102 protein-coding genes and 2 tRNA genes (1 of these 104 running past the window's edge) are annotated in these 93,831 nt (G+C 64.4%); 45 read left to right on the top strand and 59 right to left on the bottom strand.

Annotation, left to right across the window (positions count from 1 at the left end; genetic code table 11):
- The first annotated feature begins 110 nt into the window (after nt 1–110).
- Complete coding sequence (locus tag RVU70_RS18575) at nt 111–1,448, top strand: peptide MFS transporter (RefSeq protein WP_363349016.1); 1,338 nt, start codon at nt 111–113, stop codon at nt 1,446–1,448.
- Between the two features lie 362 nt (nt 1,449–1,810).
- Nucleotides 1,811–2,278 carry a hypothetical protein gene (locus RVU70_RS18570; RefSeq protein WP_363349014.1) on the top strand — a complete coding sequence of 156 codons (468 nt, stop codon included), beginning with the start codon at nt 1,811–1,813 and terminating at the stop codon, nt 2,276–2,278.
- Nucleotides 2,279–2,373: 95 nt separating this feature from the next.
- Here the strand turns inward: RVU70_RS18570 and rpsI are convergent, their stop codons facing one another.
- Nucleotides 2,374–2,856, bottom strand: a complete 483-nt coding sequence (gene rpsI / locus RVU70_RS18565; protein WP_363349012.1) for a 30S ribosomal protein S9 — start codon at nt 2,854–2,856, stop codon at nt 2,374–2,376.
- Nucleotides 2,857–2,858: 2 nt separating this feature from the next.
- Nucleotides 2,859–3,329, bottom strand: a complete 471-nt coding sequence (gene rplM / locus RVU70_RS18560) for a 50S ribosomal protein L13 (RefSeq protein ID WP_363349010.1) — start codon at nt 3,327–3,329, stop codon at nt 2,859–2,861.
- Nucleotides 3,330–3,544: 215 nt separating this feature from the next.
- Here rplM and RVU70_RS18555 point away from each other — a divergent pair, with 215 nt between their 5' ends.
- Together RVU70_RS18555 and RVU70_RS18550 are read left to right on the top strand one after the other, a co-directional pair.
- Complete coding sequence (locus tag RVU70_RS18555; protein WP_363349008.1) at nt 3,545–3,817, top strand: AbrB/MazE/SpoVT family DNA-binding domain-containing protein; 273 nt, start codon at nt 3,545–3,547, stop codon at nt 3,815–3,817.
- Entirely contained in the window at nt 3,804–4,193 is a 390-nt protein-coding gene (locus tag RVU70_RS18550) for a type II toxin-antitoxin system VapC family toxin (protein WP_363349006.1), read from the top strand. The genes RVU70_RS18555 and RVU70_RS18550 overlap by 14 nt, the downstream gene beginning before the upstream one ends.
- Before the next feature lie 62 nt (nt 4,194–4,255).
- On the opposite strand, the gene RVU70_RS18545 is transcribed toward RVU70_RS18550, so the two are convergent.
- A complete protein-coding gene (locus RVU70_RS18545; protein ID WP_363349004.1) occupies nt 4,256–5,554 on the bottom strand; it encodes an ammonium transporter in 1,299 nt (432 codons plus the stop codon).
- 142 nt (nt 5,555–5,696) lie between these two features.
- Complete coding sequence (locus tag RVU70_RS18540; RefSeq protein ID WP_363349002.1) at nt 5,697–6,035, bottom strand: P-II family nitrogen regulator; 339 nt, start codon at nt 6,033–6,035, stop codon at nt 5,697–5,699.
- Nucleotides 6,036–6,320: 285 nt separating this feature from the next.
- On the opposite strand from RVU70_RS18540, the gene RVU70_RS18535 reads away from it, so the two are divergent.
- Nucleotides 6,321–8,966, top strand: coding sequence for a caspase family protein (locus RVU70_RS18535; protein ID WP_363349000.1), 2,646 nt, complete (start codon nt 6,321–6,323; stop codon nt 8,964–8,966).
- 38 nt (nt 8,967–9,004) lie between these two features.
- Here the strand turns inward: RVU70_RS18535 and RVU70_RS18530 are convergent, their stop codons facing one another.
- The 4 genes from RVU70_RS18530 to RVU70_RS18515 all read right to left on the bottom strand — a co-directional run bounded on the left by RVU70_RS18530 (nt 9,005) and on the right by RVU70_RS18515 (nt 14,406).
- On the bottom strand, nt 9,005–11,116 hold the full coding sequence (locus RVU70_RS18530) for a polysaccharide biosynthesis tyrosine autokinase (protein ID WP_363348998.1): 2,112 nt from the start codon (nt 11,114–11,116) through the stop codon (nt 9,005–9,007).
- Nucleotides 11,113–12,126, bottom strand: coding sequence for a cellulase family glycosylhydrolase (locus RVU70_RS18525; RefSeq protein WP_363348996.1), 1,014 nt, complete (start codon nt 12,124–12,126; stop codon nt 11,113–11,115). Before RVU70_RS18525 ends, RVU70_RS18530 begins: the two co-directional genes overlap by 4 nt.
- Nucleotides 12,126–13,475: an O-antigen ligase family protein gene (locus RVU70_RS18520; protein WP_363348994.1), complete on the bottom strand. Its 1,350-nt coding sequence runs from the start codon at nt 13,473–13,475 to the stop codon at nt 12,126–12,128. The genes RVU70_RS18525 and RVU70_RS18520 overlap by 1 nt, the downstream gene beginning before the upstream one ends.
- A 118-nt stretch (nt 13,476–13,593) precedes the next feature.
- The gene (locus tag RVU70_RS18515; RefSeq protein WP_363348992.1) at nt 13,594–14,406 is read right to left on the bottom strand and encodes a tetratricopeptide repeat protein; all 813 of its coding nucleotides are present in this window, start codon (nt 14,404–14,406) and stop codon (nt 13,594–13,596) included.
- Between the two features lie 96 nt (nt 14,407–14,502).
- Between RVU70_RS18515 and RVU70_RS18510 the strand changes: the two genes are divergently transcribed.
- Genes RVU70_RS18510 through RVU70_RS18500 form a run of 3 tightly spaced genes read left to right on the top strand, consistent with a single transcriptional unit; the run spans nt 14,503 to nt 17,235 of the window.
- On the top strand, nt 14,503–15,891 hold the full coding sequence (locus RVU70_RS18510) for a leucyl aminopeptidase family protein (protein ID WP_405044888.1): 1,389 nt from the start codon (nt 14,503–14,505) through the stop codon (nt 15,889–15,891).
- Nucleotides 15,888–16,739: an NlpC/P60 family protein gene (locus tag RVU70_RS18505; protein WP_363348988.1), complete on the top strand. Its 852-nt coding sequence runs from the start codon at nt 15,888–15,890 to the stop codon at nt 16,737–16,739. Before RVU70_RS18510 ends, RVU70_RS18505 begins: the two co-directional genes overlap by 4 nt.
- 7 nt (nt 16,740–16,746) lie before the next feature.
- Nucleotides 16,747–17,235, top strand: a complete 489-nt coding sequence (locus RVU70_RS18500) for a MaoC/PaaZ C-terminal domain-containing protein (RefSeq protein ID WP_363348986.1) — start codon at nt 16,747–16,749, stop codon at nt 17,233–17,235.
- On the opposite strand, the gene RVU70_RS18495 is transcribed toward RVU70_RS18500, so the two are convergent.
- From RVU70_RS18495 to RVU70_RS18455, 9 genes are all read right to left on the bottom strand, one after another.
- Nucleotides 17,219–18,016 carry a purine-nucleoside phosphorylase gene (locus tag RVU70_RS18495; RefSeq protein ID WP_363348984.1) on the bottom strand — a complete coding sequence of 266 codons (798 nt, stop codon included), beginning with the start codon at nt 18,014–18,016 and terminating at the stop codon, nt 17,219–17,221. The genes RVU70_RS18500 and RVU70_RS18495 overlap by 17 nt on opposite strands.
- 83 nt (nt 18,017–18,099) lie before the next feature.
- Nucleotides 18,100–19,722 (bottom strand): ABC transporter ATP-binding protein, encoded by a 1,623-nt coding sequence (locus RVU70_RS18490; RefSeq protein ID WP_363348982.1) that lies wholly within the window; start codon nt 19,720–19,722, stop codon nt 18,100–18,102.
- A gap of 20 nt (nt 19,723–19,742) precedes the next feature.
- Nucleotides 19,743–20,225 carry a PIN domain-containing protein gene (locus RVU70_RS18485; RefSeq protein WP_363348980.1) on the bottom strand — a complete coding sequence of 161 codons (483 nt, stop codon included), beginning with the start codon at nt 20,223–20,225 and terminating at the stop codon, nt 19,743–19,745.
- Nucleotides 20,209–20,433: a hypothetical protein gene (locus RVU70_RS18480; protein ID WP_363348978.1), complete on the bottom strand. Its 225-nt coding sequence runs from the start codon at nt 20,431–20,433 to the stop codon at nt 20,209–20,211. The genes RVU70_RS18485 and RVU70_RS18480 overlap by 17 nt, the downstream gene beginning before the upstream one ends.
- 32 nt (nt 20,434–20,465) lie before the next feature.
- The gene (locus tag RVU70_RS18475; RefSeq protein WP_363348976.1) at nt 20,466–21,632 is read right to left on the bottom strand and encodes an ABC transporter permease; all 1,167 of its coding nucleotides are present in this window, start codon (nt 21,630–21,632) and stop codon (nt 20,466–20,468) included.
- A gap of 2 nt (nt 21,633–21,634) precedes the next feature.
- Nucleotides 21,635–22,747 (bottom strand): microcin C ABC transporter permease YejB, encoded by a 1,113-nt coding sequence (locus tag RVU70_RS18470; protein WP_363348974.1) that lies wholly within the window; start codon nt 22,745–22,747, stop codon nt 21,635–21,637.
- A 3-nt stretch (nt 22,748–22,750) separates the two neighbouring features.
- Nucleotides 22,751–24,646, bottom strand: coding sequence for an extracellular solute-binding protein (locus tag RVU70_RS18465; RefSeq protein WP_363348972.1), 1,896 nt, complete (start codon nt 24,644–24,646; stop codon nt 22,751–22,753).
- Nucleotides 24,647–24,813: 167 nt separating this feature from the next.
- On the bottom strand, nt 24,814–26,496 hold the full coding sequence (locus RVU70_RS18460) for a phosphoethanolamine transferase (RefSeq protein ID WP_363348970.1): 1,683 nt from the start codon (nt 26,494–26,496) through the stop codon (nt 24,814–24,816).
- Entirely contained in the window at nt 26,493–27,422 is a 930-nt protein-coding gene (locus RVU70_RS18455) for a diacylglycerol kinase family protein (protein WP_363348968.1), read from the bottom strand. Before RVU70_RS18455 ends, RVU70_RS18460 begins: the two co-directional genes overlap by 4 nt.
- 218 nt (nt 27,423–27,640) lie before the next feature.
- On the opposite strand from RVU70_RS18455, the gene RVU70_RS18450 reads away from it, so the two are divergent.
- Nucleotides 27,641–29,023: an oligosaccharide flippase family protein gene (locus RVU70_RS18450; protein WP_363348966.1), complete on the top strand. Its 1,383-nt coding sequence runs from the start codon at nt 27,641–27,643 to the stop codon at nt 29,021–29,023.
- Here RVU70_RS18450 and RVU70_RS18445 read toward each other — a convergent pair.
- Together RVU70_RS18445 and RVU70_RS18440 are read right to left on the bottom strand one after the other, a co-directional pair.
- The gene (locus tag RVU70_RS18445; protein ID WP_363348964.1) at nt 29,020–30,555 is read right to left on the bottom strand and encodes a hypothetical protein; all 1,536 of its coding nucleotides are present in this window, start codon (nt 30,553–30,555) and stop codon (nt 29,020–29,022) included. The two genes, RVU70_RS18450 and RVU70_RS18445, sit on opposite strands and share 4 nt — an antisense overlap.
- Nucleotides 30,552–31,664 (bottom strand): glycosyltransferase family 4 protein, encoded by a 1,113-nt coding sequence (locus RVU70_RS18440; RefSeq protein WP_363348962.1) that lies wholly within the window; start codon nt 31,662–31,664, stop codon nt 30,552–30,554. The genes RVU70_RS18445 and RVU70_RS18440 overlap by 4 nt, the downstream gene beginning before the upstream one ends.
- Before the next feature lie 142 nt (nt 31,665–31,806).
- On the opposite strand from RVU70_RS18440, the gene RVU70_RS18435 reads away from it, so the two are divergent.
- A complete protein-coding gene (locus RVU70_RS18435) occupies nt 31,807–33,255 on the top strand; it encodes an NAD-dependent succinate-semialdehyde dehydrogenase (RefSeq protein ID WP_363348960.1) in 1,449 nt (482 codons plus the stop codon).
- A gap of 18 nt (nt 33,256–33,273) precedes the next feature.
- Here the strand turns inward: RVU70_RS18435 and RVU70_RS18430 are convergent, their stop codons facing one another.
- A complete protein-coding gene (locus tag RVU70_RS18430; RefSeq protein ID WP_363348958.1) occupies nt 33,274–33,573 on the bottom strand; it encodes a hypothetical protein in 300 nt (99 codons plus the stop codon).
- 149 nt (nt 33,574–33,722) lie between these two features.
- The gene (locus RVU70_RS18425; RefSeq protein WP_363348956.1) at nt 33,723–34,478 is read right to left on the bottom strand and encodes a DUF2076 domain-containing protein; all 756 of its coding nucleotides are present in this window, start codon (nt 34,476–34,478) and stop codon (nt 33,723–33,725) included.
- 215 nt (nt 34,479–34,693) lie between these two features.
- Here RVU70_RS18425 and RVU70_RS18420 point away from each other — a divergent pair, with 215 nt between their 5' ends.
- Nucleotides 34,694–35,317: a class I SAM-dependent methyltransferase gene (locus tag RVU70_RS18420; RefSeq protein WP_363348954.1), complete on the top strand. Its 624-nt coding sequence runs from the start codon at nt 34,694–34,696 to the stop codon at nt 35,315–35,317.
- Nucleotides 35,318–35,323: 6 nt separating this feature from the next.
- Here the strand turns inward: RVU70_RS18420 and proB are convergent, their stop codons facing one another.
- Entirely contained in the window at nt 35,324–36,454 is a 1,131-nt protein-coding gene (proB, locus tag RVU70_RS18415; protein WP_363348952.1) for a glutamate 5-kinase, read from the bottom strand.
- A 720-nt stretch (nt 36,455–37,174) separates the two neighbouring features.
- Between proB and RVU70_RS18410 the strand changes: the two genes are divergently transcribed.
- Nucleotides 37,175–37,474 (top strand): hypothetical protein, encoded by a 300-nt coding sequence (locus RVU70_RS18410; protein WP_363348950.1) that lies wholly within the window; start codon nt 37,175–37,177, stop codon nt 37,472–37,474.
- A gap of 16 nt (nt 37,475–37,490) precedes the next feature.
- On the opposite strand, the gene RVU70_RS18405 is transcribed toward RVU70_RS18410, so the two are convergent.
- Nucleotides 37,491–37,566, bottom strand: a tRNA-Trp gene (locus RVU70_RS18405).
- Nucleotides 37,567–37,638: 72 nt separating this feature from the next.
- Nucleotides 37,639–38,175 carry a peptidoglycan-associated lipoprotein Pal gene (pal, locus tag RVU70_RS18400; protein WP_363348948.1) on the bottom strand — a complete coding sequence of 179 codons (537 nt, stop codon included), beginning with the start codon at nt 38,173–38,175 and terminating at the stop codon, nt 37,639–37,641.
- A gap of 274 nt (nt 38,176–38,449) precedes the next feature.
- Between pal and RVU70_RS18395 the strand changes: the two genes are divergently transcribed.
- Nucleotides 38,450–38,899: a hypothetical protein gene (locus RVU70_RS18395; protein ID WP_363348946.1), complete on the top strand. Its 450-nt coding sequence runs from the start codon at nt 38,450–38,452 to the stop codon at nt 38,897–38,899.
- Here RVU70_RS18395 and xseA read toward each other — a convergent pair whose 3' ends face one another.
- Nucleotides 38,900–40,444, bottom strand: a complete 1,545-nt coding sequence (gene xseA, locus RVU70_RS18390; protein WP_363348944.1) for an exodeoxyribonuclease VII large subunit — start codon at nt 40,442–40,444, stop codon at nt 38,900–38,902.
- A gap of 194 nt (nt 40,445–40,638) precedes the next feature.
- Between xseA and infA the strand changes: the two genes are divergently transcribed.
- The 3 genes from infA to RVU70_RS18375 all read left to right on the top strand — a co-directional run bounded on the left by infA (nt 40,639) and on the right by RVU70_RS18375 (nt 42,264).
- Nucleotides 40,639–40,857, top strand: coding sequence for a translation initiation factor IF-1 (gene infA / locus RVU70_RS18385; RefSeq protein ID WP_016920926.1), 219 nt, complete (start codon nt 40,639–40,641; stop codon nt 40,855–40,857).
- Nucleotides 40,858–40,881: 24 nt separating this feature from the next.
- Nucleotides 40,882–41,520 carry a Maf-like protein gene (locus RVU70_RS18380; RefSeq protein WP_363348941.1) on the top strand — a complete coding sequence of 213 codons (639 nt, stop codon included), beginning with the start codon at nt 40,882–40,884 and terminating at the stop codon, nt 41,518–41,520.
- A 93-nt stretch (nt 41,521–41,613) separates the two neighbouring features.
- On the top strand, nt 41,614–42,264 hold the full coding sequence (locus tag RVU70_RS18375) for a DUF6629 family protein (protein WP_363348939.1): 651 nt from the start codon (nt 41,614–41,616) through the stop codon (nt 42,262–42,264).
- On the opposite strand, the gene alr is transcribed toward RVU70_RS18375, so the two are convergent.
- The gene (alr, locus tag RVU70_RS18370) at nt 42,261–43,409 is read right to left on the bottom strand and encodes an alanine racemase (RefSeq protein ID WP_363348937.1); all 1,149 of its coding nucleotides are present in this window, start codon (nt 43,407–43,409) and stop codon (nt 42,261–42,263) included. The genes RVU70_RS18375 and alr overlap by 4 nt on opposite strands.
- 70 nt (nt 43,410–43,479) lie before the next feature.
- Entirely contained in the window at nt 43,480–44,736 is a 1,257-nt protein-coding gene (locus tag RVU70_RS18365; RefSeq protein WP_363348935.1) for an FAD-dependent monooxygenase, read from the bottom strand.
- A 177-nt stretch (nt 44,737–44,913) separates the two neighbouring features.
- Here RVU70_RS18365 and RVU70_RS18360 point away from each other — a divergent pair, with 177 nt between their 5' ends.
- The 3 genes from RVU70_RS18360 (at nt 44,914) to rlmH (ending at nt 47,241) form a co-directional block, all read left to right on the top strand.
- Complete coding sequence (locus RVU70_RS18360) at nt 44,914–45,885, top strand: quinone oxidoreductase (protein WP_363348933.1); 972 nt, start codon at nt 44,914–44,916, stop codon at nt 45,883–45,885.
- 434 nt (nt 45,886–46,319) lie between these two features.
- On the top strand, nt 46,320–46,742 hold the full coding sequence (rsfS, locus tag RVU70_RS18355; protein WP_363348931.1) for a ribosome silencing factor: 423 nt from the start codon (nt 46,320–46,322) through the stop codon (nt 46,740–46,742).
- Between the two features lie 19 nt (nt 46,743–46,761).
- A complete protein-coding gene (gene rlmH / locus RVU70_RS18350; protein ID WP_363348929.1) occupies nt 46,762–47,241 on the top strand; it encodes a 23S rRNA (pseudouridine(1915)-N(3))-methyltransferase RlmH in 480 nt (159 codons plus the stop codon).
- Between the two features lie 26 nt (nt 47,242–47,267).
- On the opposite strand, the gene RVU70_RS18345 is transcribed toward rlmH, so the two are convergent.
- Together RVU70_RS18345 and RVU70_RS18340 are read right to left on the bottom strand one after the other, a co-directional pair.
- Nucleotides 47,268–47,939: an SH3 domain-containing protein gene (locus RVU70_RS18345; RefSeq protein WP_363348927.1), complete on the bottom strand. Its 672-nt coding sequence runs from the start codon at nt 47,937–47,939 to the stop codon at nt 47,268–47,270.
- A gap of 99 nt (nt 47,940–48,038) precedes the next feature.
- A complete protein-coding gene (locus RVU70_RS18340) occupies nt 48,039–48,509 on the bottom strand; it encodes a hypothetical protein (RefSeq protein WP_363348925.1) in 471 nt (156 codons plus the stop codon).
- 197 nt (nt 48,510–48,706) lie between these two features.
- On the opposite strand from RVU70_RS18340, the gene RVU70_RS18335 reads away from it, so the two are divergent.
- Nucleotides 48,707–50,002, top strand: a complete 1,296-nt coding sequence (locus tag RVU70_RS18335; RefSeq protein ID WP_363348923.1) for an adenylosuccinate synthase — start codon at nt 48,707–48,709, stop codon at nt 50,000–50,002.
- 66 nt (nt 50,003–50,068) lie between these two features.
- Nucleotides 50,069–50,260, top strand: a complete 192-nt coding sequence (locus RVU70_RS18330; protein WP_363348921.1) for a DUF6494 family protein — start codon at nt 50,069–50,071, stop codon at nt 50,258–50,260.
- A gap of 9 nt (nt 50,261–50,269) precedes the next feature.
- Here the strand turns inward: RVU70_RS18330 and RVU70_RS18325 are convergent, their stop codons facing one another.
- Entirely contained in the window at nt 50,270–50,731 is a 462-nt protein-coding gene (locus RVU70_RS18325; RefSeq protein WP_363348919.1) for a VOC family protein, read from the bottom strand.
- A gap of 59 nt (nt 50,732–50,790) precedes the next feature.
- Between RVU70_RS18325 and RVU70_RS18320 the strand changes: the two genes are divergently transcribed.
- The 6 genes from RVU70_RS18320 to RVU70_RS18295 all read left to right on the top strand — a co-directional run bounded on the left by RVU70_RS18320 (nt 50,791) and on the right by RVU70_RS18295 (nt 54,912).
- A complete protein-coding gene (locus RVU70_RS18320) occupies nt 50,791–51,231 on the top strand; it encodes a MarR family transcriptional regulator (RefSeq protein WP_363348917.1) in 441 nt (146 codons plus the stop codon).
- A 20-nt stretch (nt 51,232–51,251) separates the two neighbouring features.
- Complete coding sequence (locus tag RVU70_RS18315) at nt 51,252–51,746, top strand: VOC family protein (RefSeq protein ID WP_363348915.1); 495 nt, start codon at nt 51,252–51,254, stop codon at nt 51,744–51,746.
- Between the two features lie 112 nt (nt 51,747–51,858).
- A complete protein-coding gene (locus RVU70_RS18310) occupies nt 51,859–52,341 on the top strand; it encodes a DUF2948 family protein (protein WP_363348913.1) in 483 nt (160 codons plus the stop codon).
- 81 nt (nt 52,342–52,422) lie between these two features.
- Nucleotides 52,423–53,724 carry a histidinol dehydrogenase gene (gene hisD / locus RVU70_RS18305; RefSeq protein ID WP_363348911.1) on the top strand — a complete coding sequence of 434 codons (1,302 nt, stop codon included), beginning with the start codon at nt 52,423–52,425 and terminating at the stop codon, nt 53,722–53,724.
- A 1-nt stretch (nt 53,725) separates the two neighbouring features.
- Entirely contained in the window at nt 53,726–54,205 is a 480-nt protein-coding gene (locus RVU70_RS18300; protein ID WP_363348909.1) for a UPF0262 family protein, read from the top strand.
- Nucleotides 54,206–54,471: 266 nt separating this feature from the next.
- Nucleotides 54,472–54,912: a low molecular weight phosphatase family protein gene (locus tag RVU70_RS18295; RefSeq protein WP_363351396.1), complete on the top strand. Its 441-nt coding sequence runs from the start codon at nt 54,472–54,474 to the stop codon at nt 54,910–54,912.
- 13 nt (nt 54,913–54,925) lie between these two features.
- Here the strand turns inward: RVU70_RS18295 and RVU70_RS18290 are convergent, their stop codons facing one another.
- Together RVU70_RS18290 and RVU70_RS18285 are read right to left on the bottom strand one after the other, a co-directional pair.
- Nucleotides 54,926–56,092 (bottom strand): amidase, encoded by a 1,167-nt coding sequence (locus RVU70_RS18290; RefSeq protein ID WP_363348907.1) that lies wholly within the window; start codon nt 56,090–56,092, stop codon nt 54,926–54,928.
- 25 nt (nt 56,093–56,117) lie between these two features.
- On the bottom strand, nt 56,118–57,848 hold the full coding sequence (locus tag RVU70_RS18285) for a long-chain-acyl-CoA synthetase (RefSeq protein ID WP_363348905.1): 1,731 nt from the start codon (nt 57,846–57,848) through the stop codon (nt 56,118–56,120).
- A 176-nt stretch (nt 57,849–58,024) separates the two neighbouring features.
- Between RVU70_RS18285 and RVU70_RS18280 the strand changes: the two genes are divergently transcribed.
- On the top strand, nt 58,025–59,326 hold the full coding sequence (locus RVU70_RS18280; RefSeq protein ID WP_363348903.1) for an O-acetylhomoserine aminocarboxypropyltransferase/cysteine synthase family protein: 1,302 nt from the start codon (nt 58,025–58,027) through the stop codon (nt 59,324–59,326).
- Nucleotides 59,323–60,261 (top strand): homoserine O-succinyltransferase, encoded by a 939-nt coding sequence (locus RVU70_RS18275; protein ID WP_363348901.1) that lies wholly within the window; start codon nt 59,323–59,325, stop codon nt 60,259–60,261. Before RVU70_RS18280 ends, RVU70_RS18275 begins: the two co-directional genes overlap by 4 nt.
- 23 nt (nt 60,262–60,284) lie before the next feature.
- On the opposite strand, the gene RVU70_RS18270 is transcribed toward RVU70_RS18275, so the two are convergent.
- A complete protein-coding gene (locus tag RVU70_RS18270) occupies nt 60,285–60,533 on the bottom strand; it encodes a phosphopantetheine-binding protein (protein WP_363348899.1) in 249 nt (82 codons plus the stop codon).
- Nucleotides 60,534–60,720: 187 nt separating this feature from the next.
- On the opposite strand from RVU70_RS18270, the gene RVU70_RS18265 reads away from it, so the two are divergent.
- Genes RVU70_RS18265 through RVU70_RS18250 form a run of 4 tightly spaced genes read left to right on the top strand, consistent with a single transcriptional unit; the run spans nt 60,721 to nt 64,226 of the window.
- Nucleotides 60,721–61,932 carry an acyl-CoA dehydrogenase family protein gene (locus RVU70_RS18265; protein WP_363348897.1) on the top strand — a complete coding sequence of 404 codons (1,212 nt, stop codon included), beginning with the start codon at nt 60,721–60,723 and terminating at the stop codon, nt 61,930–61,932.
- A complete protein-coding gene (locus RVU70_RS18260) occupies nt 61,929–62,843 on the top strand; it encodes an amino acid--[acyl-carrier-protein] ligase (RefSeq protein WP_363348895.1) in 915 nt (304 codons plus the stop codon). Before RVU70_RS18265 ends, RVU70_RS18260 begins: the two co-directional genes overlap by 4 nt.
- 14 nt (nt 62,844–62,857) lie before the next feature.
- Nucleotides 62,858–63,325: a cupin domain-containing protein gene (locus RVU70_RS18255; protein WP_363348893.1), complete on the top strand. Its 468-nt coding sequence runs from the start codon at nt 62,858–62,860 to the stop codon at nt 63,323–63,325.
- A 10-nt stretch (nt 63,326–63,335) separates the two neighbouring features.
- Nucleotides 63,336–64,226 (top strand): branched-chain amino acid aminotransferase, encoded by an 891-nt coding sequence (locus tag RVU70_RS18250; RefSeq protein WP_363348891.1) that lies wholly within the window; start codon nt 63,336–63,338, stop codon nt 64,224–64,226.
- Here the strand turns inward: RVU70_RS18250 and RVU70_RS18245 are convergent, their stop codons facing one another.
- Both RVU70_RS18245 and RVU70_RS18240 read right to left on the bottom strand, forming a co-directional pair.
- Nucleotides 64,227–65,885 carry a thiamine pyrophosphate-binding protein gene (locus RVU70_RS18245; protein WP_363348889.1) on the bottom strand — a complete coding sequence of 553 codons (1,659 nt, stop codon included), beginning with the start codon at nt 65,883–65,885 and terminating at the stop codon, nt 64,227–64,229.
- Nucleotides 65,886–65,897: 12 nt separating this feature from the next.
- Complete coding sequence (locus RVU70_RS18240; RefSeq protein ID WP_363348887.1) at nt 65,898–66,761, bottom strand: acyl-CoA acyltransferase; 864 nt, start codon at nt 66,759–66,761, stop codon at nt 65,898–65,900.
- A 121-nt stretch (nt 66,762–66,882) separates the two neighbouring features.
- On the opposite strand from RVU70_RS18240, the gene RVU70_RS18235 reads away from it, so the two are divergent.
- The 4 genes from RVU70_RS18235 (at nt 66,883) to RVU70_RS18220 (ending at nt 69,567) form a co-directional block, all read left to right on the top strand.
- Nucleotides 66,883–67,128, top strand: coding sequence for an acyl carrier protein (locus RVU70_RS18235; RefSeq protein WP_363348885.1), 246 nt, complete (start codon nt 66,883–66,885; stop codon nt 67,126–67,128).
- A complete protein-coding gene (locus tag RVU70_RS18230) occupies nt 67,115–68,482 on the top strand; it encodes an AMP-binding protein (RefSeq protein WP_363348883.1) in 1,368 nt (455 codons plus the stop codon). The genes RVU70_RS18235 and RVU70_RS18230 overlap by 14 nt, the downstream gene beginning before the upstream one ends.
- Nucleotides 68,482–69,204, top strand: coding sequence for an SDR family NAD(P)-dependent oxidoreductase (locus tag RVU70_RS18225; RefSeq protein WP_363348881.1), 723 nt, complete (start codon nt 68,482–68,484; stop codon nt 69,202–69,204). The genes RVU70_RS18230 and RVU70_RS18225 overlap by 1 nt, the downstream gene beginning before the upstream one ends.
- Nucleotides 69,205–69,306: 102 nt before the next feature.
- On the top strand, nt 69,307–69,567 hold the full coding sequence (locus RVU70_RS18220; protein ID WP_363348879.1) for a hypothetical protein: 261 nt from the start codon (nt 69,307–69,309) through the stop codon (nt 69,565–69,567).
- Nucleotides 69,568–69,869: 302 nt separating this feature from the next.
- On the opposite strand, the gene RVU70_RS18215 is transcribed toward RVU70_RS18220, so the two are convergent.
- A complete protein-coding gene (locus tag RVU70_RS18215; RefSeq protein WP_363348877.1) occupies nt 69,870–70,130 on the bottom strand; it encodes a hypothetical protein in 261 nt (86 codons plus the stop codon).
- Between the two features lie 662 nt (nt 70,131–70,792).
- Nucleotides 70,793–71,002 (bottom strand): cold-shock protein, encoded by a 210-nt coding sequence (locus tag RVU70_RS18210; RefSeq protein ID WP_363348875.1) that lies wholly within the window; start codon nt 71,000–71,002, stop codon nt 70,793–70,795.
- 281 nt (nt 71,003–71,283) lie between these two features.
- Between RVU70_RS18210 and RVU70_RS18205 the strand changes: the two genes are divergently transcribed.
- Entirely contained in the window at nt 71,284–71,646 is a 363-nt protein-coding gene (locus RVU70_RS18205; RefSeq protein ID WP_363348873.1) for a hypothetical protein, read from the top strand.
- Between the two features lie 294 nt (nt 71,647–71,940).
- Here RVU70_RS18205 and RVU70_RS18200 read toward each other — a convergent pair whose 3' ends face one another.
- The 5 genes from RVU70_RS18200 to RVU70_RS18180 all read right to left on the bottom strand — a co-directional run bounded on the left by RVU70_RS18200 (nt 71,941) and on the right by RVU70_RS18180 (nt 73,788).
- Complete coding sequence (locus RVU70_RS18200) at nt 71,941–72,189, bottom strand: hypothetical protein (RefSeq protein WP_363348871.1); 249 nt, start codon at nt 72,187–72,189, stop codon at nt 71,941–71,943.
- A 41-nt stretch (nt 72,190–72,230) separates the two neighbouring features.
- The gene (locus RVU70_RS18195) at nt 72,231–72,455 is read right to left on the bottom strand and encodes a hypothetical protein (protein ID WP_363348869.1); all 225 of its coding nucleotides are present in this window, start codon (nt 72,453–72,455) and stop codon (nt 72,231–72,233) included.
- A 658-nt stretch (nt 72,456–73,113) separates the two neighbouring features.
- Nucleotides 73,114–73,386 carry a hypothetical protein gene (locus RVU70_RS18190; protein ID WP_363348867.1) on the bottom strand — a complete coding sequence of 91 codons (273 nt, stop codon included), beginning with the start codon at nt 73,384–73,386 and terminating at the stop codon, nt 73,114–73,116.
- Nucleotides 73,383–73,667 (bottom strand): hypothetical protein, encoded by a 285-nt coding sequence (locus tag RVU70_RS18185; protein WP_363348865.1) that lies wholly within the window; start codon nt 73,665–73,667, stop codon nt 73,383–73,385. Before RVU70_RS18185 ends, RVU70_RS18190 begins: the two co-directional genes overlap by 4 nt.
- Nucleotides 73,660–73,788 (bottom strand): hypothetical protein, encoded by a 129-nt coding sequence (locus RVU70_RS18180; protein ID WP_363348863.1) that lies wholly within the window; start codon nt 73,786–73,788, stop codon nt 73,660–73,662. The genes RVU70_RS18185 and RVU70_RS18180 overlap by 8 nt, the downstream gene beginning before the upstream one ends.
- 129 nt (nt 73,789–73,917) lie before the next feature.
- On the opposite strand from RVU70_RS18180, the gene RVU70_RS18175 reads away from it, so the two are divergent.
- Genes RVU70_RS18175 through RVU70_RS18160 form a run of 4 tightly spaced genes read left to right on the top strand, consistent with a single transcriptional unit; the run spans nt 73,918 to nt 75,054 of the window.
- Entirely contained in the window at nt 73,918–74,229 is a 312-nt protein-coding gene (locus tag RVU70_RS18175; protein ID WP_363348861.1) for a helix-turn-helix transcriptional regulator, read from the top strand.
- A 17-nt stretch (nt 74,230–74,246) separates the two neighbouring features.
- The gene (locus RVU70_RS18170) at nt 74,247–74,531 is read left to right on the top strand and encodes a hypothetical protein (protein WP_363348859.1); all 285 of its coding nucleotides are present in this window, start codon (nt 74,247–74,249) and stop codon (nt 74,529–74,531) included.
- Nucleotides 74,532–74,575: 44 nt separating this feature from the next.
- Nucleotides 74,576–74,800 (top strand): helix-turn-helix transcriptional regulator, encoded by a 225-nt coding sequence (locus RVU70_RS18165; RefSeq protein ID WP_363348857.1) that lies wholly within the window; start codon nt 74,576–74,578, stop codon nt 74,798–74,800.
- Nucleotides 74,801–74,850: 50 nt separating this feature from the next.
- Entirely contained in the window at nt 74,851–75,054 is a 204-nt protein-coding gene (locus RVU70_RS18160) for a hypothetical protein (RefSeq protein WP_363348855.1), read from the top strand.
- Nucleotides 75,055–75,118: 64 nt separating this feature from the next.
- On the opposite strand, the gene RVU70_RS18155 is transcribed toward RVU70_RS18160, so the two are convergent.
- The 14 genes from RVU70_RS18155 to RVU70_RS18090 form a co-directional block, all read right to left on the bottom strand.
- Nucleotides 75,119–75,319 carry a hypothetical protein gene (locus tag RVU70_RS18155; protein WP_363348853.1) on the bottom strand — a complete coding sequence of 67 codons (201 nt, stop codon included), beginning with the start codon at nt 75,317–75,319 and terminating at the stop codon, nt 75,119–75,121.
- Nucleotides 75,320–76,617: 1,298 nt separating this feature from the next.
- Nucleotides 76,618–78,999 carry a phage tail length tape measure family protein gene (locus tag RVU70_RS18150; protein ID WP_363348851.1) on the bottom strand — a complete coding sequence of 794 codons (2,382 nt, stop codon included), beginning with the start codon at nt 78,997–78,999 and terminating at the stop codon, nt 76,618–76,620.
- Nucleotides 79,000–79,003: 4 nt separating this feature from the next.
- Nucleotides 79,004–79,408, bottom strand: coding sequence for a hypothetical protein (locus RVU70_RS18145; protein ID WP_363348849.1), 405 nt, complete (start codon nt 79,406–79,408; stop codon nt 79,004–79,006).
- A complete protein-coding gene (locus RVU70_RS18140) occupies nt 79,405–79,719 on the bottom strand; it encodes a hypothetical protein (protein ID WP_363348847.1) in 315 nt (104 codons plus the stop codon). Before RVU70_RS18140 ends, RVU70_RS18145 begins: the two co-directional genes overlap by 4 nt.
- Before the next feature lie 556 nt (nt 79,720–80,275).
- Nucleotides 80,276–80,923, bottom strand: coding sequence for a hypothetical protein (locus tag RVU70_RS18135; RefSeq protein WP_363348845.1), 648 nt, complete (start codon nt 80,921–80,923; stop codon nt 80,276–80,278).
- Between the two features lie 61 nt (nt 80,924–80,984).
- Nucleotides 80,985–81,290: a hypothetical protein gene (locus tag RVU70_RS18130; RefSeq protein ID WP_363348843.1), complete on the bottom strand. Its 306-nt coding sequence runs from the start codon at nt 81,288–81,290 to the stop codon at nt 80,985–80,987.
- Complete coding sequence (locus RVU70_RS18125; protein ID WP_363348841.1) at nt 81,287–82,252, bottom strand: hypothetical protein; 966 nt, start codon at nt 82,250–82,252, stop codon at nt 81,287–81,289. Before RVU70_RS18125 ends, RVU70_RS18130 begins: the two co-directional genes overlap by 4 nt.
- A complete protein-coding gene (locus RVU70_RS18120; RefSeq protein WP_363348839.1) occupies nt 82,249–83,151 on the bottom strand; it encodes a hypothetical protein in 903 nt (300 codons plus the stop codon). Before RVU70_RS18120 ends, RVU70_RS18125 begins: the two co-directional genes overlap by 4 nt.
- On the bottom strand, nt 83,148–83,306 hold the full coding sequence (locus RVU70_RS18115) for a hypothetical protein (RefSeq protein ID WP_363348837.1): 159 nt from the start codon (nt 83,304–83,306) through the stop codon (nt 83,148–83,150). The genes RVU70_RS18120 and RVU70_RS18115 overlap by 4 nt, the downstream gene beginning before the upstream one ends.
- A gap of 118 nt (nt 83,307–83,424) precedes the next feature.
- Nucleotides 83,425–83,709, bottom strand: coding sequence for a hypothetical protein (locus RVU70_RS18110; RefSeq protein ID WP_363348835.1), 285 nt, complete (start codon nt 83,707–83,709; stop codon nt 83,425–83,427).
- A 182-nt stretch (nt 83,710–83,891) separates the two neighbouring features.
- Nucleotides 83,892–85,070, bottom strand: a complete 1,179-nt coding sequence (locus RVU70_RS18105; protein WP_363348833.1) for a phage integrase central domain-containing protein — start codon at nt 85,068–85,070, stop codon at nt 83,892–83,894.
- Nucleotides 85,071–85,193: 123 nt separating this feature from the next.
- A tRNA-Pro gene (locus RVU70_RS18100) sits at nt 85,194–85,270 on the bottom strand.
- 75 nt (nt 85,271–85,345) lie between these two features.
- On the bottom strand, nt 85,346–85,873 hold the full coding sequence (locus tag RVU70_RS18095; RefSeq protein ID WP_363348831.1) for a dihydrofolate reductase: 528 nt from the start codon (nt 85,871–85,873) through the stop codon (nt 85,346–85,348).
- Nucleotides 85,874–85,882: 9 nt separating this feature from the next.
- Nucleotides 85,883–86,689 carry a thymidylate synthase gene (locus RVU70_RS18090; RefSeq protein ID WP_363348829.1) on the bottom strand — a complete coding sequence of 269 codons (807 nt, stop codon included), beginning with the start codon at nt 86,687–86,689 and terminating at the stop codon, nt 85,883–85,885.
- Between the two features lie 190 nt (nt 86,690–86,879).
- Between RVU70_RS18090 and RVU70_RS18085 the strand changes: the two genes are divergently transcribed.
- The 3 genes from RVU70_RS18085 to RVU70_RS18075 all read left to right on the top strand — a co-directional run bounded on the left by RVU70_RS18085 (nt 86,880) and on the right by RVU70_RS18075 (nt 92,237).
- Nucleotides 86,880–87,875: a Tim44-like domain-containing protein gene (locus tag RVU70_RS18085; protein WP_363348827.1), complete on the top strand. Its 996-nt coding sequence runs from the start codon at nt 86,880–86,882 to the stop codon at nt 87,873–87,875.
- 73 nt (nt 87,876–87,948) lie between these two features.
- Nucleotides 87,949–90,447 carry an ATP-dependent helicase HrpB gene (hrpB, locus tag RVU70_RS18080; RefSeq protein ID WP_363348825.1) on the top strand — a complete coding sequence of 833 codons (2,499 nt, stop codon included), beginning with the start codon at nt 87,949–87,951 and terminating at the stop codon, nt 90,445–90,447.
- 290 nt (nt 90,448–90,737) lie between these two features.
- A complete protein-coding gene (locus RVU70_RS18075) occupies nt 90,738–92,237 on the top strand; it encodes a phosphomannomutase/phosphoglucomutase (RefSeq protein WP_363348823.1) in 1,500 nt (499 codons plus the stop codon).
- A gap of 78 nt (nt 92,238–92,315) precedes the next feature.
- Here the strand turns inward: RVU70_RS18075 and RVU70_RS18070 are convergent, their stop codons facing one another.
- From RVU70_RS18070 to RVU70_RS18060, 3 genes are all read right to left on the bottom strand, one after another.
- Nucleotides 92,316–93,026 (bottom strand): TadE/TadG family type IV pilus assembly protein, encoded by a 711-nt coding sequence (locus tag RVU70_RS18070; RefSeq protein ID WP_363348821.1) that lies wholly within the window; start codon nt 93,024–93,026, stop codon nt 92,316–92,318.
- 51 nt (nt 93,027–93,077) lie between these two features.
- Complete coding sequence (locus tag RVU70_RS18065; protein WP_363348819.1) at nt 93,078–93,665, bottom strand: TadE/TadG family type IV pilus assembly protein; 588 nt, start codon at nt 93,663–93,665, stop codon at nt 93,078–93,080.
- 124 nt (nt 93,666–93,789) lie between these two features.
- Nucleotides 93,790–93,831, bottom strand: partial view of a pilus assembly protein N-terminal domain-containing protein gene (locus RVU70_RS18060; protein ID WP_363348817.1) — the end only. Its footprint extends 504 nt past the window's final position; the window shows 42 of its 546 coding nt (coding positions 505–546); its start codon lies off the right edge, out of view; it ends in the stop codon at nt 93,790–93,792.

The raw sequence follows: 93,831 nt of genomic DNA, 5'->3' as shown, positions 1-93,831 counted from the left end.
TGCTTTTGTCTCTGCGACAAGGGATCAACCCTATTATCGACGTCGCCCGGCGAGCGCAACCACGCCGCGGAGGGAATGTCCCCCAGCGCCGAAGAGCGATTCATAAGAGTATGAAAATACAGGTTTTTTCAGGCCAGGCGCCGGGGCTCGCCACCCTCTTCGGGTCGGAGATGTGGGAGCGATTCTCCTATTATGGGATGCGGGCGCTTCTTGTCCTTTATATGGTCGACCACCTGCTGGAGCCCGCGCGGATGGAGCGCGCCCTTGGGCTCGCCGCGCTGAAAAACGCGCTCGAATCCGTTTCCGGTCCGCTTGGCCCTCAGCCTTTCGCCTCGCAGATCTACGGGCTCTACACCGGGCTCGTTTATTTGACCCCGATTCTCGGCGGGTTCGTCGCGGATCGCTGGCTCGGGCGCACGCGGACGATTGCGCTCGGCGCGGGGTTGATGGTCGCCGGCCATTTCATGATGGCCTATGAGCCCTTCTTCCTCATCGCCCTGTCGCTGATCGCCTTTGGCTGCGGCGCGTTCAAACCCAATATTTCGACGCAGGTCGGCGAACTCTACGCCCGCGACGACCCCCGACGCGACCGCGCCTATTCGATCTTCTATGTCGGCATCAACATCGGCGCTTTCTTAGCGCCGCTCGTCTGCGGCACGCTGGGCGAAACCGTCGGCTGGCATTACGGCTTTGCGAGCGCCGGGGTCGGCATGGCGATCGGCCTCGCGACCTATCTCTCCGGCCTCTCCCGGCTGCCGCCGGCGCCGCCGCCCCTCAAAGTGCGGCCGACGCCGACGGAGCGACGCCAGTTCCGTCGCGCCTTTCTGGGCATTCTCGTGCTTTTTCTGCCGTCCGCATTGTTCTGGGCGGCCTTCGAACAGCAAGGCAACACCATTGCGCTGTGGGCCGCGCAGCACACCGATCGCGGCGTCGGACTCTTTGGCTGGCGCGCGGAGATCCCAGTCACCTGGTTTCAGGCGTTCAATCCGCTGATGATCTTTCTATTCACGCCGCCGCTCGTCGCCTTCTGGGGGAATCTCGCCCGCAAGGGGCGGGAGCCCTCGACGATGCGCAAGCTTTCGGTCGGCTGCCTCGGCGTTTCTCTCAGCTATGGAGTCATGGCCGTAGCGGCGTGGATGAGCGACGGCGGCAAGGCGAGCTGGCTATGGCTTCTGGCCTATTTCATCGTGTTGACGCTCTCCGAACTGCATTTCTCGCCGATCACCCTCTCGCTCGTTTCGCATCTGGCGCCGGCGGGGTCGCGCTCGGCGCTGATGGGCGCCTGGTTCTCGTCCATGTTCCTCGGCAATCTTCTCGCAGGCTTGATTGGGAGCTTCTGGACGAGCCTGTCCGGCGCGTCGTTCTTTCTGCTTGTTTCGAGTCTTGGCGTCGGCGCTGCGATCATCGTCGAAGTCGCGCGCTTTCCCCTGCGAGGGGTTTTGCGCTGATGCGTTGAGGCGCGCCACAGCACTCGATCGTCGATCGGCGCACAAGCAATGCTGCGCTGCAGAAGGTCCTGGAAGACGTCTTCAGCAGGGGATCAGCGTGAGCCTGACTAATTCTTCCAATTTGACGCGGTGTTAATTGTATAAGTTAGAAACTGTTAATAATTATAGAGAACAGTCTCAGATAAGCAAAAGCGCACCAATAAGACGAAGGACTGTCTGTCAATTCCGCTGCTTCATCGGAAAGTCCCGCGTCGACAAACGCCCGCTGCAGTAATGATCCTATGGAGTTTGCGAATATGGCGTCCGCGTCGTGTGTTCAATCAGTTGCGCGTAGCCATACGTCGGGGAGAGATCAAACGCCTATGAAAGACGTCTTGCAGGAGACGATTTTTTCATGGGGTTGGCAGGATCGCATTCAGCACGACCCTCAAAGCGGGTCGGACTTTGTCACCACTATTTATATAAGACACGGGGAGCCTTTCGTTTACACGCTGACTGTGAACGAAGGTCGCCGCAAGCTGGGAATTCACATCAACTCACCCATTCAAATCCCGCTCGCCCGAAAAGTCGAAGCGATAGCGATCGCAAATTATTTCAACGTGCGAAGCACGACCGGCGCCTATTACATCACCGAGACCGGCGATCTTTGCTATCAATGGATGTTGTTGGCCGTTGGCGCCGAGCCGACGATCGGCGTTTTCAAGGCGCTGCGCGACGACGCCAACAAGGCGTTCGACCAGACGTACACGCCCTTCCTGACCGCGGCCTTCACCGACAATCCGGCGTCGCAGATCATCGAAAAACTGGAGTTCTTCTGGTCGAAAAGATAGAGCCGCGTCGGCGCGGCGGGCAACAAAAAAGCCAGGCGGAGACGCCTGGCTTTGTTGTGAGAGAAAGAGGCGCCGAGGCCAGCGCCTTCCCGTCTTTAGCGCTTCGAGAACTGGAACGACCGGCGGGCTTTCCGCTTACCGTATTTTTTGCGCTCGACCACGCGCGAGTCGCGGGTGAGGAAGCCTTCCTTCTTGAGCGGGGAGCGCAGCTCCGGCTCGTAATTGGTCAGCGCCTTGGCGAGGCCGTGGCGAACGGCGCCGGCCTGTCCCGAGAGACCGCCGCCCGCAACCGAGACGACGAGGTCATACTGGCCGGCGCGCTTGGCGACGGCGAGCGGCTGCTGCAGGATCATGCGCAGAACGGGGCGCGCGAAATAGACTTCGATGTCGCGGCCGTTGACGGTGATCTTGCCCGAGCCGGGCTTGATCCAGACGCGGGCGACGGCGTTCTTGCGCTTGCCGGTGGCGTAGGCGCGGCCATATTTGTCGAGCTTCTGCTCGTATTTCGGCGCTTCGACCGCAGCGGCCACGGCCGCCTGGTTGAGGTCAGAGAGCGAGGAGAGGGTGGTCTCGGCCATGATCAGGCGCTCCGGCTATTCTTGGCGTTCAGGGCGGCGACGTCGAGCGTCTGCGGGTTTTGCGCCGCATGGGGATGCTCGGCGCCCTTGTAGACGCGCAAATTGCCGAGCTGCTGGCGGCCGAGCGGACCGCGCGGCAGCATGCGCTGCACGGCCTTCTCCAGAACGCGCTCGGGAAAGCGGCCCTCGAGGAGGAACTTTGCCGAGCGCTCCTTGATGCCGCCCGGGAAGCCGGTGTGATGGTGATAGACCTTCTGGTCGCGCTTGCGGCCGGTCAGGACCACCTTGTCGGCGTTGACGACGATGATGTTGTCGCCATCGTCCATATGGGGCGTAAAGGTCGCCTTGTGCTTGCCGCGCAGACGCAGCGCGATCAGCGAGGCGAGGCGGCCGACGACGAGCCCGGAGGCGTCGATCAGCACCCATTTCTTTTCGATGTCGGCGGGCTTCGCCGAATAGGTCTTGCCGTACATGGGATGTGGAATTCCGTCTGAACGAAATGTTCGGATGCGGGTGGATAGGGGATGCGGGGAGGCCGGTCAAGCGATTTTTTTGACGCCGAGACCCGTGGAAAGGCCTTGAAAACCGCGGAGCGGACGAATGTGGTGCTATTTTACCTTACACTCGGAGCTCTGTTTACAGGGACGTTCGGCGACCCTATCTTACCTTGTCTTACAAGGAGCCTTCGATGGCCGTGGAAAAGCAAAGGGTCAGGCTGTCGACAAAGGGTCAGATCGTGCTCCCGAAGTCGATCCGGCAACGAAAGAACTGGGTGGCCGGCGCATCCCTGACCATAGAGGAAACCCCTGAAGGGGTTTTGCTGAAGGATGCGCCGTTGTTCGAGCGCACCCGTGTCGAAGACGTCTTCGGCATGCTCAATTGTTCTGGACGTCGGCTGTCGATCGAGGAGATGGACGCGAGCGTTCTCGCCGAAGCCAGGCGCCGCCATGCTCGCGATTGATACGAATGTGGTCGTCCGGTTCCTCGCCAACGACGATCCCGAACAGTCGCCGAAAGCGCGGTCTTTGATCGCGCGAGAGCACGTTTTTGTCGCGCTGACCGTGTTGCTGGAAGCCGAATGGGTGCTGCACAGCGGCTATGGCCTCCCAACCGGACAGATATTGGCCGCCTTCCGGGCGTTAGCGGGTCTCCCACAAGTGATTGTCCAGGAACCGACGGCGCTTGCCGTCGCACTGTCCTGGGCGGAGGAGGGGATGGATTTTGCCGACGCGTTGCATCTCGCCCAGTCGGGGCAAAGCGAGGCCTTCGTAAGCTTTGACGAGAAGTTGGCGAAGGCTTCGAGTCGCGTCGGGGCGCCCGAGGTCAGGCGCCCCTGAAATGAAGGTAGCGGCGCCGACCTCCCGCCGGCCCTGGAGGGAGGGCTCGCCGAGCGGCCCCCTCACTGGTGCAGCGCTTCTCCATGCAGCGCGATGTCGAGGCCCTCGCGTTCGTCGTCGCTGGTGACGCGCAGCTTGGTGAAGAAGGAGACGATCTTCAACGTTATCAGCGTGCCGATGACGCACCAGACGATGGTCACGCCGACGCCGATCGCCTGCACCACGAATTGATGCGGATCGCCCTCGAGCAGGCCGGCGACGCCGGGGCTGTCGGCCGACGCCGTGACGGCGCGCGTCGCGAAGACGCCGGCGAGCAGCGTGCCCATCATGCCGCCGACGCCATGGACGCCGAAGACGTCGAGCGTGTCGTCATAGTGAAACTTGTGCTTGGCCACGGTGCAGAACCAGTAGCAGACGCCGCCGGCGATGAGCCCGATGACGACGCCGTGCCACGGCAGCACATAGCCCGAGGCCGGGGTGATGGTGCCGAGCCCCGCGACCGCGCCGGAGACGACGCCGAGCACGGAGGGCTTGCCGCGCTCGACCCATTCGAGCCCGCTCCACACGAGCGCGCCCGAGCAGGCCGCGAGATGGGTGGCGACGATGGCGAAGACCGCGCGCGAATTGGCGCCCAGCGCAGAGCCGCCGTTGAAGCCGAACCAGCCGACCCACAGCAGGCCGGTGCCGACGACGGCGAGCGACAAGTCGAAGGGTGAGAGGTTTTCGCGTCCGAAGCCGACGCGATTGCCCATCGCCAGCGCACAGACGAGGCCGGCGACGCCGGCGTTGATATGCACGACCGTGCCGCCGGCGAAATCGAGAAGACCCATCTTCTGCAGGAAGCCGCCGCCCCACACCCAGTGCGCCGACGGCACATAGACGATGAAGAGCCAGACAATGCAGAAGAGGATGAAGGCCGAAAATCGCATGCGCTCGGCGACCGAACCGCCGACCAGCGCGCAAGTGATGACCGCGAAGGTCATCTGATAGGCCATGAACAGGATTTCCGGAATCGTGCCGGCGAGCGGGCTGACCGTGTCCATGCCGACGTTGCGCAGCAGAATGCGCGCCGTGTCGCCAAGATAGGCACCGTCGCCGGAGAAGGCGAGGCTATAGGCGACGGCGATCCACAGCAGCGAGACGATCGCCGTGGCGATGAGGCTCTGCGCCATGGTGGCGAGCACATTCTTCTTGCGGACCATGCCGCTGTAGAAGAGCGCGAGGCCCGGCAGGGTCATCATGAGCACCAGCGCCGTCGCGACGATCATGAAGGCGGTGTCGGCGCCGTCGATCTTCGGGGCGTCCTGCGCGAGGGCGGGGGTGGCGACGATGGCGGCCAGGGCCGCAAATAACGTTCGCATGTAGGTGGACATCCAGATTTGCGTGTGAGGTGGCGGTCTTGCCGGTCGTTCGGGAAGGGCGAGGCGGGGTCGACAAACGAGGTCGTGAACCTGCGTCCTCGCCCTCGGCCTGTGGGCAAGGGGCGGGAAAACAGCCGCGCCTTTACAGCGCGTCGTTGTCGGCTTCGCCCGTCCGTATGCGAAGGGCGTGGTCCAGCGGCGTGACGAAAATCTTTCCGTCGCCGATCTTGCCGGTATAGGCCGCCTTGCGGACGGCCTCGACCGCGCCGTCGACGAGGTCGTCCGGGAGCGCGATCTCGACCTTGATCTTCGGCAGAAAGGCGATGATGTATTCCGTGCCGCGGTAGATCTCGGCGTGGCCTTTCTGGCGGCCGTAGCCTCGGACCTCAGTCGCCGTCATCCCATAGACGCCCAGCGCCATCAGCGCGTCGCGCACATCGTCGAGCTTGAAGGGTTTGATGATGGCGGTAATGGTTTTCATTCGGGCAGTCTGCCGTTGACAAATGCAGGATGGCCGTTTTGACAGCAATCGTCGTGCCAGACTGCGCAAGCATTGAACGAAACGGCGATTGAGCGGGCGCCGGCTGCAAATCTGAGCGCCTTGCGGGCGCCGATAGCCTAAAAAATCCACAAAACGTCCAAATTAATGGCGGGTTATCTCCGTCTTGCGGCCCTCGACCGCGGCGCATGGTTCAGCGTCTGTTCATCCGCGGATCTGCTGGATAATCCGCATGTTGCGGAGTGGGGGCCGCGTGGAGATCACTCAATGCAGTTAATCCGGAGTCTGGCGGTTGCGGCGCTCGCCCTTCTTGTGCTGATCGCGGGGCAGGGCGCGGGCGCTTTCGCGGCCGAGCGACGCCTTGCCCTCGTCATTGGCGAAGCGGCCTATCCCGTAAAGCCCATCGCCACCGCCGCGAATGACGCCGGGCTCGTCGCGCAGACTCTCCAGGCGGCCGGTTTCGACGTCACCGGCGCGCGCGATCTCGAAGAGGCGGCGCTGAAACAGGCGTTCCGCGACTTTCTCGACAAGGCCGCGCAGGCGGGGCCGGACGCCGTCGTCTTCATTTATGTCTCGGGCTACGGCCTCCAGCTCGAAGGCGAAAACTACATTCTGCCGGTCGATGCGACGATTGCCCGCGACACCGATATTCCGCTGCGGGCGCTGCGCGTCTCGGATTACCTCAAACCGCTCGCGGGCTCGGGGGCGAAGCTCGTCGTCGCCGCGCTCGACGTGGCGCGCGCCAATCCGTTCAAACTGACCGGCCAGCCGCTCGCCGGCGGCCTTGCGCTCTACGAGCCCGGCGGCCGCGCGCTGCTCGCGTTCAACGCCGCGCCGGGCACGATCGCGCCGGAATCCAAGGGCGATTACGGCCCCTACGCCCATGCGCTCTCGGAGATGATGCGCGACGGCGGCCGCCCGCTGACGGAGGTCTTCGAGAATACGCGACTGCGCGTTTCGGAGATGACGAAAGGCGCGCAAATCCCGTGGAACTCGCAGCGCGTGGAGACCGATTTCCTTTTCTTCGAGCGCGAGGCCAACGCGCCGCTGCGCAAGGAGGATGTCGCGCGTCTCGGCCAGCCGATCAGCGCGCTAGGCGCCGACGACGGTTTTTCCGCCGCCGTCCGCCGCGACACCATGCAGGGCTACCAGGATTACGTCGCGACCTATCCGGCGTCGCCCTATGCGAAGCGGGCGCGGGCGATGCTCGCGGCGCGGCGCGAGGCCATGACCTGGCGGCGCTCGCGCATCATCGACACGCCCGACGCCTATTGGTCCTATCTGCGGCGCTATCCCAGGGGGCCGCACGCCTGGGACGCGCGCCGGCGCCTTGCGGAGCTGCGCTACGAATTCGAGCCGCCGCCGGACTTCGCCATGATCGACTACGGCTATCCGCCGCCGCCGCCGGACGAGCTCATTTTCATCGATCAGCCCGTCATTTTCTTCGACGATCCGCTCTGGGCGTTTCCGCCGCCCCCGCCGCCGCCGTTCTATTTCCTGCCGCCGCCGCCGCCGGATTTCATCATCCTGCCGCCGCCCATCGTCGTCGTCGCGCCCTATGCGCTGCCGGCGCCGCCCTATGTGCCGATCCCGGTCTGGCAGCGGCCGCCGGCCTATATCGCGCCGCCGCCGCCGAACGTCATATACGCCAACATGCACAACGCCGTGGCGCTGAACCCCGCAGAGAACCAGCTCGTCATTCGCAGTCCCGCCGGCGCCGTGATCTCGACCGAGGCCCTCACCGCCGTCGGCGCGGGGGCCGCCGCGGTCGGCATAGGCGCGGCGCTGCCCAATTTTATCGCCAAGCGAAACGCGGTCCCGCCCGGGGGCGTCGCGCCGCCGCCGATCGCCGGCGCGCCTCTCGGCGCGACCCCTGCTATCGGCCCTGCGCCGGGCCCCGTTCCGGCGGGCCCGCCCGGCGCGCGGCCGCTCACCGAGGGAGCGACGCCGCCCGGCGCGGCCCCCCTGACGAACGGCGCCCAACAGCTTCCTGGGGGTGGTCCCGCCGGCCAGCGGCTGCATCCGGGCGGCGTTGCGCCTCCCAACGCCCCGCCGGCCGCCGCGCTTCCCGCCGGCCTGCCAGTGAAGGACCACGCTCTGCCGCAGCCGCCCGCTGGCGCGGCCGCGCCGCTCGCTGGTCCGGGCCGCCGCTTGCGCGACGTCGTCGCGCCCACGGCGCCGTCGGGCGCGGCGAAAGAGCAAGGGCTCTGGTCGCCGCCAGGAGGCGCCGGACCCGCGCCGGCTCAGACCGGCAGGCGGATCGCGCCGCAGATTGATCGGCTGGGGTCGCCAGCCGGCGACGGGGCGTCGCCCCTGCGCGGCCGCCAGCTCAGTCGCACGCCTCCCGTGAATCCCGGCGGGGGCGGGAACCGCCTCCAGGGCGAGGGGCCCGACGCGCTCCGCTCGTTTCGTCGCAGGATGGCCCCCGATTTTGGCGGCCCCGCTGGGCCGGCCCCCGGCGCCATGCAGGGCGCGCGGCTTCCCAGGCAGATGCGGGAAGCGCCGCCGGGCATGGATATGCCGGGGATGCGCGGCATGCCCGATATTGCGCCCCGCCGCGCCTATCCCCGGCCGGATATGCCGGCAGGGATGGGGGCGCCGATGCGCGGCCCGCCCCGGGACGCCATGCCGCAGCCGGACGCCATGCCGGCCGCCCGCTATCGCAGCGGCCCGTCCGGAGGCCTGCCGCCGCAGATGCGCGACATGCAGCCGAGGATGCCGGATGCCCCGCCCATGCGGGCGATGACGCCGCCGCAGATGCATGCGCCGGCGATGGATCGCCCGCCGCCGGGCATGACGCCTGGCTTTCGGGCGCCGCCGTCGCCCCAGCAGGCGGCGCCGGCGCCGCGGCTGGACCAATGGTCGAAGCCGCGCCGGGGCGACGGGGACTCTGGTTTCCACGGCTTTCGCTGACGCCACGTCAGTCTTCGACGCGCAGCGCGCCGCCAGTCTCAGGCGGCGCGTTTGCGGCTTTCGAGCACGCGCGCCTGCTCGGGGTCGTAGAGGCGCAATCTGGCCGTATCGGTCTTGTTGAAAACGACGGCGGCCTCAACGGCGTCGAGACGGTCGAGCGCCATCCCGACGTCGCTGCGATGCGTTTTGTCCCATTCGACGACGAAGAGAAGCCTGTCGGCCTGTTCGGCGAGAAAGGGCGCTTGCGGGGCTTCGAGCGCTGGCGGCCCGTCGATGATGATGACGTCGAACCATCGGCGGGCGACTTTCAGGAGGGCGCGTAGGGTTGCGCCGCGCATCAGCGCGCCGATGTCCGCGCCGTCGCCCGCGTCGCGTCCGCCGAAGGGAAGGAGCGTGTAGCCGTCGGTCGGCTGCTCGATGAGGGCGGATGTCAGATTTTCCCTCGCGGCGAGAACGTCGAGCAGCCCGTGAGGCGGCTTTTTGACGTGCTCCGCCCGATCGGCCTCGATGAGCAGGACCCGGTCGCCGCCCCGCGCGAGAAAGGCCGCGAGATTGATGGCGACGGTCGAGCGCCCCTCGCCCCTCACCGAGGACGAAACGAGGACGACGGCGCCGTCCGCGTCGGCGCCGGGTTGGATGACGCCGCGGCAGACTTCCGAGAGCCACGCCGTAACATCGGGCGCCTCGATGGCCCGGCGCGCCGCGTCAGGCGGCGCGGGCGCCATGGGCAGGAAGACGAGCGCCTCGACGCCACCCAGACTTGCCGCCTGGGCGCTCGTTCGCAGCGTCGTGGATCGCGTCTCGTGCAAGCCCGCAGCGGCCAGGCCGGCCGCAAGGCCAAGGCCCATGCTCGCCATCGCGAGGATGACTTTCCCCGGCGCGGGACTCGTCGGCGGGACGGCGGGCGAGACGATGCGCACGTCGCTGGGCTCGAGGCCGTTGACTTGCGCCAGCTCGCGCTGCCGGCTCAACAACTCTTCGAAGACTTCGCGCTCGGCCTTGGCTTCGCGTTCGAGTTCCGTGAGCCTGACCATCTGCGGCCCGAGTTCGCCGCTTTCCGCCTGCGTGGCCCTGAGCTGGCGCGTCAACTCGGCCTCTCGCTGCTCCTCCTCGCGAAAGTCGCTGCGGGCGGCGGAAATCAGCCGCGCGATTTCGGCGGCGATCTGCTGGCGAATGTCGCCGATCTGCGCCTTCAGGCTGATGGCTTCCGGATGGCGCGGCCCAAGCACCGTCGCCTGATCGGCGGCTTGTCGAGACAGCCGCGCATATTCCGCTCTCAAACCGGAAAGAACGCTCGACTGAACGTCCTGCGGCAGATTATCGCCGGCGCTGGCGCCAGCCTTGCGCAACAAGTCGTAGCGTGCGCGCGCCTCGGCGGTGCGAGACGCGGCGAGCACCATCTGCTGGTTCAACTCCACGATACGACGTTCGAGCAGCGTATTGCCCTGGCCCGCGTCGGTGACTTTGATTTGCGCCTTGAATTCGGCGACGGCCCGCTCGGCGCGGTTGACGCGCACGCGGAGTTCCGTGAGCCGCTTCTCGATCTCGCGGGCGGTCAAGGCGCTGAGACCGGAACGCAAGGACGCCTGATCGTCGAGGATTCTCTGCGCGACGCCATTCGCGACTTTGGCGCTTTCCTCGGCGGACGGCGACTTCACCGTCACGTCGATGACATAGGTCGCGCCGCGTCGCGCCACGGTCAAATGAGCGGACAGCTTCTGGATTGTCGATTGTCGCAGAAGCGCCGGCGTCGCGCCTTTACCGGCAAAGACCGGATTGTGCGCAAGGTCGAGCTGGTCCACGACCCCGCCAACGAATCCGTCTGACTTTGCGACCTGCACGATGCTCTCGATGGCGTTGAAGTCCGAGCCGATATTGGCGAGCACGCCTGCCTTCTCGGTGACGCGCGTGGCGCGAGGGTCGATCATTACGACGGTCGTCGCCGAATACTGCCTCAAGAAAATCGCCGCCAAGCCGAATGCGAGAGCTGCGACCGCGAGCGCCACGAGGGCGATGAGGCGCAGGTTGCGGCGCACGAACAGCAAGAACGAACGCGCGAGCACGCCGGGCGTCATCGGCTCGGCCAGGGAGCCGCTCGGCTTTCCCGACGCCGCCCACGAAAATCCTCGTCCGGTCGCCGCCTGCGTCAATCGGCTCCTCGTTTGATCAGAGCGTCGAGGAGCGGCGTGTTCCAGGCCCGCGTCACCGGGTCCGTCAGCGAGAAATCATGGTCGAACTGCCAATAGGCCCACCCCCAGCCAAAGCTTTCCGCGGTGCGCGCGACATGACGCGTCCATGCGGCGCGCGACGACGGCGGCGCCGTCTCGAGCGCGCCGAATTCTCCGAGATAGATCGGCCGATCTTGCGCCTTTCCCCAGCGCGCGATCAGCGCAAAATCGTCGACGATCTGCCGTCGCGCCGCGCCTGAACCCCAGGCGACGTCGCGCACATGCGCATATTCCTCGCTCCAGCTCGCGCCCTGGAAGGTGAAGCGATGCGGATCGTAATAATGCACGCTCACAATCAGCCGCCGGTCGCTCTCGGGAAGTTCGAGCTTCTCGATCGCCGCCATGTCGCTCGTGTTGAGCGCGCCGACGATGACGAGCCGCTCGGGCTCCCGTGCGCGAATTTGAGCGAGAGCGGCGGCCGCGGCGGCGTTCCACTGCTCATGGCTCATTTCGCCGCCGGGCTCGTTGAGGAGCTCATAAACAACATTCGGCCGCGCGCGGGCGTATCGCGCCGAGATTTGCCGCCAGAAGGAAACGAGTCGCCCCTTGCAGCCCGCGGGCTTCGTCTGGCAGTCCTGATTGTCATGCTGATCGAGGACAACCCTCAAGCCTTCGGCGTCGGCGCGATCGAGCACGCGATCCAAAATGTCGAGCACGCGGGCGTCGAGCTTGCCCTTCTTGTCAAAATGGCGGAATCCGAAAAAATTCACCCTGACGTGATCGAAACCCGCTGCTCGGATTCGGCCGAAATCCGTCATGCGGAAGGGATTGTCGAAGCTCCCTTCCCATATGCCGTCGTAGCCGAGGATGTTCACGCCTTTGCGTAAAGGACTGGCGTCGCGCGCCGACTCGGACGCAAGCGCGTCCGGGCCTGCAACGGCGAGGGCGAATAGAGAGACGAAGCGGACGAGGCGTCTTCCCAGGCGGCGCATCAGAGCGCATCCCAGAGCGGCGCCGCCCGCAGCGCGCCCGGGGCGCGCCGGCGTCTTTCCACGCGGGAAGGGTCTTTGGCGGGAGATCGAACCGGGGCCGGGATCGGACGCGCGAACACGAAAGCCGTTATCATCGTGAGGTGGGTCGTGAGGATATTTGTCGAGCGCATGAAGTAGGTTTCGGTGAAATTGAGAAGGAACAGCAGGCAGGCGTAACTCACCCCGAAAGAGGTCTGGCTCGGCGGAAAGACGCTCCCGCGAATGAGAAGGCTCATGCGGAGCCCGAACAGCAGAGCGGAGAGCAGGAAGAGCGTATAGCCGGCGATTCCCGTCTCCATGACGATGGCGATGTAGCCGTTGTGATAATTGTCGAGGAACCACTGGTAGCGTTCGAGGAAGAGCTCCTTCACGACGCTTCGCGTCCAGAACCCGTTGACGCCGGCCCCGAACCACGGCGAATCCCAGAAAAAATTCAGCGCGTGCTGCCAAATGTAGGTGCGTTGGGTAAAATCCAGCGGCGCGCCGAAGACGACGAGATAGCGGTTTTGCGTCACCAGCAGATAGGCGATGACGCCGCCGCCCACGACCGCCAACAGCGAGGGCGCGAAGGCGAGGACGCGCGCGAAGGCCTTCGACTTGCTCATGAGATAGATGGCGCCGATCGCCTCCACCGCGAGCGCGCCGCCGCCCCGTGAGCCGGAGGCGAGCAAGCAAAGAATAGCGAGTGCGATGGCGGACCAGCTCCACAGGAGGCCGGCGCCGTTCATCAACCGGAAGGTCGAGAAGAACAGCAGCATGGCGGCGCAGACGCCCAATGTCTGCTTCGAGGAGAAGAGGCCGCTCCATTGGCCGTTGTGAAGATAGTCGCTCATCACGCCGACGCTCGGGACGAAGATCGCCATCGCCGCCGAGAGGAGGCAAATGGCGAAAAGTCCGAGCTGCATGCAGACGGCGACGTCCTCCCAGGGGAATGTCGCCGTGAGGCGCCAGGCGCCGATGAGAACGACCAGCTGCGCAGCTGACTTGAGCAGGCTGCTCTGGGCGTTGTCCGACCAGAGCGCCGAGGCCATCGCCAGGCCGAAGAAGGCAAGAGTGACGTAGAGGCCGACGCTCCATTCGATCTTTAGAACAGGCCGTGCGAAGAAGCTCGACGCAATGATGACGAGCCAAAAGACGAGGCCGAGATATTGCTGGAAATTCGAGCCTTCGCCGCTGGGCGTGATGTCGGGATGGAAGTCGCCGTTCAACAGGAAAACGATCGCGAGCAGCGACAGGCGTATGAGCAATGTGGCGCGCGCCGCCACGCGCGCCTGCAGGGTCATCGCGATCAGGGCTCGTCTCGACGACATAAGACCATCCATAAGAGCGCCCAATCTGGCGCCATAGCGCAAGCGTGACAATTAGCCAGCTTTATGACTAATGATCGGTTAAGCAGGCCGCCCCGGACGGCCTTTAGCCATGGCGCGCTTACCGGGCGGCGTTCGATTTCTTCGCCGCGCCCGCCTGAATCTCCCGCCAGGTGTCCGACTGCGAGATCATCTCCCGGATGGCGGCGACGTTTTGGGCGGCGTCGGCAGGCGGCAGATCGCGTTGCGACCATTGTTCCGCTTCGGAAAATTTGCCCTGAAGGGCCAACACCAGCGCCAAATTCTGACGCACGCGCATATCTGCTGAGGGCTGGCTCGCCGCGAGCCGCAGGGTGTCTTCGGCGCGGGGCAGATTTTTCGCCAGCGCATAGGAGAGCCCCAGATTGGAGAGCGCCGTGGGCTCGTTGGGGCGGATTTTCAGCGCCGCCTCGTAATAGTTGCGGGCGGCCTCGTGATCGCCGAGCTGATCGGCGATCGAGCCTTGCGTCGACAGGATCGACCAGTCGGGGCGCTCCGGCGTATGCGCCTTTTCCAGCGTTTCGGCCGCCTGCTGCAATTTTCCGGCGTCGGCAAGCGCCTTGCCATAGGCGCCGAGCACCTTCATATCCTCGGGATAGGTGATCGCCAGCCCCTGCATCACGGCGACGGCCTGCGCGTTCTGGTCCAGCGCATGCAACGCCTTGGCGTAGGTCATTGCGGTGGTCTTGTCCTTGGGGTTGCGATCATAGCGCTGGCCCCACTCCTCAGCGAAGCGGCGCAAGGCCGTTTCATCCTGGGGGAGGGGGGCGGAGGCCCCCCGGACCGAGCCCGTTATATCGCCCAAGGAGGATTTGTTGCATCCTGAAAGGCAGACGAGCGCGACGAGCGCCAGGGCGCAGGCGACGCGGGGCGAAGCAGGAGACGCCTTTGTCACGGCTTATTGTTCCATAGCGAGGACGATTTCCAAGCTTGGCAGTAAAGCGTTAACTTTAACGGAAGCTTAACGGAGGCTGATAGGCGCTCGATGACGATGAAGCTCGAGGACTGGTCCGCAGAGGCGATTCCCGTCGATTTCGTGGATAAGGCCCGCTGGCCGCAGGTGAAGGAAAGCCTGTCCGCGGCGGTTGCGGCGATCGCCGATTCCGTGCGCTTCGAGGGCAAGCCCGGGAATCTGCTCGTCGCGCCCGCGCTGGACGGCGCGGCCGCGCGCGCCTTTTTCGGCGTCGAGGAGCCAGAGGCGAAAAAGCGCGACCCGTTTCTCGCCGGCAAGCTCGCGACCGGCTTGCCGCCAGGGCTCTATCGGCTGGGCGAGGGCGTCGCCGATCCCGGGCAGGCGGCGCTCGCCTTTCTCCTCTCAAGCTACGCCTTCACCCGCTATGTGGCGGCCAGGCCGGAGTCGCCGCGCCTGTGCGCGCCGCAGGGGGTCGACCGCGCCCGCATCGAACGCATCGCGTCGGCAGTTGCGCTCGGCCGCGACCTGGTGAATACGCCCGCAAACGACATGGGGCCGGAGGCGTTGGCGGAAGCCGCCCTGGGCCTCGCCGCCCGATATGGCGCGCAGGCGCGCGCGATCGTCGGCGATGCGCTGCTCGCCGAGAATTTTCCTCTCATCCACGCCGTGGGCCGCGCCGCCGCGCAGCCGCCGCGTCTCGTCGAATTCACGCATGGCCCCGAGGACGGGCTGAAGGTGACGCTCGTCGGCAAGGGCGTGTGTTTCGATTCGGGCGGCCTCGACATCAAGCCCTCTTCGGCCATGGCGCTGATGAAGAAGGACATGGGCGGCGCCGCGACCGCGCTGGCGCTCGCCGCCATGCTCATGGACGCCGGCCTTCCGGTACGGCTGCGCGTGCTGTTGCCGATCGTGGAAAATTCCATTTCCGCGAACGCGTTCCGCACCAGCGACATCTATCGCAGCCGCAAGGGGCTCACGGTCGAGATTGGCAACACCGACGCCGAGGGGCGGCTCATTCTCGCCGACGCGCTCGCCTGCGCCAGCGAGGATCAGCCGGATCTTCTCTTCGACTTCGCGACGCTGACCGGCGCCGCGCGCGTGGCGCTGGGGCCGGAACTGCCGCCCTTCTATACGGGCGACGACGCGCTTGCCGAGGCGATCTTCGCACAGGGGCGCGCGGCGAATGATCCGGTCTGGCGCATGCCGCTGTGGGAGAATTACGACGGCGGCCTCGACGGCAAGATTTCAGACGTGGTCAGCGTCACGAGCGGCGGGTTCTCCGGCTCCATCGTCGCCGCGCTGTTCCTGCGCCGTTTCGTCGCCGACCCGGCGCGCTGGGCGCATTTCGACGTTTATTGCTGGAACCCATCGACGAAGCCCGGCCGGCCGGAGGGCGGCGAGGTGCAGAGCGCGCGGCTGCTTTACGATCTCATCGAAAAGCGCGCGACGGAAAGGGCGAAGGCATGACGAGCCCCTTCGACCGACGCCTGACCCCCGCGCGCGCCGATCTCGCCGCCGTCTATCTCAAGGGCCGCGTCACCGCCGACCGCTATGTCGAAGGCGTGGTCATGGAAGTGAAGGAGGGGGTCGTCGACCTGCGGCGCGAGCCGCGACCCGATTCCGCCATCGATACGCAGGCGCTCTATGGCGAGCGCGTGACCGTTTATGACGAGGAAGAAGGCTGGGCCTGGGCGCAGCTCGCGCGCGATGGCTATGTCGGCTGGATCGCCGCCAACGCCCTGTGGAGCGAATTGAGCGCGCCCACGCATCGGGTCGCCGTGCCGCGCACCTTCGTCTATCCCGCCGCGAGCATCAAACAGCCGCCGCTGCTGGCGCTGCCGTTGAGCGCCGAAGTCTCCGTCGTGGAGGAGCGCGACGCCTTCCTCGTGACGCGCGACAGGGGCTTCATCTGGCGAACCCATCTCTCGGCGCTCGACGCGCCCGCCGAGGATTTTGTCGCCGTCGCGGAAACGCTGATCGGCGCGCCTTATCTCTGGGGCGGCAAGTCCTCGATCGGCGTCGACTGCTCCGGCCTCGTCCAGATCGCGTTCGCCGCGACGGGCCGCAAGGCGCCGCGTGACAGCGACATGCAGGAAGCGCAACTTGGCGCCCCCGTAGAGATCGGCGCGCCGCTCGAGCGCGGCGATCTCGTCTTCTGGAAGGGCCACGTTGGAATCATGCGCGATTCCACGACGCTGCTCCACGCCAACGGAACGCACATGCTGGTGTCCAGCGAGCCGCTGGAGCTTGTGCGCGCGCGCAATCTCGAGGCCGGCGCCGGGGACATCACCGGCGTGCGGCGTTTGAGCGGATAGTCGCCCCATGGAGAAGGTCATCTATTTTGAAGATCTTTTCGTCGGCAGACGTTTCGTCTCAGAGCCTGAAGAGGTGACGGAAGAGGCGATCGTCGCCTTCGCGCGCGAGAATGATCCGCAATATTTCCATCTCGATCCACACGCCGCGCGCGACAGCATGTTCGGCGGGATCGTCGCCAGCGGTTGGCAGACGGCCTCCGCGACGGTGCGTCACCTGCTTTATCGTTGCGGGGTGACCTTCCCCGGAGGTCTCATCGGCGTCGATACGCAGATTTCCTGGAAGCGGCCGGTGCGGCCCGGGGACCATCTGCATATCCAAGGCGAGATCACCAAATTGCGCGTCTCGCGCTCGCTGCCGGATCGGGGTCTCGTCACCTTCGACGGAGGCGCCTGCGACGGCGCGGGTCGGACGGTGCAAACCCTCGTGGCGACGATGCTGGTCTCCCGCGACCCTAAGCGCGCGAAGGCGCCCGATACGGTCAGCAGCGCGCCTTGATGAAGGTGCGCGCGAGGCGTTTGACGCCCACGATTCCGGCGGCGACAGAATTGCGAGACTGGTCGGGGCCCTGCGAGTCGGAAGGGACCTCCGCAATGACGGCGATGCCGGCGAAAGGGAGCCCGAAGCGCCGTGCAAGGATCGCTTCGGGCGGAATCGTCCAGCCGACGATATCGGCGCCGAGCTGGCGCGCCATTTTTATCTCCGCCGGCGTTTCGAATGTCGGCCCGGAAAACCACATCATCACGCCTTCATGGATCGTGACGCCGCCTTCCGCGGCGGCGAGTTTGATGCGGCGGAGCAGCCGCTTGTCGTACGCCTCGTTCGAACCGGCCAGTCCGTCCCCGCTCGCCGCCGCGCCGATCAACGGGTTGAGGCCGTTGAAATTGATGTGGTCCGTCACCACGACGACGCTGCTTGGCGCAAGAGGGGCCAGCGCGACGCGCGCGAGGCCTGTGCTCAGCACGGCGCGGGCGCCCAGCAGCGCGAGGGTTTCTATCGGAGCCGCCATGAGGCTGGGGTCGCCCGTCTCAAAAAAGGTTGAGCGGCCTTTCAAGATGACGGTCGGCGCATCATCGATCGCCGAGACGATAAATTCCCCGTCCTCAACGCCGGCGCAGGTTGGAAAGCCGGGCAGGTCCGCATAGGGAATGGTGACAAGTCGTTCGCCAAGCTCTGGCAGGCTGTTGAAGACTCCCGCGGTAATCAGCGCGGTTTCGACCGGGCCGGCCCCATAACGCGAGCGGATGATCGCGGCCGCCTCCTCGGCAAGACTCGTCATTTGATCCTCGCAAGCGCGAAAAGAATAATCTCGCAGGTTGAGCCTGCGCGAAAATCTCTACGCCTGCGATTCTAACGATTGGCTTAACCTACACCGTTGACACTCTCCGCCTGATTGCGAAAAGCGGCCGCAAATAGCGCGCGCGTATATTCATTTTCGGGATGCGCAAAAAGTTTTTCGGCAGGGCCGGCCTCGACGACTTTCCCGTGCCGCATGACGATGAGCTGGCCGGCGAGCGCCTTCACGACGCGCAGATCGTGGCTGATGAAGAGATAGGCGAGCGAACGACGACGCTGAAGATCGCGCAGCAGGTCGATGATCTGCGCCTGAACGGACATGTCGAGCGCGGAAGTCGGCTCGTCCAGGACGACAAATTTCGGCTCCAGCACCATGGCGCGGGCGATGGCGATGCGCTGGCGCTGGCCGCCGGAAAATTCATGCGGATAGCGATCCATCGTCGCGGGATCGAGCCCCGTCTCCTTCAACGCGCGGGCGACGATCTCGCGGCGCTCGTCGAGCGAAAGCTCCGGCCGCTGCACAGTGAGGCCCTCGGCGACGATCTCGGCCACCGACATGCGCGGTGACAGCGAGCCGTAAGGGTCCTGAAAGACGATCTGCATATCGCGTCGCCGCGGCCGCATCTCGGCGACGCTGGCGCCGTCGATGCGCGAGCCGAGAAAGACGATCGGCCCTTCCGAGCGGATGAGACGCAGCATGGCGAGCGCGAGGGTCGTCTTGCCGGAGCCGGATTCGCCGACGACGCCCACTGTGCCGCCCGAGCGCACCTGCAGCGTCACCCCGTCGACCGCCTTGATATGATCGACGGTGCGGCGCATGAAGCCGCGCTTGATGGGGAACCAGACGCGCAGATCGTCCGCCGAGATGACAACCGGGGCCTTGTCGTCTTCGACGATGGGATCGCCCTTCGGTTCGGCGGTGAGCAGGGCCTTCGTATAGGGGTGGCGCGGCGCATCGAAGACCGCGTTCACTTCGCCGCTCTCGACGATGCGGCCCTTCTGCATGACGCAAACAGTGTCGGCGAAGCGCCGCACGAGATTGAGGTCGTGCGTGATGAACAGGATCGCCATGCCATAAGTCTGTTGCAGGCGCTCGAGCAGCGCGATGATCTGCGCCTGCACGGTGACGTCGAGCGCGGTCGTCGGCTCGTCGGCGATGAGCAGATCGGGCTTGTTGGCGAGCGACATGGCGATCATCACGCGCTGCCGCTGCCCGCCGGAAAGCTGGTGCGGATAGGCGCCGAGCCGCGCCTCGGGATTTGGAATGCCGACTTCCGCGAGGAGTTCGATGACGCGCGCGCGCATGGCCTCGCGCCCGCGCATGCCGTGGAGTTCGAGGATCTCGGCGATCTGCTGCTCGATCGTTTGCAGCGGATTGAGCGAGGTCATCGGCTCCTGAAAGACCATGGTGATGCGTGCGCCGCGAATGGCGCGCAGGTCGCGCTCGCTGATCGAGAGCATGTCCGAGCCGGCAAACAGCGCCTGGCCCGTGGCCATGGCGCCCGGCGGCAGGAGACGCACGATCGAGAGCGCGCTGATCGACTTGCCGGAGCCGGATTCGCCGACGAGCGCCAGCGTCTTGCCGCGTTCGAGCGAAAAGGAGACGCGGTCGACCGCGACGGTCTCCTTGCCTCCCTGGAGGAAGGAGACCGAGAGGTCGCGGACGTCGAGGAGGGGAGCGGAGGTCATTGCGTCTTCCAGTTTCGGCCTCACTGGGTCCAAGCCCGGAGAACCACGTCTATCCCGGGGCGGTCTGGCGGAATGCGCTCCATGCCCTGGGGCGGTCTAACGCCATTGTCGTAAGACAAGAAATATCTGCACTGCGCTCGGATTGCGGTGACGAGGTGAATTGCGTCCGGCAGCGTGTGACGCGTCGCGCATCTCAGGTCGGCAGTCTCGATGAGAATATCCCGCGTTATGGGCCGCAAGTCGAACATTTTGCTCCAGATGAGCAGATCGAGATAGAGCCGTCGCTTCACAGGGGTCGGCAGTCCGCCGGGACGCGATACCGGCGCCAAAAGCTCCGCCAGAGTCAGCTCGCTCGTTACGGCCGAGCCGGGCCTCTCCCTGAGGCGGAGGAGAAAGTCCTGCACGGGCTTGGCGGCTTCGATGGGCGATTCGAAGCCAGTAATGAAGACATTTGTATCGACATAGACGAGCGGAGCGGGCACGAGGTCAGTTGCCCCACTCATCGCGAAGCGATTTCACATATGCGTCGACTTCACTCTGACTCAAAAATACGTCCCGGCGGAGCGCAAACATTTCCTCAAGAGGCATGACGGCCCCAGGCGTTTCCTCTAATTCGACCGTGATCGTCACACGGGCGTTGGGGTCGATACCCGCACGCAATTCCTCCGGCAACTTGGCCGCTGGATAATGCTCTCGCACGATCTTGTCCATCTCGTCTGCCTCCGGCGGCATTTTATCCGACTTCACCGGAAATTCTTTCTCGGGTCAAAAGCGTCACGCACGGCCTCGCCGACGAAGACGAGGAGCGACAGCATCAGCGCGATGATGGCGAAGCCCGTGAGGCCCAGCCAGGGGGCCTGGAGGTTGGATTTGCCCTGCAGCAGCAATTCGCCGAGCGACGGCGAGCCGGGCGGCAGGCCAAAGCCCAGGAAGTCGAGCGCCGTCAGCGTCGTGATCGAGGAATTGAGGATGAAGGGCAGGAAGGTCAGCGTCGCCACCGTGGCGTTGGGCAAGAGGTGCCTCAGGATGATGCGGAAATTCGACAGGCCCAGCGCCCGGGCGGCGTTCACATATTCGAAGTTGCGGGCGCGCAGGAATTCGGCGCGCACGACATGCACGAGCGACACCCAAGAGAAGAGCAGCAGAATGCCGAGCAGCACGAAAAAGCCCGGCGTGAGGAAGGACGAAATGATAATGAGCAGATAGAGCTGCGGCAGCGAGGACCAGACCTCGATGAAGCGCTGGAAGACGAGGTCGACGCGTCCGCCGAAATAGCCCTGTATCGCGCCCGCCGCGACGCCGACGATGGACGAGATCGTCGCGAGGATGAGGCCGAACAGAACCGAGACGCGAAACCCGTAAAGCAGGCGCGCGACCACGTCGCGGCCCTGATCGTCCGTGCCGAGCCAGTTCCATTCGATGGCCGAGCAGCCGCGGTTGGGCTCGCCGGGCTTCAGGAGCTTGGCGGCCGCCGCCTCGCATTGGGCCTTGGTCAGCAGCCAGGTCGGGGGCGAGGGCGCGGGGGTCGGCAGGTCGAGATTATGCGTGTCATAGGAGTAGCGGATCGGCGGCCACAGCATCCAGCCATGCGCCCTGATCTCGTTTTCGATCGTCGGGTCGCGATAGTCGGTGCGCGCCAGAAAGCCGCCGAATTTCTCCTCGGGATAGGACACGAAGGCCGGGAACAGCGGCTCGCCCTTGTACCAGGCGAGGATGGGCCGGTCGTTGGCGAGAATGTTCGACAGAAGCGACATGACGAAGAGCGTCATGAAGATCCAGAACGACCAATAGCCGCGCTTGTTGGCCTTGAAATTGGCGAGCCGCCGCTGATCGAGCGGCGACAGCCGCAAGAGCCCGCTGCGTTCGATCGGGGGCGCGAGCCGCTCGGGCGCGTCGGTTACGGCGACCATCTCTAAACCTCGCGCGTTTCAAAATCGATCCGTGGATCGATCCAGGTGTAGGTCAGGTCGGAAATCAGGTTCACCACGAGGCCCACAAGCGCGAAAATATACAGGTTGGCGAAGACCACCGGATAGTCGCGATTGACGATGCTTTCGAAAGAGAGATAGCCGAGACCGTCGAGCGAGAAGATGGTCTCGATCAGCACCGAGCCGGTCAAGAAGGCGTGGACGAAGGCCCCTGGAAAGCCGGCGATGACGATGAGCATGGCGTTGCGGAAGACGTGGCCGTAAAGAACCTGGTTTTCGGTCAGGCCCTTCATGCGCGCGGTCTGCACATATTGCTTGCGGATCTCGTCGAGGAAGGAGTTCTTGGTGAGGAATGTCTGGGTCGCGAAGGCGCCGAGCGTCAATGCGCTGACTGGCAAGACGATGTGCCAGAGATAATCCTTCACCTTGCCGAACAGCGTGAGCTCGTTGAAATCATCGGAGGTCAGGCCGCGCAGGGGAAAAATCTGCCAGAAGGAGCCCCCCGCGAAGAGCACGATCAACAGCATGGCGAAGAGAAAGCTCGGGATGGCGTAGCCGACGATCACGACATTCGACGTCCACATGTCGAAGCGACTGCCGTCTCGCACCGCCTTGGCGATGCCGAGCGGAATGGAGATCAAATAGGAAAACAGCGTCATCCACAGCCCGAGCGACATGGAAACCGGGAGCTTCTCGCCGATCAGCTTGATCACGCTTTCATCGCGAAAATAGCTGCGGCCGAAGTCGAATAGCGCGTAATTCTTCACCATCAGCAGGAAGCGCTCCCAGGCCGGCTTGTCGAAGCCGAACTGCTTTTCGAGCTCTGCGATGAATTTCGGGTCGAGCCCCTGCGCGCCGCGATATTTGGAGGCGCTCTCGGCCGCCATCGGGCCGGTCTGCGACGCGCCGCCCTGGCCGACGTCGCCGCCGCCCCCCGAGAAACGTCCCGTCGCGCCCACGTCGAAGCCCTGAAGCTGCGCGATGATGCGCTCGACCGGGCCGCCCGGCGCGAACTGCACGATGACGAAGGAAATGAGCATGATGCCGAGGATCGTCGGGATCATCAGCAGCACCCGGCGGGCGATATAGGCTCCCATGCGTCAGCGCCCCGTAAAGTTGATCTTGCGGGCCTTGCCCTCGTCCCACCACCATGTCCAGAGCACGCCCGTGTCGAATTTCGGCGGCTGCTCCGGCTGTCCGAAAAGATCCCAATAGGCGTAGCGGTGCACCGGATTGTACCAGTGCGGCACCCAATAGCGCTGCGAGCGCAGCGCCCGGTCGAGCGCGCGGCAGCAGTCGACGAGCGCCTCGCGTGAATCCGCCTGCTGCGCCTTGTCCACCAGGGCGTCGATGGCGGGGTGCGAAATGCCGGCGAGGTTGCGCGAGCCGTTCACATTGGCGGTCTTCGAGCTGAAATAGGCCCGCAGCTCCTCGCCGGGGTTCCAGGCCATCAGCATGACGTCGTGAACGATGTCGAAGTCGAAATCCTCCAGCCGCTTCTTGTACTGCGCGGCGTCGACGACGCGGATGCGGGCGGTCACGCCGAGCAGCTTGAGATTCTTGATGAAGGGTTGCGTGTGGCGCTCGAAGACGTTCGAATTGTCGAGGAATTCGAACTCGAGCGGCGTCCCGTCGGGCAGGCGCAGAACGCCGTCCTTGCGCGTGCAGCCGGCGGCGATGAAGAGATCGTTCGCCTTCTTGAGCAGAGCGCGATCCTGCCCCGAGCCGTCGGAGACGGGCGACATGAAGGGCTCGCCGAAGACTTCCGCCGGCAGCTGATCTCGGTAGGGCTCGAGCAGCGCCTTCTCCCCGTCGCTCGGGAGGCCGCGCGCGGCAAGCTCCGAATTCTCGAAATAGGAGGAGATGCGCTTATAGGCGTCGTACATCAGATTGCGGCTCGTCCATTCGTAATCGAAGGCGTAGCCGATCGCCTCGCGCACGCGCGGGTCCTTGAAAATTTTCTTGCGCGTGTTGAACATCCATCCCTGGATGTTGGGGATGTTGTTGTTGGGCATGGTCGCGCGCTTGACGCGGCCGTCCTTGAAGGCCGGGAAGTCGTAGCCCGTCGCCCAGACGCGGGCGATGTTCTCCTCGCGCTCGGTGAAGGCGCCGGCCTTGAACGCCTCGAAGGCGACCTGAGAGTCGCCGAAATATTCGAAGCGCACCACGTCGAAATTGCCTTGGCCGCGGGTGATCGGCAAGTCCTTCGCCCAATAGTCGGGCACGCGCTGAAAGGCGACGTAGCGGCCCTGCTCGAACTGGCCGACCTTGTAGGGTCCGGAGCCGAGCGGCGGCTCGAGCGTCGTCGCCTCGAAGTCGCGGTCCTTGTAATAGGCGCGGGAGAAAATAGGCTGGTTCGCGACATTGAGCGGCAGGTCGCGGGTGCGGCCGGGGGCAAATTTCACGACCAGTATGTCGTCGGCCTCGGCCGTCGCGCTCTCGAGGTCGCGCAGCATCTGGCTGATGACGGGATGGCCCTTGGTCTTGAGAATATTGAGCGAGAAGGCCGCGTCATGCGCCGTGAGCGGCGAGCCGTCGTGGAAGCGCGCCTCTTTGCGCAACAGGAAGGTGTAGGTGAGCTTGTCGGCGGAGATGCGCACCTTCTTGGCGACGAGGCAGTAATAGGCGTCCCGCTCGTCGAGGCTCTGGTTCATGAGCGTGTCGAAGACGAGCGACATGCCGGTCGCCGGGTTGCCCCGCAGCACATAGGCGTTGAACGTGTCGAAGGTGGGGCTCGCCGGCGAGAGCGCGAGCGTGCCGCCCTTGGGCGCGTTCGGGTTCACATAGGGGAAGTGTTTGAAATCTTCGGGCTCGGCCAGATTGCCGAAGGTCGAGAGACCATGGCTCTCGATCTCGCCCGGCGCGAGCGGCGCGGGCGTCTGCGCCTTGGCGCCCGCTTTGGCCCAGGCGGGCGAGGCGAGCGCGGCGGCGCCAAAGGCGCCGGCGCGGATGAGAAGACGGCGAGAGAGCGGATAGTCGAAGGGATGATCAGCCAAGAACGACCTCGAGGCGGGGAACGCGCGGGCAGTCGCCGCACAGCCTGTGATTCCCTTAAGATTATGTCGGTTTTTGGCGGCTTGCCAGTGGGCGCAGGCTGCGGGTCGAAATCGGCCCTCGCGTCCGCAGAGCGGGACGCGTCTGTCTGCCTGGCTGATGAGGCCGGTTAGGGGCCCCTGATCGACGCCACGTCCGGGACCTTGGCGAGGCTGTCGCAGAAGCGGGGCGGCGGACGATAATCCGCAGAAAAAAGGCTCCATTCCTGACGCCGCTGCGGCGCCTCGATCGCGTAGAGGTCGAGAAGCGTATGCGTGAGGCGGTCCGACTGGAAGGGCCGATCGAGCGCGGCCTTCATCCGGTCGACGGTCTCCGGGCGGTCGACGGAGAAGCGGGCGCCGACATGGAAGAACAACGGAATTTCATACACCTGGCGAACCGTCGAGCCGTCATGGTGATCGCGCGCGCCGCCGTTCTCTCCGAGGCCCTCGCCATGGTCGGAGAGATAAGTGAGCGTATCGACGTCGCCAGCGCTCGCTCTCTCGATCAGCCTATGAAGCACGAAATCATTGTAAAGCATGCTGTTGTCATAGGCGTCGACGTCGGCGGACTTCTTGCGCCAGAAGTCGAGAAACGAGCCGGGCTTTTCAGGCGGCGCGCCGGGCCCGTCGGCGCCGAAGACCGCGTAGGACGGCGGATAGCGCAGCTCATAGGCTGCATGTGACCCCATGAGATGCACGAGGATGAATTTGGCGTCTCCGGGCTCTGACAGCGCGGCGTCGAAGGGCGCGAGAAGCTTTTCGTCATAGCTTCTCGTATCCATACGGCTCGCTTCGTCTGTGCCGCCATTCGCGTTGACGAGCGTGCGCACTTCGGCTGCGGCCGCGAAGATCGTGGCCCAGGTCGCAAGAAGCCCGGCGTTGGGCTGGTTCGACAGCCAATAGGTGCGGTATCCGGCCGCCTTCAAAGTTTCGAGAAAACTGGGCTGCGTGAAAAGCGGCGTCGCGTCCTCGCGATTGGCGAAGCTCATGAGTTCCTGAAGCGCGGGCGCGGTCGCTCCGCGCGACGAGCAGGCGTCGGCGACGACCAAGAGCTTGTCGCGGATCGCTTCGAGCAGCGGATTGGTTGGCCGGTCGTATCCGTAAAGCGACATATGACGGCGCGTCGCCGTCTCGCCGAGAACCAGCACATGCACCCGGCGGCGCGCGTCGTGATTGACGACGCCCAAAGGCTTGCGATCTCCAAACCTCTTGACCGTTTCGACGACCTCCTTCTTGCTGGCGACGACCTCCGCGAAGCTCGTCGTGACAACGAAATAGAGGCTGTTCTTTCGGATGAACTCCTTTGTGTAGCCCGCAGCCGCCAGGCCGATGGCGGCGACGACGAGAATGGTTCGCGCCAGGGAGTTCTCGAGCGTCATCTTCTTGGGGCCAATCGTGACGGCGACGGCGATGGGCAGCGCCAGCGCTATCGCGCGCATCGACGACGCCGGATCCAGGAAGGCGCTCAAATATTCCCGATAGCCTGTGGGGTTCGAGTCGATAACTGCGCTCGCCGCCGCAACGCCAATCATTTCGTCGTAGACGAGCACGTAATAAAAGACGACCAGCGCGTAGACGACGAAAGACGTTCCGAGCAAAGTGTAAAAAGTTTTGCGCGCAAGGTCGTTTCTGAGGGTGACGACGGCGGCGCAGATAAGGGCTGTGAGAATCGCGTTGAAACCGCTGACGGCGATCATGCGCGTAAAATAGACGCCGTCCCACTTCATCAACATCAGCGCCGGGGCCAGCGTGACATAGGCGGCGGCGATCGCCAGACGAATCCACGGGACGCGGAGCGGTAGCATATTCATGGCTCCGGTCCTTCGAACGGAAGAAGAATGTCGAGCGTCTCCTCCGCCTCGCGCACGCGGAGAGGGGTGACGCCGAGCGGGTCTCCGTCCACTTGCGTTGCGACCGGGACCGGGGCGCGCACATGGGCGTGGCGCGTCTCGATCGTGGCGACGAGGCCGCTGTCTTCGATTCGACCCAGCATCATGAAAAACCCCAGCCGGCAAAGCGCGAGCGGCCCGACCTCGCGGAGCGCGACGAGCCGCAGCCCCGGCGTCAAAACACGGCTATTCCTTGCGATGACGAAATCCCCGCCGTAGCGGCTGGATTTCGTGAACACTGCGAGTTTCGCCGCGACTAGCCCGGCGTCGGTCTCGATTTCGAGGAGAGGGCCTTTACGCAAGGCGAGGCGCGTGGCCTCGATGAGATAGGCGGCGCGGCCGATGACGCGTTTCAACTCGGGGCGAAGAGCGTGAACGACTTCAGCGTCGAGACCCACGGAGGCCATCAGCACGAATGGGCGGTCGTTCGCGAGCCCGAGATGGAGCTTTCCCCTTCTGTTTGCCAGATAGGCGCGCGCGAGCGCGGCCATGTCGCGCGGCAGGCCGAGTTCGCGCGCAAGAATATTAACCGTCCCTTGCGGAACGACGCCGAGGACGGGTCTTGCGCCGGGACGTTCCAGGAGGCCGACGACGGCTTCATTGACGGAGCCGTCGCCACCGGCGACGAGCAGACAGTCGGCGTCGACGTCACGCGCGAGGCGGCGAATGTCCCCCGGGCCCGGGCTTTCGAGGACATCGACCTGGCGCGTCGCAGCCGTCAGTCCCGCCGCGAGACGTGACAAGGCCGCTCGATTGCGCCTGCCGGCGGCGGGATTGGCGAGAATGACGATGCGCCCCGAGAGTTCGTTCGGCGGTTCCGGAGCATGGGGCGGCGGCGATGGCGACAAAGGGGGCTCGGTTTTCGAGGGCGTGACAGATGGATCGATAAGCGCGTCGTCGGCGGGCCGCCGAGCGTCGTCTTGGCGATGAAAAAGCCGCCAGAAAAATGAACCGCTGGTTACACACAGCAAGAGCAGCGCCCGTTATGACTAACCACAGTTTCCGATCACCGGTTGCGCCGCTCAAGGGCATAGCTTAAGCCGATGGGGGAAGCGAGGGCAAATTGATGCGCGCGCGCGTCTCGGCTTTGATCGACCAATTGAAATCGCAACGGGCCGCGTTCGGCGCGATCGTCGCCATGTCGATAAAGGCCGCTGGGGCGCTGATGACGCTCGCCGTCTTCACTCTGGCGGCGCGCGCCATGACGGCCGACGACTTCGGCAGTCTGGCGATCTGGTTCAACGCGGTCGGGTTTCTCGCCGTGGCCGCCGTCTTCGGTCAGGACACGCTGATCGCGCGCTCCTTCGGCGAATATGCTGGCAGAAGCGACTATGCGCGGGCATGGGGCGCCTATCGCTTCGGTTGGACGCTGACGCTCGTTTCGGGCGTCCTGTTCGCAGCGACGATGGTCGTCTGCGCGCCCTTGTTTTTTCCCGGCGTGGCGAACACGGTTTTATTGTCCGCCGCCTTCTTCCTGCTGACGCAGACGATCCTGCATTACTCCTCCCATTCGGCGCGCGCTGTCGTTGGCGTCTTGGTGTCGGAGGCGTCGCGCGAACTTATCTGGCGCGCCATTCTGCTTGCCGCAGTTGTCTGGGGCGCCTTCCATCAGGGGCTGACGCGGGCGGAATTCTTCGTCATAGCAGGCGTGGGGCAATTGCTCTCTCTGGCCTTCGCTTCCGTTTCGGTCTGGCGCGTCTGTCGAAAGCAGGAGGCGCCTGCGGCGAGCTACGCCGACAGAAGCAAATGGCTGTCGCGCAGTCTCCCCATGTGGCAATCGGCCATGCTCGAAGCGGCGAGCATGTATTTCGACGTCCTGTTGATCGGCTATGTCGCCTCGCCCGCGGCGGCGGGAGATTATTTCGCCGCCGCGCGCATCGCCAATGTTTTCCTGATGGCGCTGACCGGGCTGAATACCGTCACGGTCGCGCGCAGCGCCAGTCTCTATTTTTCGGGAAATGCGCAGAAGCTTCAGGAATTGCTGCGATCGATTGCTCTCGTGTCGACCGCGATGCTCGCGCCGCTCCTGCTCCTGATCTACATTTTCGGCGGGCAGTTCTTGACGCTCTTCGGCGCGCGCTACGCCGCCGATTATCTGACGCTGGTCATTCTTGCGACAGGCTGCTTCGTGATGTCGACCTGCGGGTCGGCGTCAGTCGTGCTCCTCACGACGGGTCAGGAGAAGCTCTATTCCCGCATCATCGCCGGCGCGACGTTCGCGCGGGTCGCGCTCACGGGGCTTTTGGCCTGGCGCTTCGGCGCGCCCGGCGCCGCCGCCGGCTGGACGCTGGTCAATGTGCCGCTGTTCATGCTTTTATCTGCAATCTGCTATCGGAAGATCGGCGTCGATCCCTCGATCCTCAGCCTTCTCTCCCCGCTGCGCGAGAGGATGCGCGCCAGCTCGCAAGTCGCGGGGCGAGCGCAAACCGGGGCCGACATGAACTTCTAAAGCGCTTGAACGGCGAGACGCTCTGCGGTGGAAATTCGGCTGTCGATGCGATGTTGTGCGAGCCGTCGGAAAGGCAGATATTTCGGCGCAAGAATCGCGCCGTCGATGCATTCCAGACCACCGCAACGGTTGAGTGTGTGCAAGCGTCCGCCGGTCCAGCGCGCTCCGGGCGTCATGCGGCTCACGAAAGACTGCCTGAAATTTTCCGCGTCGAGCGCGTCGATCCTCATAATCGCAATGGCCTTGCCATAACCTTTCTCGCAATCCTGCACGGGACGGAAGAGGCCGCGCGGGGTCGGGACAACGGCGCCGGCGGGGCGCGCAAAGCGGGAGTCGACCAGAACCGGCGAGAGCCGATGCGGCTCCCACGGCCCCAATAGAGTTGCGGCGTGATGGATTGCAAGCGTGTCGGAATAGCCGCCGTAGCCGTCGCGGACGACCGAGGTCATCCAGTAGCGTCCGCCGTGGCGGAAGATTGTCGCATCGGCCGCCTCGACGTTGTCCACGAGCTTGGCGACAGGCTCCCAACGCAACGGAAATTCGACGCAACGATAGAGCGTGATCGCTTGCGAGGCCGAGGCTTCGGGCGCCATGTAAAGGACGCCCGCGTCCTCGATGAGGAAGGGGTAAGAGAGGTGCCACGGCTCGGCGAGCGCTGTCAGCGCGTGGCCGATCGGACCTTCCGCGCCAAAGGCCTGAAACCTTATCGCGCCCCTCCCGCTGCGATAATCCATCGACTCGAAAAAGACGCCCATGCGTCCGCGCCATTGCACGGGAAAAGGATCGGCGGCGAAGCCCATATCGCAGTCGTAAAGGGCGTTCCAGGCCGGGCCGGCGAGCGATCCAGTTTCGAGCGCGCCCGGCCCGTCGTTAAAGCGCCAGCCAATCCGCCAGTGGGGCGAATGGCAACATAAGCGATACATCGCCCGTGTGGCGGCGAATGCGAGCCGTTTCGCGAGATAGGCTCCGGGCGTCGGAGCGGAGCGCGTCGCGCGCGCGGGTGGCGTTGCGGAAGGGCGGGGGACCGCGATCGCCTGTTCGATCAGCAGGGCTACGCGTGAGTAGACGGCGTCGAGGTAGAGCGTCAGCGCGGGCTCGCATTCGAAGGACGGCAATCCTTGCGCGGCGATGTCGCCCGTCGCGACGTCTTGAATCGCGAGAATTGGCGCAACGCCGGAAAAAATGGCGTTGATGGCGGCCTGATCCGCGCGGTGACCGTCGTAGAGCGGCCTGAGCATGCGGGCGCCGCTCTTCATGTCGGCTCCGCCCGTCAGATCGACGATCACGTCGGCGGCCGCATCGGCGGCGGAAATGGGCGGCGCAAGGCGATCGCACAACGCCGGCCGGGCGCGCTTGATGAGCAGGCGTTCGAGGTTGAGGAGCTGCGTCACCGCGCTTGGTTGATCGTCCGGCTCTGCATCGCATCGAAAGGCGACCTCCGCTTCCGGCCAGCGTTTTGCGAGGCGGTCGCGCAGTCTTTGCTGCCAGCGCATGAAACGCGCCGCCGAGACGACGATGAGAATGCGTTTCATGCAAATGTCTCTTCAAGGAGCTTTGCATATTCGTCGAGCATCCGCTCCAGCGGATAGCGTTGGCGTAGGCGCCTTCCGAGCGTCGTCAACGTCGCGCGCAATGGGACGTCGTCGAGCACGCGCCTCACCGAGCGTGCGAAGGACGCCTGGTCTCTTGCGTCGACAAACAGGGCGCAAGGCGCGCCCTCGACAGACAACACCTCGCGCAGGATCGGAATGTCGTTGGCGACGACGGGAACGCCCGCCTGCGCCGCTTCGACGGGCGCGAGCCCGAAACTTTCCGCCGCGCTTGGAAAGACGAAACAATCGAGCGCCGCCAGAAGAGCGCCCATCCCAGCGGCGTCGAGCTCTCCGAGAAAATGGACTCGCTGCAAGACGCCGAGCGATTGCGCCAAGTCTTTCAGCCGCGCGAGATCGCCGCCTTGTCCGGCGAGAGCGAGATGCTGATCCGTGTTTTCCGAGAGAAGGCCAATGGCGCAGTCGAGTTGCTTGAGCGGATGCAGCCGCGCGGCGCAGCCGAGCAAGGTGACGTCTTGCGGCAGGCCGACGCGGCTCCGCGCCTCGGACTTCGATAAAGAGACGGACTTATCTTTAAAGCCGTGCGCGAAATGCGCGATGCGCCGCGCGTAAGGCTCTGGATAGGCGCGATAGGCGGTCGCCGTCTGCGTGGAATTCACCACGATGCGGTCATAAGCGCCGAGGGTTCCCAGTATTTTATCGAGGAGGGCGACGCCGCGCGGAATGACTTCGGGCGCGGAGAGTTGGTTCGCGATCACCCGCGCGCCCGCGAGCTTTGCGACCGGCGCAGCGACGATATTGCCGTAGTGCTGCAGCGTGACGACCACGTCCGGCTTTGCGCGGCGCAGCTCCCCATAAAGCGCTCCAAGCAGTCGCAGCGCGCCGATTGGCGAAGAGGGGCGCGACGCCGCGCAAAAAAAGACGTTGGAGTCGCGGTCGAAGCTCTCGGTGCGCCGGTAGAAGAAAATCTGCCGTGTCCGCCAGCCGCGCTCTTCGAAACCGGCGGCAAGCTGGCGCGCGATCTCCTGGGCGCCGGCGTTTTCCGCCTGCGTCTGGACAAGGGCGACCGTCTTTTCTCTTTTGGACGCCAAGAGTCTGTCTTCTAATTGATGAACAAAGCGGGACGGCAAGGGTGAGCTTGACAGTACGGGCGAAACTTAAACCTTTCCTGAAGCCCGCGCCGTGTAACGGAACGCCTGCGCCGCAATTGGCGCGCGGCAGGAGAACGAGGCAATGAGCGAGACGCAGCCTTCCTTCATCGAACGCGCTTTCATCGGCGGCGACTGGGTCGAGGCGGACAGCGGCGCGTCCTTCCCCGTGCATAATCCCGCAACCGGCGCGACGCTCGGCCACGTCCCGGACATGGGCGTCGATGAAACCCGTCGGGCGATCGAAGCCGCCGAGCGCGCGCTGCCGATGTGGCGCGATCGCCCTGCAAAGGAGCGGGCGCAGATCATGCGCCGCTGGTTCGATCTCGTGATGGCCGATCAGGAGCGTCTGGCGCGGATCATTACGGCGGAGCAGGGCAAACCGCTCGCCGAGGCCCGCGGCGAGATCGCCTATGGCGCCGCCTATATCGACTGGTTCGCAGAGGAAGGGCGTCGCGTCTATGGCGACATCGTGGCGGGCGCCATGGATCGGCGGCTTCTCGTGCTGAAGCAGGCGATCGGCGTGACGGCGGCGATCACGCCATGGAATTTTCCCTCCGCCATGCTCGCCCGCAAGGTCGGAGCGGCGCTCGGCGCCGGCTGCACAATGGTGGTGAAGCCCGCGGAGCTGACCCCCTTTTCGGCGCTTGCGCTGATCGAACTGGCGCAGCGCGCGGGCGCGCCGGCGGGGGTCGTTAATGTCGTGACCGCCCGCGATCCGGTTCCAATTGGGCAGGAGCTGACCCGCAATCCGATCGTGCGCAAGCTCACCTTCACGGGCTCGACGGAGGTCGGCCGCATCCTGTTGCGGCAGGCGGCCGACAATATTCAGAAATGCTCGATGGAGCTTGGCGGCAATGCGCCGCTCATCGTCTTCGAAGACGCAGATCTGGAGCGCGCCGTAACGGGCGCCGTCGCCACCAAATATCGCAATGGCGGACAGACCTGCATTTCGGCCAATCGCTTTCTCGTGCAGCGCCGCGTCGCAGACGCCTTTGCGCGGCGGCTGGCCGACTCGGCCGGCGCCTTGAAGGTGGGCGACGGAGCGCAGGAGGGCGTCGCGGTTGGCCCGCTCATCGAGCCGGCGGCGGTCGACAAGGTGGAGCGCCATATTGCCGACGCCGTCTCGCATGGGGCGACGGTGCTCGTCGGCGGCGCGCGTCATCCGCTCGGCGGAACCTTCTTCGAGCCGACCGTGCTCGCCAATGTGCCGTCGGAGGCTCTGATCTTTCAGGAAGAAACCTTCGGTCCGGTGGCGCCGGTCATCCACTTCGACACGGAGGAGGAGGCGATCCGCCTCGCCAACGCCACGCCCTATGGACTTGCGGCCTATTTCTACAGCCGCGACGTGGCGCGCATTTTCCGCGTCGCCGAAAGGCTCGAATTCGGAATGGTGGGCGTAAACGAGAGCCTCATTTCCACGGAGGTTGCGCCCTTCGGCGGGGTGAAACACTCTGGTCTTGGCCGCGAAGGCTCGCGCTACGGGCTCGATGATTATCTGGAGATGAAATACGTCTGCCTCGGCGGCATGTGATCGGCGCTTGCACGCAGATCACAGGACCTTGCGGCAGACCGTGCGGGTCACCGTGCCGCGCACGCCATAGCCTTCGTCCGTCTCGACCACGACTTCGCGGCATTCCTTCTTGTCGGTCTCGGCCTTCGTCTCGGTGTCGAGCGCGAGGATGAAGGGCTTCACGCTGGAGACGTTCGCGGCGACGGGCGCGGCGTCAGCCTTCGACAAAAAGACCTTGGCGGTCGCGACTCCGACATCCGCGCTGAGCCCGACCACGCCGACGATCGCGGCGATGCGCAGGAAGTTGGCGGCGGATTTGCTGGAGAAGATGCGGTTCATGGTCAGGCCCCTTCTTGTTTCGTGTGTTCGTCTTGCGAACAAGAAGGGGTTTACGCCGTAGCCAGCCCGAAGTTTGTGCGCCTGCGCACAGGAGGCGCGCAAAAAACCCGCCGGTCTCCCGGCGGGTCGCTGTTGTCGGGGTTCTGTCGTCAGACGTCGAAGCCGCCGTCGCCGCCGTCGTCGAAGCCGCCGTCATCGAACCCGCCGCCGTCATCGAAGCCGGGGTCGGTGCTGTAGTCGGCGTCGCTCACGCGCGACTGGTCGTCGCCCTGCTCGTAACCGGCGTCAGAGCCGCCGGCGCCGGGCTCGTCGCCATAGTAATTGTTGACCACGACCGTCTCGCTCGCGGGCGAGAAGCCCGAGCCGATGCCGAGATTGGCCATGCCGCCATAGCCGGAGCCGTGAGAGAACAGGTTGCGGATGCCGTCGGCGAGCAGCACGCCGCCCGCCACGCCCGCCGCCGTGCCCAACGCGCCTTTCAGGAAGCCGCCGCCATCAGGCGCGGGCGCCTGCTGCTGGCCCCAGCCCTGCGGCGCATAGCCGCCGGCGACCGGATTGCGGCCGCCCTGCGGCGCGCCCCACGGGCCGGTCGGCGCGGCGGGAGCCGGACGCGGCGGGGGCGCGGCCTGGCGCTGACCGCCGCCGAACAGCCCCCCGAGAAAACCGCCCGCGGGCTTGGACTGCAAATTCTTCACCTGCCCTTCGAGCTCCTCGATGCGGGCGTTGGCGCCCTGCAAGGCCTGATCCTGCACGATGACCGTCTGCGCCAGGAGGTAAGGCGCGGCGGGCTGCTGCTTGATCTGCTCGCTGATGAAAGTTTCCGCCTCCTGGTCGCGAGGACCGTTTGCGGCGCTCTTCGTGCGCTCGAACAGCCCGACGAGCAGTTGACGTTCTTCCGGTGACATCAGTCTCTCCCCATAGGAACCGGCCCATCAGGCGCGGCGACTGCAAATATGGGGGAGGCGCGGAAAGGCGCCAAGACCGGGCATGGGGGGAGGCCGGGTTAAAGTTTGGAAAGGCGGCGGCAAGGCGGAAGCAGGGCAGCCGCGCGGGCGTTCGTTGCGCATTCGAGGGCCCGGCCCAAATAACGAGTCGTCGATCGCCCTTGCCGGAGTTAACCGTGGAGAACCCCAACCAACAGGCGCATTGGGACCATGTCTACGGCGCCAAGGGCGAGGCGGAGCTAAGCTGGTTCCAGGCGACGCCGGCCCCTTCACTGGACCTTGTTCGGCTCGTCGGCGCCCACCCGTCTTGCGCGATAATCGATGTCGGCGGCGGAGCGTCGCGCCTTGTCGACGGCCTCTTGGCGGGTGGCTTCGACAATGTGACTGTTTTGGACCTCTCGGCGCGGGCGCTGCAAGCTGCGCGCGCCCGGCTGGGCGACCAGGCCGACAAAGTGAAATGGATCGTCGCCGACGTCACCGAATGGCGGCCGTCAGAATCCTACAATCTGTGGCATGATCGCGCCGCCTTGCATTTTCTCACCACGCCGGAGCAGCAGGGCGCCTATGTCGAACGGCTGAAGGCCGCCTTGCGGATCGGCGGGCACGCCATCATCGGCGCCTTCGCGCTCGACGGGCCGGAAAAATGCAGCGGACTTCCGGTCAGGCGCCACGACGCCGAAAGCCTGAGCGCGCTCTTGGGGCCGGATTTCGCGTTGATCGACAGCCGCCGGCACGAGCACAGGACGCCCTGGGGCGCGGCGCAGCCCTTTCAGTTCTCGACCTTCCGCCGCATCGCGTGACGCGGTTTATTCGCCCCCGAGCGCCATGTCGTCGCGGTGGATGATCTCGTCCGGCCCCTTGAACCCCAAGAGCCCCTCGATGTCCTTGGTCGAGCGACCCAGGATCTTCGCGGCGTCCACGGCGTCATAGGTGACGAGGCCTCGGCCGATCTCGCCGCCCCGATGGTTGCGGATCACGATGCAGTCGCCTCGCGCGAACGCGCCCTCGATGCGGGTGATTCCCGCCGGCAACAGGCTCGCTCCCGAGGCGAGCGCGCGCGCCGCGCCCTCGTCGATATGCACGGCGCCCTTGGGCTCGAGTGAGCCGGCGATCCATTTCTTGCGGGCGGTCACCGGGTTCGAGGGCGTCAGGAACCAGGTGCAGCGCTCCCCCTTGGCGATGCGCTCTATCGGCCCCTCGGCGCGGCCATCCGCGATGACCATATGGGCGCCGCCGGTCGTGGCGATCTTCGCCGCCTCGACCTTGGTGCGCATGCCGCCGCGCGAATATTGCGACGCCGCGCCCCCCGCCATGGCCTCGATCTCGGCCGTGATGCGGGGCACGACAGGGATATGGCGGGCGTTGGGATCAGAAGCCGGCGGGGCGGTATAAAGCCCGTCCACATCCGAGAGCAGCACCAGAAGATCAGCGCTCGCCATGGTTGCGACGCGGGCGGCGAGACGATCATTGTCGCCATAGCGGATTTCGGCCGTGGCGACCGTGTCGTTTTCATTGATGACCGGCACGGCCCGCAGCGAAAGCAGCCGCGTGAGACACTCGCGCGCGTAAAGATAGCGCCGGCGCTCCTCCGTATCCCCGAAGGTCACGAGCACCTGGCCGGCGACGAGGCCGCGCGTATGCAGCGCCTCGGCCCAGAGGCGGGCCAGCGCAATCTGGCCGACGGCGGCGGCGGCCTGGCTGTCCTCGAGCTTCAAGGCGCCGGGCGGAAAGCCTAAAACGCTGCGGCCGAGCGCGACGGCCCCCGACGAGACGACCAGCACATCGGCGCCGCCGCGATGAAGCGTTGCGATGTCGTCGGCGAGGCGGGTGAGCCAGCCTCGCTTCGCGGACGCTTCCTGCGGGTCGACGAGGAGCGACGAACCGACCTTGACGACGATGCGGCGGAAGGAGGCGATGTCGGGCGCGCGATGGATCATGCTTTGTCGAGGAAGCCTAAGAGATTCATGAGGGCGCGGGAGAGTTAGCCCAGCGAGGGGGCGACTGCAAATGCGCTTTGGGCCGACGGTTGTTCGGCGGCGCCGCGCGTCGCTTGCCTTCCGACCTTCCCGCGTCAGCTATCCCCTTTCAGAGCGGGAGGGATCAGCCCATGCATCCGCAAGGAGAAATATTGCTCAAGGCCATGGCGGCGGCGTCCGTGACCTTCTTTGTCGTCAAGATCAGCGCGCTCCTGCCTGCTTTGATGGCCGCTCTGGCCGCAAATTGACGGCGCGTGTGTTATCCCGCACAGCGAATAGCCCCCGTTTCTCCTAATCTCGACGAAGTCAAACAGGGGAGAGGCAAGATGTTGGGCGTCGACCTCGGAATACTGATTTTCGCAGCTTATGTCTTTTTGGTTTCTGTCTAGCGGACACCCCGCGTCGGACGGGGCAGGGCGCGGCATAACGCCGCCCGGTTTCTGCTAATTCAAAGTCTGTGAGTTTCGGTCAATCTCTTATTCATGTTTATTCGCGCCACAATCATCAACGCCGTGGTGCTCTCCGTGCTCGTCGCCGAGATCGCCGGAGCTGCAGTCAAGCTCGCGGGGGGCTGATCGCCCCCTGTGCATCTGAGCTCATTATTTGCGCATGGAACTGCGCTTGCCCGCCGAGCAGGCGGCGACACGTAGAAGTCGACGCCACTCACAACGGGAGCCTGAAATGAGGCTCATAGCGCTTTCCGCTGTCGCGGCCTTGGTCGCCTTTTCCTCGACAGGCGCAACTGCCGGCGGGCCGTCCTATCCCGCGTGCAAGGAAAGGAGCGCGATGGCGCGCGTCCTCGAACTGGCGGACCAATCCGACTATCAGGCTGCGCGCCTTCTGATCCAGCGGGGCATGAAGAGCAAGGACTGCCAGATGATCCCGGCCGATCAACTGGTGATCGAGACGACGCCGCCGCTAAGTCGCGTGGTCAAGGTCCATAAGAGGGGCGACCCGGACGAATACTGGATTTTGCAGTGAGATTTGACGGAGCGGATGGCAGGAGTGGAGGGGCTCGAACCCCCAACCCCCGGTTTTGGAGACCGGTGCTCTACCAGTTGAGCTACACTCCTGCGGGCGCCGCACGGCGCGCGCTTCTCATGCCGCAACAGCGCCGCCGACGCAAGGGCGTTGTTGCGTTGGCGTCAGGAATTTCCGCCCGGCAGCAAGGTGACCGCGCGGCGGTTCTGCGACCAGCACGAGATATCGTCGCAAACCGCGACGGGCCGCTCCTTGCCGTAGCTCACGGTGCGGACGCGCGAGGCGGCGACGCCGCGCGAAATCAGATAGTTCTTGGCCGCTTCGGCGCGCTGGGCGCCGAGGGCGAAATTATACTCGCGCGTGCCGCGCTCGTCGGCGTGGCCTTCAATGGCGAAGCTGTAGCGGCCGTAGCGGTTGAGCCACGCCGCCTGTTTGTCGAGCGTCGCCTGGGCCGCCGCCGTCAGCTCGGTGGAATCCGTCTCGAAGAAAATCCGGTCGCCGACGTTGCTGGCGAAGTCCTGCGGGCTGCCCGGCGCGCCCACGCCGCCACGGGCGATGCCGCCGCGGCCGCCGGGGCCGCCCACGCCCCCGGCGAGGTCGCCAGCCTCATCCGCCGTGTTCTTCGCGCAGCCCGCCATGGCCAGGGCGGCCGTGAGGGCGAGGGCGAAACTGGCGCAGCGGGCGCTCGCGGGAAGCAGCATGGGGTAAAACTCCTGTCACGACTCGTGGACTGCCACAGTCCTAGCCGCGGGAAGGTTAAACGAAGGTTCCGTCAACCTTGACGAAGGGTGTGTGGAACCGGCCACATTTGAGTGACTTTATCTCTTCCTTAATAAAGGGTTAAAGGGTTAACGAAAGATGAACGGCGACGCCCCCGGCGCCGAGATGGGGGCGCGGGCTTTGGCGTGTGGGCGTGCTTGCGCGGCCCGTATCCGGCACTATCATTAGCGAGCGGCGCGGGTTTGGAGAGCACACATGAATGAGGGCATCGCGCCGTTTTTGTCTCCCATCACGCTGTTTATCGGCGGCGGCCTTCTTGCGATCGGCCTGCTCTCGCTGCTGGATCTGCATTTCTTCAAGACCAAGACGCAGGGCAAGGTGGCCTTGGCCGTCGGTCTCCTCTTCATCCTCGCCACGGAAGCCATGTTCGTCACCAGCGGCGCCAGCGGCCGCTATTTCGAAGGCATGAAGATGGACGTGACGGACTGCGAATATCAGGTGGAGCGCGATTTCCCTCTGGAGCGGCGTGGAAACCCCAAGCTCATCGAGCAGAAGATCAGGGCCTGCATGGATGGGCTGGGCTATGATTGGTCGGAGGCGCATGGGCACTGCCAGGAGGCAAGGCTCTCGACCAATGTCTTTTGCTACATCCCGCGCGCGCCGATGCAGCGCAGCATCGTCGCCTTCCAGATGCGCTTCGAATAGTCAGAACAGAGAGCCCTGATCGCTTTCGGTCGCCTTTCGCGGCTTGCGTTTCAGCGCGGCGGCCGGCGCCGGCGGGGTCGTCGCCTCCGTCTCCCCCGCCCGGACCGCGACGCGCCCATCCGCGAATTCGATGCTGAGCGCCGTCCCGGCGGGCGCCTGGACGACGCTGCGCACGAGGGCGTCCTTTTCGTCCCGCACCAGCGCGAAGCCCCGCGCCAGGACCGCCTTGTGACTGAGCGAATCCTGAAGCCGGGCGAGCCGCGCGAGCCGGTCTCGGCGCTGGTCGACGAGCGTCTCCCTGGCCCGCGTCAGGCGCGCGGCGGCGGCCTCCAGACGCTGACGGTCGCCCCGCATCTGCTGGCGGGCGAGCGCCATCCGCGCGGCGAGACCCTGCTGCAGGCGCTGGCCGAGACCTCTGAGCCGCTCGGTCTTGCCCCTGAGCTCCGCCTGCGGCGAATGGCCGGCGAGCGCATGGGCCAGCCGCGACAGGCGCAGCCGGCGCGCGTCGCGCGCGGCGCGCAGCGTCGCCCGCAGCCGTTCGCCGGCGCGATCGAGGCGCTGGCGCGGCGTCTGCAATAATTGCTCGGGCGTCGGCAGGAGGCGGGCGAAGGTTGCGAGCGCGTTGCGGCGCTGCTCCAGCGCGCGTGATTTCGCCAAAGCGAGCCGCCGCCCCCGTCCGGCGAGATGCTCAATGAGTTCGGCGCGGACGGGGACGGCCTTCTCCGCCGCGCCAGTAGGGGTTGGAGCGCGCAGATCGGCGACATGATCGATGAGCGTGACGTCGGTCTCGTGGCCGATGGCCGCGATGAGGGGGATGGCGCTCGCCGCCGCGGCGCGAACGACCGCTTCCTCATTGAAGCTCCACAAGTCTTCGAGCGAGCCGCCGCCGCGCGCGACGATCAGCACGTCTGGGCGCGGGATGGCCCCGTCGACCGGCAGGGCGTTGAAGCCTTCAATCGCCGCCGCGACCTCGGCCGCCGAGGTCTCGCCCTGCACGCGCACCGGCCAGACCAGCACGCGGCGCGGAAAGCGGTCGTTCAAGCGGTGCAGAATGTCGCGAATGACCCCGCCGGTCGGCGAGGTCACGACCCCGATCACCTTCGGAAGAAAGGGGAGGGGGCGCTTGCGCGATTCGTCGAAAAGCCCCTCCGCGGCGAGTTTCTTGCGCCTTTCGTCGAGCAGCGCCATCAGCGCGCCGACTCCGGCGGGCTCCATCGATTCGATAACGATCTGATAGGAGGATTTGCCGGGAAAAGTGGTGATGCGGCCGGTGGCGACGACTTCGAGCCCCTCCTGCGGCCGCGTGCGCAGGCGCAGGAAGGTCCCTTTCCAGATGACCGCGTCGAGCCGCGCGCCCTGATCCTTGAGGCAGAAATAGGCGTGGCCGGAGGCGTGAGGCCCGCGATAATTCGAAATCTCGCCCCGCACGCGCACGCGGCCGAACCGGTCCTCGACCGTGCGCTTGAGCGCATTGGCGAGTTCCGTGACGCTGAGTTCGGGGGCGTTGGTTCCTTGCGGAACGGTGAGGTCGTCTTCCGCCTGCATGCGCGGACTATGGCGCCTTTCCGAAGAGCGGGCGACCCTTGCGCGATCGGCCGCTCAAACTCTTCGGTTCACAAATGCCGCTTTCTCGATTAGGTTCCGCGCCAACTCCGCCGCCCGACCGGGCGAGCGGCCTTTTTGCTTTCCAGCGCTATCTGACCCTGTCGCAGGGGCGAAGCGCGCTCAAAAGGAACCACATGGCGAAGGAAGAATTACTCGAATTTCCCGGAATCGTCACCGAACTCTTGCCCAGCGCAATGTTTCGGGTGAAGCTCGAAAACGATCATGAGATCATCGCCCACACGGCTGGAAAGATGCGCAAGAACCGCATCCGCGTGCTGGAGGGCGACAAGGTGCTGGTCGAGATGACGCCCTATGACCTGACCAAAGGACGCATCACCTATCGTTTCCGGTAATTCTTTTTCAGGCGGAGATCTTTCGTGACTGCCGACCCCGCCGCCCCCAAGACAAAGCTCATTCTGGCTTCGGCCTCCCCGCGGCGCCTCGCGCTCTTGCAGCAGGCTGGCCTCGAGGCGGACGCGCTGCTGCCCGCCGATATTGACGAGACTCCGCACAGGGGCGAATCGCCCCGCGCGCTCGCAATCCGCCTGGCGAGCGAGAAGGCTGCCGCCGCCGCGAAGGTGCGGGCCGCGCATCCGGATTTGAAGCAATCCTACCTGATCGCCGCCGACACGGTCGTCGCCGTCGGGCGGCGCGCCTTGCCGAAGCCCGACACGACAGAGGAAGCCGAGGAATGCCTTCAGCTCCTCTCCGGCCGTCAGCACCGCGTCTTTACGGCTGTGAGCCTCATCAATCCGCGCGGCTATGAGCGCAAGCGCCTGGTCGAGGCGCGGCTTCGCTTCAAACGCCTGAGCTCTCTGGAAGTCGACGCCTATCTCGCGTCAGGCGAGTGGCGCGGCAAGGCCGGCGGCTACGCCATTCAAGGGCTCGCCGGAACCTTTGTCGTGAAGATCGTTGGCTCCTATACGGCGGTGGTCGGGCTGCCGCTTTACGAGACCGTGTCCCTGCTCGCCGGCGAAGGCTATCCGGTTCTCCAGCCCTGGTTCGCCAAGGCGTAACGGGACCAGAACGACCAGGAAAGCGGCTGTCCGCGATTTGTCCCTGCGCCCTGTGCTTGCGCCCGTCGCGAAGCTTTTCACCCAAGAGCGTTTATGTGCTTTTCCCCTGAAGCGAGCTTCGCCGTTGGTTCTGCGCTGGCGGTTATCGGAGCCGCCACAATCCGCAAGGCTCTCCGCGTTGATCGCTCCATGCTCGGCTTCGCAGTGTTTCCGGCGATCTTTTCACTTCATCAATTCACCGAAGGGTTCGTCTGGCTGTCGGTGAACGGCGGCTTCAACGGCGTCGTTTTTCGCTACCTTTACATTCTCATCGCCGTGCTGCTCTGGCCTTTTCTAAGCCCGCTGGCGTCCTTCTTCGCCGAGCCCGCCAGAGTCGGTCGGCCGGTGCGTTACGCCTTGCTGGCCGCCGGTCTCATGGTGACCGGCTATCTGGCCTACAAGCTCGCCAACGCCTCAGGAATCGACGTCGATGTCGTCGGTCATTCGCTGAGCTATGTCATCCGATACGACACGCCTCTGCCGGAATTCGCAAATTACGCCTATGCCGCGGTCGCGATCCTGCCGCTGCTCGTTATCCGCAATTCCGTGCTGACCGTCCTGGCCGCTCTCGCCGCCGGGTCCTTTTTCTACACGCTGCATGAGATGAGGGAGGTCTGGTATTCGGTCTGGTGCTTGAGCGCCGCCGTTTTCAGCGGGTTGTTGTATGTGGCGGTCGGCAGTTCCGCCAAGGCGCAGACGCGCTAGCCGCCAAGATAGCGGCGCGCATAGCGCCGGCCCAGGCGGGTCAGCACTTCATAGCCGATGGTGCGGGCGCGCGAGGCCAATTCCTCCACCTCGATCATGTCGCCCAGAAGCTCCACCCATGCGCCGCGCTGCGCGGCCTCCCTTGGCGCGTCGGTGACGTCGAGGACCACGTAGTCCATCGACACGCGGCCCACGAACGGACAGCGCAACCCGCCGACGACGGCCTCGCCCGCCGCCTTGCCGGGCGCGGCGGTGGCCGAGATCGGCAGGCCGTCGGCATAGCCGGCGCCGATGGTCGCGACGCGGGTCGGGCGCTGCGCCATGAAGACCCCGTCGTAGCCGACCGTGTCCCCGACAGCGAGATCGCGAACCGACACGATGCGTGCGGAAAGTCTTGCAACGGGGCGCATGGGATTGGCGGCGCCGGGAGTTGGATTGCCGCCATAAAGCGCATAGCCCGGGCGCACCAGATTGAAATGCGGCCGCTGCGGCAGAAACACGCCCGAGGAGGCGGCGATCGAAGCCGGGACGCCGGGAAAATGCGCCCGCGCGGCGTCGAAGGCGGCGATCTGCCGGTCGTTGACGGGCGCGTCGGGCAGTTGCGCGCTGAGGAAATGGCTCATGATCAGCGTGGGCGCGACGCCGCTCGACCGGGCCGCGGCTTCGGCGGCGTCACCTGGCGGAAAGCCCAGCCGGTTCATGCCCGTGTCGACATGAATCGCCGCCTCGAGCCTGCGGCCGAGCAGGGCCCCGGTGGCGGCCCATTCCTCGAGTTCGGCGAAAGAGCCGATGCAGGGGCGAAGCCCGGCGGCGGCAAGGCGCGGCGCGCAGCCGGGGGCGACGCCGTCGAAGACGTAAATGACGGCGTCGGGGGCAAGCGCCCGGGCGGTCTCGCCCTCGAGCAGATTGGCGACGAAAAAGGTCCGGCAGCCCGCCTTGACGAGCGCGCGCATGACCGCGCCCTGGCCGAGCCCGTAGCCGTCGGCCTTGACCACGGCGCCGCATTCGGCCCCGTCGGCGCGCGCCGCGAGCTGGCGCCAATTGGCGGCGAGCGCGCCGAGATCGACCGTGAGCGCTCCCGTCTCGACCGGCTCCGACGGATCGGCGGCGGCGATGAGGCGCTCGGCGGGCGAGAGGATTCCCATGGGCGCATACCATAGGCCGAAAAATCGGCGCGCGCATGGCCGTTTTCCGACCTTACGAGTCGAAGGGGCGCTAGCCCGCGCGCGCCTCGCGGGCCGGACGGCGCATGAGGCGCGGCAGCACCAGATGCGGCAGCACGCCCTCGCGGATCACCGCGCGGCGCAGCGGACCCAGCGCGGCCACGGCGATGAAGCTTGCGCCCCGGAAGAGGTCGACCGGCAGATAAGGGATGATCAGCGAGCGGTTCAGCACGTCGACGCCATGGGTGCGGAAGCCGATGTCGGCGCGGCGGTGGCGGTCGTAGCGGGCGAGGGCGCGCGACAATTCGCGTTCGTTGCGCAGATCGACGCTGGCGAGACAGTCTTCCAGATCGGCGACGTCGCGCAGGCTCAAATTCAGGCCCTGCGCCCCGATCGGCGGGAAAATGTGGCAGGTCTCGCCGACGAGCGCCATGCGGGTCGCGGCGTGTTTCGACACCTGCATGCCGCCCATGCGGAACTGGCCGATGTCGCTCTCGATCCGCATCGCGCCGAATTCGGACTTGGCGTAGTCCTCGATCTCATATTCCAGCTCCTCGCGCGGCTTGGCGAGGCGGCGGCGGGCGTCGGCGACGCTCATCAGCCAGACGAGGCTGGAGCGATGCGGCGCGTCCTCTCGCGGCGGCAGCGGCACGAGGGTGAACGGGCCGGACCGCGTGTGCCACTCGGTCGACATGTTGTCGTGCGGAAACTCGTGCCGCAGCATCATGGTGAGGGCGACCTGCGGATAGGTCCACTCTTTGACGTCGATGCCGGCGACGGCGCGCGCGCGGCTGTTGCGCCCGTCGGCCGCCACGAGGAAGTCCGCCTCGATGCGTCGGCCGTCGGCGAGGATCGCCGCGGCGCCTGCGCTGGTGAACTCGTAGTCGACGATCTCGGCTTCGATGACCTCGATTTCGGGCTTGGCCCGGACCAGGTCGAGCAGCACGCCGACCAACTCGTCGTTGGAGATGTTCACGCCGAGCGCCGGCAGATCGACTTCGCTCGCCCGCAAGGTCAATTCGGGCACCGGGAAGAGCTGGTCGGTGTCGTCGATCATACGGATCGCTTCGACGGGGCAGGCCAGCTCCTTCACGCGGCCGAGCGCGCCGAGCGCGTCGAGGAAACGGACCGAGGCCTCGAACAGCGCCACCGTGCGGCCCGGCAGCGGCGGCGGAATGCGGCCGACGAGCGCGGTCTTCAACCCCGAACGGGCGAAGGCCAGCGCGGCGGCGAGCCCCGTGGAGCCCGCCCCGGCCACCAGAATGTCGGTCTTAGTGGTCGCGCCAGTCCGCGCGGAAACCTCGGTCATTACGAAACTCCTGATCTTCGCGCTTTTATAGCGGCCCCTGCGGCGGAGGGCGAGAGTGGGGCGGCGAAGCGGAGAAGTTTCAGCGTCCTTCGGGCCGATCTCGGCTGTTTTGTCGCAATGACGTGCTATCTGGATCGGGATCAGTCGCTATTTTCTGTCTCAGATTTGGAGGTTTTGATGGTCAAGGCGATCCGCGTTCACCGGCCGGGCGGCCCCGAGGCGCTTCAATTGGAGGAGGTCGACCTTGCGGCGCCAGGGCCGGGCGAAGTGCAGATTCGCCAGAAGGCCATCGGGGTGAATTACATCGACGTCTATCGGCGCACCGGCGCCTATCCCGCCGAGCTTCCCTTCATTCCGGGCCATGAAGGCGCTGGGCAGATCGTCGCGGTAGGCGAGGGGGTCGACGATTTCGACGTCGGCGACCGGGTCGCTTATGTCGGGGCGCTGGGCGGCTACAGCGAAGCGCGCAATATCGCCGCCGATTCGGTGATCCATCTGCCCAAGTCGGTCGGTTATGAGCAGGGCGCGGTGATGATGCTCAAGGGTTTGACCGCCCAATATCTGCTGCGGCGGACGTTCCGGGTGAAGAAGGGCCATCGCGTGCTGATCCACGCCGGGGCCGGCGGCGTCGGACAGTTGCTTTGCCAATGGGCCCGCGCGCTCGGCGCCAAGGTCATCGCCACGGTCGGCTCGCCCGAGAAGGCCGAAATCGCGCTCAAGGCCGGCGCGCAGCATACGATCCTTTACCGGGAAGAGAATTTCGCCGAGCGGGTCAAGGAGATCACGCGCGGCCGGCTCTGTGATGTCGTCTATGACGGCGTCGGGCGCGCGACCTTTCCGGCCTCGCTCGACTGTCTCGCTCCGCTCGGCATGTTCGTGAGCTTCGGCTCGGCCTCCGGGCCGATCGAGGCGTTCGACATCAACCTGCTGGCGCAGAAGGGCTCGCTCTATGCGACGCGGCCGTCGCTTTTCACCTATATCGCCAAGCGGGACGATTACGAGGACATGGCCGAGGATCTGCTGCACGCGATCAAGCGCGGCCATTTGACCATCGAGGCGCCCCAGTCCTTTCCGCTTGCCGAGGCGGCGCGCGTTCATGCCGCGCTCGAATCACGCCAGACGGCGGGGTCGATGGTGCTCATCCCGTAGTTTGGCCCCTCGGGGGGCTGCGAACCCACAGCCTGGGCAGGATTCCCCGGGCCTGTGGCTTTCAGGCCACGACGGCGCGGCGGCGGGATCGAGGCCGGCTCCTAGAGAATTGAATCTATGCCCAATACCGAATCAGCCCGGGTTGGCCATTTGCGAACCCGGGCGGATTTTTGATTGTCCTCAAGCGCCGATTCGCCCCTCGCGCAGGCTGTGTGACAAAAAAGAAACGAGCAATCAGTCCCAATCTGAGTTATATTTTCAAGCGTTCCGGCTTTGAGGTTCCTCCCGCCTCTCGATTAGCCTGAACTGCCTAGAGACCCGGCCGCTTAGCCGGGTTTTTTTCTGTGGCGAGCGCCCAGCGGCGCGCTTTCATGTTGCAATCAGGGACAAAGGGTCCCATCCTCTAAGAGCGGCCGGGAAAGAGGCCGCGAAGCATGAGGGTTGCAACGCTGTCGACGAGTGTTCATCCGGGAGTGGAACGCCCCTCCCAGCCGAGGATCGGCGCCAAAGCGCCGCCAGGCGGCTCGATCGTGCAAAATGTTCTCAAGGCCCTGGACGAGACAAAGGCCGAGGACGTCATCTCCATCGATCTGCGCGGCAAGACCGCCCTCGCCGATGAAATGATCATCGCGACGGGGCGCTCCACCGTCCATGTCGGGGCCATCGCCGACAAAGCGATGCGGGCGCTCAAGGAGGCGGGCGTCTCCGCCCGCGTCGAGGGCGTGCCCCAGTGCGACTGGGTGCTGATCGACGCCGGCGACGTCATCGTCCACATTTTCCGTCCCGAGGTGCGCCAATTCTACAACCTCGAGAAAATGTGGGGCGGCGACCGTCCGGTCGAGATACGGCTCGTCTGACAGATCAGACGGGCCAGCCGTGCGATTGGGGCTGATTTGCGTGGGCCGGCTCAAGGCCGGGCCCGAACGTCAGGTTTACGCGCGCTACGCCGAGCGCATTGCGGCGCTTCGACGGATCGGCCTCGAGGGGCTTGAGCTCAAGGAAATTGACGAGAGCAAAGCCAAGAGCCCGGCCGAGCGGATGGCGCGCGAGGCCGAGGAGATGCTCGCGTCGCTTCCGGCCGATTGCGGGCTCGTCGTCTTCGACGAGCGCGGCAAGGCGGCGGACAGCGCGGCTTTTGCAGGCTTTATCGGCCGCGAGCGCGACGCCGGCCGCAAAGCGCTGTGGTTTGCCGTGGGCGGTTCGGAGGGGCTCGACGCCAGCGTCCGGGCGCGCGCGACGGCTGCGTTCTCATTCGGGGCGATGACGCTGCCGCATCAGCTCGTGCGCATTCTGGCCGCGGAGCAAGTTTATCGAGCCATGACGATCCTGTCGGGCCATCCTTATCATCGGGCGTGAGTCGTCCAGGTTGTTACTCCTGTTGTTTACTCCTGCCCGCGGCCCTCCCGCAGATAGCGCCCATTCGCCCAACCGAGCTTTCCGGAGCCTTCTACGCGGCACCAGCGTTGGCCGCCCGTGTTTCGGCATCCGAGATTCTTCAGCGTCGCGCCGTTTGGCGCCTCCGCGACGAGCTTGCCCCTTGGCGAGGGCATGGCGCGGATTTTGAGCGTGTCTCCCGCGCCGACGCCGGTCACTTGCCAGTTGTCGGGACCGCCCGTGAGCCCGTCGGCGAAGTCGGGTCCGTGCGCGGCCGTCGCGCCCTTGCGCCCGAGCTCGATGGTCAGCGTGTAGGGCCCCACCGTGCCGCGCCGCGCCTCATTGCGCATCAGATACACGCGGGCGGTATAGTCGCCGCTTACCGCCGCCGCGCCGCTGAACGTCTCTCCCGCGATCGAGCCGTTGAAGATCGCCTCTTCGGAGCCCGGCGGGTTCACGTTGAAAAATGCTTTGCGGCTCTTGAGGGTCACCGCAATCGACTCCCCTGCGCCGGCAGGGAAGACGTAATCATGCGTGTCGTAGCCCTTAACCGCGCCTCTGATAACGGCGCGGCCGTCCTTGAACGAGACCCGATGAACCTTCCGCGCGTCCTGCGCGAGGGCGAGGGAGAGAGGGGCGGCGAGAAAGAGCGCCGCCGCGGCTGTAAAGAACTGACGCATAAGAAATTCTTTCGAACTGTCCGTAGGCGGTTCGACAGTAACAACCCTTTCCCGACCGACGCCAGAGCCTAAAACGTCGCGGTCTCGCCAATCAGCCGCTTATTGCGGCCAATATTGCTCCGGCTCCCCTCTTTCCGCCCGCACCGCCTGCAGACGCTCCATGGCGTCCTCGACCTGCCGGAAATCGCCGCGCAGGGCTTTCAGCGCATAGCGTTCCCGGTCAATCTCGCGCTGGGTGCGGAAGCCCAGGCGCCTGAGCACGGGAAGCGGCGGGCACCAGCCTTGCATCGCATGCTGGAGCAGAAAGCCCGATACAAGAACGGGCAAGGCGAGCCAGCGGCGGTCGACGGCGAAACCGAGCGTGAGCCCGCCAAGGGCGAAGGTCGAGGCGTTCGCTTCGAGCGCCCGCTCGATGTCCCACTCGCTGTCGAGTTGCTCGAGCCTTTCTTCGATCCGCTCCGGGTGGAGGGCAAAATAAACGAGCCGCTCCAGCATTTCGGCGTGGATGGCGCGGTTGACGGCCTCGTCGGTGTGGCGCTGGACGCGGTCGGCTGCGGCGGCGGTAGCCATGGCGGTGACCTCTTGGGCGCCCCTCCGTTCCGGGGCGATTCAACGGCAACCGCGCAGCGCGCGCGAAGTTCCGGCGGGGCGGGTGGCCCCTGCGGGGCTTTACCGTCCAGCGATCCTGCGCTAAACCCCGCCCGTAACGAGCCCTTCGCGTTACCGCGCGGGGCTTTTTGTCGTTTCAGGCAGCGCGAAGTAGCATCATGGCGAATGTGGCGGTGGTCGGCGCCCAATGGGGCGACGAGGGCAAAGGCAAGATCGTCGACTGGCTCTCGCTGGAAGCGGATGTCGTCGTGCGCTTTCAGGGCGGCCACAACGCCGGCCATACGCTGGTCATCGATAGCACGACCTATAAGCTTGCGCTGCTCCCCTCCGGCATCGTGCGGCCAGGCAAACTCTCTGTCATCGGCAACGGCGTGGTCGTCGACCCGCATTTTCTGGTCGGCGAGATCGACCGGCTGCGCGCGCAGGGCGTCGAAATCACGCCGGAGAATTTCAAGGTCGCCGAGAATGCGCCGCTGATCCTGTCGCTGCATCGCGAGCTCGACGCGCATCGCGAGGAGGCCGCCGGCGGCGGCGCCAAGATCGGCACGACCAAGCGCGGCATCGGCCCCGCTTACGAGGACAAGGTGGGCCGGCGCTCGATCCGCCTCATGGACCTCGCGGAGCCCGATACGCTCGACGACAAGATCGCCCGGGTTCTCGCCCATCACGATCCGCTGCGCCGCGGCCTCGGCCTGCCGGCGGTCGATCCGGCGGCGCTCCGCGACGAGCTGCTCTCGGTCGCGCCGAAGATTTTGCCCTTCATGGACGCGGTCTGGGATCTGCTCGACGAGCAGCGCCGCGCCGGCAAGCGCATCCTCTTCGAGGGCGCGCAGGGCGTGCTGCTCGACGTCGACCACGGCACCTATCCTTATGTGACGTCGTCCAATACGGTCGCCGCCGCGGCGGCGAGCGGCTCAGGGCTCGGGCCAGGGGCCATCGGCTATGTGCTGGGCATCGCAAAGGCCTATACGACCCGCGTCGGCGGCGGGCCGTTCCCGACCGAGCTGACCGACTCCATCGGCGAACTCATTGGCGACCGCGGCCATGAATTCGGCACCAACACCGGGCGGCGGCGCCGTTGCGGCTGGTTCGACGCCGTGCTCACGCGCCAGGCGGTGAAGACCTCGGGCATCAACGGCATTGCGTTGACCAAGCTCGACATCCTCGACGGCTTCGACGAGATCAGGATCTGCACCCATTACATGCTCGACGGCAAGCGGGTCGATCGTTTGCCCGCGTCGCAATCCGCGCAGGCGCGGGTGACGCCGGTTTATGAGAGCTTCCCCGGCTGGAAGGAGACGACGAGCGGCGCGCGCAGCTGGGCGGAATTGCCGGCGCAGGCGATCAAATATGTCCGTCGGATCGAAGAGTTGATCGGCGCGCCGGTGGCGCTGCTCTCGACGAGCCCCGAACGTGACGACACGATCCTCGTTCACAACCCGTTTCAGGACTAAGCCCGCCGCCTTTCGCTCCCGCCCGCGCGCGCTAGCTAGCCATTGGTTGTGAGTGGGAGACGGGCGATGGACGAAGACGCCTTCAATATGGCCGTTCGCAAGTTCCTCAAGGAGGTGGGGGTCACCTCCCAGCGCGAGATCGAGCGCATCGTGCGCGAGCACAAGGTCGCGGGCGAGAGGCTCAAGCTGCGCATGACGTTGACGGCGGAAGGCACGCCGCTCGAACATGTCGTTCAGTCCGAGATCGACGTGCGCTGACGCGGTTTTTTAGCCCGCGAACGCCGCCTCGAGCGCCGCAATGTCGAGCTTCGCCATGCCGAGCATCGCCTGCATCGCGCGTCCGGCGGCGGCGCGGTCGGGGGCGGTCAGCAGGCGCGGCAGGACTTCCGGCACGATCTGCCAGGAAAGCCCGAAGCGATCTCTCAGCCAACCGCAGCGATTTTCCGCGCCGCCGTCGGCGAGCAGCGCCGCCCACAGCCGGTCGGTCTCCTCCTGATCCTTCGTCACGACCGAGATCGAGACCGAATCGTTCAGCGTGGCGTAATCGCCCATGTTCAGCGCTTGATAAGGAGTCCCGGCGAGCGTGAAGAAGGCGGTCAGGGCCGGTCTGTCGGGTTCCGGCCGGAAGACGGTCTCGATCTCCGAACCGGGCAGCAGCGAAACATAAAAGCGCGCCGCTTCCTCAGCCTGATCTGTGAAGGCCAGGCAGGTTCTCACTTTCACATGCATCGAGCGCTCCTTATGGACTGGACGTGACCCATAAAGGTTGATATCAACGTAACTACGCCATGTCAAAACCGCTTCCCATCGAGGTCGTCCATGAAGTTCGCGACAGCTGCCTCTGCCTTGCGACGCAAAGGGCCGCGCGCCGGCTGGCGCGGCGCTTCGACAGGGCGTTTGCCCCTGTCGGCCTCACCAACGGACAATTCTCGCTGATGATGGCGCTGAACGCGCCGCAGCCGCCGACGGTCGGCAAGCTCGCGGAGTTTCTCGCCATGGACCGCACGACGCTGACGGCGGCGCTGAAATCGCTGGAGCGGCGCGGCCTCGTGCGGCTCGCCGCCGACGAGAAAGACAAGCGGGCGCGGCGGGTCTCGCTGACCGACGACGGTCGCGCCTCGCTCGCTCTGGCCGTGCCGATCTGGCGCGCTGCGCATCGGGCGCTCGAGCAGGAACTGGCGCAGACCGACTGCAACGATCTGCGCGCCTCGCTCGGGAATATTCGCTGACGGTCACTAGGGAGGAAGACATGAATGATCAGGTCAAGCCCGTTCCGGAGGGCGTGCATACGCTGACCCCGCATATCGTGTGCGCCGGCGCCGCGGAAGCGATCGAGTTCTACAAGAAGGCCTTCGGCGCGAAGGAGCTGATGCGCATGCCGGGGCCGGACGGGCGGTTGATGCACGCGAGCGTCAGCATCGGCGATTCAAAGCTGATGTTGGTCGATGAAATGCCGGAATGGGGCGCCCTCGGCCCCAAGGCGCTCAAAGGCACGCCCGTGACGATCCATGTCGCCGTGCCGAACGTCGATGAGGTTTTCGCACAGGCGGTCGCGGCCGGGGCGACCGTGAAAATGCCGGTCGCAGATATGTTCTGGGGCGATCGCTACGGCGTTGTCGTCGACCCCTTTGGCCATGAGTGGTCCATCGCGACGCATATTCGCGACATGACGCCCGAAGAAATCGCCGCCGCGGGCCGCGAGGCCATGGCCAAAGGCTGTGACGACACGCCAAAGACCGAATGACTGTTGCGGCTGGGACGTGGCGCCGCCCTCCCAGCCTGCCCGCCCTCATGAAGCCAATGCGCACTTGCGTCCCCTCGCGCCTCTCGCCATATCCGGCGCAGGGAGGATCAGCATGGCCACACCGCTCGAAAATGGCTTCTCGGCGCCGGCGTTGCGCCTGCACGCGCTCGACAGCGAAGATCTCGCGCTCCTTTCCGCGCATGTGCAGGACGCGTTGGTGCGTGTCGGAGACATTGCCTATCTGCCGGCCAAGCGCCGCTTTGCGCTCGTTGGCTCGCGCTTCGACTGGACGGCTGAAATGGAGGGGCGCCTCGAGCGCTGCCGGGCCGGCCTGCATTTTGAAAGCGTGCAGCGGGTGCGTTGCGCGCGCGTCTCTCGCGACGAGCCGGACGCCATTCTCGAGCTTCTCGCCGTCACCTTCGAAGCGGGCCCCGAGCCGCCGGGCGGGGTCATCCGTCTGACCTTCGCCGGCGGCGCGGCGATCTGTCTCGACGTCGAATGCGTCGAGGCCCAACTTTGCGACATCGGCCCGCGCTGGAAAACCGCGGCCCGCCCGACGCATGAGCTCTCTTCTTCCGAGTCTGGCGCGCCCTGAAAGGGCTCGGGGCTCGATCAAACTTGACGAAAGCGCTCGCGGAAGGTCATGACAACCGGGAAAACCCGGTTGGAGATGGAAATGACTTTGCGCCTGGACGCCGCCGCCCCCGATTTCGAACAGCGCTTCGTGTCGCTGCTCGCCATGAAGCGGGAGTCGTCCCAGGACGTCGACGCCACCGTCCGCGCCATCATCGAGGACGTGATCGCGCACGGCGACGAGGCGCTCGTCGATTACTCCAAGAAATTCGACCGGATCGACCTGGCGCAGACGGGAATCGCCGTCTCCGCCGCCGAAGTCGCCGCGGCGGAAGCCAAATGCTCGAAGGAGCAGCTCGTCGCGCTCGATCTGGCGCTCGAGCGCATCACGGCTTTTCACGAGAAGCAGAAGCCGCAGGATCTGCGTTACCGCGACGCGGCGGGCGTGGAGCTCGGCTGGCGCTGGTCGCCGCTCGATTCCGTCGGCCTTTATGTGCCGGGCGGCACGGCGGCCTACCCGTCCTCGGTGCTGATGAACGTCGTGCCCGCGAAGGTCGCCGGCGTGAAGCGCATCGTGATGGTGGTGCCGACGCCCGGCGGCCATGTCGAGCCGCTGGTGCTCGCCGCCGCCAGGCGCTCGGGCATCGACGAAATCTATCGGGTCGGCGGCGCGCAGGCCGTGGCGGCGCTCGCCTATGGCACCAAGACGATTGCGCCGGTCGCGAAGATCGTTGGCCCAGGCAACGCCTGGGTTGCGGCGGCAAAGCGGCGCGTCTTCGGCCAGGTCGGCATCGACATGATCGCCGGTCCCTCCGAAGTGCTGGTGCTCGCGGACAAGACCGCCAATCCCGATTGGATCGCCGCCGATCTCCTCGCCCAGGCCGAGCACGACGAGTCGGCGCAGTCCATTCTCATCACCGACAGCGTGGAGATCGCCGACGCGACCGTCGCGGCGGTCGAACGTCACCTTGCGACGCTCTCGCGTCACGAGATCGCGGGGGCCTCCTGGCGCGACTATGGCGCGGTGATTCTGGTCAAGAAGCTTGCGGACTCGCTGCCGCTCGCGGACCGCATCGCGGCCGAGCATCTCGAAATCATCAGCGAAGACGCCGAAGAGCTGGCCGCGCGCGTCTCCAACGCCGGCGCCATTTTCATCGGCGCCTATACGCCGGAGGCGGTCGGCGATTATGTCGGCGGCAGCAATCACGTGTTGCCGACGGCGCGCTCCGCACGTTTCTCCTCGGGCTTGAGCGTGCTCGATTTCGTCAAGCGCACCTCGATTTTGAAATGCGACGCGGACTCGCTGCGCGCCATCGGCGCTGCGGCGGTGACGCTCGGCGACGCCGAGGGCCTTCAGGCGCACGCCCGCTCGGTCTCGATCCGGCTCAATTCGCTCGGGGCGTAGGGTGGACGCATCTGCGCGGAAACGTCTGATTTCTGTTACGCTCGACGAGAATTCGATCGGGCGCGGCTCGGCTGATCAGGAGCACGAGCGCGCCATCGCCGTCTATGACTTGATCGAGGATAACAGCTTCGCCCTGGCCGGCCATAACGGCGGACCTTATGCGCTGCATATATCGCTCGTCGACGCGCGGCTCGTCTTCGACATTCGCGACGACAAGGGCGCCAATGTCGTCACGCACATCCTGTCGCTGACCCCCTTCAAGCGCATTCTGAAAGATTATTTCCTCGTCTGCGAAAGCTATTACGCTGCAATCCGCACGGCCACGCCGAGTCGCATCGAAGCGATCGACATGGGTCGGCGTGGCCTCCACAATGAAGGCGCCCAGCTTCTCGCCGAGCGTCTCAAGGGCAAGATCGAAACCGACGCCGACACCGCGCGGCGGCTGTTCACGTTAATTACGGCGCTGCACTGGAAGGGCTGAAGGACGCAGCGGACGCTGAGTTTTAGCTTGTGCGGCAGCTTGCTGCAGGCGCGAATGCTACTTAGTTCTTGCAAGAGCGGTTTTCGCGATCGCGCGGGTTCGGCGCCGCTTCTTTCGAAGCGGATGAACGCTTGGACGCCGCAACGGCGCTGGCGGCAATTCTAACGAGGCTTGCGACTCTCCATGCTCCCGCGATCGTCCTTGCCGACCGAACTTCTCCGGCGGACACGGGCCTCTTCCCGCGCGGCCCCGGACGCGCCGACGCGATGACGCGCCCGCAATCCATCCTGTTCGCCTGCACGATGAATACAGTGCGCTCGCCCATGGCGGAGGCGATTGCGCGGCATTACTTCGGACGCGACGTCTATTTCGCCTCGGCCGGCCTGAAACGCGGCGAGCCCGACCCTTTCGCCATTGCCGCCATGGACGAGATCGGCGTCGACATGAGCCGGCATCGGCCGCATACTTTCGAAGAGCTCGAAGACAGTAATTTCGACCTTATCGTCACCTTGTCGCCCGAGGCGCATCACAAGGCGCTCGAATTCACTCGCGCCATGGCGGTCGACGTCGTCTACTGGCCGACGCCCGACGCCACCGTGACGCAAGGGTCGCGAGACGCCATCCTCTCCGCCTATCGCGACGTGCGGGATCGGCTGACCGGGCGGATCATGGATTTGCTTGGACGCGCGCCCGTCGCCGGCGGCTGAGCAGTCGATCGGCTTATTTCTTCAAGCGTCCGCAAAAACGCTGGGCGAGCGCAATCAACTGGCGGTCAGCGCCGCGGCGGCCGACGAAGGAAAGCGCGACCGGCGCCTCGCTCGTCGGCAGCGGCAGGCTGATCTGCGGCAGGCCGAAATAGCTCGCAATCAGAAATAGCCGCATCATCTGATAGCGCTTGGCGTCGAGCTGCTCCTCGCTCTCCGTGAGCAGGGGCGCGCGGAACGGAACCGTCGGCATGACGAGGAATCCCGCGTCGCCAAGCAGCGCGTCGATGCGCGCGCGCTCCGCGTCGCGATAGGCGAGCGCGGCCTTCTTCTGTTCGGCCGTCACCTTGGAGGCGATGGCGAAGCGCTCTTCGACGCCCTTGCCAAAGGTTGGATGCTGAGCGGCGATCCAGGCCCCATGCGAGGCCCAGGCCTCACAAGCCTGAAGATTTCGGAAGTGCGCAAGCGTCGTCTTGAAAAACTCGTCTCCCAGCCGCGCCTCGCGCCAGGGCCCGCTTTTCAACATGTCGACAGCCGGCGCGGCCCCCGCCGCAAAGGCCGTCTCGACGCCCTGGAAAGCGTCGCCGAGCAGGACGGCGTCCTCGAAACCGCGATCGTCGGCCGCTGGCGGCAAAAGCGCGTCGCCCACTTTCGCCATGCGGTCGAGATCGCGTGCGAACCAGCCGATGACGTCGAGAGAAGGGGCGAGCGGCACGACGCCGTCCATGGTTATGGCGCCGTGCGAAGACCGAAAGCCGAAGACCCCGCAAAAGGCTGCGGGCGCCCGGCACGATCCGGCCGTATCCGTTCCAATGGAGAAACTCACGAGGCCGGCGGCGACGGCCACCGCCGAACCCGAAGAGGAGCCGCCGGGATGCCGATCCGGCGCAGCCGGATTGATCGGCGCGCCATAATGCGGATTGGCGCCCATCAGGCTGTAAGCCATCTCGTCCATTTGCGCCTTTCCAACAAGCCGCGCTCCGGCGCCCAGAAGACGGTCGACGACAGCGGCGTTGGCGCGCGCAGGCGAATGGGTCGTCGCCCATTGCGGGTGGCCATTGGTCGAGACGTGACCGGCGACGTCGATATTTTCCTTGACGACGAAGGTCGCCCCGGAGAGCGGGCCTTCGCCATCCGCGCCTTCGTTCAGGACTACCGAGATCGCGCCCACATCGACTGTCATCACGGCAACCTTTTCAGCTCGGCAGCTAGAGTTGGACGGCGCCTGCGACGATCTTCAAAAAAAGCGAGGCGTCCAGCGGAACATATATAGACTGCTTCGAAGACGCGAAAAAGACAGGGTCAGGGATGAGTCGAGGATCAAATCCCTGATCGGCAAGCTCGCGCTTCCGGTGTTTGAACGTTGCGGTCAAAACCAGCTCGCGCGACAGCCGCAGGAACAGCGGCCGCGCGTAACCCGGCAGGCGCGCGGCGAGATAGGGGTAAAGCCCGTCGATCTCGAACGTCTCGCCCGCGACAATCGCCGCCATGCCGGCCCGCCCGTCGCAGCCTGGCGCTTCTACGCCATAGACGGCGGCGTCGAGAACGCCGGGATAGGCGGCAATCGCCTGCGCGACTTCCGCCGTCGATACGTTCTCGCCCTTCCAGCGGAAGCTGTCGCCGATGCGGTCGAGAAAATAAAAAAAGCCGCGCGCATCCTTGCGCATCAGATCGCCGCTGCGCATCCAGGCGTCGCCAGATGCGAAGACGTTGCGCAAGATTTTCTTCTGCGAGGCCTCGGAATCGAGGTAGCCCTCGAAATCATTCGCGATGCGGGCGATCGCCTCGCCCGCTTCATTCGGCCCGCAGGGGACGCAGAAACCATCGTCGCCACGCAGAGGCGTCTCTGTCTCGACGTCATATCTGACGAGCCGCACGGGATGCCGCGTTGCGAGGAAGGCCGGAATCCGGCCTATGGCCCCGGGTTCGCCTTCGACATTGTAGAGAGAGAAATTGCTTTCCGTCGCCGCGTAGAATTCGAGAATGCGCGGGATCGCAAATCGTCGCTGAAAAACGGGCCAGACTTCCGGCCTCAGCCCATTGCCGATCGTCATGCGCAGTCTGTGCTGGCGCTCTTCGGGGCAGGGCGGGGCATGGATGAGATAGCGACACAGCTCGCCAATATATTGGAACAGCGTGCAGCGATGGGCGACAACGTCGCTCCAGAAGGCGCTCGCCGAGAATCGCTCACGCAACACGACGGCGCCGCCCCCGAGCAGCGTCGACCACACCGCGACCACGCCGCCGACCGAGTGATAGAGCGGCAGACAGTCATACATGCGGTCGTCGGGCGTGACGTCGATGAGGCCCTGGAACCACAGCGCCCAATTCATCAAGCGCCGATGGGAGACGATCGCCGCTTTAGGCAAGCCGGTCGTGCCGGAAGTGTAAATGTAGAGCGCATGGTCGGAGAGCGTGGGCCGGGCGGACTCGGGGAGCGCCGGCGGCTCGGCGGATTGCCGGGCAAGATCGCGTTCGAACCCCTCGTCGCACGCAATGACGGAGAGCCGCTCTGACGCGACGTCTTCGCAGGCGCGGCGAAACTTGGTCGAGCAGAGGATCAGACGCGGCTCGGCGACCCGGATGCAATGGGCCAGCGCCGCGCCCGTGAGATGGTGATTGATCAGCGCGACCACGACGCCGATGCGCGTCAAGCCGAGCCAGATGGCGACATATTCGGGCTGCCCTTCCATTATCAGCGCCACGGCGTCGCCCTTGGCGAGACCCTGCGCCAGAGCCCATTGCGCATAGCGCAGCGACCTTTCCGAGAGTTCACGAAAGGTGAGATCGCCGCGCTCGGAGAGGAGCGCAGGCGCATCGCCGCGTTGGCGCGCGACCTCGTCGAAGGCGAGCGGCAAGACCAGGCGCGGGTTCTCATTGATCGCGGCGGTGAGTTTCAACGCGCGAACAAAGGCTTTGTTAACCGAACGATCAGCCATCCGATCCGCGTCCTGCGCTTGCTCCTTCAACCTGAAGGGTCCACCCGTCTTAGATAATTTCCAGAAAAAGGCCCGCAGATGGCAATTTCGCCCCGGGCCGGCGAAAACTTTGCGCACGGAGATTTTAAGCAATCCCCTGCATGGTCCGAGCTTAAATTTTTGTACTTGGCGGGCGGATGCATAACGAAACGGTTGCAATCCACGCAGGCTATGACGGCGATCCAGCGACGCATGCGGTGGCCGTGCCGATTTATCAAACCGTGGCCTATGAGTTCGACAGCGCGGATCACGCGGCGGCGCTGTTCGATCTCGAGGAGGAGGGCTTTCGCTACAGCCGCATCGCCAATCCGACGACGGCCGTGCTGGAGCGCCGCGTCGCCGCACTCGAAGGCGGGGTCGGCGCGCTCGCGGTCGCGACGGGCCAGGCGGCGCTCTATTACGCTTTCGCCAATGTTGCGGACGCTGGCGGGGACATCGTCGCCGCGCCGACTCTCTATGGGACAACCCATACGCTGCTTCAACATGTTCTGGCGCGACAAGGCGTGAAAGTGCGCTTTGCCGCGAGCGACTCGCCCGCAGACATGGCGGCGGCGATCGACGCCGACACCAAGGCCGTGTTTTGCGAGAGCGTCGGCAATCCCGCAGGCGCGATCAGCGACATTGCCGCTCTCGCCGATGTCGCGCATGCGCATGGCGTTCCCTTGATCGTCGACAATACGGTGCCGACGCCCATTCTGCTTCGCCCGATCGAGCATGGCGCCGATATTGTCGTCCACTCCCTGACCAAGTTCATGGGCGGACATGGAACGACGCTCGGCGGCGCCATCGTGGATGGCGGGCGCTTCCCGTGGGGCCAATATCCCGAGCGCTTTCCGACCTTCAATCAGCCCGACGCTTCCTACCATGGTCTCGTCTATGTCGACCGGTTTGCGCAGAGCGCCTACATCGCCCGCGCGCGGAGCGTCTATCAGCGCACGACGGGAGCCGTGCTGTCGCCGCTCAACGCCTTCCTGCTGCTGCAAGGCCTGGAGACCGTGGCCGTGCGCGTCGAGCGCCACGTCGACAACGCTCGCCGCGTCGCGGAATTCTTGCGCGACCATCCGCGCGTCGCCTGGGTGCATTACGCGGGCTTTCCCGGTAATCCTTACTACGAACTCGCACAGAAATATCTGGACGGCCGGCCGCCGTCTTTGCTCACTTTCGGGGTGAAGGGCGGAGTTGAGACAGGCAAGCGTCTCTACGATGCGCTTCGTCTCATCAAGCGGTTGGTGAATATCGGCGACACGAGATCGCTCGCCTGCCATCCCGCATCCACGACCCATCGTCAAATGACTGCCGCGGAGCAGGAGAAGGCGGGCGTGACGCCCGAGATGCTGCGTCTCAGCGTCGGCATCGAGCATATCGACGACATTCTGGCGGATCTCGACCAGGCGTTGGGCGCGGCGTCTTCCGCGCCTCGTCGGGACGCCGCAGAATGAGGAGGCTCAAGCGCGGCGACGGCGCTGTGCTCGAGGTGGCGTTCGTCAACAATATGCCTGATGCGGCGCTTTCCGCCACGGAGGCGCAGTTTGCAAGGCTCGTGCGCGCGGGGGCGGCGGGGCGGGCCGTGAGATGGCGCTGCTACGCGCTTCCCGGTCTCGACCGATCGGAGAAGGCGCGTCGCTATCTTGCGCGCAGCCACGAGGCCATCGAGGCGCTTTATCGACGCGGGGCCGATGCGGTGATCGTCACCGGGTCTGAACCGCGCGCAGAGAGGCTGGAGCGCGAACCATACTGGCCGCACATCCAAAGGCTCGTCGACTGGGCGCGGGAGCATACGCGCGCCGCAATCTGGTCGTGCCTCGCCGCACACGCGGCGACCCTGCATTTATCCGGTATCGAGCGGCGCCCGGAGACCCGCAAGATGAGCGGGGTTCTTCAGTTCACGAACTACGCCCCGGAGTGGAGCGGGGAGCGCGCCGGGACACGCATCGTTCCGCACTCGCGCTGCAACGGCTTGGACCGGGACGCGTTGGAACGTTATGGCTTTCAGATCGGTTCAAATTCGGATGTCGCGGGCGTCGATATGTTTTGGCGCCGGGAGCCGAGCCTGTTCGTGTTTCTCCAGGGACATCCCGAATATGACGCTGACACGCTCGCTAAGGAATATCGGCGCGATGTGCTTCGCTTTCTCGATGGCGCGCAGTCCACCTATCCAGCCCAGCCAGAGCGGGTCTTTGATGCGGCCTTGTCGGCGCGACTCGACGAACTGACGGCGCGCATTCGATGCGGTTGCGTGGCCGACGCAAACCGGACCCTTGAAAGCCTGCTTGCCGGACAGAGCTACGGTGCGCCTTGGAAAGAGGATGCAATCGCGCTCTATCGAGACTGGCTGTCTACCGTCGACGCCCTCCGAAAGGCGCGCCAGGACTAGCGTGAGGGGCGTCGCCGCCGCACTCAGCGAGCGATCTCGCTCAGCAGACTCTCAATCGTTTCGATGCTTCGAAAATTGGTCGGCAGCAGCTTCGAAGCTGGAATCAGCACGTCGAATTCGGCTTCTATCGAGAGCATCAGATTGACCATCTGGAGCGACGTCAGGCCGAGCTCGCGCAGATCCTGGCTGCGCGCAACTGCTTCCGCTTCGGGCAGGAAAGCGCCAAGGAGGGCGTGAATGCGGCTGGCGGCGTTTGCGGTCAACGGGTTCACGAACCGACCTCCAATACTTCGCTGGCCTCTACTGGAAAACCTCATACCAGCCTGATGGGATGCGAAGCTACTGAATTCACAGCCTTTCCCTCGGTAACCTTAATCTTGACTGTTTGCGGGAACGAATTGAACGTTAACAATTAGACGCCAAGTTTGAGCTGCGGGGTTTTCTCAATGAGGCGCGTCCATGTCGATGGCTGGCAATGTTTCGACGGAACTGGAGGCGAGGACGCCGCTAGACTTTTCCGCGCGGGTCGCCGCGGCGGCGGCCGTCGCAGCGAAATTCGCCGATGTGGTCGACCACGACGCACGATTTCCGACCGAAGCGTTTGAAGAACTGAAGAAGCAGAGGCTGCTCGGCATTCTCTTGTCTCCAGCCTTTGGGGGAGAGGGGCGGAGCGTCGCCGATGCGGCGCAACTCTGCTACGCCCTCGGCCGGGTCTGTTCGTCAACCTCCATGATTTACGCCATGCACGCCGCCAACGTTGCCTGCGTCGCCAATCATGCGGATGAAAACGCCCGCTGCTTCGCGGCGCTGCGTCGCATCGGCTTCGAGCAGAAGCTGCTCGCATCGTCTACGACAGAAGGGAAAAACGGGGCGGATGTGCGAAACAGCGCGGCGGCGCTCGTTCGCCACGGCGACCGAATCTCGCTCGACCGCGACGCCTCGGTCGTCTCTTACGGGGCCGCCGCCGACGCGATCGTAACAACGGCGCGGCGTTCGCCGGAGTCCTTGCCGAGCGATCAGACGCTCGCGCTCTTCTTCAAGGAAGACTACCAGCTGCGCCCCACAGCGACATGGGACGTCATGGGCATGCGCGGAACCTGTTCCGAAGGGTTCCGGCTGCTCGCGCAAGGCGACAGGGAGCAGGCGTTCTCAGAACCCTACGATCGGATTCATCGTCGCAGCATGGTTCCCGTAACCCATCTGCTTTGGGCCGCCTGTTGGGCGGGGATCGCCGCGGGAGCGGTCTCACGCGCGCAAACGTTCGTTCGCAAGATCTCGCGCGCGCAAAAGGGCGCTCCCCCGCCGGGCGCGCCGCTGGCGACGCAGGCGTCGCTATCCCTGATGAATCTCGTCGCGCTCGTCGATTCCGCCATCGCCGACTATCTCGATCGCGCCCCCGAGCCGGAGCGGCTTGATGAAATCGGCTATCAGACGTCGCTCAACCTTCTCAAGGTTTCCGCTTCGGAAGGAGCGATTGCGACCGTGATGCAGGCGTTTCAGGCCTGTGGAATCTCTGGGTATCGCAACGACAGTGAGTTCAGCCTGACGCGACCGCTGCGTGACATTCTTTCGGCCTCCATCATGATCAACAACTCTCGCATTCTCTCGACTGTCGGACCCCCTTGTTTGATTGGCGGCGTTCCGGAAGCGATTACGAGGGCGCGCCAATGACCCACGCAGTTAAATCCCGCGGGACTGACGAAGCCATTCTCGACAGGCTCTTCGATTCGATGGGCGTAGCGGGAGTCTATGCGCGGACTCGTCAATACGAGGATGTCGTCGATGCGTTGCAACGGCTGATTTCACGCCATCGTCCCGAGAGCGCGGAAGTCTTTCGGTTTCCGCCGGTGATGAGCCTGCGGCAGCTCGAAAGGCAGGGTTACTTGAACAGTTTTCCCCAGCTTCTCGGCTGCGTCTGCTGTCTGCATGGGTCCGAGGCGGATATCGCCGCGTCCGTCGAGCGCGCGAAGCGGGGCGCCGACTGGACGCAGGATGCGCGCGCCGCCGAGCTCGTCTTGAGTCCGGCCGCCTGCTATCCCGTCTATCCAATCGCGGCGGCGAGAGGGCGCATACCTGCCGAGGGCTTGACCTTCGACGTCGCGGCGGATTGCTTCCGTCATGAACCGTCGCGCGATCTCGATCGACTGCAGTCGTTCCGCATGCGGGAATTCGTGCGCATCGGCTCCCCGGCGGAGGTCGCGACCTTCCGCGAGGGATGGATGCAGCGCGCGACGTCGATCGCGGAAGAACTGGAGCTTCCTTTCGAATTCGATCGCGCGAGCGACCCGTTCTTCGGTCGCGTCGGGCAGTTGTTGGCCGCCAATCAGGTCGAGCAGGCGCTGAAGTTCGAGTTGCTGATCCCCGTCCGCGCGGAAGGCGCGCCGACGGCCTGCATGAGCTTCAATTATCATCGAGATCACTTCGGCAAGACCTGGGAACTGATCGACGAGAATGGCGAGACCGCGCATTCCGCCTGCGTCGCCTTCGGAATGGACCGGCTGGCAATCGCCCTGTTTTCGATCCACGGCCTGTGTCTGGAAGACTGGCCGCATCGCTTGCGCAAAACGCTGCAAATCGATTGAGGGAAAGGTCAACGATGATGGCGTTTGACAAAAAGCTTGTCTTTTCGACCGCGAAAGACGTCGAGATGAAGCCTTGTCCGATCAACCCCGCCTGGGTGATCGAAGGCGCTCCGGTTGCGCGTAACTTTATCTTGTCGGTCAGTCTCGACGGGACCGCGACCGCGCTGGTGTGGGATTGTACGACCGCGGTGTTTCACTGGCGTTATAACGTCGACGAGACAGTCTATGTTCTCGAAGGCTCAGCGGTCATCCGGGACGACAGCGGCGTGGAGCGCGTCATCCAAGCTGGCGACCATATGCTTTTTCGCGCAGGGTCACACGCGGTTTGGCGTGTCGAGACTTACATTCGCAAGGTCGCTTTCTGCCGCACCCCTGTGCCGGCGCCGCTGATGTTCATGGCGCGGGTCCTGAGAAAGCTGCGGAGACTTATCGGCGCTTCGCATAAGGAAGGCGATGCCCCGTCGATGTTCAGTGACGCTTGAGGGGGCCGTCATGGCGACCGCGCCCGGTTTGCTTTCGCCCACCTGGACGTTTTTCCAGGGGAGATGGCGCGAAGGCAATACGCCGATCCTTGGCGCACGCACGCATGGCGCGTGGCTCGGGTCGACAGTGTTCGACGGGGCCCGCGCCTTCGAGGGCGTGACGCCCGACCTCGATCTGCATCTGGCGCGGATCAATCATTCGGCGCGCGAAATGTTGCTCGAACCGGTCTTGAGCGTCGCGCAGTGGCGCGAGCTTGTGGAGGATGGGCTGCGAAAATTCGCGCCCGACGCGGCGCTCTACATCCGGCCAATGTATTGGGCGGAGGATGGATTGGGCGGCGGCGTGCGCTTCGATCCTGCGTCGACGAACTGGTGCCTGACGATCTACGAGGCGCCGATGCCGACGCCGAGAGGGGGCGCGATTACGCTGTCGCCTTTCCGCCGACCCAGTTCGGAAACGGCGCCGGTAGGCGCCAAAGCTGGTTGTCATTACGCAAATGGCGCGCGGGCGCTCATCGAGGCGGGTAAGCGCGGCTTCGATAATTGCCTGATGCGCGACCTGCTCGGCGACGTTGCGGAATTCGCCAATGCCAACGCCTTTCTCGGAAGGGATGGCGTCGTTTTCACGCCGGCGCCGAATGGCGCCTTCCTGAATGGGATCACGCGTCAACGCGTCATCGGTCTTCTTCGCGCGGACGGCGTCGAGGTTGTCGAGAAGACGCTGCGTTATGAGGATTTCCTCAGCGCCGACGAAATTTTCTCGACGGGCAATTTTCAAAAGGTCGCGCCAATGTCGCAAATCGACGGCCGTTATTTGGCGGCGGGGCCGTTCTACAAGAGGGCGCGGTCGCTCTACTGGGATTTCGCGCATTCGCGGGCCTCTCTCGTGGCGGCGTCCTGATTAGCGTTGAGCGCCTGCGCGCAGGCCGGAGAGCGTCAAGGTCGGCGAGATGCGGTCGCGATCCATCCTCAAATGGATGATCGAAGGTTGGCCGGAGGCGCGGGCCGTCGTGAAGGCTTCGGGAAAGTCTTGCGTGCGTTCAACGCGCACGCCAAAGCCGCCGAAGGCGCGCGCATAGGCGGCGAAATCGGGATTCTTGAGATCGGTCGCAATTACGCGCGCAGGATAATGACGCTCCTGATGCATGCGAATTGTCCCGTAGCTCCCATTGTCACAAATGATGACGACGATGGGCAGGCCGTATTGAACGGCCGTTGCAAACTCCTGGCCGTTCATCAAGAAGTCGCCGTCGCCGTTGATCGAGACGACGAGGCGTGAAGGATGCAGGCGCTGAAGCGCAACGGCCGCTGGCACGCCATAGCCCATGGTGGCGGAAGTGGGCGCAAAATGCGTTCCAAAGCGTCGGAACCGAAAGTAGCGATGGATCCAGGAGGCGTAGTTTCCGGCGCCGTTGCAAACAATCGCGTCAGGCGGGAGCGTGTCGCTGAGCCAGATCATCGTTTGCGCCAGATCGACGTCCGCCGACGGGTCGAAGGCGCGGGAAAAATCCAGATAGTCGCGATGCGCCGCCGCGGTGTCTTCGCGCCAGGGGCGCGGCTCTGGCGGCATGAGCTTGAAGAGGGCGCTTACAAAGGGCTTCGGCGAGGCGTGAATGGCGAGGGTCGGCGCGTAGACGCGTCCGAATTCTTCGTCTTGTGGATAGACATGCACGAAGCGCGAGCGAGGCGCGGGAATGTCCAGGAGCGTGTAGCCCTGTGACGGTATCTCGCCCAATCGGCCGCCGATGAGGATGAGCAAGTCGCTCCGCTTGATGCGCTGGACAAGCTTCGCATTTGCGGCAAGGCCAAGATCGCCCGCGTAGCACCGATGGAGCGGATCGAAGAGCGTGAGACGCCGGTAGCTCGTCGCGACGGGCATGTCGAAAGCGTTCGCCCATTCCATCATGCGGCGCGACGACGCCTCGTCCCACCTTGTTCCGCCAAGGATAACAAATGGCCGCTCCGCGGCGGCGATCATCGATGCGAGCGCATCGAGCGAGTCGTCGTTCGGCGCGGTTTCGATGGGCGCCGCTGCTGGGCAGACGCAAGGGGCGACCCGGTCCTCGAGCATGTCCTTTGGCAGCGCAAGGGCGACCGGGCCGGGGCGCCCCGCCAAGGCGACGTGAAAGGCGCGATTGACATATTCGACGATCCGCCGGCCATCGTCGATCTCCGCGGTCCACTTCGTCTGACCGCCGAACATGGCCCGGTAATCGACTTCCTGAAAGGCCGCACGGTCGCGGTGACGCCGCTCGATCTGCCCAATGAAAAGGATCATCGGCGTTGAGTCATGCTGCGCGATATGTACTCCGGCGAATGCATTGGCCGCCCCGGGTCCGCGCGTGACGAAGCAAACGCCCGGGCGACCCGTCGCTTTTCCATAAGCGTCGGCCATCATCGCGGCGCCCGCCTCATTGCGGCACACCGTCAGCTCGATGTCTTGATCATAGCAGGCGTCGAGGACCGAGAGATAGCTCTCGCCGGGAACGCAAAAGATATGAGATACGCCGTTGACGATGAGCTGCTCGACAAGCGCTTGCGCGGCTGAAATTGTCTTCATTGCGTCGCCAGCTCAGGGTCCGAAGAGCACATTTTCGCAAAAGGAGAGGTCGCCGAGGTGAGGCGGACGAGGTCCCTTGAAATATTTCGGGCCTCGATTTCTGAAGTAGCGGCCCGCCACGCCCGGCAGTTTCCCGTTTGCGTCGACGAGCGCCGTTAAGTAGCCATGTCGGAGAAGCGCCCGCCCGAGGGCGCCCGCATAGCGACTGAAATCCGCGACGTTGCGACAATAAACCAGTTGCACTGTCCTCGCCGGCGACAACGAGACTCGTCTCGGCAGAAACAGGAAAGGGCGAGTCTCAACGCCATCTTGAACGACGAGCCCGATGCAGGCGTATTTCTGCACGTGTTCACGCATCAGCGCCCGCTCGTCTTTCGGCAGTGCAGATTGAGCGTCGCTGCAAGAATCAAAGGCCAGGATGCGCGCCGAGCGGGTCACGGCGCTGAGCGCCGGCGCCGCCAGCATCTGACCCTCGCAATAGCGCCCAAAGCCCTGAGCCTCGATGATGGGCCAAGTGGATTCTGCCGGGGAGATGTTGAGATAGACGACTTCCCTATGCCGCAGTGCCGCGGCTATGAGGAGGGAGGCATAGCCTTGCAGGGTTTTCGTGACGTGCCAGCTGGAAATATTGCAATAGATTTCCCCGTCGGTGCGGCGGTGGAAGATCGTAAGGACGACTCCTGCGGGAACGCCGTCGCCGGCCTCCAGCAGATAGCCGAAGCGCGGATAGCCGGCGGGCGCGTCGCGATCCGCCAGAACCCGCAGCGCGTGCGACCAGTAGGATGCGGAGCGCGTACGAAAGCCGCTCGCCAGCAACGGGACGAGCGATGGCGCGTCAACGTCGGTGATCTGCCTGCAGCGTAGTCGCCGCGACATCGCATTGCTCATGCGCGATTAACCATCGCTCTTCGAAAATCGAAGCGGTTTAACAAATCTCCGCTCTGCTCAAGCTAGGAATAGCCAAGCTTTCTTAGCCGAGAATGAAGAGGTGGCGGCGATGGACGTCGGGTCGACGATCGTTCGGGTCATGCAGCAGGTGGCCTTGGAGCAACAAAGAGAGCTCGCGCCGCTCACGGATCGCGCGGTTTTGGCGGATGCCGGGCTGGATTCGCTTTGCTTTGCGATCATCGTCGCCCGGCTGGAGGATGAATTCGGCGTCGACCCCTTCACGGCGTCGGAGGAAGTTTATTTTCCGGTAACTTTGGCGGAATTCGTCGCGCTTTATGCAAATGCCGGCGTCTGACCTGCGCCAGCTTCTGCGGGATGCGAATCCAACGGCCGAGGCGGGGCTTTTTGGGCCGGATCGCGAGATCGGCTGGCGTGAGGCGCTTGCTCTGACCGCGCTCCCGGAGGCGGCGGCGTTTGCGGGCAAATCCGCGCTGATCTCCGTCTCATCGCAATTCGATGCGGCGCGGGCGATGCTGGCGCTCGACGGCGTCGCCGCGTCAATGCTCGTCGTCCCGCCGGATTTCAAAGGCGAGCGACTGGCGTCGGCAATGATGCAAGCTCGCGTCGAAGGCGTCGTCCATGACGATCGTATCGAGGACCTGGGTCCGCTCGTGGAGCGCTACGCTCTAAGCCGGTCGGGAGCGGACGCCCCTTTGCGACGCGCGCCAATCTGCACGGAATGGATTCTTCCCACCTCCGGCACGACGGGCGCCCCGAAACTAGTCGCGCATCGGTTGGAAAGTCTGACCGCCGCGCTTGCCGCGCGCGACCGCGGCGCGCCGGCGCCGGTGTGGAGCACATTCTACGATATCAGACGGTTCGGCGGGATGCAGATCTTCCTGCGCGCGGTCATGAGCGGCGCGTCGCTTGTCATTACCGATGGCGACGAGCCGCTCTCTGGCCATATTGATCGCATGGCCAGACTTGGCGTAACGCATCTGTCTGGAACGCCATCGCATTGGCGCCGCTTGCTGATGAGCGGCGAGGCGGCGCGCATCTCCCCGAGGTATGTCAGGCTCTCCGGAGAGATTGCGGACCGCGCCATCCTCGACGCGCTCGCAAAGGCGTTTCCACAAGCCAAGATCGTTCACGCTTATGCGTCGACCGAGGCGGGCGTGGGGTTCGAAGTCGTCGACGGACTCGAGGGGTTTCCGGCGTGCTACCTCGATGGTCTGCCGGGCGTCGAGCTGCGCATCGTCGACGGAACGCTGCGCCTGCGGTCGCGCCGGAGGGCCGAGCGCTATGTGGGCGCGGTCGGCTTTAAGCTCGTCGATGACGACGGCTTCGTCGATACGGACGACCTCGTCGAACGCGTCAACGATCGCATCCTGTTCAGAGGACGGCGCGGCGGCGCGATCAATGTCGGCGGTCTCAAGGTTCATCCCGAGGAAGTTGAGCAGGTCATCAATAGCCATGAGGCGGTGCGCATGTCGCGCGTCAAGGCGCGGCGCAGTCCGATCACCGGCGACATCATTGTCGCGGATGTGGTGCTCAAGGCCGTCCCGCCTGAGGGCGAAGTCGTGGTGCGAAAGGAGATCCTCGCAAGCTGCCGCGCCCGCCTCGAACGCCATAAAGCGCCTGTCGGGGTCACTTTCGTGGCCACATTGCCGCTGTCGCCCGGCGGCAAGCTGCTGCGCGGGAGCGAGTGATGCGGAACGTCATCGTCACCGGCGCCAGCCGCGGCCTCGGGCTCGCCATATCCCGGCGGCTGATCGAAGACGGCTTTCACGTGACGGCCGTCGCCCGCAAGGAGAGCGACGCCTTGCGCGACTTGATGGAGGAAAAAGACGGCGCCTTATCCTTCGCCGCGTTCGACCTTTCGCAGCTCGACGCGATCCCGGCTTTCGCGCTTGCCCTGAAGAAGCGCTTCGGCGCGCCTTACGGGCTCGTCAACAACGCGGGCCTGGGTACGCAAGGCCTTCTCGCCACCATGCACAATTCCGAAATCGAGACGCTCCTCCGCATCAATTTGACGGCGCCGATCATGTTGAGCAAATACGTATTGAGGCAAATGATGTCCGCGAGCGCGGGGCGGATCGTGAACGTTTCTTCGATCATTGCGTCGACCGGATACAATGGCCTGTCCGTCTATGCCGCCACCAAGGCCGGGTTGATCGGTTTCACGAAATCACTGTCGCGAGAAGCCGGGCGCGTAGGCGTCACCATCAATGCGGTGGCGCCTGGTTTCATCGAGACCGAAATGACGGCGGAACTCGACTCCGCGGATCGCGCGAGGATCGCGGCGCGCGCTGCGCTGCGGCGTCTCGCGGCGCCGGAGGACGTCGCCAATGCGGTGTCTTATCTGCTCGACGAAAAAGCTCGCAATGTGACCGGGACCGTGCTCACGGTCGACGCGGGCGCGACCGCTTGAGCGCGCCGTCGAGCTGCGCCGCCATGGTGGGGCCCTTTGCGGAACATCGGCGCCGACAGGCTGTTTCTTGCTGATGACGACTCTGACAAACGGAGGTCGAGCATGGGACGCAGCAGCCCGAAACTGTGCAAGCGGTTATTCAGCGTGCTTGTCCTGACTTTGGCCGTCGCCGCCGCGGCGGCGACTCCGTCGCTTGCCCTGGGGAGAGGGGCGGGGACGAAAGATCTGGTCTACGCCGGCCGTTGTGGCCTCTTCTTGCTGTCCGCCAACCCAAGTCACAGGACGTTTTATCGCTACGACCTGCGCCAATGGCGGTATGGCGACGAACGAGACTTCAACTGCTTCGTATTGGAGAATTACTAGCGCCGCTGCGAGGGGCCGCACTCGGCGAGCGCCGATCGCCGCTCGTCCCGCGGGGCGCGGTCCGAGGCTAACGGCATTCTGTCTGGTTTTTGAATTTTTTGATGGTCGGAGTGAGAGACCGACAAGCCATAGCACTAACGATCTGTAAACAAAGCCAATTTGCCGAAGTGTCGCGTCTTCAACCCGCCAATCGACCCGCCAATAAGTGCGAGTCCAGTTGTTTCTCGATTTCGCGGCTTCAGGCCGCTTGTGGGCAAGCCTCCTTTTGGCCATCCAGGCGATGAGCCCCGTGGACGTGACGGTCAGATCAATCCATCAGGGACGTGCTTGAGCGAACACTTTGCTTTGAAATACGCGGCCGCACCTTCTTCAGTTGAACCCAACTGAGCTTCGATGCGAGTGGTCGCTTCGGAACCAGCCGCAATTATTTCAAATACATGCTGATCGGTAAACCGCACTAACGCGCAAATGATTCTGTCCTCAGCGCTGAAGCCGTAGATGTAGACAAATTGCTCGCGCAATGATTGTCCAGAGCGCGTGCAGATGGAGACTTCCTGGGGCAATTTTAGAGAATTCTTCCATCTGCTTTATAGGGTCTTTGAGTAGTAACATATTCATATAGCGGCTATAAACTGTGCCCTGAAACAGTTTATTCGTATGTCTATAGTACAGTGCCTTTCCAAGCTTTATTGAGAAGCGATTTAATGCTTCCCGACTAAGTGGGCCAATGTTTATGACGCCGCCGCCATCCCAGCGCCAGTCATCCGCCGCGCGACCGAAGGCCTGTCGGAGAGCTGCTTTGAGCCTAACACCGCGTAGCTCACCCCATTCCGCGAGCAACCTGGGTTGGTTGTTCCGTATTCCGCGGAGCAGCTTCTTCCACTCTTCCAAAGCGATAGCGGAGGGGGCTTCCATGCTGGTTCTCACCAAGACAGCTATAGCCTGCTCGTCGAGGCGGGACTCATCGTTACAAGCCTGGCAACAAGGAAACTCGTAGCTTTCGGGCCATTTTCTTTCGATGAAAAAGCTTCGTGGAGGGCAATGGTCTGTAGTGACTGCCGGCGCGCCGCAGTAAATGCACCATTGGTGAATTTTAAGGAATGCGGCACGACTATATTGGCCGCGCTTAGCATCACCCATATTAGACTTCGCTGTTTGAAAATCACAAAAACGCCCCGCCGATACATCCACGGTCGGGGCGTCCTGTTTTGGCGAGGGAGCGACGTTAGACCGCCTTTAGCTGATCAGCTGAGTTTTTGCCGCTGCGTCGGTCTACCATGACCTCGTAATCGACCTTCTGTCCTTCCTGCAGACCGGCCAAGCCGGCGCGCTCGACAGCGCTAATGTGGACGAAAACGTCAGCGCCTCCTGCATCAGGCTGAATGAAGCCGAAGCCCTTCTGGGCGTTGAACCATTTCACGGTGCCAGTTGCCATTGTGTCTCCAAACATGTTCGGAGGTAGCCCGCCTGCGCGGGGCCGGATCGATCGAGATGTTTGGAAGATGGCGTCGGCGGCCCCCGTCAAAGGAGCAAGGCGAAGTCGTCGGCCGAAAGATCGTCGATGTATGAAATCTAGAGCGACATTGGCACAGTTACAAATCTTGGCAGGCGCGAAAAACGCCCGCGCCTGTCCATCCGAGGTCGCGGGCGTCTCTTGCATCGGGATATGCTCCGGATAAACTACAGCCATCCATGGTGATTTGCAAAGGCGTTGGCATGGCGAAGAGGCCTCGGGTTCCGCTCACCCTCACCCGTCTCGCCAACATCGCCTTCCTTGCCGGCCAGGGCTACTCGGCCTCAGAAATCGCCGCAGCGATGGGGATGAAGCCCGGCCATGTCTACTGGCTGCTTTTCGCGCACCACATCCAGCTTGCGCCGAAGACGGCTGCGGACGCCGTTATCCCGCCGCTGATGGTGTCGAAGCAGACCATGAGCGGGGTCGAGAGCCTCGCCAAGGAGTTATCCTTGCCGCCCACATGGATGCTCGGTCGGCTGCTTGAGGCGGTGCTCGCCGAGCCCAACATCGCCTTGAACCTGCTCGACGGGGTAAAGGCCCCTTCGAAAAAGAAGGCGGCGTGACGACCGCTATCGAGGGTCGGCGTATTTCTTCGCCCAGTTCCGCGCGTTGACCCGTATCCAAGCTTTGGCGCCGGCTTCCGTCTGAAAGTCATGGATTCGCACGCTGGCGCCATTCGGAAGAAATATCTGCACGAACCAGCCGTGCTGGCCGCGTTTGACGCAAAACCTAATCCCCGAAATTTGGACCAGCATGTGCGTGCCCTGGTCAGCGGTCGGGGTAGCATATTGCAGTGCAAAAATTCACCTTGCAACCTTCTGCGCCCCCAGCCGGGGGCAACTACCCGGAATTTCCGGCTAGTTCGGATGTCGCCCGGTCAAATCGCCCTCTGCGAGCAGCGCTGCCATCGCCGCCTCGACCGCCGCGAAACCAGAAGGGCGCCGGGCGCGTGCCTGCGCCGCGGCGAAGCGAACACAGCGCGCCCAGGTCCATGGATCTTCATCGTCGCTGGCGTGCCAGCCTTTCATACGGACATAGCGCCAGTGCGCCCACGCGGCCCGCATGACGGCCGCGCGCTTTTCGAGTTGGGTTCGGCGCTGGCGCATTGATGGCGTCCATTAGGTATCAGCTTAGTCGCGATCGACCGTCACTCTCCGCCCAAACTAAAATCAACGGCCTCGGCCCATTTGGTCAACTCTGTAGCCATAGCGTCTAATTGCGCAGCTTCGCCCAGTAACGCTTCTGCATATTCGTGCAGAATTCCTTCTTTGGATGCGCGATACTTTAGGTTATCTGAGGAGCTTTCGAGCGCTCTAAAAACTAGACGTGCTTGTTTCTCTGTTAGCATTAGCGAGAATAAGTTGCTTGACATTGATGCCTCCCTCGGGGGCGATCCTCAAAGCCCGCATCGGTCATATCGGGCGGCCACTTGCTCGGGACAAACCAGCCGCCCCGACGGTCCATTGGCAGCGTCCGGCCGCGGTAGGCTGTCCAGGCCGCCCATTCCGGCGTGCCGCTGGCGATCCACACGAGCGGCCCCGGAGCGGCCTCATCCCTCTCCCCAGCAAAGGCCCGCACGGCCTCGGCGATCTGCCGAGTTGATCGTTTCTCGGCCGCCATCCTCTCGACCAAGGCTGCGAGCTTGGCTACCCGGTCGCCCTCGCGCGCACGCCTTTCAGGAGGGATAACTGCATAGGCTCTTGCTCGGTTGGTGAGGCCGGAGCGAGGGCATAGGACGCCAGCCCCAGCGCGCCGGAGCCGCGTTCCCGTGCCCTGCGATCTTGCTCGGTCGGAGCCGGCCGTCGCATCAGGCCCGATGGGTGCAGGCGGTGCCCCGTCGGTCGATCGCTACTTGCGGCGCTGCCGTCGCGCCGGTCTCCGGGCTTCGATCTTTCGGACTGCCCCGGCCGCATGGAGACGCCCCACAGCTCGGCCAATAGTCGTCCCGCCGCTGCCGTCGTGACCGACCAACGGGAAGGGCTCTCCCGCGCACGGGGAGCCGGTGACTGGGTGATGGTTGAGGCGGGTGCCTACGGCGGCCCGGCGCGCGCGGCGAAAGCAAACAAGGGGAGCGCCTCGTCCTCGGCGCAGTCCTCGTCGGGCTCAATGTCGACGTCGCCCTGGAGCTCGTCGGCGATCGCGATGAGCGCGCCAGCGAGATCCTCAAGGCCGGGGAGATCGAGCCCCTCTGGAAGGTCGCCGAGCGCGTCGAGGGCGCGGTTGACGCGCCTTTCTAGCCCCGCCGGCGGCTCAACAAATGCGCGGGGAGCGCCGCGGCGCCGGGGGAGCTCGATAAGGGTCACGCGCCAGCCCTCGGCTTTCTTGGATTTTGCTCAGCTTCCTGCTCATCGAGTGCAGCCGTAGAAAAAGGCTGCTTATCGGCTCGAAGATGGGCGGCGAGATCCTCGTAGAGGTTGCGCACGTCGTTCAGAATTTCGCGCGTCACCCAATCCAGCGCCTGGGCTTCGGCTTCATCGAGATGGTTCGCAGCCAGCTCGTCGGCAATCAGGTTGAGCGCCCTGGCCTTCTGCAAGACGCGGCCGACGCGCAAGACAACATCCGGCATGTCGAGGCGCTCAGCCATTGCGGCCTCCCTTGACGCGGACGGAGGCCACCGCGCGGCGCGTCTCGGCGACGGCGAAGGCGAGCCACAAGAGGGCGAAAGGGGCGAGGAAGCAGAGGAAGGTGGGGGTCTGGTCAGGCATAGGCATGGCTTTCCCGTTCGCGGAAATGGTGGTCTCCGCGTTGGTTGTGCTTTAGGCGATAGTCTTGACGTGATACTATTAGCTCGACTTCTGGTCCGAAGTCAATACGTTTGGATAAGGTCAATACGAATGAATAAGGCGAGGCTCACGGGACGGCAAATAGCAGCGGCCAGAACGCTTGTCGGCATGACGCAGCCGGAGCTGGCCGAAAGAGCGAATATCTCCACCCCGACGCTGAAGCGTATAGAGGCGGCGGTTGGTCCCGCCCCCGGGTATGCCAACAACCTGGCCGCCATCCGCGCCGCCCTGGAGGCCGCCGGCGTGATCTTTGTGGATGAAAACGGGGAAGGGCCGGGCGTGCGGCTAAGGAAGGCCCGTCAGGACAACGCAGCCCCGACGACGATCCCGCTCGACGAGCTCAACGCCGAGAACGACGAGTAGGCCGACAGGAGGCGCGCATGGTCAGAATAGTCGAGCACCGCAGCGCCCTTCCGAATGGGCCGATCCTTGCCGTGCATGTGCGCCACGACGCCGATGTCGAGCCGCATGTGTTCGCTCGCATCGCGGTTGAGGTCTTCGGCCAGAGTGCACACCCCGACGCCTTCTCTGAACGTATGCCGGTCGAGAAGGCATTCCTGCAGGCGCTCGCCTATGCTGAGCATGCAGGGCTCACGGTCCTCTGGATCGACGACCCCGGCCAGCATTTCCCGCCAGATAAGCGCCCAGTAATGGATGCGGGTTAGCGGTAGAGGCGCGCGGGCAGCGACGAAATGCGAAGAGGGGAAAGATGATACCAGCACAATCGCGCGCGGCCAGAGAGCTCCTTGGATTGACCCAAGAGCATTTGGCCGACATGGCCGACCTAAGCCTTTCTACCATTCAGGAATTCGAAAACGGACGTTCGGTTGATGAATGCTTGGTAGCGACTATCGAAGTCGCCCTTGAGGCGGCCGGCGTTGAATTCCGGGACGACAACGGAGAGCTCTGCGTCTGCCTTAAGAAACGCCAGTGATGCGGCGAGTGCGCGGGCCGTAAGGCGACCGGGTTCGAGGAGCAGCGGCAGTGAAACTGACAGTCGAAATGAAGTTGACGGCGGAGACCGCCGAAAGGCTTAAGGAAACCGCTGAGCGCCTGGCCGGCATGAATCTTGGCGATGATGGTTTGCTCGCCGCCGCGATCCTTATGCGCATCGCCACAAATTATGAACGGGCGCGCGAAGCCGCAGGCGTTGTTCCGTCCAATGGGAGCAAGGCGGGGGTCGGTTGAAGAAGGAGCCCAATGGAGGATGACACCCTTCAATGGCGCCGGCCCGCGCCACTCGGCAGAGTAATTACTCAGGGCCAGCTTCGTTCGCTACCTGCTCGGCCGCGTCGCGTAGAAATTGCGCCAAAGCGAGACGTAGAAGAAGCAATGCCATATCCCGCGGCAGTAGCTCATGAACTGTATTCGAAAGACGTACCGCGTCGCCAAGGCTTTGCATGACTAGCAACGCCTCGCGTGCTTCGCTGTCCTCGTCCTTGAAAGACTGCATTTTACTTCCCCAAGCAACCTCCTCCTGGAGCAAAACCAAAGTCGCTTTACGTAGTTCCCGCATCGCACAATTTGTTTTTGAGCGGCGGGGCGACTGAGCCCTATCTAAAGACGAATGCAGAAGAGACGCCACGAAAGTGAAGCTTTCCGTCTTGCAAGGAAGGCGAGAGAAAAAAGACACGCGATGATCCGGTCGGGCCATTTGCCAGGGCTTTTCAAGAAGGGCACGAAGGAACTTCTTCCCGACGTCGCTGAGCTGATCGAGGCATACGCGGCGAGGAACAGGGAGGAAGACTGAGGGCCGGAGCCTCAAGAGCAAATCGGCCGACGGTCCGGAGCCTGCAATATAGGTTCGGACCGTCGGCCGATATCCGTAGGCACGGACCGTTCAACGGTACGCTCTCAACGACTTTGCGCTATTGTGGATTCTACGCTCTTGCGCACGGGGGCTTCAGCGGTCGCGGGGACCACGGTTGGCGTGGGCGGAATCTCACAGCTAGACTGGCGGTCAGAGTGTTGCGGGGAACCCGGCCGCCAGTCGTACCCCTGCTTTTAGCCCGGCAGGTGGCGCGGCCAAAGGCAAGATTGCCGCGCTCTTTATGAGTTATCGCGTGAAGCGAGCTTGGCAAGCGTCCCCTAGTCTTCTGAAAAGGTCGAGAAACACCACGGCAAGCTGAGGCGTGTAAGAAGAGGGGCCGCTGGCGTGACCCCTACCACTCCAGGCTTGCGGCAGAGCCTCGGTTGCTAGCCCCAGCCGGGGCTCTTTCGGGGCGGATGCACTCAACGCGAGGACCGGGAGGGGATGGCTCGCTACGTACTCATAATCGTGCTCACCTGGGCCCTGGTCTTGGCTGGTCTTTTCGTCATCAATGGCGGCAACAACCGGCTCGATCCTGACGACGATCCGATACAAGTCGAGTCACCATGAGGAGTGCGGGCCCGACCCGCCGGCACCAGAAGCGTCCCGCGGCGTCGAGGTGTTTTCGGCTCGAAAAAACGGCCCCAAACTCGATACACTGGGGCCGAAGGAGGTTCCGTCGAGGGCGCTAAACCCCGACTGGAAGACTGTATCTGCCAGGCGTGTCGAGCGGCTGACGAACTCACGAAGTAAAAATGAAATCGCCCCGCCGATACATCCACGGTCGGAGCGTTCCTAGTCCCAGCAGGAGGCCGGGCTTATAGGAAAAAATACCGCGAGACGCGGTGGCGCAAGAGAAGGCTCAGCGGGCAGACTTTGCGCTGGGCGCCCGTCCCCTCGGATCCTTCGGGTCCAAATTTGGGGTCAGTTGCGCCAAACGCTCAAACCTCTCTCCGCATGTGATCGCGCATCATCGAAGGGAGCCGCGCATTATTCTCCGCGATCTTCCGGTCGATCATGATTTCCCAATCGCCATTAGGTTTTTGCTCGGCCTGAACATCAGCGCCGGAATAATTGGAGATATAGACATTGCCGCCGCTCTGCGGCCCGCCCTGCATCGAGACCGGGATAGAGCGCCCGTCGGGCAGCGGAACGAAGGCCTCGGGGCCCGCGCCTTCCCCGAACAACGCTAGCTGCGGCTTGTTCGCCACGCCGCCGCCGGCATATCGGTTGAGCGGCAGAGCCCCCCTCGACGTCATGACGCCGCCGTCCGCAAATGGCAATAACTTCGAGAAGAAATCGGCGGCCCCGCTGACGGCCTTCCCCATGCCGCTGCCAATGTCGCCTAGGCCGTCACCGCCGACGACATTGACGCTTGCAGCTTGGACATTCATGGTCTGCGTCTTCCGCTCGGCGCCGAGATGGAGCGCCTTGACGATCTCGCCGAAGATGCCGCCAACGGCGCCGTCTTTCCCTTCCGTCCCCATGATCTTGGCGAACGGCCCGGAGCCCGTCAGCGCGGCGTCGAGGATGTTATCGCCGGCGAAGTCGAGCCCCTTCTTCAAGACGTCGCCGGGCTTGCCGCCCTTCAAGATTTCCTTGAAGCCGCCGGAGAGTGAACCGGCTACGGAGCTGTAGGCCTCATTGAAGGCTTTCGCCTGTTCGTTCAGCTTCTTTTGAGCTTTCTCGGCCTCATCGATCTTCGTCACAAGAGCGGCCACGTTGTCCTTCTGCTCTTTGGTCGCGGCGACGCCGATCTTGTGTTGCTCGTTCTCAATTTTGACCTTCAGGGCGACGGCATCGTTCGCGTCGCCGATCGCCTGGGCCAGCGACAATTGGTGCTCGAGGTCGCGCGTCACATTGGCGTAATTATCGGCCGCGCGCTCCTCGTCTGTCTTCGCATGGCGGCCCGACCCGCGCTTCTTCTTCCGCTCCATCGGGCCCAGGCCGTCGTTATTCCAAGCCGTGAAGGCGCGCTGCGTCGCGCCCATCCCAACCGGAACGCCCGGCATTCCAACCGACCCAGGCCGCCACTCGGGGAGGCCAGGCCCGTTCAGATTATTGTCGGCCATATACTGGTCGATCGAGCGGCCCTGCGCGCCGGCGACGGGCCCGGCCATCTTCCCGCCGTCGCGGATCGCATTGTAGAACTCAGTGGCCGCAATCGCCGCGTCGGCAATCCCGCCCTTGATCTCTTGCCAGAGAAGCGACACGCCCTGCAGAGGGCTCGACAAGCGCCCGAACGCGGCGAACAGCTTCTGATCGGACAGCTCGGCCGCCCTCTCAATCTCGCGCTGCATATCCAGGGCGGCCTTCGCCGGACCGTCCGCGAACGAAACCCCGGTCTTTTGCGCGGCCTCGTCCAGGGCCTTCATGGCCAGCTCGCCATTGCGCAAGCTCTCATAGAACTTTGCGCCGGCGTCATCGCCAAACAGCCGCTTGGCGAGATCCAGCCCTTCTTCTCGGGACAGCTCGCGGATTTTCTCCCCGACAAATTCAATGAACTCGCCCGTGGTCTTCGCGCGCTCCCCGAGCAGCACGAAGCGCCCGTCGATCTTTTCCAGCGCCGATCGGACCTCGCCGGACCCGAGCTTGAATTTCTCGAATTGCTGGTTGGCCTGATCCAGCGCCCCTTGAACCCCCTTGCTGTCCAGCCCAACGCCCGCGCCAACCCCGCGCGCGGCTAGCACGCGGGACGCGCCAACCCCGCTTGTCTCCTGAGCCCGCCCCAGGTCCGCAAGGGCGCTCTGTGCTCGGCTAATCCCATATTCGAGCGCCGCGAAGCCGGCGAGCAGGCCGCCGGTCGCCACGCGCCCCGGCGTTACGAGACCGAGGAGGTTCTCTCCGAGGCTTTTCAGCGCCCCGCCGACCCCCGCCTTGCTCGATGACAGCACATCGAAAACCTGGGAGCCCTGCTGAGCCAGAACCGTCAAAGGCGACTGGCCGCCGGCAAGGGAGACCGCGACGTCCTGCGCTTGGCGGCCGAGGTTGATCAGCTCGTGGCGCGCAAGCCCGGTCGCCTTCGCATTGTCGTTCATTGCGCCATTGAGCCGGCGATGCATCGCATCGAGGCGCTCGACAGCCGCAGCATATGCGGTCGTCTTTTCCAAGCCCTGGGCGCGCGCGCGCTCGAGCAAGCGTTCCTGCCTAACGATCTCCTGCGTCAGCTTGTAATTTTCGTCATGGGCGCGCGCGACGGTATTCAGCGAGCGCGCCGCGCTCTCCTGGGCCTTGGTGAACCTCTCGGTCGACGCGATCGCCCCATCCGCATTTTGCGTGCGAAAAAGGAGTTCGATTTCGGAGACGACCTTTTCGGTTGCCATTACTTTAGCCCTTCCTGCGTTCGTATCTCGGCCCGATTTCTAGTGGCGTTTCGCGCCGTGGCCGGTCATGGTCGGTGTCTGTATCGGGGCCGTAACGATCCGGGTCAGCCCAGGTTACGGAATCGAGGGCACACGTGAGCGCGTCGAGAAGTTCGAGATCAAATCCAGGCCGAGAGACGCGCGCATCCGCGGCCAAGGCATGGATGACGCGGAGCTTCGCTCCGGCAAACATGCGCGCCTCTGGCGCGCGCCGCTGGTCCTGGGCGAAGCGCCACAGATCCTGCCAATCACTCATCGCGTCGACAGCGTCGATATCGCCCCGCACGACGGCTAGACGCGCTTCGCTCTGGAATGCGTGAAGCGCGACGCCTTTATGCTCGCCAATCTTCGGGAATTCATCCTTGATCATGCGTTGCCTCTAGCGTTGAGGAGTTCGAGCGCCCGGCGATTGATGTCGTCGGTCAGGCGATCGATGTCCTTGTTGCTCCCCCGCTCTTCGACTTTTGGAGCAGCTTTTATCGCTGCGAGAGCGAGGCGATAGCGCAAAAGCTCCCGGGCAGCTGCGACCCTCGGAGTCGGCTTCAACCGCTTGTTGCCGGCGATCTCCTCGAGGATGCCGACAGGATCAACTGACGTCCGGGCTGCCTGCGCCGAGGTCCGCGCTGGGTTGCACGCAGGTGGCCGCCGCTTGCGCGCAGGTGCTTTCGTGGTTTTTGCCAAGGTTTTGCAGTTCCTTTGCCTTGTCTGTCACACAGGAAAAATTCTGGACATCGGCGCGCGCGTGGGTCGCATGCGTGACACCCTGGCCGGTAACGCACCCCTTTGGTGTATGACTTTTGACCCTCCCCTGGGGTCTAAGGGGCACGCGATCAGTGGCCCGACCAAAATCCACGCCCTGAGTTCCGGACGTTCTTGAAATCGGGGAACGGCGATAAGCCGCCGACCGCAAGGAAGGCCAGGGCGCGCTCGCGTGCTGCCGCAGCGCGGGGCGTCAACGCTGGAAGAATGATGCGCGGCGTTTCGTGTCCGCGTGCATTCCGCTTGGCGCGAAATGGAGGCTTTGATTTTCCTGGCATTGGTCACCACTCCCAAAGGAAAGATGGTCGATTTTTTACGGGGCGCGGCAGCGGCGCTCGCGCCTTGGGGCGATCGACCTGTCGGCGCTCCTCCGGGACCGTGACGCCGAGGACGTCGCCACCGAAACCCGCGGCGGGACGCGCGACGCGCTTCGAGGTGTTATACGGATTGCCGCTCTGCGGCCGTGTGATTTTGACCTTCACTGCTTGTCATTCCACTTGTCGAGTTGGTCCTTGGTAATGTGACCGGCTTCAACGGCGCTCCGAAGCATGCGGCGGATAGTGTTCCAGGATGGGCGCTCGATCGGCCCCAGCCATGAGAAGTGACGAACCCCGCGCTTACTCAGGGCTTCGACGAACGCATCATGCTCATCGACGGCGCTGGCGAGCTCGAGGATGGCGACGGAGATACGCTCCCCGATCGGACGATAGGCAGATTGGACTTCCGGGAGGAGCACAAACTCTTTACAGCTGCGGACATGAAGCTCGAGCATCTTCTCGCCTAGCTGGTGGAGCGCATCGTCGAGTTGCTGCGTCGACGTGCCGATCTCTCGCCCTCGAGCCAACGCTTCGGAATTAACGCTCGCCGGCTGCGCCACCTCGCCTTCGGGCCGAACGAACTCGGCGACCAATGCCTCCGCAGCGTTGATTTCGCGCGGCCTGACCGTCGCATACTCATAGTTCATTTGACTGAAGGTGCCAGGATTTTCCCTGCGGATCGCCTGACCTTCCTCGAACAGTTTGTTCCGCTGCTCCTGCATTCGTTTTGACAAAGCCGCGGCCTTGAAATAGCGCGCAGAATGCGGGCCGGTCGCTTCGTTAAAGTCGGGGAGGTTCTTCATCGCCATATGCGCCTCGATCTGTTGCGATGGCTGAGCATTCGCGACGATCGAATGCCGCGCAAGGAACTTAATTAGTTTTGTTCCTGGTTTTTTTGAACTTGCGTCGGAGCCTCTTTTGCGTCGCTTCGACGCTGTGGCCGGGCGCGGCGCGCGCCACGAGGCGCGTCGCCGCCGGGGGCGAGAGCCCTTCTCGAACGTGCTCAGCGACTTCAGCCAGCGCCGCGGAGTCGTCAATCTGCTTCCGGCCGCCTCTGGGATAGACGAGACGCAGCGTTTTCGCCTGCGCTGCGGCAGCGAGCGCCTTGATGTCCGCTGCATCCGCCTTGCCGGCCGCAAGGCGCGCGAGGGCGTCGCGTGGCAGGGGCGCGCTCATAGCTCCTCCGGCACAAAAACCCGCTGATGCCTTTTGCGGGGCTTATGCGTGCGAAGCTCTGGGGTCGGGTAGATGGTTGCGGCGTATTCGTCCCATCCATTCGGCTTCTCTCTCGACGCCTCGGTGTCCACAATGTCCTCGAGGCATTCCAAGTCGAGCGCTGGAGGATCTCCGACACACTCTGGTTCATCCATGAGGACTTCATCACCATCGCCGGGGAATAACAGATTTGCCGGCGGCGGCGGAGGGAGATCATCCTGAGCCGGCGAGCGCGCCCTTTGAGGCGCGCTCGAGCCGGCGATTGCGGATATCCCAGTATTAATACTGACAGACTCATGGTCCGGCGTCGGCGGCGCGCCCAAGGGCGCCGCCGCGCCGGCCCTGTGATACTGTTCTACTGATAGGTTAGGCTGAAACCGGCCCGACAATCGACCGGAACCGTCCTCACAATCGACCGGAACCGTCCCCACAAAGGGCGGGGAATTTTCTGACATTCCGTTTGTCAGTTCTGACTTTTGCTCTGTCAGGTTGTCTTCTTGTGAGGACGCTTTCAGCCCATCAATCGGGTTTTCTTGTGAGGACGCTTTCGGCCTATCAATGGCAACGGGCGGCGTCCCTTTCTCGTCGACTTCTCCGGTCTGCTCGATGGCCGTATAGGTGTTAGCATGGACGCCACAGTCCTTGCGTTCGATCCAACCTCTCGCCTCAAGCTGCGTGATGGCATCTCGCACCCTGCGGGGGTGCATGCCGGCGGCGCGTCCAAGGTCCGTTTGGTTGACCTGGCAACGCATGGTCTTTTCGTCGAAATGAAGCGTGAAGGCATAGGCGACTGCTTTTGCAGGGCCACCGAGAAGCCAGTCCGCCATGACGCTGTTGAGCCACGTAGCGCGCCGATTGATTAGGTAATGCCGGCGCCAAGGACGATTCTTCGCCTTTCCTTCCGGTTCTGTTGCGCGTGTCATCTCGCGCCTCCATCGAGCATGGACGCGACCTTATCGAGATGTTTCTTTTCGGACTCCTCGGCGACCTTCGCGATACGAAGGGCGTCTTGCGGCAAGTGTGCTTCAATCGCTTCACGCAGAAGGCCGCGAAGAATATGAGCGGGCATGGCCTCCGCTTCGACAGTGCGTTCGATATGCGGCGCCCGCCTGTCGCCGGCCTTCCGGGGCTTCTCGGGAAGCCCGTAAACCGCAATCTGTTCAGGCGTAATCCCCAGCCGAACGAATTGCAGATCAATGACCGGGTCGAGATGCTGTCGCAGCTCCCTTTGCAGCGCCACGTCGATGAGCACGCCCGCCGGGTCGAAGTCACCGATGTAGAGGACGACAACGGGGTCGCGGGTGTCGTCGGTGTAGGTCGTCACCGTGCGGTTGAGCTCTTGCGCCGCTTCGTGGGCGAAGCTGATCGAGGAAAAGCCGCCGCAGGGATAAAGCGAAACAGCAAGTTCCCGGCAATCGCTTTGAATTACGCTAGCGATCGAGCGGGACTCGCACCAAACCTCTACGGTGACGCCTGCATCTTCCCATAGATCGGAGCGATAGAGGTTGCGCATACGGCGAACGAAATCGCCAGCGCCCGAGAAGGTATCGACGAAATACCCGCGTCGGCTCATGTCGGCGATCCAATTATATGGGATCACGCCATCGCGGCGCAGCTTAACAACGCGCGCCTGCACTTGGTCATAGCCTGCATCTGTTTTCTCGACCGGCTCGGGCAGCCGAGGATCCGTCATGCGGTAGAAGACATGGCGGACCGACTGAGGATTATCCATCCGCAGCACCTGAACGATCTGCTCGTTAAGCAGCTCGATTTGCGCTTTGGTGCGGCGACGGCGCTTTATGGGGCCAGCCTGATAAATCATGCGCCGCCCCCTTCCGCTTCGCGGTTGCGGGTGATTGCGCCGAGATGAGCGAAGGTGTATTCTTTCGCTTGAAGGTCTCTTCCAACTTCCTTCGCCCGTTCGACCCCGCCGCCCGCGTCTCCAGCGCGGGCGGCTTCGTTTTTGTCGTTGTTCATCGGCCTCCTCCCTGAAGACGCGGGAGCGCCGGCGCGTCATGCGGGTGCACTTTTACGCCTCGTGACAATGAATGCGCCCGACACGGGCGCCTTGCCTTGATGTGGAAAAGGCGGCCCGTCAGGCCGCCTTCTTCTTTCCGTTCTTTCCAGTGGGATTACGCGAGCCGGTCGGGATATAGGCAGGCGCGCCGTCGGGATCCGGGCGCATCGGCCGGCCGGCGAGATAGTCCTTTGCATCCGCGGCGGTGATCATGTTCCGGCCGCCGAACCTACGGACCCTAATCGCACCCGCCCGCATGTCCTTATAGAATTTCGTGTTGCCGATATGCGCGAGCGCTTGGAACTCAGCGGGCGTGATATTCGCATCAGCGTCCAGACGCTCTTTAATCCTCAACAGGTCCATTTTTGCCTACTCCTGCTACGCGAATCTGGCGTGTCAACGAGAGGCGGGAGGATTGCGCGCAAAAAGATGAACCTCAAGGCTACATGGAGTAGCAAAATGAACTCATCCCTCTGTAGAAACAGCGTTCATGCCAGGGTTTTCCTCGAATTCATCCCTTCGCAAAAAACGTCGTTGCAGTCGTATCATGCTTCCAAAAAGTGCGCCCATGCGGTCATTAGCTCGCGCCTCTTTTCGAGCGCGGAGCCACGCCTGTAAGCCTGCTCTGCTTTGTTCCCAATGATGTGCGAAAGCGCTGCCTCGGCGACTTCTCGGGGGAACGCGGTATGGTCCCCGGCCCAATCCCGAAAAGCGCTTCGGAATCCATGTGGCGTCGCTCCGGCAATACCCATGCGTTCGATAACGTTGGCCATCGCAACGTGTGAAAGCGGCCTTCCGCGCCTCCTGCCTCTGAATACGTATTCCGACGCGCGTAAAGCCTGCATTTCGTCCAAGATATCGAGGGCGCGAGGGACCAGCGGAACGCGATGCTCGCGCCGGGTTTTCATCCTGACAGCCGGAACGACCCACAGCCGCGCGTTCGAATCTATTTCGGGCCAGAGGGCGCCATATACCTCTCCGGAGCGCGCGGCCGTCAGGATCGCAAATTCCAGCGCTCGGGCTGAGACTGTATCGATGGCGCGGAGCCGGGCGACGAAGCCCGGAACTTCCGCATACGGAAGGGCCGCGTGATGACCTTGCTCTCCCCCCACGCGCTTGGCCAGCAAGTGCTCTAAATGGCCGCGCCACGCTGCAGGGTTAGGACCGGAGCGCATCCCATGCGCGGCGGCGTAGGCGAGCACGGCCTCAATGCGCTGGCGAAGGCGGGAGGCGCTTTCGGGCTTCTCGTGCCAGACAGGCCGCAGGACAGCGAGGACTGCCTCTGTGTCGATTTCCTCGACGGGCAGGGGGGACAGTGCCGCCGCGCCCGTCACAAGCGCCGAGCGCCATTGCTCCGCGTGCTTGGAGTTGGTCCATTCGGGCGCCTTGGCCGCGAGAAGTTCGCCGGCAACCTCACCAAAGGTCTTGCGCCCGGCCTGCGCTTGCCGCGCGGCTCGGCGCTCATCGATCGGATTGCGGCCGGCGTTGCGGACCCTGCGGGCCTCGTCGCGCAGGTCACGGGCCTGCGCGAGTGTCACATCAGCAAATGAGCCGAGTCCCATAAAGCGGCGTTTGCCGTCATGGTGGAAGCGATAGAGCCAAGAGCGCGCGCCAGTGGGAGATACCACAAGATAGAGCCCGCCGCCGTCATGGTGCTCGCCGGGCGGAGCCGTCGCCACGAAGCGAGCGCTGAGCCTGTCCTTGCCCCGCACCTGACCCGCCAATTAACCCGCCAACGATGCGCGGATTGTAGTGAACAAACGCGAACGCGCAAGGACGGCTAAGCAACAAAAAAGCCCCGCAAACTGGGGCTTTTTGAATTTCAGCGAATGGTTGCGGATAAGCCATGGTCGGAGTGAGAGGATTCGAACCTCCGACCCCCTCGTCCCGAACGAGGTGCGCTACCAGGCTGCGCTACACTCCGATCCGGCGGCCGCGCGGGCCGCTTTCGAGGGCCTTATAGCCATTGCGCGCCGTTCTCGCAACTGGTCTCCGCCTGTTATTTTATCTTCCCGCCGCCTCGCCGGAGGAGGGTTACGAAAGCGAAGTCGGCCTCGTCCCTTTCGCTGCGCGGGGGGCTTTCCCGTGCGATTTCCTCCCAATCCGTGGGGTGGAGCAGGGGAAAATGCGCGTCGCCCGGAATGTCGAGGTCAACCTCGGTGAGTTCGATCATCGCAATTTGGTCGAGCAGGGCGCGGTAGATTTCCTCTCCTCCCGCCACGATGATTTCGTCCGACCCCATACGGATTGCGATTCGGCGCGCCAGTTCGAGCGATTCTTCAATGGTGCTGGCGACATGAGCGCCGGGGGCGTCGAAATCGGGGCGGCGGGTGACGACGACGCTCTCCCGGCCGGGGAGTGGCCGGCCGATCGAGTCCCAGGTCCGGCGGCCCATGATCATCGGCCGGCCCCAGGTCCGCGCCTTGTAGCGCTTCAAATCGGTGGAAAGCCGCCAGGGGAGGCCATTGCCGACGCCGATCACCCCATTTTGCGCGCGAGCCACCACGGCGACGAGTTTCGGGTTCATGAGGCTCCTTCAGACGGCGATGGGGGCGGGAATGGCCGGGCAGGGGTCATAGCCCTCGATCGTAATGTCGTCGTAGCGGAAGTCGAAGATCGAGCCGACGGCGGGGTTGAGCGCCAGCCGGGGCAGGGGTCTCGGCGCGCGGGTGAGTTGCAGCCGCGCCTGCTCCAGATGGTTGAGGTAGAGATGGGCGTCGCCGAAACTGTGAACGAAATCGCCTGCGACGCAGCCCGTCACCTGCGCCACCATATGGGTCAGAAGGGCATAGCTCGCAATATTGAAGGGGACGCCCAGGAAAACGTCGGCGGAGCGCTGATAGAGCTGGCAGGAAAGCCGCTTATGCCCGTCGATCTCGGCGACATGGAACTGGAACAGGCAGTGGCAGGGCGCGAGCGCCATTTTGTCGATTTCCGCCGGGTTCCAGGCGGTGACGATGAGCCGGCGCGAGAAGGGATTGCGCCGGATCTCCTCGACGAGCCAGGCGATCTGGTCGATCGTCTCTCCGGTCGGAGTGGGCCAGGCGCGCCATTGGCTCCCATAGACCGGGCCGAGATCGCCTTTTTCGTCGGCCCATTCGTCCCAGATGGTGACGCCGTTGGCCTTCAGATACTCGATATTGGTGTCGCCCTTCAGAAACCACAGGAGCTCGTGGATCACCGACTTGAGATGCAACCGCTTGGTGGTGACGAGCGGAAAGCCCTTCGACAGGTCGAAGCGCATCTGATGGCCGAAGATCGAGAGCGTGCCCGTCCCCGTTCGGTCCTCTTTGCGCACGCCGTCGCGCAGGATCGTGTCGAGCAGGTCGAGATAGGGGCGCATGGGCTCTTGGCTATGCTCATCGATGAGCCCGTTACCTAACACTGGGCGAGCGCCCGTGAAAGCGGCGCGGCCCCTCGCCCGGCCCCGCAAAGCGGCGTCGGATGAGGAGCCGCCCTTTGCAGCTTTCCGCCGCCGTTCCTATATTCTCCCCCGATGGGGAGCCTCGCTCTCTACAAAAGGGGATGCACAAATGTTGCGGTTTCTTGCGCAAAAGCGCGGATCGCTGATTTCATTGCTTTTTGCGGCGCTGCTGGCGCTGGCGCCGGCCATCGCCGAGGCGCGTATGGGCGGGGGCGGCAGTTTCGGCAGCCGCGGCTCGCGAAGCTGGTCTGCGCCGCCGTCGACCCGCACCGCGCCGGGAATGGCCTCGCCCTTCGAGCGCAGCGACACGCCGCGCTCAGGCTATGGCATGGGCCAGCCGGGCTTGAACAACCCGGCCTTTGGCGGTTCGTCCTTCGGCCGCGGTCTGCTCGGCGGCCTCGCCGGCGGTCTGCTCGGCGCGGGCCTTCTCGGCATGCTGACGGGCAACGGCTTTTTCGGCGGCATCGGCGGCTTCATGTCCTTCATCGGCGTCCTGATGCAGATCGCCCTGATCGTCTTCCTGGCGCGCATGGCCTTCGCCTGGTGGCAGCGGCGCAACGCGCCGGCGGGAGCCAGCCCGCAAGGCTCGACCTTCTCCTTCACCGGCGGCGCGCCCTTCGGCGGCCGCGCGGGCGGGGCGGGGCCGTTCGGCTTCGGCGGCGGAGCGGGCCAGCAGCGCCCGTCGACGACGCCGATCAAGGTCGCGCCGGAGGACTTCAACGCCTTTGAGCGCCTGCTCGGCGCGTCGCAGGCGGCCTATAGCCGCGAGGATATGGGCGCGCTGCGCGCCATTGCGACGCCGGAAATGGTCCGCCATTTCGACGAGGAGCTCGAGGCCAACCGCCGCAAGGGGCTGATCAACCGCGTCACCGACGTGAAGCTGCTGCAGGGCGACCTCTCGGAAGCTTGGCGCGAGGGCGCGGACGAATATGCGACCGTCGCCATGCGCTTCGCGCTCAACGACGTGCTGGAGGACCGTTCGACGGGCAAGCCCGCGCCCGGCTCTCAGGGCCCCTCCGAGGCGACCGAGGTCTGGACCTTCCGTCGCCCCGCGGGCGCTGGTCCGCAGGGCTGGAAGCTGTCGGCGATCCAGCAGGCGGCGTAACGCCGCAAAGGCTGCTAATGAAAGGCGTCCCCTCTGCGGAGGGGGCGCCTTTTGCTGTTTAACGAGCCGCAGTTTGACACGCCCGCAAGACGCTCTGCCGATCGACGCCGTATTGCCCGACATACAGGCGGCGCTCGCTCAATCTCCCAATCTGGTGATCGTTGCGCCGCCGGGCGCCGGCAAGACGACCCGGGCGCCGCTCGCTTTGCTCGACGCCCCCTGGGCGCAGGGCCGCAAACTCATTCTGCTCGAGCCTCGCCGTCTCGCCGCCCGCGCGGCAGCGAGCCGCATGGCGGCGACGCTCGGCGAGGGGCTCGGCGAGACCGTCGGCCTGCGCATGCGGCTGGAATCGCGGGTCTCCGCCAAGACGAGGATCGAAGTCGTCACCGAAGGCGTCTTCGCCCGCATGATCCTCGACGACCCGGCGCTCGAGGGCGTCGCGGCCGTTCTCTTCGACGAATACCACGAGCGCTCGCTCGACGCCGACCTCGGGCTCGCGCTGGCCCTCGACGCCCAGTCGGGCCTGCGCGACGATCTGCGCCTCGTCGCCATGTCGGCGACGCTCGACGGCGCGCGGGTGGCGGCGCTGATGGGAGACGCGCGGACGATCGTCAGCGAGGGCCGCGCCTTCGAGGTGGAGACGCGCTATCTCGGCCGCGACGCCCATGAACGCGTCGAGGACGCCGTGACGCGCGCCATCCTTCGGGCGCTGCGCGAGGAAAAGGGCTCGGTTCTGGCCTTTCTGCCGGGGCAGGGGGAAATCCTGCGCGTCGCCGCGCGCCTCGCCGAGGCGCGGCTCGAGGGCGTCGACATCGCGCCGCTTTACGGCGCCCTCGATCGCGCCGAACAGGACCGCGCCATTTCTCCCGCGCCGCCGGGGCGCCTCAAGGTGGTGCTCGCGACGTCGATCGCCGAGACGTCGCTGACCATTGAAGGCGTGCGCATCGTGATCGATTCAGGCCTGTCGCGCGTCCAGCTCTACGAGCCGGACCTCGGCCTCTCACGGCTGGAGACGGTCCGCGCCGCCCGCGCCAGCGTCGATCAGCGGCGCGGCCGCGCCGGGCGCAGCGAGCCCGGCGTGTGCTATCGCCTGTGGGACGAGCCCCAAACCGCGGCGCTCCCCGCCTTCGCCGCGCCCGAAATCCTCGCCGCCGATCTCTCGGGTCTGGCGCTTGATCTCGCGGCCTGGGGGGTGAGCGATCCGGGCCAGCTCGCATGGCTCGACCCACCGCCGGCGCCGGCGTGGAAAGAGGCCGTCGCGCTCGACCGCGACCTCGGCGCGCTCGACGCGGAGGGGCGGCTCACCGACGAAGGCAAGGCGTTGCGCGCCCTGCCGCTGCCGCCGCGCCTCGCCCGCATGATCCTGGACGCGGCGCGGCATGGCGAGGCCGAGCGGGCGGCGGAACTGGCGATTCTGCTCTCGGAGCGGGGCCTCGGGGGCGCAGACGCCGATCTATCGCACCGCCTAGAGCGGATGCAGAGAGATGGGTCCAAACGGGCGCGGGAGGCAAGACGACTTGCGGCGAACTGGGCGCGTCTGGCCAAAGCGGCTCTGCCCCCGCCGCAAACTCCAGCGGTCGGCGCGGGAGGGCCGGGGCGGGGGCTCTCCGAAGGCGCGCTCATCGCCCTCGCTTTTCCCGACCGCATCGCCAAATCGCGCGGCAATAAAGGCGACTTCCTCATGGCCAATGGCCGCGCCGCGAGCCTTCCGGTCGAGGACCCGCTGTCGCGCGCGCCTTTTCTCGCCATTGCGGAACTCACCGGCCGCGCCGCGCAGGCGCGCATCCTCGCCGCCTGTGCGCTCGATGCGGAGGAGGTGGAGAAGATCGGCGCGGGGACAATTGAGTTTCGAGACGAGACGGTCTTCGAAGCCGCGAGCGCCAGCCTCCGGCGCCGCCGCTTCCGCCGGCTCGGCGCCATTCGCTTGAGCGAACAGAACCTTCCCGTGGAGCCGAACGAGGATGGCGCCCGGGCGCTGGCGCGCGGGATTGCGCAGCTCGCAATCTCGCGCCTGCCGTGGACGAAGGGCCAGGCGCAGCTGCGCGACCGCGTAGCGTTTCTGCGCCGGGCGGAGGGCGCGGAATGGCCGGACCTTTCCGATCTGGCGCTGGCGTCATGCGCCGAGGACTGGCTTGCGCCCTTTATCATGGGCCGCGGGGGGCTCGCCGACATTACGCCGGGCGACCTCGACGCGGCGCTGGCCGCGTTGCTGCCATACGAGATGATGCGTCGCCTGGACGCCGAAGCGCCCGCGCATTTCGAAACGCCCGCGGGCGCGCGCCACGCGCTCGATTACGCCGCGCCCAACGGCCCGCTGCTCTCTGTGCGCGTGCAGGAGCTCTACGGCCTCGCGCAGCATCCCACGCTCGCGCGCGGCCGCGCGCCGCTCACCCTCGAACTGCTCTCGCCGGCGCATCGGCCGATTCAGACGACCCGCGATCTGCCGAGCTTCTGGGCCGGCTCCTGGCGCGACGTGAAGAAGGAAATGAAAGGACGCTATCCGCGCCACCTCTGGCCGGACGATCCCGCCCAAGCGGCTCCGACCACGCGCGCAAAACAGCGCCCGGCTTGAGCAATGGACGAGCGAGCGATTAAGTTCCAGCTCTCCCGCCGACATTCGATTCGACTCGAAGCGACAGGATTCGACAATCCCATTAAGCAGCGGGAAATCATTTGCGAACAAGATCGCCATGTCTCTGGAGACAGGGGGGAGGCGCGAGGGCAGCGTGGCCTCCCCCCAATGTCCGGAGCGCGGAACATCGAAGCAACTCCTCGGTTGCGGAGTTGAGGCGGGGAACGTTTTGCCGTGTCGCGCGCGACGGTGTAAACGACGGGCGCCATTTCGAGCGCCAAGGACATCCCATGCTGCCCAAGCCTGTTTCCGCCCTCACGCCCAATACATTTGAATATGAGCAGAAGCCGCTAGTGAAGCCGACGGGCTTCCGTGAGTATGACGCCCGCTGGCTCTTTGGTCCCGAACTCAATTTGATGGGCGTGCAGGCGCTCGGCATGGGGCTCGGCACGCTGATTCACGAAATGGGCGTGGCGCCCGACATCGTCACCGGCCATGATTACCGCTCCTATTCCGCCTCTATCAAGCTCACGCTGATCGCGGGGTTGATGGCCTCGGGCGTGCGCGTGCGGGACATTGGACTCGCGCTTTCGCCCATGGCTTATTTCGCTCAGTTCGAACTCGACGCGCCGGCGGTCGCCATGGTCACGGCTTCGCATAACGACAATGGCTGGACAGGCGTGAAGATGGGCGCGCAGCGTCCCGTGACCTTCGGGCCCGAAGAGATGAGCCGCTTGAAGGAGATCGTTCTCTCCGGCAAATTCCGGGAGGCGGGCGGCGGCGCCTATCGCTACATCGAGAATTTCGGCGCGCGCTATCTCGACGACCTCACGCGCAGGCCCGCCTTCTCGCGCAAGATGAAGGTTGTCGCCGCCTGCGGCAATGGCACGGCTGGCGCCTTCGCGCCGAACATGCTCGAGCGGCTGGGCTGCGAAGTCATCCCACTCGACGTCGAGCCCGATTACACGTTTCCCCGCTACAACCCCAACCCCGAAGACCTGCATATGCTGCACGCAATTGCAGATAAAGTGCGCGAGACCGGCGCCGACGTGGGGCTGGGCTTCGACGGCGACGGCGATCGCTGCGGCGTCGTCGATAATCACGGCGAAGAGATTTTCGCCGACAAGATCGGCGTGATGCTCGCGCGCGATCTCTCGAAGGTCTATCCGGGCGCAAAATTTGTCGTCGACGTAAAATCGACCGGGCTTTTCGCAACGGACCCGGAGCTCGTTTCGCGGCATGTGCATACGGAGTATTGGAAGACCGGCCACAGTTACATCAAGCGCCGGGTCAATGATTTGGGCGCGCTCGCGGGCTTCGAGAAGTCCGGCCATTTCTTCTTCAACGCGCCGATCGGCCGCGGCTATGACGACGGTCTGCTGACCGCCGTGCATATTCTCGAAATGCTCGACCGCAACCCCGGAAAGACAATGGCGGACCTTTATGGGGAGCTGCCGAAAACCTGGGGCTCGCCGACCATGTCGCCACATTGCGACGACGAAAAGAAGTATGACGTGGTGAAGAAAGTCACCGCCCGCATCGACGGGATGAAGGCGCGCGGCGATGCGCTGATCGGTCAGGCGATCCGCGACGTCGTGACGGTGAATGGCGTGCGCGTCACCGTCGCCGACGGCACGTGGGGCCTGGTGCGCGCCTCTTCCAACAAGCCCGAACTCGTGGTCGTGGTCGAGAGCCCTGCTTCCGAAGAGCGCATGCGCGAGATGTTCGTCGCGATCGACGCTATTCTGCGCGAGAACCCAGAGGTGGGCGCGTATAATCAGACGATCTGAAGGCGACAACCGTTACGCGGGGCGCGGAGGCGCCCAGCATCGGCGCGCGGACCCGGGGACGCGAAGACATCTATGCCTTCACGTGCCGGGATCGCTGCATTTCTCGCCTGACGCCGCGTTTGTGACTTTGTACTGGATGTCTGGATCGGAATAAGTGTTTCGGACCGGCGCATAGCTGGATACCCGCCAGGTCCAGCTCGGCGCATTTTTCCAGGAGAACGCCGCAAAACTATATCCCGGCGAGTAGCTGTAAGAGACGTCTGCGATGACGATCCATATGTCCAAATTGCTATCGGAGGCTCCTCTGATATCGGGAATATACATGCTCGGAGACGCCTCCGAAGGCGCCAACCATTTTATCCCGCCCCCGCCTACGACAGCACAGTATTTTGTTTGATCCGCGGCCGGGCTATTCAAGCGCATGACCCAATTCGTGATGCCTGACGGCGTGGACGATTGCCGTCGAATTCTCACTTCAGAAACACCAATTCTCAGCTTGTCCGGCGGCAGGGGCGCCAACAGGGTCTTCGCGGCGGCGTATATCTGAAGGATGTCATCGTCGTTGAGGCCAGCCTGTCCGGGATAGTCTCCCCCATCCGTCTTCTGCGCCACGAGGTCCGCCATCGCATGGGCGATGAGCTCCACCTTCTTTTTCGCATTGAGCAAGCGGGAGATTTCCACGAGCCCCAAGATGACGGACAGCATCACCGGCAAGATCAAGGCGAATTCGAAGGCGATGCCGCCCCGATTGTCGCGGACGAAGGCTGAATTGACGCCGGCTTTTTTCATCGCTTTGCCTCTTCCACCCCGTCTGTTCAGCGCCAATCTGGGACGCATTCATCAAAACTGCGCCTCGACACGGAAAACGGCTACTGCGCTAAGGAGCGGCACGAATTTCCCTTCAGCAAGGTAGGTCGGAGCCAGGCTTCCAAAAATACTCAAGCGGCTGGCTGGGTAATAGACGCGAACAAAGCCAATTTGGCCCGGCTGCATGGCCCAGGCGACGGAATACGAAAGAGTTGCTGGGTTGGGAACGGCAATGGGGTTCGAATAACTGTAGATACGATCTACCAAGGCGTAGACGGTGTCGCAATCGAACATCCGGCTCAGCGTGCCTGGATCGACGGTCCCCTTGGACTTCCAGGTGCAGACATAATTCTTGATGAAGTCGCCATGGCTCATTGCGCCAGTGGCCGTGCTGGTCATAATCATCCGAGCAGCTGTGTCTGCGGCGTTCTGCAACTGCGCCAGCCGGAGATATTGTTCACCGATTCCAAAAATGCCCAGAAGGAGGCCGAGGAAAGGCACTGAGACAATTGCGAACTCGATGACGCCATAGCCCCGATCGTCCGAGATGAACGCGGCGACGCGCTCCTTTCGCCACTGAACGATCTGGAACACAGCAGGTCGGTATTTATCGCCAATCATGTCACCAGTCCCGAGTCGCTTGCCGGCGTCATCCGAAAGAATCGCGCACGCGTGTTTCTGTTTCGCTATTGTCTCTACTGGCAAGAGGCCGCGGCATTGATGGCGCGCTGCTGCGGCGATGAACTTATTTGCGCCCCGACGTCGCCGCCTCGTAAGCTTTCGCAGC

This window comes from Methylocystis echinoides (genome assembly GCF_040687965.1).
In the GTDB taxonomy this organism is placed as follows: Bacteria; Pseudomonadota; Alphaproteobacteria; order Rhizobiales; family Beijerinckiaceae; genus Methylocystis; species Methylocystis echinoides_A.
Note: the sequence above shows the minus strand (reverse complement) of the source record. Positions and strands in the feature narration are given on the sequence as shown.

Bases quoted from the DNA above. Each gene is read 5' to 3' on its own strand.
- RVU70_RS18575 (WP_363349016.1), top strand. From the start codon at position 111: ATGAAAATACAGGTTTTTTCAGGCCAGGCGCCGGGGCTCGCCACCCTC.
- RVU70_RS18570 (WP_363349014.1), top strand. From the start codon at position 1,811: ATGAAAGACGTCTTGCAGGAGACGATTTTTTCATGGGGTTGGCAGGAT.
- rpsI (WP_363349012.1), bottom strand. From the start codon at position 2,856: ATGGCCGAGACCACCCTCTCCTCGCTCTCTGACCTCAACCAGGCGGCC.
- rplM (WP_363349010.1), bottom strand. From the start codon at position 3,329: ATGTACGGCAAGACCTATTCGGCGAAGCCCGCCGACATCGAAAAGAAA.
- RVU70_RS18555 (WP_363349008.1), top strand. From the start codon at position 3,545: ATGGCCGTGGAAAAGCAAAGGGTCAGGCTGTCGACAAAGGGTCAGATC.
- RVU70_RS18550 (WP_363349006.1), top strand. From the start codon at position 3,804: ATGCTCGCGATTGATACGAATGTGGTCGTCCGGTTCCTCGCCAACGAC.
- RVU70_RS18545 (WP_363349004.1), bottom strand. From the start codon at position 5,554: ATGCGAACGTTATTTGCGGCCCTGGCCGCCATCGTCGCCACCCCCGCC.
- RVU70_RS18540 (WP_363349002.1), bottom strand. From the start codon at position 6,035: ATGAAAACCATTACCGCCATCATCAAACCCTTCAAGCTCGACGATGTG.
- RVU70_RS18535 (WP_363349000.1), top strand. From the start codon at position 6,321: ATGCAGTTAATCCGGAGTCTGGCGGTTGCGGCGCTCGCCCTTCTTGTG.
- RVU70_RS18525 (WP_363348996.1), bottom strand. From the start codon at position 12,126: ATGCGCCGCCTGGGAAGACGCCTCGTCCGCTTCGTCTCTCTATTCGCC.
- RVU70_RS18520 (WP_363348994.1), bottom strand. From the start codon at position 13,475: ATGTCGTCGAGACGAGCCCTGATCGCGATGACCCTGCAGGCGCGCGTG.
- RVU70_RS18510 (WP_405044888.1), top strand. From the start codon at position 14,503: ATGAAGCTCGAGGACTGGTCCGCAGAGGCGATTCCCGTCGATTTCGTG.
- RVU70_RS18505 (WP_363348988.1), top strand. From the start codon at position 15,888: ATGACGAGCCCCTTCGACCGACGCCTGACCCCCGCGCGCGCCGATCTC.
- RVU70_RS18500 (WP_363348986.1), top strand. From the start codon at position 16,747: ATGGAGAAGGTCATCTATTTTGAAGATCTTTTCGTCGGCAGACGTTTC.
- RVU70_RS18495 (WP_363348984.1), bottom strand. From the start codon at position 18,016: ATGACGAGTCTTGCCGAGGAGGCGGCCGCGATCATCCGCTCGCGTTAT.
- RVU70_RS18490 (WP_363348982.1), bottom strand. From the start codon at position 19,722: ATGACCTCCGCTCCCCTCCTCGACGTCCGCGACCTCTCGGTCTCCTTC.
- RVU70_RS18485 (WP_363348980.1), bottom strand. From the start codon at position 20,225: ATGAGTGGGGCAACTGACCTCGTGCCCGCTCCGCTCGTCTATGTCGAT.
- RVU70_RS18480 (WP_363348978.1), bottom strand. From the start codon at position 20,433: ATGGACAAGATCGTGCGAGAGCATTATCCAGCGGCCAAGTTGCCGGAG.
- RVU70_RS18475 (WP_363348976.1), bottom strand. From the start codon at position 21,632: ATGGTCGCCGTAACCGACGCGCCCGAGCGGCTCGCGCCCCCGATCGAA.
- RVU70_RS18470 (WP_363348974.1), bottom strand. From the start codon at position 22,747: ATGGGAGCCTATATCGCCCGCCGGGTGCTGCTGATGATCCCGACGATC.
- RVU70_RS18460 (WP_363348970.1), bottom strand. From the start codon at position 26,496: ATGAATATGCTACCGCTCCGCGTCCCGTGGATTCGTCTGGCGATCGCC.
- RVU70_RS18450 (WP_363348966.1), top strand. From the start codon at position 27,641: ATGCGCGCGCGCGTCTCGGCTTTGATCGACCAATTGAAATCGCAACGG.
- RVU70_RS18445 (WP_363348964.1), bottom strand. From the start codon at position 30,555: ATGAAACGCATTCTCATCGTCGTCTCGGCGGCGCGTTTCATGCGCTGG.
- RVU70_RS18435 (WP_363348960.1), top strand. From the start codon at position 31,807: ATGAGCGAGACGCAGCCTTCCTTCATCGAACGCGCTTTCATCGGCGGC.
- RVU70_RS18430 (WP_363348958.1), bottom strand. From the start codon at position 33,573: ATGAACCGCATCTTCTCCAGCAAATCCGCCGCCAACTTCCTGCGCATC.
- RVU70_RS18425 (WP_363348956.1), bottom strand. From the start codon at position 34,478: ATGTCACCGGAAGAACGTCAACTGCTCGTCGGGCTGTTCGAGCGCACG.
- proB (WP_363348952.1), bottom strand. From the start codon at position 36,454: ATGATCCATCGCGCGCCCGACATCGCCTCCTTCCGCCGCATCGTCGTC.
- RVU70_RS18410 (WP_363348950.1), top strand. From the start codon at position 37,175: ATGAGGCTCATAGCGCTTTCCGCTGTCGCGGCCTTGGTCGCCTTTTCC.
- pal (WP_363348948.1), bottom strand. From the start codon at position 38,175: ATGCTGCTTCCCGCGAGCGCCCGCTGCGCCAGTTTCGCCCTCGCCCTC.
- RVU70_RS18395 (WP_363348946.1), top strand. From the start codon at position 38,450: ATGAATGAGGGCATCGCGCCGTTTTTGTCTCCCATCACGCTGTTTATC.
- xseA (WP_363348944.1), bottom strand. From the start codon at position 40,444: ATGCAGGCGGAAGACGACCTCACCGTTCCGCAAGGAACCAACGCCCCC.
- infA (WP_016920926.1), top strand. From the start codon at position 40,639: ATGGCGAAGGAAGAATTACTCGAATTTCCCGGAATCGTCACCGAACTC.
- RVU70_RS18375 (WP_363348939.1), top strand. From the start codon at position 41,614: ATGTGCTTTTCCCCTGAAGCGAGCTTCGCCGTTGGTTCTGCGCTGGCG.
- alr (WP_363348937.1), bottom strand. From the start codon at position 43,409: ATGGGAATCCTCTCGCCCGCCGAGCGCCTCATCGCCGCCGCCGATCCG.
- RVU70_RS18365 (WP_363348935.1), bottom strand. From the start codon at position 44,736: ATGACCGAGGTTTCCGCGCGGACTGGCGCGACCACTAAGACCGACATT.
- RVU70_RS18360 (WP_363348933.1), top strand. From the start codon at position 44,914: ATGGTCAAGGCGATCCGCGTTCACCGGCCGGGCGGCCCCGAGGCGCTT.
- rsfS (WP_363348931.1), top strand. From the start codon at position 46,320: ATGAGGGTTGCAACGCTGTCGACGAGTGTTCATCCGGGAGTGGAACGC.
- RVU70_RS18345 (WP_363348927.1), bottom strand. From the start codon at position 47,939: ATGCGTCAGTTCTTTACAGCCGCGGCGGCGCTCTTTCTCGCCGCCCCT.
- RVU70_RS18340 (WP_363348925.1), bottom strand. From the start codon at position 48,509: ATGGCTACCGCCGCCGCAGCCGACCGCGTCCAGCGCCACACCGACGAG.
- RVU70_RS18335 (WP_363348923.1), top strand. From the start codon at position 48,707: ATGGCGAATGTGGCGGTGGTCGGCGCCCAATGGGGCGACGAGGGCAAA.
- RVU70_RS18330 (WP_363348921.1), top strand. From the start codon at position 50,069: ATGGACGAAGACGCCTTCAATATGGCCGTTCGCAAGTTCCTCAAGGAG.
- RVU70_RS18325 (WP_363348919.1), bottom strand. From the start codon at position 50,731: ATGCATGTGAAAGTGAGAACCTGCCTGGCCTTCACAGATCAGGCTGAG.
- RVU70_RS18320 (WP_363348917.1), top strand. From the start codon at position 50,791: ATGTCAAAACCGCTTCCCATCGAGGTCGTCCATGAAGTTCGCGACAGC.
- RVU70_RS18315 (WP_363348915.1), top strand. From the start codon at position 51,252: ATGAATGATCAGGTCAAGCCCGTTCCGGAGGGCGTGCATACGCTGACC.
- RVU70_RS18310 (WP_363348913.1), top strand. From the start codon at position 51,859: ATGGCCACACCGCTCGAAAATGGCTTCTCGGCGCCGGCGTTGCGCCTG.
- hisD (WP_363348911.1), top strand. From the start codon at position 52,423: ATGACTTTGCGCCTGGACGCCGCCGCCCCCGATTTCGAACAGCGCTTC.
- RVU70_RS18295 (WP_363351396.1), top strand. From the start codon at position 54,472: ATGACGCGCCCGCAATCCATCCTGTTCGCCTGCACGATGAATACAGTG.
- RVU70_RS18290 (WP_363348907.1), bottom strand. From the start codon at position 56,092: ATGACAGTCGATGTGGGCGCGATCTCGGTAGTCCTGAACGAAGGCGCG.
- RVU70_RS18285 (WP_363348905.1), bottom strand. From the start codon at position 57,848: ATGGCTGATCGTTCGGTTAACAAAGCCTTTGTTCGCGCGTTGAAACTC.
- RVU70_RS18280 (WP_363348903.1), top strand. From the start codon at position 58,025: ATGCATAACGAAACGGTTGCAATCCACGCAGGCTATGACGGCGATCCA.
- RVU70_RS18275 (WP_363348901.1), top strand. From the start codon at position 59,323: ATGAGGAGGCTCAAGCGCGGCGACGGCGCTGTGCTCGAGGTGGCGTTC.
- RVU70_RS18265 (WP_363348897.1), top strand. From the start codon at position 60,721: ATGTCGATGGCTGGCAATGTTTCGACGGAACTGGAGGCGAGGACGCCG.
- RVU70_RS18260 (WP_363348895.1), top strand. From the start codon at position 61,929: ATGACCCACGCAGTTAAATCCCGCGGGACTGACGAAGCCATTCTCGAC.
- RVU70_RS18255 (WP_363348893.1), top strand. From the start codon at position 62,858: ATGATGGCGTTTGACAAAAAGCTTGTCTTTTCGACCGCGAAAGACGTC.
- RVU70_RS18250 (WP_363348891.1), top strand. From the start codon at position 63,336: ATGGCGACCGCGCCCGGTTTGCTTTCGCCCACCTGGACGTTTTTCCAG.
- RVU70_RS18245 (WP_363348889.1), bottom strand. From the start codon at position 65,885: ATGAAGACAATTTCAGCCGCGCAAGCGCTTGTCGAGCAGCTCATCGTC.
- RVU70_RS18240 (WP_363348887.1), bottom strand. From the start codon at position 66,761: ATGTCGCGGCGACTACGCTGCAGGCAGATCACCGACGTTGACGCGCCA.
- RVU70_RS18235 (WP_363348885.1), top strand. From the start codon at position 66,883: ATGGACGTCGGGTCGACGATCGTTCGGGTCATGCAGCAGGTGGCCTTG.
- RVU70_RS18230 (WP_363348883.1), top strand. From the start codon at position 67,115: ATGCCGGCGTCTGACCTGCGCCAGCTTCTGCGGGATGCGAATCCAACG.
- RVU70_RS18225 (WP_363348881.1), top strand. From the start codon at position 68,482: ATGCGGAACGTCATCGTCACCGGCGCCAGCCGCGGCCTCGGGCTCGCC.
- RVU70_RS18220 (WP_363348879.1), top strand. From the start codon at position 69,307: ATGGGACGCAGCAGCCCGAAACTGTGCAAGCGGTTATTCAGCGTGCTT.
- RVU70_RS18210 (WP_363348875.1), bottom strand. From the start codon at position 71,002: ATGGCAACTGGCACCGTGAAATGGTTCAACGCCCAGAAGGGCTTCGGC.
- RVU70_RS18205 (WP_363348873.1), top strand. From the start codon at position 71,284: ATGGCGAAGAGGCCTCGGGTTCCGCTCACCCTCACCCGTCTCGCCAAC.
- RVU70_RS18200 (WP_363348871.1), bottom strand. From the start codon at position 72,189: ATGCGCCAGCGCCGAACCCAACTCGAAAAGCGCGCGGCCGTCATGCGG.
- RVU70_RS18195 (WP_363348869.1), bottom strand. From the start codon at position 72,455: ATGTCAAGCAACTTATTCTCGCTAATGCTAACAGAGAAACAAGCACGT.
- RVU70_RS18185 (WP_363348865.1), bottom strand. From the start codon at position 73,667: ATGGCTGAGCGCCTCGACATGCCGGATGTTGTCTTGCGCGTCGGCCGC.
- RVU70_RS18180 (WP_363348863.1), bottom strand. From the start codon at position 73,788: ATGCCTGACCAGACCCCCACCTTCCTCTGCTTCCTCGCCCCTTTCGCC.
- RVU70_RS18175 (WP_363348861.1), top strand. From the start codon at position 73,918: ATGAATAAGGCGAGGCTCACGGGACGGCAAATAGCAGCGGCCAGAACG.
- RVU70_RS18170 (WP_363348859.1), top strand. From the start codon at position 74,247: ATGGTCAGAATAGTCGAGCACCGCAGCGCCCTTCCGAATGGGCCGATC.
- RVU70_RS18165 (WP_363348857.1), top strand. From the start codon at position 74,576: ATGATACCAGCACAATCGCGCGCGGCCAGAGAGCTCCTTGGATTGACC.
- RVU70_RS18155 (WP_363348853.1), bottom strand. From the start codon at position 75,319: ATGCAGTCTTTCAAGGACGAGGACAGCGAAGCACGCGAGGCGTTGCTA.
- RVU70_RS18150 (WP_363348851.1), bottom strand. From the start codon at position 78,999: ATGGCAACCGAAAAGGTCGTCTCCGAAATCGAACTCCTTTTTCGCACG.
- RVU70_RS18145 (WP_363348849.1), bottom strand. From the start codon at position 79,408: ATGATCAAGGATGAATTCCCGAAGATTGGCGAGCATAAAGGCGTCGCG.
- RVU70_RS18135 (WP_363348845.1), bottom strand. From the start codon at position 80,923: ATGGCGATGAAGAACCTCCCCGACTTTAACGAAGCGACCGGCCCGCAT.
- RVU70_RS18130 (WP_363348843.1), bottom strand. From the start codon at position 81,290: ATGAGCGCGCCCCTGCCACGCGACGCCCTCGCGCGCCTTGCGGCCGGC.
- RVU70_RS18125 (WP_363348841.1), bottom strand. From the start codon at position 82,252: ATGACACGCGCAACAGAACCGGAAGGAAAGGCGAAGAATCGTCCTTGG.
- RVU70_RS18120 (WP_363348839.1), bottom strand. From the start codon at position 83,151: ATGATTTATCAGGCTGGCCCCATAAAGCGCCGTCGCCGCACCAAAGCG.
- RVU70_RS18115 (WP_363348837.1), bottom strand. From the start codon at position 83,306: ATGAACAACGACAAAAACGAAGCCGCCCGCGCTGGAGACGCGGGCGGC.
- RVU70_RS18110 (WP_363348835.1), bottom strand. From the start codon at position 83,709: ATGGACCTGTTGAGGATTAAAGAGCGTCTGGACGCTGATGCGAATATC.
- RVU70_RS18095 (WP_363348831.1), bottom strand. From the start codon at position 85,873: ATGAACCCGAAACTCGTCGCCGTGGTGGCTCGCGCGCAAAATGGGGTG.
- RVU70_RS18090 (WP_363348829.1), bottom strand. From the start codon at position 86,689: ATGCGCCCCTATCTCGACCTGCTCGACACGATCCTGCGCGACGGCGTG.
- RVU70_RS18085 (WP_363348827.1), top strand. From the start codon at position 86,880: ATGTTGCGGTTTCTTGCGCAAAAGCGCGGATCGCTGATTTCATTGCTT.
- RVU70_RS18075 (WP_363348823.1), top strand. From the start codon at position 90,738: ATGCTGCCCAAGCCTGTTTCCGCCCTCACGCCCAATACATTTGAATAT.
- RVU70_RS18070 (WP_363348821.1), bottom strand. From the start codon at position 93,026: ATGAAAAAAGCCGGCGTCAATTCAGCCTTCGTCCGCGACAATCGGGGC.
- RVU70_RS18065 (WP_363348819.1), bottom strand. From the start codon at position 93,665: ATGATTGGCGATAAATACCGACCTGCTGTGTTCCAGATCGTTCAGTGG.